116 protein-coding genes are annotated in these 111,758 nt (G+C 71.8%); 91 read left to right on the forward strand and 25 right to left on the reverse strand.

Annotation, left to right across the window (positions count from 1 at the left end; all coding sequences use genetic code 11):
* The 3 genes from M3147_RS00005 to M3147_RS00015 form a co-directional block, all read left to right on the forward strand.
* On the forward strand, positions 1-1,238 hold a 1,238-nt coding region (locus M3147_RS00005), incomplete at its 5' end, for an Ig-like domain-containing protein (protein WP_251201513.1).
* 135 nt (positions 1,239-1,373) lie between these two features.
* Positions 1,374-1,667 (forward strand): DUF6412 domain-containing protein, encoded by a 294-nt coding sequence (locus M3147_RS00010; protein ID WP_251201514.1) that lies wholly within the window; start codon positions 1,374-1,376, stop codon positions 1,665-1,667.
* 103 nt (positions 1,668-1,770) lie between these two features.
* The gene (locus tag M3147_RS00015; RefSeq protein ID WP_251201515.1) at positions 1,771-2,553 is read left to right on the forward strand and encodes a YidC/Oxa1 family membrane protein insertase; all 783 of its coding nucleotides are present in this window, start codon (positions 1,771-1,773) and stop codon (positions 2,551-2,553) included.
* Positions 2,554-2,610: 57 nt separating this feature from the next.
* Here the strand turns inward: M3147_RS00015 and M3147_RS00020 are convergent, their stop codons facing one another.
* Positions 2,611-3,351, reverse strand: a complete 741-nt coding sequence (locus M3147_RS00020; protein ID WP_251201516.1) for a glutamine amidotransferase — start codon at positions 3,349-3,351, stop codon at positions 2,611-2,613.
* Positions 3,352-3,403: 52 nt separating this feature from the next.
* A complete protein-coding gene (locus tag M3147_RS00025; RefSeq protein ID WP_251201517.1) occupies positions 3,404-4,156 on the reverse strand; it encodes a LysR family transcriptional regulator substrate-binding protein in 753 nt (250 codons plus the stop codon).
* A gap of 72 nt (positions 4,157-4,228) precedes the next feature.
* Between M3147_RS00025 and M3147_RS00030 the strand changes: the two genes are divergently transcribed.
* Positions 4,229-4,603 carry a DUF5997 family protein gene (locus M3147_RS00030; protein ID WP_243570793.1) on the forward strand — a complete coding sequence of 125 codons (375 nt, stop codon included), beginning with the start codon at positions 4,229-4,231 and terminating at the stop codon, positions 4,601-4,603.
* 7 nt (positions 4,604-4,610) lie between these two features.
* On the opposite strand, the gene M3147_RS00035 is transcribed toward M3147_RS00030, so the two are convergent.
* Positions 4,611-5,273: an alpha/beta hydrolase gene (locus M3147_RS00035; protein ID WP_251201518.1), complete on the reverse strand. Its 663-nt coding sequence runs from the start codon at positions 5,271-5,273 to the stop codon at positions 4,611-4,613.
* Positions 5,274-5,317: 44 nt separating this feature from the next.
* On the opposite strand from M3147_RS00035, the gene M3147_RS00040 reads away from it, so the two are divergent.
* From M3147_RS00040 to M3147_RS00050, 3 genes are all read left to right on the forward strand, one after another.
* Entirely contained in the window at positions 5,318-5,899 is a 582-nt protein-coding gene (locus M3147_RS00040) for an NUDIX hydrolase family protein (protein WP_251201519.1), read from the forward strand.
* 156 nt (positions 5,900-6,055) lie between these two features.
* On the forward strand, positions 6,056-6,811 hold the full coding sequence (locus M3147_RS00045; RefSeq protein WP_251201520.1) for an alpha/beta hydrolase: 756 nt from the start codon (positions 6,056-6,058) through the stop codon (positions 6,809-6,811).
* Positions 6,812-6,877: 66 nt separating this feature from the next.
* Positions 6,878-7,780, forward strand: a complete 903-nt coding sequence (locus tag M3147_RS00050) for a TerC family protein (protein ID WP_251201521.1) — start codon at positions 6,878-6,880, stop codon at positions 7,778-7,780.
* 6 nt (positions 7,781-7,786) lie between these two features.
* On the opposite strand, the gene M3147_RS00055 is transcribed toward M3147_RS00050, so the two are convergent.
* The 4 genes from M3147_RS00055 to M3147_RS00070 form a co-directional block, all read right to left on the reverse strand.
* Positions 7,787-8,737 (reverse strand): nucleoside hydrolase, encoded by a 951-nt coding sequence (locus M3147_RS00055; RefSeq protein ID WP_251201522.1) that lies wholly within the window; start codon positions 8,735-8,737, stop codon positions 7,787-7,789.
* 44 nt (positions 8,738-8,781) lie between these two features.
* Entirely contained in the window at positions 8,782-9,285 is a 504-nt protein-coding gene (locus M3147_RS00060; protein ID WP_189083674.1) for a GNAT family N-acetyltransferase, read from the reverse strand.
* 79 nt (positions 9,286-9,364) lie between these two features.
* Positions 9,365-10,999: a DEAD/DEAH box helicase gene (locus tag M3147_RS00065; protein ID WP_251201523.1), complete on the reverse strand. Its 1,635-nt coding sequence runs from the start codon at positions 10,997-10,999 to the stop codon at positions 9,365-9,367.
* A gap of 225 nt (positions 11,000-11,224) precedes the next feature.
* The gene (locus tag M3147_RS00070) at positions 11,225-11,734 is read right to left on the reverse strand and encodes a hypothetical protein (RefSeq protein ID WP_251201524.1); all 510 of its coding nucleotides are present in this window, start codon (positions 11,732-11,734) and stop codon (positions 11,225-11,227) included.
* Positions 11,735-11,793: 59 nt separating this feature from the next.
* Here M3147_RS00070 and M3147_RS00075 point away from each other — a divergent pair, with 59 nt between their 5' ends.
* Positions 11,794-13,071, forward strand: a complete 1,278-nt coding sequence (locus M3147_RS00075) for a hypothetical protein (RefSeq protein WP_251201525.1) — start codon at positions 11,794-11,796, stop codon at positions 13,069-13,071.
* A 53-nt stretch (positions 13,072-13,124) separates the two neighbouring features.
* On the forward strand, positions 13,125-13,907 hold the full coding sequence (locus M3147_RS19445; RefSeq protein WP_251201526.1) for a 2-phosphosulfolactate phosphatase: 783 nt from the start codon (positions 13,125-13,127) through the stop codon (positions 13,905-13,907).
* Between the two features lie 6 nt (positions 13,908-13,913).
* On the opposite strand, the gene M3147_RS00085 is transcribed toward M3147_RS19445, so the two are convergent.
* The 3 genes from M3147_RS00085 to M3147_RS00095 form a co-directional block, all read right to left on the reverse strand.
* On the reverse strand, positions 13,914-14,525 hold the full coding sequence (locus tag M3147_RS00085) for a CGNR zinc finger domain-containing protein (RefSeq protein WP_251201527.1): 612 nt from the start codon (positions 14,523-14,525) through the stop codon (positions 13,914-13,916).
* A gap of 88 nt (positions 14,526-14,613) precedes the next feature.
* Complete coding sequence (locus M3147_RS00090) at positions 14,614-15,111, reverse strand: SprT-like domain-containing protein (RefSeq protein WP_251201528.1); 498 nt, start codon at positions 15,109-15,111, stop codon at positions 14,614-14,616.
* Positions 15,112-15,166: 55 nt separating this feature from the next.
* Positions 15,167-16,333, reverse strand: a complete 1,167-nt coding sequence (locus M3147_RS00095; RefSeq protein ID WP_251201529.1) for a PQQ-dependent sugar dehydrogenase — start codon at positions 16,331-16,333, stop codon at positions 15,167-15,169.
* Between the two features lie 91 nt (positions 16,334-16,424).
* On the opposite strand from M3147_RS00095, the gene M3147_RS00100 reads away from it, so the two are divergent.
* From M3147_RS00100 to M3147_RS00110, 3 genes are read left to right on the forward strand one after another with little or no spacing between them, the layout of a single operon-like run.
* Complete coding sequence (locus M3147_RS00100; RefSeq protein ID WP_251201530.1) at positions 16,425-17,186, forward strand: LamB/YcsF family protein; 762 nt, start codon at positions 16,425-16,427, stop codon at positions 17,184-17,186.
* Positions 17,183-17,884 (forward strand): 5-oxoprolinase subunit B family protein, encoded by a 702-nt coding sequence (locus M3147_RS00105; RefSeq protein WP_251201531.1) that lies wholly within the window; start codon positions 17,183-17,185, stop codon positions 17,882-17,884. Before M3147_RS00100 ends, M3147_RS00105 begins: the two co-directional genes overlap by 4 nt.
* Complete coding sequence (locus M3147_RS00110; protein WP_251201532.1) at positions 17,881-18,744, forward strand: biotin-dependent carboxyltransferase family protein; 864 nt, start codon at positions 17,881-17,883, stop codon at positions 18,742-18,744. Before M3147_RS00105 ends, M3147_RS00110 begins: the two co-directional genes overlap by 4 nt.
* A 149-nt stretch (positions 18,745-18,893) precedes the next feature.
* Here the strand turns inward: M3147_RS00110 and M3147_RS00115 are convergent, their stop codons facing one another.
* On the reverse strand, positions 18,894-19,760 hold the full coding sequence (locus M3147_RS00115) for a spermidine synthase (protein ID WP_251201533.1): 867 nt from the start codon (positions 19,758-19,760) through the stop codon (positions 18,894-18,896).
* A 50-nt stretch (positions 19,761-19,810) separates the two neighbouring features.
* Positions 19,811-20,572 carry a spermidine synthase gene (locus tag M3147_RS00120; RefSeq protein WP_251201534.1) on the reverse strand — a complete coding sequence of 254 codons (762 nt, stop codon included), beginning with the start codon at positions 20,570-20,572 and terminating at the stop codon, positions 19,811-19,813.
* Positions 20,573-20,967: 395 nt separating this feature from the next.
* Between M3147_RS00120 and rpoB the strand changes: the two genes are divergently transcribed.
* The 3 genes from rpoB (at position 20,968) to M3147_RS00135 (ending at position 29,579) form a co-directional block, all read left to right on the forward strand.
* Positions 20,968-24,459: a DNA-directed RNA polymerase subunit beta gene (rpoB, locus tag M3147_RS00125; protein ID WP_251202115.1), complete on the forward strand. Its 3,492-nt coding sequence runs from the start codon at positions 20,968-20,970 to the stop codon at positions 24,457-24,459.
* Positions 24,460-24,500: 41 nt separating this feature from the next.
* Entirely contained in the window at positions 24,501-28,397 is a 3,897-nt protein-coding gene (gene rpoC, locus M3147_RS00130) for a DNA-directed RNA polymerase subunit beta' (protein ID WP_251201535.1), read from the forward strand.
* 138 nt (positions 28,398-28,535) lie between these two features.
* Entirely contained in the window at positions 28,536-29,579 is a 1,044-nt protein-coding gene (locus M3147_RS00135; RefSeq protein ID WP_251201536.1) for a hypothetical protein, read from the forward strand.
* A gap of 28 nt (positions 29,580-29,607) precedes the next feature.
* Here the strand turns inward: M3147_RS00135 and M3147_RS00140 are convergent, their stop codons facing one another.
* Together M3147_RS00140 and M3147_RS00145 are read right to left on the reverse strand one after the other, a co-directional pair.
* On the reverse strand, positions 29,608-30,378 hold the full coding sequence (locus M3147_RS00140; protein ID WP_251201537.1) for a hypothetical protein: 771 nt from the start codon (positions 30,376-30,378) through the stop codon (positions 29,608-29,610).
* Positions 30,375-30,920: a hypothetical protein gene (locus tag M3147_RS00145; RefSeq protein ID WP_251201538.1), complete on the reverse strand. Its 546-nt coding sequence runs from the start codon at positions 30,918-30,920 to the stop codon at positions 30,375-30,377. Before M3147_RS00145 ends, M3147_RS00140 begins: the two co-directional genes overlap by 4 nt.
* Before the next feature lie 123 nt (positions 30,921-31,043).
* On the opposite strand from M3147_RS00145, the gene M3147_RS00150 reads away from it, so the two are divergent.
* The 3 genes from M3147_RS00150 to M3147_RS00160 all read left to right on the forward strand — a co-directional run bounded on the left by M3147_RS00150 (position 31,044) and on the right by M3147_RS00160 (position 37,199).
* Positions 31,044-32,156: a hypothetical protein gene (locus tag M3147_RS00150; RefSeq protein WP_251201539.1), complete on the forward strand. Its 1,113-nt coding sequence runs from the start codon at positions 31,044-31,046 to the stop codon at positions 32,154-32,156.
* A 22-nt stretch (positions 32,157-32,178) separates the two neighbouring features.
* Positions 32,179-36,510 (forward strand): FtsK/SpoIIIE domain-containing protein, encoded by a 4,332-nt coding sequence (locus M3147_RS00155; protein WP_251201540.1) that lies wholly within the window; start codon positions 32,179-32,181, stop codon positions 36,508-36,510.
* 80 nt (positions 36,511-36,590) lie between these two features.
* Entirely contained in the window at positions 36,591-37,199 is a 609-nt protein-coding gene (locus M3147_RS00160; RefSeq protein WP_251201541.1) for an FHA domain-containing protein, read from the forward strand.
* Positions 37,200-37,223: 24 nt separating this feature from the next.
* Here M3147_RS00160 and M3147_RS00165 read toward each other — a convergent pair whose 3' ends face one another.
* On the reverse strand, positions 37,224-37,967 hold the full coding sequence (locus tag M3147_RS00165) for a hypothetical protein (RefSeq protein WP_251201542.1): 744 nt from the start codon (positions 37,965-37,967) through the stop codon (positions 37,224-37,226).
* The gene (locus M3147_RS00170; RefSeq protein ID WP_251201543.1) at positions 37,967-38,584 is read right to left on the reverse strand and encodes a hypothetical protein; all 618 of its coding nucleotides are present in this window, start codon (positions 38,582-38,584) and stop codon (positions 37,967-37,969) included. The genes M3147_RS00165 and M3147_RS00170 overlap by 1 nt, the downstream gene beginning before the upstream one ends.
* 175 nt (positions 38,585-38,759) lie before the next feature.
* Here M3147_RS00170 and M3147_RS00175 point away from each other — a divergent pair, with 175 nt between their 5' ends.
* From M3147_RS00175 to M3147_RS00250, 16 genes are all read left to right on the forward strand, one after another.
* Positions 38,760-39,053, forward strand: a complete 294-nt coding sequence (locus tag M3147_RS00175; RefSeq protein ID WP_056010942.1) for a WXG100 family type VII secretion target — start codon at positions 38,760-38,762, stop codon at positions 39,051-39,053.
* Positions 39,054-39,117: 64 nt separating this feature from the next.
* On the forward strand, positions 39,118-39,762 hold the full coding sequence (locus M3147_RS00180; RefSeq protein ID WP_251201544.1) for a WXG100 family type VII secretion target: 645 nt from the start codon (positions 39,118-39,120) through the stop codon (positions 39,760-39,762).
* Complete coding sequence (locus M3147_RS00185; protein ID WP_251201545.1) at positions 39,759-40,070, forward strand: WXG100 family type VII secretion target; 312 nt, start codon at positions 39,759-39,761, stop codon at positions 40,068-40,070. The genes M3147_RS00180 and M3147_RS00185 overlap by 4 nt, the downstream gene beginning before the upstream one ends.
* 73 nt (positions 40,071-40,143) lie before the next feature.
* Positions 40,144-44,997, forward strand: coding sequence for a polymorphic toxin type 15 domain-containing protein (locus M3147_RS00190; RefSeq protein ID WP_251201546.1), 4,854 nt, complete (start codon positions 40,144-40,146; stop codon positions 44,995-44,997).
* On the forward strand, positions 44,997-46,637 hold the full coding sequence (locus M3147_RS00195; RefSeq protein WP_251201547.1) for an ADP-ribosylglycohydrolase family protein: 1,641 nt from the start codon (positions 44,997-44,999) through the stop codon (positions 46,635-46,637). The genes M3147_RS00190 and M3147_RS00195 overlap by 1 nt, the downstream gene beginning before the upstream one ends.
* Positions 46,638-46,676: 39 nt before the next feature.
* Complete coding sequence (locus M3147_RS00200; RefSeq protein WP_251201548.1) at positions 46,677-47,162, forward strand: hypothetical protein; 486 nt, start codon at positions 46,677-46,679, stop codon at positions 47,160-47,162.
* Positions 47,163-47,186: 24 nt separating this feature from the next.
* Entirely contained in the window at positions 47,187-47,552 is a 366-nt protein-coding gene (locus tag M3147_RS00205; RefSeq protein ID WP_251201549.1) for a hypothetical protein, read from the forward strand.
* 354 nt (positions 47,553-47,906) lie between these two features.
* Positions 47,907-48,770, forward strand: a complete 864-nt coding sequence (locus M3147_RS00210; RefSeq protein ID WP_251201550.1) for a T6SS immunity protein Tdi1 domain-containing protein — start codon at positions 47,907-47,909, stop codon at positions 48,768-48,770.
* The gene (locus M3147_RS00215; protein ID WP_251201551.1) at positions 48,770-49,108 is read left to right on the forward strand and encodes a hypothetical protein; all 339 of its coding nucleotides are present in this window, start codon (positions 48,770-48,772) and stop codon (positions 49,106-49,108) included. The genes M3147_RS00210 and M3147_RS00215 overlap by 1 nt, the downstream gene beginning before the upstream one ends.
* Positions 49,109-49,177: 69 nt before the next feature.
* Positions 49,178-49,654, forward strand: a complete 477-nt coding sequence (locus M3147_RS00220; RefSeq protein ID WP_251201552.1) for a DUF6121 family protein — start codon at positions 49,178-49,180, stop codon at positions 49,652-49,654.
* Between the two features lie 78 nt (positions 49,655-49,732).
* The gene (locus tag M3147_RS00225; protein ID WP_251201553.1) at positions 49,733-50,383 is read left to right on the forward strand and encodes a spermidine/putrescine ABC transporter substrate-binding protein; all 651 of its coding nucleotides are present in this window, start codon (positions 49,733-49,735) and stop codon (positions 50,381-50,383) included.
* A gap of 237 nt (positions 50,384-50,620) precedes the next feature.
* Complete coding sequence (rpsL, locus tag M3147_RS00230; protein ID WP_022889720.1) at positions 50,621-50,995, forward strand: 30S ribosomal protein S12; 375 nt, start codon at positions 50,621-50,623, stop codon at positions 50,993-50,995.
* Positions 50,995-51,465, forward strand: a complete 471-nt coding sequence (gene rpsG / locus M3147_RS00235; RefSeq protein ID WP_092668506.1) for a 30S ribosomal protein S7 — start codon at positions 50,995-50,997, stop codon at positions 51,463-51,465. Before rpsL ends, rpsG begins: the two co-directional genes overlap by 1 nt.
* 111 nt (positions 51,466-51,576) lie before the next feature.
* The gene (gene fusA / locus M3147_RS00240; RefSeq protein WP_308201022.1) at positions 51,577-53,691 is read left to right on the forward strand and encodes an elongation factor G; all 2,115 of its coding nucleotides are present in this window, start codon (positions 51,577-51,579) and stop codon (positions 53,689-53,691) included.
* Positions 53,692-53,823: 132 nt separating this feature from the next.
* Positions 53,824-55,017: an elongation factor Tu gene (gene tuf / locus M3147_RS00245; RefSeq protein ID WP_189083708.1), complete on the forward strand. Its 1,194-nt coding sequence runs from the start codon at positions 53,824-53,826 to the stop codon at positions 55,015-55,017.
* Positions 55,018-55,155: 138 nt separating this feature from the next.
* A complete protein-coding gene (locus tag M3147_RS00250; RefSeq protein ID WP_251201554.1) occupies positions 55,156-56,391 on the forward strand; it encodes an acyltransferase family protein in 1,236 nt (411 codons plus the stop codon).
* A 25-nt stretch (positions 56,392-56,416) separates the two neighbouring features.
* On the opposite strand, the gene M3147_RS00255 is transcribed toward M3147_RS00250, so the two are convergent.
* Entirely contained in the window at positions 56,417-56,875 is a 459-nt protein-coding gene (locus tag M3147_RS00255) for an OsmC family protein (RefSeq protein ID WP_251201555.1), read from the reverse strand.
* 510 nt (positions 56,876-57,385) lie between these two features.
* Between M3147_RS00255 and rpsJ the strand changes: the two genes are divergently transcribed.
* From rpsJ to map, 23 genes are all read left to right on the forward strand, one after another.
* Positions 57,386-57,694 carry a 30S ribosomal protein S10 gene (gene rpsJ, locus M3147_RS00260; RefSeq protein WP_087135818.1) on the forward strand — a complete coding sequence of 103 codons (309 nt, stop codon included), beginning with the start codon at positions 57,386-57,388 and terminating at the stop codon, positions 57,692-57,694.
* Between the two features lie 8 nt (positions 57,695-57,702).
* Entirely contained in the window at positions 57,703-58,359 is a 657-nt protein-coding gene (rplC, locus tag M3147_RS00265; protein WP_189083711.1) for a 50S ribosomal protein L3, read from the forward strand.
* 3 nt (positions 58,360-58,362) lie between these two features.
* Complete coding sequence (rplD, locus tag M3147_RS00270; RefSeq protein WP_243567468.1) at positions 58,363-59,022, forward strand: 50S ribosomal protein L4; 660 nt, start codon at positions 58,363-58,365, stop codon at positions 59,020-59,022.
* On the forward strand, positions 59,019-59,324 hold the full coding sequence (gene rplW, locus M3147_RS00275) for a 50S ribosomal protein L23 (RefSeq protein WP_189083713.1): 306 nt from the start codon (positions 59,019-59,021) through the stop codon (positions 59,322-59,324). The genes rplD and rplW overlap by 4 nt, the downstream gene beginning before the upstream one ends.
* A 15-nt stretch (positions 59,325-59,339) precedes the next feature.
* Positions 59,340-60,179, forward strand: coding sequence for a 50S ribosomal protein L2 (rplB, locus tag M3147_RS00280; RefSeq protein ID WP_251201556.1), 840 nt, complete (start codon positions 59,340-59,342; stop codon positions 60,177-60,179).
* 12 nt (positions 60,180-60,191) lie between these two features.
* Entirely contained in the window at positions 60,192-60,473 is a 282-nt protein-coding gene (rpsS, locus tag M3147_RS00285) for a 30S ribosomal protein S19 (RefSeq protein ID WP_022889728.1), read from the forward strand.
* A gap of 25 nt (positions 60,474-60,498) precedes the next feature.
* Positions 60,499-60,864 carry a 50S ribosomal protein L22 gene (rplV, locus tag M3147_RS00290; protein ID WP_189083715.1) on the forward strand — a complete coding sequence of 122 codons (366 nt, stop codon included), beginning with the start codon at positions 60,499-60,501 and terminating at the stop codon, positions 60,862-60,864.
* Entirely contained in the window at positions 60,864-61,619 is a 756-nt protein-coding gene (rpsC, locus tag M3147_RS00295; protein ID WP_251201557.1) for a 30S ribosomal protein S3, read from the forward strand. The genes rplV and rpsC overlap by 1 nt, the downstream gene beginning before the upstream one ends.
* A gap of 2 nt (positions 61,620-61,621) precedes the next feature.
* Positions 61,622-62,041, forward strand: coding sequence for a 50S ribosomal protein L16 (gene rplP, locus M3147_RS00300; RefSeq protein WP_189083717.1), 420 nt, complete (start codon positions 61,622-61,624; stop codon positions 62,039-62,041).
* Positions 62,041-62,361 carry a 50S ribosomal protein L29 gene (gene rpmC / locus M3147_RS19215; RefSeq protein ID WP_285872697.1) on the forward strand — a complete coding sequence of 107 codons (321 nt, stop codon included), beginning with the start codon at positions 62,041-62,043 and terminating at the stop codon, positions 62,359-62,361. The genes rplP and rpmC overlap by 1 nt, the downstream gene beginning before the upstream one ends.
* Before the next feature lie 2 nt (positions 62,362-62,363).
* Complete coding sequence (gene rpsQ, locus M3147_RS00310; RefSeq protein WP_189083719.1) at positions 62,364-62,666, forward strand: 30S ribosomal protein S17; 303 nt, start codon at positions 62,364-62,366, stop codon at positions 62,664-62,666.
* Between the two features lie 32 nt (positions 62,667-62,698).
* Positions 62,699-63,067 (forward strand): 50S ribosomal protein L14, encoded by a 369-nt coding sequence (rplN, locus tag M3147_RS00315; protein ID WP_189083720.1) that lies wholly within the window; start codon positions 62,699-62,701, stop codon positions 63,065-63,067.
* 3 nt (positions 63,068-63,070) lie between these two features.
* On the forward strand, positions 63,071-63,430 hold the full coding sequence (rplX, locus tag M3147_RS00320; protein ID WP_251201558.1) for a 50S ribosomal protein L24: 360 nt from the start codon (positions 63,071-63,073) through the stop codon (positions 63,428-63,430).
* The gene (gene rplE / locus M3147_RS00325) at positions 63,430-64,014 is read left to right on the forward strand and encodes a 50S ribosomal protein L5 (RefSeq protein ID WP_251201559.1); all 585 of its coding nucleotides are present in this window, start codon (positions 63,430-63,432) and stop codon (positions 64,012-64,014) included. Before rplX ends, rplE begins: the two co-directional genes overlap by 1 nt.
* A gap of 165 nt (positions 64,015-64,179) precedes the next feature.
* Positions 64,180-64,578, forward strand: coding sequence for a 30S ribosomal protein S8 (gene rpsH, locus M3147_RS00330; protein ID WP_251201560.1), 399 nt, complete (start codon positions 64,180-64,182; stop codon positions 64,576-64,578).
* Between the two features lie 4 nt (positions 64,579-64,582).
* Positions 64,583-65,119, forward strand: coding sequence for a 50S ribosomal protein L6 (gene rplF / locus M3147_RS00335; protein ID WP_251201561.1), 537 nt, complete (start codon positions 64,583-64,585; stop codon positions 65,117-65,119).
* 2 nt (positions 65,120-65,121) lie between these two features.
* Entirely contained in the window at positions 65,122-65,481 is a 360-nt protein-coding gene (gene rplR / locus M3147_RS00340) for a 50S ribosomal protein L18 (protein ID WP_243567474.1), read from the forward strand.
* A 26-nt stretch (positions 65,482-65,507) separates the two neighbouring features.
* A complete protein-coding gene (gene rpsE, locus M3147_RS00345; protein ID WP_308201023.1) occupies positions 65,508-66,182 on the forward strand; it encodes a 30S ribosomal protein S5 in 675 nt (224 codons plus the stop codon).
* A complete protein-coding gene (gene rpmD, locus M3147_RS00350; RefSeq protein ID WP_067948559.1) occupies positions 66,182-66,367 on the forward strand; it encodes a 50S ribosomal protein L30 in 186 nt (61 codons plus the stop codon). Before rpsE ends, rpmD begins: the two co-directional genes overlap by 1 nt.
* Positions 66,367-67,029: a 50S ribosomal protein L15 gene (gene rplO / locus M3147_RS00355; RefSeq protein ID WP_251201562.1), complete on the forward strand. Its 663-nt coding sequence runs from the start codon at positions 66,367-66,369 to the stop codon at positions 67,027-67,029. Before rpmD ends, rplO begins: the two co-directional genes overlap by 1 nt.
* Before the next feature lie 136 nt (positions 67,030-67,165).
* On the forward strand, positions 67,166-68,488 hold the full coding sequence (gene secY, locus M3147_RS00360) for a preprotein translocase subunit SecY (RefSeq protein ID WP_251202118.1): 1,323 nt from the start codon (positions 67,166-67,168) through the stop codon (positions 68,486-68,488).
* Positions 68,485-69,111, forward strand: a complete 627-nt coding sequence (locus M3147_RS00365) for an adenylate kinase (RefSeq protein WP_251201563.1) — start codon at positions 68,485-68,487, stop codon at positions 69,109-69,111. The genes secY and M3147_RS00365 overlap by 4 nt, the downstream gene beginning before the upstream one ends.
* A gap of 4 nt (positions 69,112-69,115) precedes the next feature.
* A complete protein-coding gene (gene map, locus M3147_RS00370; RefSeq protein WP_308201024.1) occupies positions 69,116-69,967 on the forward strand; it encodes a type I methionyl aminopeptidase in 852 nt (283 codons plus the stop codon).
* A 52-nt stretch (positions 69,968-70,019) separates the two neighbouring features.
* Here the strand turns inward: map and M3147_RS00375 are convergent, their stop codons facing one another.
* Entirely contained in the window at positions 70,020-71,468 is a 1,449-nt protein-coding gene (locus M3147_RS00375; protein ID WP_251201564.1) for an HNH endonuclease signature motif containing protein, read from the reverse strand.
* A 155-nt stretch (positions 71,469-71,623) separates the two neighbouring features.
* On the opposite strand from M3147_RS00375, the gene ptsP reads away from it, so the two are divergent.
* The 11 genes from ptsP to glmM all read left to right on the forward strand — a co-directional run bounded on the left by ptsP (position 71,624) and on the right by glmM (position 80,080).
* Positions 71,624-73,330, forward strand: coding sequence for a phosphoenolpyruvate--protein phosphotransferase (gene ptsP / locus M3147_RS00380; RefSeq protein WP_251201565.1), 1,707 nt, complete (start codon positions 71,624-71,626; stop codon positions 73,328-73,330).
* Positions 73,331-73,434: 104 nt separating this feature from the next.
* On the forward strand, positions 73,435-73,656 hold the full coding sequence (gene infA / locus M3147_RS00385; protein ID WP_011186713.1) for a translation initiation factor IF-1: 222 nt from the start codon (positions 73,435-73,437) through the stop codon (positions 73,654-73,656).
* 71 nt (positions 73,657-73,727) lie between these two features.
* On the forward strand, positions 73,728-73,844 hold the full coding sequence (rpmJ, locus tag M3147_RS00390) for a 50S ribosomal protein L36 (RefSeq protein WP_005050492.1): 117 nt from the start codon (positions 73,728-73,730) through the stop codon (positions 73,842-73,844).
* Positions 73,845-73,999: 155 nt separating this feature from the next.
* A complete protein-coding gene (gene rpsM, locus M3147_RS00395) occupies positions 74,000-74,380 on the forward strand; it encodes a 30S ribosomal protein S13 (protein WP_243567479.1) in 381 nt (126 codons plus the stop codon).
* Between the two features lie 32 nt (positions 74,381-74,412).
* A complete protein-coding gene (rpsK, locus tag M3147_RS00400; RefSeq protein WP_251201566.1) occupies positions 74,413-74,811 on the forward strand; it encodes a 30S ribosomal protein S11 in 399 nt (132 codons plus the stop codon).
* A gap of 130 nt (positions 74,812-74,941) precedes the next feature.
* On the forward strand, positions 74,942-75,928 hold the full coding sequence (locus tag M3147_RS00405; RefSeq protein WP_243567480.1) for a DNA-directed RNA polymerase subunit alpha: 987 nt from the start codon (positions 74,942-74,944) through the stop codon (positions 75,926-75,928).
* Between the two features lie 45 nt (positions 75,929-75,973).
* A complete protein-coding gene (gene rplQ / locus M3147_RS00410) occupies positions 75,974-76,528 on the forward strand; it encodes a 50S ribosomal protein L17 (RefSeq protein WP_251201567.1) in 555 nt (184 codons plus the stop codon).
* A gap of 100 nt (positions 76,529-76,628) precedes the next feature.
* Positions 76,629-77,573 (forward strand): tRNA pseudouridine synthase A, encoded by a 945-nt coding sequence (locus M3147_RS00415; RefSeq protein WP_251201568.1) that lies wholly within the window; start codon positions 76,629-76,631, stop codon positions 77,571-77,573.
* Between the two features lie 153 nt (positions 77,574-77,726).
* A complete protein-coding gene (gene rplM, locus M3147_RS00420; protein ID WP_251201569.1) occupies positions 77,727-78,173 on the forward strand; it encodes a 50S ribosomal protein L13 in 447 nt (148 codons plus the stop codon).
* Between the two features lie 38 nt (positions 78,174-78,211).
* A complete protein-coding gene (gene rpsI / locus M3147_RS00425; protein ID WP_251201570.1) occupies positions 78,212-78,697 on the forward strand; it encodes a 30S ribosomal protein S9 in 486 nt (161 codons plus the stop codon).
* 21 nt (positions 78,698-78,718) lie between these two features.
* Positions 78,719-80,080, forward strand: a complete 1,362-nt coding sequence (gene glmM, locus M3147_RS00430; RefSeq protein WP_251201571.1) for a phosphoglucosamine mutase — start codon at positions 78,719-78,721, stop codon at positions 80,078-80,080.
* Between the two features lie 84 nt (positions 80,081-80,164).
* Here the strand turns inward: glmM and coaA are convergent, their stop codons facing one another.
* Positions 80,165-81,121, reverse strand: coding sequence for a type I pantothenate kinase (gene coaA / locus M3147_RS00435; RefSeq protein WP_251201572.1), 957 nt, complete (start codon positions 81,119-81,121; stop codon positions 80,165-80,167).
* 79 nt (positions 81,122-81,200) lie between these two features.
* Between coaA and glmS the strand changes: the two genes are divergently transcribed.
* From glmS to M3147_RS00485, 10 genes are all read left to right on the forward strand, one after another.
* A complete protein-coding gene (gene glmS, locus M3147_RS00440) occupies positions 81,201-83,051 on the forward strand; it encodes a glutamine--fructose-6-phosphate transaminase (isomerizing) (protein ID WP_251201573.1) in 1,851 nt (616 codons plus the stop codon).
* Positions 83,052-83,099: 48 nt separating this feature from the next.
* On the forward strand, positions 83,100-83,525 hold the full coding sequence (locus tag M3147_RS00445) for a holo-ACP synthase (protein ID WP_251201574.1): 426 nt from the start codon (positions 83,100-83,102) through the stop codon (positions 83,523-83,525).
* Positions 83,522-84,649: an alanine racemase gene (alr, locus tag M3147_RS00450; protein WP_251201575.1), complete on the forward strand. Its 1,128-nt coding sequence runs from the start codon at positions 83,522-83,524 to the stop codon at positions 84,647-84,649. The genes M3147_RS00445 and alr overlap by 4 nt, the downstream gene beginning before the upstream one ends.
* Positions 84,649-85,206, forward strand: coding sequence for a tRNA (adenosine(37)-N6)-threonylcarbamoyltransferase complex ATPase subunit type 1 TsaE (tsaE, locus tag M3147_RS00455; RefSeq protein WP_439954171.1), 558 nt, complete (start codon positions 84,649-84,651; stop codon positions 85,204-85,206). The genes alr and tsaE overlap by 1 nt, the downstream gene beginning before the upstream one ends.
* A gap of 49 nt (positions 85,207-85,255) precedes the next feature.
* Positions 85,256-85,876, forward strand: a complete 621-nt coding sequence (tsaB, locus tag M3147_RS00460) for a tRNA (adenosine(37)-N6)-threonylcarbamoyltransferase complex dimerization subunit type 1 TsaB (protein ID WP_251201576.1) — start codon at positions 85,256-85,258, stop codon at positions 85,874-85,876.
* Positions 85,873-86,391, forward strand: coding sequence for a ribosomal protein S18-alanine N-acetyltransferase (rimI, locus tag M3147_RS00465; RefSeq protein ID WP_251201577.1), 519 nt, complete (start codon positions 85,873-85,875; stop codon positions 86,389-86,391). Before tsaB ends, rimI begins: the two co-directional genes overlap by 4 nt.
* Positions 86,388-87,440 carry a tRNA (adenosine(37)-N6)-threonylcarbamoyltransferase complex transferase subunit TsaD gene (tsaD, locus tag M3147_RS00470; protein ID WP_251201578.1) on the forward strand — a complete coding sequence of 351 codons (1,053 nt, stop codon included), beginning with the start codon at positions 86,388-86,390 and terminating at the stop codon, positions 87,438-87,440. The genes rimI and tsaD overlap by 4 nt, the downstream gene beginning before the upstream one ends.
* Positions 87,441-87,578: 138 nt before the next feature.
* Complete coding sequence (locus M3147_RS00475) at positions 87,579-87,974, forward strand: DUF4190 domain-containing protein (protein ID WP_251201579.1); 396 nt, start codon at positions 87,579-87,581, stop codon at positions 87,972-87,974.
* 64 nt (positions 87,975-88,038) lie between these two features.
* Positions 88,039-88,683, forward strand: coding sequence for a DUF4190 domain-containing protein (locus M3147_RS00480; RefSeq protein ID WP_251201580.1), 645 nt, complete (start codon positions 88,039-88,041; stop codon positions 88,681-88,683).
* A 134-nt stretch (positions 88,684-88,817) separates the two neighbouring features.
* Positions 88,818-89,321, forward strand: a complete 504-nt coding sequence (locus tag M3147_RS00485) for a cbb3-type cytochrome c oxidase subunit I (RefSeq protein WP_251201581.1) — start codon at positions 88,818-88,820, stop codon at positions 89,319-89,321.
* Positions 89,322-89,337: 16 nt separating this feature from the next.
* Here M3147_RS00485 and M3147_RS00490 read toward each other — a convergent pair whose 3' ends face one another.
* A complete protein-coding gene (locus tag M3147_RS00490) occupies positions 89,338-90,528 on the reverse strand; it encodes a class I SAM-dependent methyltransferase (RefSeq protein WP_251201582.1) in 1,191 nt (396 codons plus the stop codon).
* Positions 90,529-90,819: 291 nt separating this feature from the next.
* On the opposite strand from M3147_RS00490, the gene groES reads away from it, so the two are divergent.
* The 3 genes from groES to M3147_RS00505 all read left to right on the forward strand — a co-directional run bounded on the left by groES (position 90,820) and on the right by M3147_RS00505 (position 93,783).
* The gene (gene groES / locus M3147_RS00495; RefSeq protein ID WP_017203655.1) at positions 90,820-91,116 is read left to right on the forward strand and encodes a co-chaperone GroES; all 297 of its coding nucleotides are present in this window, start codon (positions 90,820-90,822) and stop codon (positions 91,114-91,116) included.
* A 285-nt stretch (positions 91,117-91,401) separates the two neighbouring features.
* Positions 91,402-92,289 carry an EamA family transporter RarD gene (gene rarD, locus M3147_RS00500; protein WP_251202121.1) on the forward strand — a complete coding sequence of 296 codons (888 nt, stop codon included), beginning with the start codon at positions 91,402-91,404 and terminating at the stop codon, positions 92,287-92,289.
* Between the two features lie 195 nt (positions 92,290-92,484).
* On the forward strand, positions 92,485-93,783 hold the full coding sequence (locus M3147_RS00505) for an ABC transporter substrate-binding protein (RefSeq protein ID WP_251201583.1): 1,299 nt from the start codon (positions 92,485-92,487) through the stop codon (positions 93,781-93,783).
* Between the two features lie 174 nt (positions 93,784-93,957).
* Here the strand turns inward: M3147_RS00505 and M3147_RS00510 are convergent, their stop codons facing one another.
* Genes M3147_RS00510 through M3147_RS00525 form a run of 4 tightly spaced genes read right to left on the reverse strand, consistent with a single transcriptional unit; the run spans position 93,958 to position 97,830 of the window.
* Complete coding sequence (locus M3147_RS00510; protein WP_251201584.1) at positions 93,958-94,731, reverse strand: ABC transporter ATP-binding protein; 774 nt, start codon at positions 94,729-94,731, stop codon at positions 93,958-93,960.
* The gene (locus M3147_RS00515; protein WP_251201585.1) at positions 94,718-95,632 is read right to left on the reverse strand and encodes an ABC transporter ATP-binding protein; all 915 of its coding nucleotides are present in this window, start codon (positions 95,630-95,632) and stop codon (positions 94,718-94,720) included. The genes M3147_RS00510 and M3147_RS00515 overlap by 14 nt, the downstream gene beginning before the upstream one ends.
* Entirely contained in the window at positions 95,622-96,602 is a 981-nt protein-coding gene (locus M3147_RS00520; protein WP_251202122.1) for a branched-chain amino acid ABC transporter permease, read from the reverse strand. Before M3147_RS00520 ends, M3147_RS00515 begins: the two co-directional genes overlap by 11 nt.
* 13 nt (positions 96,603-96,615) lie before the next feature.
* The gene (locus M3147_RS00525; RefSeq protein ID WP_251201586.1) at positions 96,616-97,830 is read right to left on the reverse strand and encodes a branched-chain amino acid ABC transporter permease; all 1,215 of its coding nucleotides are present in this window, start codon (positions 97,828-97,830) and stop codon (positions 96,616-96,618) included.
* 414 nt (positions 97,831-98,244) lie between these two features.
* On the opposite strand from M3147_RS00525, the gene guaB reads away from it, so the two are divergent.
* A complete protein-coding gene (gene guaB, locus M3147_RS00530) occupies positions 98,245-99,747 on the forward strand; it encodes an IMP dehydrogenase (protein ID WP_251201587.1) in 1,503 nt (500 codons plus the stop codon).
* 141 nt (positions 99,748-99,888) lie between these two features.
* On the opposite strand, the gene M3147_RS00535 is transcribed toward guaB, so the two are convergent.
* On the reverse strand, positions 99,889-101,040 hold the full coding sequence (locus M3147_RS00535) for a MalY/PatB family protein (protein ID WP_251201588.1): 1,152 nt from the start codon (positions 101,038-101,040) through the stop codon (positions 99,889-99,891).
* A gap of 154 nt (positions 101,041-101,194) precedes the next feature.
* Here M3147_RS00535 and M3147_RS00540 point away from each other — a divergent pair, with 154 nt between their 5' ends.
* The 9 genes from M3147_RS00540 (at position 101,195) to M3147_RS00580 (ending at position 111,744) form a co-directional block, all read left to right on the forward strand.
* Complete coding sequence (locus M3147_RS00540) at positions 101,195-102,892, forward strand: ABC-F family ATP-binding cassette domain-containing protein (protein WP_251201589.1); 1,698 nt, start codon at positions 101,195-101,197, stop codon at positions 102,890-102,892.
* A 22-nt stretch (positions 102,893-102,914) separates the two neighbouring features.
* The gene (locus M3147_RS00545) at positions 102,915-104,039 is read left to right on the forward strand and encodes a GuaB3 family IMP dehydrogenase-related protein (RefSeq protein ID WP_251201590.1); all 1,125 of its coding nucleotides are present in this window, start codon (positions 102,915-102,917) and stop codon (positions 104,037-104,039) included.
* 112 nt (positions 104,040-104,151) lie between these two features.
* Positions 104,152-105,882: a glycerol-3-phosphate dehydrogenase/oxidase gene (locus M3147_RS00550; RefSeq protein WP_251201591.1), complete on the forward strand. Its 1,731-nt coding sequence runs from the start codon at positions 104,152-104,154 to the stop codon at positions 105,880-105,882.
* Between the two features lie 46 nt (positions 105,883-105,928).
* Positions 105,929-106,726, forward strand: coding sequence for an SURF1 family protein (locus M3147_RS00555; protein WP_251201592.1), 798 nt, complete (start codon positions 105,929-105,931; stop codon positions 106,724-106,726).
* Positions 106,727-106,735: 9 nt separating this feature from the next.
* Positions 106,736-107,212 carry a DUF3817 domain-containing protein gene (locus tag M3147_RS00560; protein WP_251201593.1) on the forward strand — a complete coding sequence of 159 codons (477 nt, stop codon included), beginning with the start codon at positions 106,736-106,738 and terminating at the stop codon, positions 107,210-107,212.
* The gene (gene guaA, locus M3147_RS00565; RefSeq protein WP_251201594.1) at positions 107,209-108,786 is read left to right on the forward strand and encodes a glutamine-hydrolyzing GMP synthase; all 1,578 of its coding nucleotides are present in this window, start codon (positions 107,209-107,211) and stop codon (positions 108,784-108,786) included. Before M3147_RS00560 ends, guaA begins: the two co-directional genes overlap by 4 nt.
* 109 nt (positions 108,787-108,895) lie before the next feature.
* Positions 108,896-109,834 carry an L-lactate dehydrogenase gene (locus M3147_RS00570; protein ID WP_251201595.1) on the forward strand — a complete coding sequence of 313 codons (939 nt, stop codon included), beginning with the start codon at positions 108,896-108,898 and terminating at the stop codon, positions 109,832-109,834.
* Between the two features lie 118 nt (positions 109,835-109,952).
* Positions 109,953-110,384 carry a YciI family protein gene (locus M3147_RS00575; protein WP_251201596.1) on the forward strand — a complete coding sequence of 144 codons (432 nt, stop codon included), beginning with the start codon at positions 109,953-109,955 and terminating at the stop codon, positions 110,382-110,384.
* A gap of 115 nt (positions 110,385-110,499) precedes the next feature.
* Positions 110,500-111,744, forward strand: coding sequence for an RNA polymerase sigma factor (locus M3147_RS00580; protein ID WP_251202123.1), 1,245 nt, complete (start codon positions 110,500-110,502; stop codon positions 111,742-111,744).
* Positions 111,745-111,758 lie beyond the last annotated feature (14 nt).

Genomic DNA, 111,758 nt, shown 5'->3' on the forward strand with positions numbered 1-111,758 from the left:
CCGTTGACCCCGACACGGGTGAGATCACCTTCACCCCGGAGGCCGGGTTCACCGGCAATCCGACCCCGATCGACTACACCGTGTCCGACGCGAACGGCAACGAGACGGGCGCCACCGTGACCGTGACCTATCTGCCGGAGGCCACCGACGACGAGTCCCACGGCAACCGCATCGGCGATGCCGTGACCGTGCCGACCCTCGACAACGATCGAGGCCAGCTCGATCCCTCGACGGTGAAGATCACCGACCCCTCCTCGGGCGACCCGGTGACCGAGCTCGTGGTGCCCGGCGAGGGCACCTGGACCGTCGACCCCGACACCGGCGAGATCACGTTCACGCCCGAGCCGGACTTCGAGGGAGACCCGACCCCGATCGACTACACGGTCGACGATGTGAACGGCAATCCGACGGGCGCGACCGTGACGATCACCTACCTGCCGGAGGCCACCGACGACGAGTCGCTCGGCAACCCGCGAGGCGCCACCGTCACCGTGCCGACGCTCGACAACGATCGAGGTCAGCTCGACCCCTCGACCGTGCGCATCATCGACCCGGCGAGCGGTGATCCCGTGACCGAGCTCGTGGTGCCCGGCGAAGGCACGTGGACGGTCGACCCCGACACGGGCGAGATCACCTTCACCCCGGAGGCCGGGTTCCCCGGCAACCCGACGCCGATCGACTACACCGTGTCCGACGTGAACGGCAATCCGACGGGCGCGACCGTGACGATCACGTACCTGCCGGAGGCCACCGACGACGAGTCGCTCGGCAACCCGCGAGGCTCCGCCGTGACCGTGCCGGTCCTCGGCAACGACGCGGGCGATCTCGACCCCTCGACCGTGCGCATCATCGACCCGGCGAGCGGTGATCCCGTGACCGAGCTCGTGGTGCCCGGCGAAGGCACGTGGACGGTCGACCCCGACACGGGCGAGATCACCTTCACCCCCGAGCCGGGCTTCGAGGGCGACCCCACGCCGATCGAGTACACCGTGTCCGACCGGGCGGGCAACGCGACCCGTGCGACCGTCACGGTCGGCTATGTCGACGTGACGGAGCCCGCTCAGCCGGGCACGCCGACTCCCGCCCCGGCGGTCACTCCGGCCGGGCCCGGTGACGGCGACCTGGCGCGAACCGGAGCCGAGATCGGGCTGGGTCTCGCCGCAGCGGCGGCGCTGCTCCTGCTCGGCGGCCTGGCGGCCGTCCTCGCCCGATTCGAGCGGCGGCGTCGCCGCGGCTGAGGCCGCACGGCTGACCCGGGCGGCGGTGCGCGAGCGCCGCCGCCCGGTCAGCATGCCGGGGCGGCCAGGCCGTCGCTCGGCGAGCCTGGTACGGTCGGACTGAGCGCCCGAGCGGGCGCAGAAGGCTGGCCCGCGATGATCGAGCTGCTCACGAACCTGCTGCGATTCCTCGCGGCCGCGTTCGAGCTCGGTGCCGCCGCGAACGGCCAGCTGAGCGTGCTCCTCCTCGGGGTCGTCGGCGCAGCGGCGGTGGCCGTCGTCGTGCTCTCCGTGCGCGCGCTCCCCACGCTCGTCGCCGCCGACCCCTCCGGCGCGGCCACGAGGCTCAGGCAGACCGCCGATCCGTGGCGGCTCCTCTCGCAGTCCGACCCCGACGCGCCCGGGCGGGCGCGGCCCAGGGCGCCGGGACGGGCGGCCGCGGCCGCCTGACCCGCACGCCACCGCGCCTCGGCGCGAGCTGCGGCCCCGCGGCCAGACGGAACTCCCTGTTCCGCGCGCGACGCTCCGTCGCGCCGACCGCTAGGACGCACCTGTGGACTTCTACGCCTTTCCGCCCATCGCCGCCGTCATCGACGGCGCCTACACCCTGCTCATGGGGCTCGCCGGATTCCTCGATCCCCTGCTCGACGGAGCCGCCGCCGCGGCCTCCGTCGTGCTCGTGACGCTCGTGGTCCGCGCCGCCCTCATCCCCGTCGGTGTCGCCCTCGCGAAGGGCGAGCAGACCCGCGCGAGGATCGCGCCGAAGCTGCAGGAGCTGCAGCGCACGCACGCGAAGAATCCCGAGCGGTTGCAGCGCGAGCTCCGCGCCCTGTACGCCGACGAAGGCACGAGCCCCTTCGCGGGCTGCCTGCCGATGCTCGTGCAGGCGCCGGTCGTCGGCATCATCTACGCCCTCTTCATCCTCCCGGTGGTGAACGGGCACCCGAACCTGCTGCTCGACCAGACGCTCCTCGGCGTGCCGCTCGGGCACAGCCTCGTCGGCACGATCGCGGCCGGCGTGCCGCAGCCGCTCGACCTGCTGGTCTTCGCCGGGCTGGTCGTGGCGATCGCCGCGGTCGGCTTCCTGACGCTGCGGGCGGCGCGCCCCGGCGGCCCGCTCGCGGTGCCGCGGCCGGCTGCGAGCGCCGCGCCGTCGTCTGCCGTGCCCGGCGCGCCGGCGATGCCCGACCTCTCGAAGGCGCTGCTGCCGCTGCACTTCCTCACCGCGGGCATCGCGATGTTCGTGCCGCTCGCCGCGGGGCTGTACCTGCTGACGACCGTCGCCTGGACACTCGTGCAGCGGCTCGTGCTGCGCCGCCGCTACCCGCTCGGCTGACCCACCACCCCGACTTGCCCGACTTTCATGAAAGTCGGGCAAGTCGGGGTGGTGGGGTCAGGCGGGGTCGGCGGCGAGCTCGACGAAGCGCCGCAGCAGGCGCTGCGGCTCGGTGACGGATGCCGCGCCGAGCCGCAGTTCGACCTCGCGCAGCTCGCTCGCGGGGAAATAGCCGTGGTGCCGGTACACCCGGGCCCGCGCGACGAAGTCGGCCGTGGACACCTCGGGGTGGAACTGCGTCGCGTACACGTGCTCGCCGACGCGGTACAGCTGCACGGGGCATCCGGTCGAAGCCGCGAGGAGCACCGCCTCGCGGGGCAGCTCGTCGGTCGCCTCCTTGTGCCCCACGAGGGCCGCGAAGCGCTCGGGCAGCACCCCGGCGAGCCGGTCGGCCCGGCCGGCTTCGGTGAGGGCGAGCTCGACCGCCGCGGCGTCCTCGCCGTACCGGGTGCCGACCTGCCCGCCGAGGATGCGGGTGAGGACGCCGATGCCGTAGCAGGTGAACATGACGTGCCGGTCGCCCGCGAGCGCCCACTCGGCGAGCCGGGCGAGGTCGTCCTCGACCCGGCGCTGCATCGCGCCCTTGCGCTCGTCGGGGGTCGTCACGTTGAACGGGCTGCCGCCGACGACGATGCCCGCGAAGTCGTCCAGCACGAGTTGCGACATCGGTTCGACATCGAGGCGGAGGTGCTCGAGGCGGCCGGCGTCGAGCCCCATCGCCCGGCGCACCGCCTCGTACTCCGGGGCGACCGCTTCGGCCTCGGGGCGTGCCGAGAGGAAGAGGAAGGGCCGAGTCATGACGCCCATCGTCTCCCGGAACGCGATACCGGCGCCACTCGGTGACGAGCGCTCAGCGCTTGCGGCCGCGGTTCGGGCGCCCGCGGCCGGAGGCGCCTCGCCCGGATGCACCACCGCGAGCAGTGCCGTCGCCCCGACCGGAAGCCCCTCGGCCCTGAGCTCCTCCGCGTGCCGAGCCGGCGGGCGTGCCCGGCTTGCCGCCGCCGTCGCTGCCGCGCCCGCGGTCACGATGCCGTTCGGAGCCGCCGCGCTCCGCCGGGGGGTCGCCTTCCGCCCCGCGCGAGCTGCGCGCGGTGCGCCCCCGGACCACGCCGACGAACTCCTGCACCGTCTCGTCGTCGCGCTCGACCAACCAGACCAGCGCGATCCGCGTCGTCGGCGCGCCCTGCAACGGCAGCGCCACGACGTCGCGCCGGTGGTGCAGCCGGGCGACCGCGTGCGGCACGATCGCGTAGCCGGTGCCCGCGGCGACGAGCTCGATGGTCATCGCCGGGTCATCCTGCACGGGGGCGAGCGGCTCGCCCTCGAGCTCGGCAAGGGAGAGCGCCTCCGCGTCGGCGAAGGGATGGTCCTTCTCGAGCAGGACGACGGGCTGCTCCTCCCAGAGCGGGATGACGTGCAGGCGCGTGTCGTCGACGGGGAGGCGCACGAAGGCGAGGTCGACCTCGCCGGCCAGCAGCCGGTCGAGCTGGGCGGGCTCGTCGACCCGCACGGCCTCGAGCGGGAGCTCGGGGTGCCGCTCGGCCCACGCGCGCAGCCACTTCGCCGGGCTCACCCCGGCGACGTAGTCGAGTCGCATCGTCATCCGTCTCAGGCTACCGTCGGCTACGGTTGCAGGGTGAGCGAGAACCAGCCGAGCCGCGCCAAGGCGCAGACCATGAAGCCCGAGACCGCGGCGAAGAAGCTCGGCATCCTGCTGTCGGCGGCTCCCGCCGAGTTCCAGGAGGGCGTCGTCTCCCGCGACGAGCTGGCCGCGCTGCAGGCCGAGCCGCCGGAGTGGCTGCGCACCCTGCGCGCCGAGGGCCCGCACCCGCGCGGCGTCGTCGCCGCGAAGCTCGGCGTCTCGAACTCCGGCCTCGCCCGGGGCGGCATCACCGATCCGCTGACGACCGCCGAGATCAAGGCCCTCCTCGCCGCGCCGCCCGCCTGGCTCGTGCAGGAGCGGGCCACCCAGGCCGCCGTGCGCGCCGAGAAGGCCCGCATCGCCGACCGCGACCGCGAGCGCGCCGCGCGCGCCGCCGAGCAGGACTGAGCGCGGTTCAGTCCGCGGCCGCGGCGGAGTAGCGCGCGCCGACGAAGGCCGTGAGGTCGGCGAGCTCCCGTTCCGAGACCGAGTGCGCGAGGCCCTCGTAGATGCGCGAGTCGAGCGCGCTGTGCCCCGGCAGCCACGCTGCGGTGCGCGCCACGGCCGAGGCGGGGATGACCGCGTCCTCCGTGCCGCGTCCCCAGAACACCGGCCGCGCCAGTTCGGCGAGTCGGGCGTCGCCTTCGCGCACGCCCGGCATCGCGAAGCCGGCCAGGATGGCGGCGAAGGCGAAGCGCTCCGGGGCGCGGCGCAGCAGCTCGAGGCTCATCGCGCCGCCCTGCGAGAAGCCGATGAGACCGACGGAGGGCGCGTCGCCCGCATTCCGGTCGAGCCAGCCGAGCACGGCGTCGACGGCCCGCTCGGCGGCGACCAGTTTCGCGGGATCCTCGTCGTCGAGGCGCCCCGCCGTATCGAAGATCTCGAACCACGCGTAGCCGTATCCGGCGTCGAGCGGGGCGCGGAGCGAGGCGATGACCGGGGCCAGCGGCAGATACGGCGCGAGGCCGAACAGATCGCCCTCGTTCGAGTTGTAGCCGTGCAGCAGCACGAGCAGTGGGCGCCCGGCCCGGTCGTCGCCGGACGCCGACCAGAGCACCGCCTCGTCATCGATCCGCATCGTCCGAGCGTACGCCGGGCGGGCGGGTGGGGCAGAATCGACGCATGAGCGTGCGCACCCCGGACCCCGACTGGACCCCGGGCGAGGAGCCCGACGTCCCGCAGCCCACGAACCCCGGCTGGCTGAGCGACCTGGAGCTCGCCGAGGTCCGGGGCCGGCTGCCCCTGCTCTACGTCGAGGCGGTGCCGGTGCGGGTCGACGGGCTCGGGCAGGTGACCGAGGTCGGGCTGCTGCTCCGGGCGAACACCGTCGGCGAGATGACGCGCACGCTCGTCTCCGGCCGCGTGATGTACGGCGAGACCGTGCGCGACGCGCTCTTCCGCCATCTCGAGAAGGATCTGGGCCCGATGGCGTTCCCGCTGCTGCCCGCGAGCCCGGTGCCCGCGACCGTGGCGGAGTACTTCCCGATGCCCGGCATCACCCCGTTCACCGACGAACGCCAGCACGCCGTCTCGCTCGTCTACGTCGTGCCCGTGACCGGCACCTGCGAGCCGCGACAGGATGCGCTCGAGGTGAGCTGGATGCCGCCAGAGGAGGCGGCGAGCCGCGCCGTCGGCGACGAGCTCGAGGGCGGCCGCGGCGTGCTCGTGCGGCGGGCGCTCGCCTCGGTCGGGGCGCTGCGCTGAGCGGGGGCCGAGCTGCTAGCCTGAACCGTCCGTTCAGCGAGCCGAGGAGGTGGTACCCGTGAACGAATCCACGTCGGTGCTCCCCAGCGGAGTCACGGCCGGGCGATAAGTCGTCCGGGAGCGCCGCGATCCGCCGCACTCCCGAAAGGCACGACCATGCACTTCTCCTCCACGCACCGTCACGACGACGGTCACACCGAGCGGACCTTCACGCTCGGAGGGATCCCCGGCATCCTCTGGACGCCGCCGACCGCGACGCCCGCCTCGCCCGCCCCGCTGATCCTCATGGGCCAGCCCGGCGGGATCGGCATGGCGCGGATGCATCCACGCCTCGCCGCGCGCGCCCGCAGCGCCGCCGCGCAGGGCTTCGCCTCGGCCACCCTCGAACTGCCCGGCGCGGGCGACCGCACGCCGCTGCCCGGTGCGGCCGAGGCGCGCGCCGAGCTCGGCCGCGCGATCGCCGCCGGCGCGAAGCCGAGCGAGGACACCGTCGACCGGCTGATCCTTCCGCTCCTCGAGCGAGCCGTCCCCGAGTGGCAGGCCGCGCTCGACGAGCTGCTGGGGCTGCCCGAGCTCGCCGAACGGGTCGGCTTCTCCGGCGGGATCATCGCGATCGGCGTGCGCCTCGCCGCGATCGAACCGCGGATCGCCGCGGCCGGACTCTTCGCCGGAAGCTACGTGCCCCGCGCGACGATGGCCGACGCGCGGCAGGTCACCATCCCGCTTCACATGCTCCTCCAGTGGGACGACGAGGGCAACGACCGCGCGATGGCCCTCGATCTGTTCGATGCCTTCGGCTCGGCGGAGAAGACCCTGTACGCGAACCTCGGCGGCCACACCGGGGTGCCGGCGTTCGCGGGCGAGGACGCCGCCCGCTTCTTCGCCCGCCACCTCCATCCGCACCTCGACTGAGCCGCGCGGCTCCTTCCGGCCGGCCGCGCGGGGTTCCGCGCAGCCGGCCGTGATATTCATGTGCACATGGAGTTCTCGCTCGAGTTCACGCCCGACCTGATCGCCGTCTTCGTGACGCTCTTCGTGCTCGAGGTGGTCCTCGGCGTCGACAACGTCATCTTCATCTCGATCCTCGCCTCCAAGCTGCCCGTCGAGCAGCAGGCGAAGGCCCGCAACCTCGGCCTCACGCTGGCGATGCTCATGCGGGTGCTGCTGGTGCTCTTCGCCGGGTGGATCATCACGCTGAAGACCGACCTGTTCGAGATCGCGGGCATCGGCTTCTCCGGTCGCGACCTCATCCTGATCGCCGGTGGACTCTTCCTCGTGTACAAGGCCGTGCACGAGATCCACCAGAAGCTGGAGGGCGCGGAGGAGCACACTGCGGGCTCGGCGGCGCGGGCGAGTTTCGGTTCGGTCATCGCGCAGATCCTCGTGCTCGACCTGGTGTTCTCGCTCGACTCCGTGATCACCGCGGTCGGTATGACCGAGAACCTCGTCGTGATCATCACGGTCGTGGTGCTCTCGTTCGGCATCATGCTCTTTGCGGCGCGCTACATCTTCGCGTTCGTGAACGCCCACCCGACGGTGAAGATGCTCGCGCTCGCGTTCCTGCTGCTCATCGGCGTGTTCCTGATCGCCGACGGCTTCGGGGTCAAGATCGACAAGGCGCTCATCTACGGCCCGATGGCGTTCGCGATCTTCGTCGAGGCGCTGAACCTCATCGCCGCGAACCGGCGCGCGAAGCGGCTCGCTCAGCAGCGCGACCCCGTGCGCCTGCACACCGCGTTCCCGGTCGAGAACGAGGAGCTCGCGGTGCACGCGGCGACCTCGGCGGCGCCGGGCAGCGGATCGGTCGGCCTCTCGACGAAGCCGGTCGAGGGCGAGCTCACCGAGAACGACGGTCACCAGGAGCCCCGCGGCCTCGGCTGAGCCGCCTCAGGCGAGGACGGTGTCGAGGAAGAGCGCGGCGACGCGCTCCGCATCGACGCCGAGCGCGACCTCGGCGGTCGCCCATTCTCCGGCGAGGCCGTGCACGACGTCCTCGCCCGGGAACTCGCGGAGGTCGACGAGCGTCTGCCCGCGGCTGTAGCCCGCGAGCTCCACCCGGACCGGGCGCCGCTCGGTGCGGAGCGCCTCGGGGGCGACGAGCGCGCAGACGGCGCCGGCGTCGCCGATGAGCCCCGTGTACTGGGCGCGCTCGTCCTCGCTGAGGGCGATCCGGTGGCCGAGCAGGGCGCCGACGACGCGGCCGACCGGGTGCTCGCCCGCCTCGAGCTCGGCGGCGCGGTCCTGCGCGACCGAGACCCGGTTGAAGACGTCGAGGCCGTACATGTAGCAGGGCACGCCCGAGTCGAGCACGATCGCCGCGGCCTCCGGGTCGTGCCAGACGTTGAACTCGGCGACCGCGGTGGCGTTGCCGACGCTCGCCGAGCCGCCCATGAAGACGATCCGCTCGAGGTTCGAGGCGACCTCCGGGTGGGTGCGCAGCAGCAGCGCGAGGTTCGTCTGCGGCGCGAGCGCGACGAGGGTCACGGGCACCGGGTGCTCGAGGATGGTGCGGCGAAGCAGCTCGACGGCGCTCGACTCGACCGCACGGCGGGAGGTCTCGGGCAGCACGAGCCCGCCGAGGCCGTCGGCGCCGTGCACGTGGGAGGCGGAGCGGGCGGGCTCGAGCAGCGGCCGCACGGCGCCCGCGGCGACCGGGACGTCGCCGGCCCCGGCGACGTCGAGGATGCGCAGCGTGTTGTCGACGACCTGCTCGAGCGAGGCGTTGCCCGCGACGCAGGAGACGGCGAGCACGTCGATCTCGGGGTGCGCGACGGCGAAGAGGAGGGCGAGGGCATCGTCGACGCCGGTGTCGACGTCGAGGATCACGGGAATCGGCATGCCGAGAAGCCTAAGCCCGCCGGGGCGTCCGTGACGCGCGCGGCTCAGCGCACGAAGCGGACCTCGTCGATCTCCTCGCCGAGGAACGGCTGGCGCTGCGTCGCCCCGTCGAGCACGAAGCCGTTGCGCTCGTAGAAGCGGTGCGCGCGCGGGTTGTCGGCCGCCACCCAGAGGTAGACGGGCTCGTCGCCGACGGCCGCGTCGAAGAGCTTCTTGCCGATGCCGGTGCCGTGGTACGCGTCGAGCACGTAGATGAAGTTCAGCTCGCGCTCGCGCGGGGCGTCCTCGTCGCGCGCGGGGCCGGAGCCGACGAAGCCGACGATCTCCCCGTCGACGAGCGCCGCGAACTGGCGGTACTCCTCGCCGCGGGACGCCATGTGGCTCCAGAGCTCGGCCATGCGGCGGGGCGAGAGGTTCTCGAGCGCCGCCTTCGAGATCAGGTGGTCGTAGGTCTCGTGCCAGCAGGTCGCGTGCACGCGACCGAGGGCCTCGACATCCGAATCGCGGATGGGGCGGACGACGACCTGTGCAACAACCTCGGTGCTCATGCACCTGAGAGTAGGCCAGCGCGGCCGCAGGGCGAAATCGGGCGGCGACGGACCTGCCGTCGCCGCCCGTGACGCGGGATCAGCCCTGCGCGCGGCGGTTCGTGCGGGTGTTCCGCGACGAGCCGACGAGGCTGCCGACGCGGAGCGGCTGCGGGCCGCGCGCGCTCTGGCCGCGTCCGCCGCCCGAGCCTGCCGACTTCGAGGCGCCGCCCTGCGCGCGACCCGAGCCCTGCGCCGAGGCGCCGCGACCGGTGCCCTGCGACGAGGCGGTCCGCGGCGCGGCATCCGCCCCGCCCTGACCACGGCCGCCGCTGCGGCGACGGCGCGAGCCGCCGCCCTCGCCGCCGCGCTGGGCGTCGCCGCGCTCGGCGTCGCCGCGGGGTGCGCCGCCGCGGCCACCGCGGCCGCGACCGCCCTCGCGGGCCTCGCCGCCCTCGGCGCCACCGCTCCGGCGGGCGCGCTTGCGCTGTGCGTTCGCTCCCTGCGAGGTGCCGCCGCCGCCCTGCGGCTTCGCCTGCCGGGGCACCGGCTTCACGTAGGGTGCGACGTCGCCGACGAGCGCGACGACCTCGGGCGAGGCCGGCGTGGCGGGCTTCGGCGTGACGGTGATCGCCGCCTTGCGGAGCAGTTGCTTCAGGTCCTGCAGCTGGCTCGGCATGGCGATCGTGACGACGTCGCCCTCGTTGCCGGCACGCGCGGTGCGGCCCGAGCGGTGCAGGTACGCCTTGTGCTCGACGGGCGGGTCGACGTGCACGACGAGTTCGACCTCGTCGACGTGCACGCCGCGCGCCGCGACGTCCGTCGCGACCATGACGCGCACCGAGCCGTCGCCGAACGCGGCGAGGTTGCGGTCGCGCTGCGGCTGCGAGAGGTTGCCGTGCAGGTCGACGGCGGGGATGCCGGACTCGGTCAGCTTCTTCGCGAGCTTCTTGGCCTGGTGCTTCGTGCGCATGAAGAGCATGCGGCGCCCGGTGCCGCTCGCGAGGGACTTCACGAGCTCGAACTTCGTGTCCTGGTCCTCGGTGAGGTAGACGTGGTGGGTCATCGCGGCGACCGGCGAGTTCGCCTCGTCGACGGAGTGCAGCACCTCGTTCTGCAGGTAGCGCTTCACGAGCTTGTCGACCCCGTTGTCGAGGGTCGCCGAGAACAGCAGGCGCTGGCCGCCGCGCGGGGTCTTGTCGAGGATGCGGGTGACGACCGGCAGGAAGCCGAGGTCGGCCATGTGGTCGGCCTCGTCGAGCACGGTGATCTCGACGGCGTCGAGGTGCACGAAGCCCTGCTTCATCAGGTCCTCGAGGCGGCCGGGCGCGGCGACGACGATGTCGACGCCGGCGCGCAGCGCCTCGACCTGGCGCTTCTGGTTGATGCCGCCGAAGATCGTCGTCACCTTCAGGCCGTAGGCCTCGGCGAGCGGCTCGATCGTGCGGGCGATCTGGGTGACGAGCTCGCGGGTCGGCGCGAGCACGAGACCGAGGGGTCGGCCGGCGCGGCGCGAGCCGCCGGCGAGCACGGTGCCGAGACGGGCGACCATCGGCAGCGCGAAGGCGATCGTCTTGCCCGAGCCGGTGCGGCCGCGGCCGAGCACGTCGCGGCCGGCGAGGGTGTCGGGCAGCGAGTCGGCCTGGATCGGAGTGGGGACGGTCTTGCCGTCGGCGGCGAGGAGGTCGACGAGCGGCGCGGGCACGCCGAGCGTGCGGAAATCGGGGGTGGTCATGCGTGCCTTTCGGGCATGGCCCACCGGCGGGAGCGCGCACGGGCGTCGCGATTCGTGCGGCACGCCGTAGCGGTTCGACCCGTCAGTGGGTGAGTGGCGAAGGCGCCGGTCGGCGCATCCGTTCGCCGTACGAATGAGTCATCGGGGCGGCCTGAGCCGGCCCGGAAGCGTTCTACGACGCGAGGCGCGCGAGGCGCGCCACACCCACAGTCTAGCCGATGCCGCTCATTCGGCCGATTCGGGCTCGTGCGCCCAGCTCGGCGCGAGGGCCCGCAGGCGCGCGCCGCGCCACTGCCAGAACGCCCAGACCGGGTACCAGGCGAGGGCGTCGCCGAGCGCCGTCCCGGAGCTCACCCGCAACTGGTCGCGGTACCGGGTGCGCCCGCCGGGCGCGGGCGAGACGGCCATCCGGTGGTCCCAGCTGCGGAACGCCGCGAACGGGCCGGAGGTGGCGCCGCCGCCGTCCCGGAGCATCCGCACGTCGGCGGGCAGGCCGTCGCGCTCGCCCTCGAGGAAGCGCAGGTCGACCACCTCCTCGCCTGCCGGCCAGCGCCGCAACGCGAGCGGCTGCACCCGGTGCGGCCCCTCCGTCCACGCCGTCGGCAGCCCGCCGGGCTCGAGGGAGCGGAAGTCGAGCCAGGGGGCGACGACCTCGCGCAGCACGGCTGGACTCCGCAGCGCCCGCCACGCGGCATCCGGGTCGCAGTCGAGGGTGAGCTTCAGCAGCACGCGCATGCCGAGAGGCTACGCGGCGCGCTCGGCCGCCGTCGAGATGCGCGCCGTAGACTCCGGCCATGGCCGATGGACTCTGGTGGCTGCCCTCCCTCCTCGTCTTCGGGGGCGCCGTCGTCGCGTTCGCCGCGGCGATCGTCGGCGTACGCCGGCTGGGACGTCGCCGCGAGCTCACCGACCTCGAGCACGGCCGCGCCGTCGAGGTGCGCGCGAAGCAGCTCATCGTCGAGACCGACGAGCGCGTCCGCGAGGCGCGGCGCGAGGTCGCCTTCGCCGAGGCGCAGTTCGGGGCCGAGGCCGCCCGGCCGGTGCGCGAGGCGGGTGAACGGGCCGAGCGGTGGCTGCGCGAGGCGTTCCTGCTGCAGCAGCGGCTCGACGACGCCGAGCCCGACACCGCCGCGGAGCGGCGCAGCTGGAGCGAACGGATCGCCGGGCTCTGCACCTCGGCCCTCGGGGCGCTCGACCAGGCCGAGCAGGCGCTCGGCGCCCGCCGCGCCGCCGAACGCGGCGCCGGGGCGACACTCACGGAGCTGCCGGAGACGGCCGCCCGGCTCGGCCGACGACGCGCGGATGCCGCGGCCGCTCTCGAACGGCTCGGCACCCGGTTCCGCCCGACCGCGCTGGTCGGCGGGCGCGCCGCCCTCGACCGGGTCGACGTCGCGCTCGCCGCGGCCGGCGTGGCGCTCGCCGCGCCGAGCGGTGCCGGCGACGCCGAGCGCGCCGCCCGGATCGCCGCGGATCTCGACCGCGCCGCCGCCGACCTCGACGCGCTCGACCGCCTCGAGCTCGAGCTCGCCGACGCCGAACGGGCCGCCGAGCAGGGCGTGCGCCGGCTCGACGCCGAGCTCGTCGAGGCTCGTCGTCAGCGCGACGCGTTGAGCGAGCCGGAGGACGCCCGCGAGCTCGGCGAGGCGATCGCGGCCGTCGCGCAGCTGATCGGCGGGGCCGTCGCGGCGGCATCCGGGGCGGGCGCCGCGGGCGACCTGCCCGATCCGCTCGCCGAGCGCGACCGGCTGGGCGCCGCGCTCGACCGGCTCGAATCCGCGCGGGCCGAGGCGCGCACCGCGCAGGCGCGGCTCGACGGCGCCCGCTCGGCGCTCGGGGGTGCGCTCGCGATCGCCGAGAGCCAGCTCGGGGTCGCCCGGGCCCTGATCGAACGCGGCCGCGGCATCGTCGGGGCCGACGCCCGCACCCGGCTCGCCGAGGCGGAGCGGCAGCTCGTGATCGCCCGGCAGGAACCCGATCCGGTCGCGGCGCTCGACGCCGCCAGGCGCGCCGCGGCACGGGCGGCCGATGCCGAGGCGCTCGCCGCCTGGGACGCCGGCGCGGGCCGGCGCTGACGCACGGCGACGCACGGACGGGGCCGGCGTCCCGCGTCCATTAGCCTGGCCCGGTGCAGCCAGACGCCCCATTCGCCCAGTCCAAGTACCAGGTCAGGTTCGAGTGGGGCGCCGAGGGCCTCGAGCGTCTCGCCCCCGCCGACGTGATCGTGCTCGTCGACGCGCTCTCCTTCACGACGGCGGTCGTCGCGGCCGCCGAGCACGGGCTCGCGGTCGCCCCCTGGCCGAAGCACGAACCGGGGGCGGAGGAGTTCGCCGCCGGGCTCGGCGACGGCACGGCGCTCAGCGCCCCCGCCGCCTTCCTCGCCGCACTCGCGACCGGGCAGGAGCTCCCGGCACACCCCGGAGCGGTCCTCGTGCTCGCCTCACCGAACGGGGCGTCCCTCGCCCGCGGCCTCGCCCGGCGGGAGGCTGCACCGAGCGACGGCGCCGAGCCCCCCGTGGTGCTCGCCGCCTCGCTGCGCAACCGCACGGCGGTCGCCCGACGCATCCTCGCCCTGCAGGAGGCGCACGGCCGGCGGCTCAGCGTCGCGATCCTCGCTGCAGGGGAGCGTGGCGGCGACGGCGTGCGCTTCGCCGTCGAGGACCAGCTCGCCGGCGGTGCGGTCGTCGACGCCCTCGTCGCGCTCGGCATCGACCACACCTCGCCGGAAGCGGCCGTCGCGTGCGCCGCCTTCGAAGGGCTGCGCCGCGCGGTCGGCCACCTGCAGAGCGCGAGCGGCAGCGGCGCGGAACTCCTCCAGCGCGGCGTCGGCGAGGGCGTCGCGGCCGCAGCGCAGACCGACGTCACCGAACTCGTGCCCGAGCTCCGCGGCGAGGTCTTCCGGATCGACTGAACCGGCTCAGCCGGCCGTGACCGGTCGCTTGCGCGCGCGGTGCGCCCGCACCTTCGCCCGGTTGCCGCAGCGCTGCATGGAGCACCAGCGACGGCTGCCCGCCCGCGAGGTGTCGAGGAACACGATGTCGCAGTCGTCGCCCGCGCAGACCCGGATCCGCTCGGTGTTCGACGCGCTCAGGAGATCGACCGCGTCGCGCGCGATCGTCGAGAGCGACTGGCCGACGAGCTGCACGGAACGGCCCGCCTGACGCGAACCGCCGTCGAGGGAGGGCGGAATGTCGGGCGTGGCCGCGTAGAGGTTCACGATGTCGACGTCGTCGCTGCGGCGCTCGCCCCCGTGCGCCGCGGCCAGGGCGAGCCGGGTGATCGCGTCGCGGAGCGCCGTCGCGTCGAAGAGATCGCGGGTGCGGGCGTCACCGATCGCCATCGGGAAGCGCTCGCGCAGCCAGCCGGCGAGGTCGTCGGGGGAGTGCAGCAGCTCCTCGGCGAGCGACGCGCCGATCGGGCCCGTGCACGCGAAGTCGAGGGCGAGCGAACCGGAGTCGAACCACCAGCGGAGCCCGTCGCCGGAGACGACCCACTGGCCGACGGGGATCTGCACGGTGGAGACGGGCATGCTGCGCTTTCGGGATGGGGAGGTGCGGGGCGCCGATCAGGGCGCGCGTCCCATTCTGCCGGATGCCGCGAGCGGCACGGCCTCGCGCTCAGCCCGCGGCCGCACTGGCGGCGCGCCGGCGCATCGCCGGGGTGATGTCGCGCCGCTGCCAATCGATGAGGTTCGCCCGGTCGAAGCCGCGCTGGCAGAGCCCGCAGCTGAGCGGCCGCTCCGGCCGACGGTAGCGGTAGTGCACGTGGCCCGCCGGGCAGCGGCCCACCCAGGGGGCGAGCTCGTCGGCGATCTCGCCGTCGTGGGTGCGTTGGCCGACGTAGCCGAGGTCGGCGGCGATCTTCGCCCACTTCGGGCCGTGCCCGGCACGCGGCCCGGCCAGGGCGTGCGCCACCTCGTGCAGCAGGATCTGGTGGATCTCGTCGTCGTCGTAGCGGGCGGCCAGATACCGCGACACCGAGAGATGCTTCGCCGTGTAGTTGCACAGCCCGGCCCGCTTCTTCGCGTTGTCGAAGCCGAAGCTCCACTGGGCGGGATCGAGGTGCAGGGCGATGAGCGCCTCGGCCCACCGCCTGACCCGCTCGAGTTCCGCCATGGGACAGAGAATAGCGCCGCCCACCGGCACCGGGCGCGCGCGGTGCCGGCGGCGCTCAGCCCGCGAGGCCGACGAGGAGCAGCCGGTCGTCGCCCGCGCGCGGGTCGCCGCGGCCGTCGGTGTTGTTCGTCAGCACCCAGAGGCCGCCGCCGGGCGCCGCGACGACGTCGCGCAACCGCCCGTGCTCGCCCGTGAACCACGCCTCGGCGGCCGGCGCCGCCGCACTCGCCGGGGCCACCGACCACAGCCGCTCGCCGCGGAGCGCCGCGAGGAACAGGGAGTCCCCGGCGACCGCCAGCCCGCTCGGGCTCGCCTCGGCGGTCGGCCACTGCAGCACCGGGTCGACGAAGGCCGGATCGCCCGCCGCGCCCTCCACGACCGGCCAGCCGTAGTCGCCGCCGGGCTCGATGAGATTCAGCTCGTCCCAGGTGTTCTGACCGAACTCCGCCGCCCAGAGCCGGCCCGAGGCATCCCAGGCGATGCCCTGCGGGTTGCGGTGGCCGAGGCTCCAGACGGCCGAGCCGAAGGGGTTCCCCGGCGCCGGCTCGCCGTCCGGCGTCATCCGCAGGATCTTGCCCGCGAGCGAAGCGGGGTCGCGGGCCGCGTCGCGCAGCCCCGCGTCCCCCGTCGTCGCGTAGAGGAAGCCGTCCGGGCCGAAGGCGAGCCGGCCGCCGTTGTGGTTGCCCGCTTTCGGGATGCCGGTGAGCACCGGCTCCGCCGCGCCGAGGGAGATCGAGCCGGGCTCGCCGGCCAGCGGCATCCGCACGATCCGGTTGTCCTCGGCGGCGGTGTACATCGCGTAGAGGGCGGGCTCGCGCTCGCCGTCGCCCGGCCGTTGCGCGAGGCCGAGCAGGCCGCCCTCGCCGCCCGCGGCGACGCCCGGCACCTCGGCGACCACCCGGGTGGCGCCGCCCGGCAGGACCTCGAGGATCCGGCCGAGATCCCGCTCGCTCACGAGCACCGCGCCGTTCGGCAGGGCGACGACCGACCACGGGGCGTCGAGGCCCGTCGCGAGCTCGCGCACCGAGCCGTCCGGGCGGAGGACCGGGGGCGGCGGCGGAGCCGGCGTCGGGGCCGGGCTCGCGGTCGGAGTCGGCGTGGACGACGGGACGCCCGGGGTCGGCGCCGCAACCGGGCTGCAGGCGCCGAGCACCACGAGGGAGAGGAGCGCCAACCCCGCGGGCGCGGCGATGCCGCCGGCTCGATGGGTCCGCTTCGGCATCCGGCCTCCCGTTCCCGGTGGTTCCCGCTCCGCCCAGTCTGCGCGCCCGCCGGCCGCGCGGCAATGCCCCGGCACCCGGCAGAATGGGGGGATGGCGGCGTCGATCGATCTGAACTGCGACCTCGGCGAGTCCTTCGGCGCGTGGCGGCTCGGCGACGACGAGACGATGTTCGGCCTGGTGACGAGCGCGAACGTCGCCTGCGGCTTCCACGCCGGCGACCCCGTCACGATGCGGCGCAGCGTCGCGCTCGCCGCCTCGCACGGCGTGGCCCTCGGTGCGCACCCCGGCTATCGCGACCTGGCCGGCTTCGGCCGGCGCGCGCTCGATGCGGCCCCCGAGGAGCTCGCCGCCGAGCTCCTCTACCAGCTGGGTGCGCTCGACGGTCTCGCCCGGGCGCACGGCGTCCGGGTCCGCTACGTGAAGGCGCACGGCGCGCTGTACCACCGGCTCGGCGCCGACGCCCGGGCCGCCGCCGCGTTCGCCGAGGCGCTCGCCGCCTTCGACGCCGCGCTCCCCGTGCTCGGCGCGCCCGGCGGCGCGATCGAGGCCGCGGCGTCCGCCGCCGGACTCCGGTTCGCCCGCGAGGCCTTCGCCGATCGCGGCTACGGGCCCGACGGCCTGCTCCTGCCGCGCGGCGCCGACGGGGCCCTCATCACCGAACCGGAGGAGGTCGCCGCCCGTGCCGTGGCGCTCGCCACCACCGGCGCGGTGCCGCTCCGCGGCGGCGGCGCCGTCGAGCTCGCCCCCGACTCGATCTGCCTGCACGGCGACACCCCCGGGGCGCCCGAGCTGGCCCGGCACGTCCGCGCGGCCCTCGAAGCGGCCGGCGTGCGGGTGCGGGCGTTCGCATGAGCGTGCGACTGCTGCCGAGCGGACCCGACGCGATCCTCGTCGAGTGCGGCTCCCCGGCCGAGGTGCTCGCGCTGCACGGAGCGCTCGCGATCGAACCGCCGGACGGGCTCGTCGAGCTCGTGCCGGCCGCGCGCACCCTGCTCGTCTCGCTCGACCACCGGGTGCTGCCGCTCGAGACGGCGGCGAGCTGGGTGCGGCGCGCGGCGGCGCGCGGCCCGGGAGACGCGGATGCCTCGACCGGCACCGCCTCCCTGACCGACCCGCCCGCCCGCGGCATCCGCCCGGAGGCGGAACGGTCCGTCGTCCTCAACGTGCGCTACGACGGCGAAGACCTCGCCGACACCGCGCGGATCCTCGGCCTCGCCCCGGCCGAGCTCGTCGCGCGGCACCTCGCCGCCGAATGGCGGGTCGCGTTCATCGGCTTCGCCCCGGGGTTCGCGTACCTCGTCAGCGACGACTGGCCGTACCGGGTGCCCCGTCTGGACGCGCCGCGCACGCGGGTGCCGGCCGGATCGCTCGCGCTCGCCGACGGCTACACCGGCGCATATCCCCGGGAGAGCCCGGGCGGCTGGCGGCTCATCGGTCGCACCGACGCGGTGCTCTGGGACGAGCGCGCCGATCCGCCGGCGAGGCTCGTGCCCGGCGCACGCGTGCGGTTCCGCGAGGCCGGGCCCACCGGGCCGGGGGCGCGCTCGTGACCGCCCTCCGCGTCGTCGCGGCCGGGCCATCCTGCCTCATCGAGGACCTCGGCCGGCCCGGGCTCGCGCGCCTGGGCGTCGGCCGCTCCGGCGCAGCCGATCGCGGCGCGCTCGCGCTCGCGAACCGACTGATCGGCAACCCGGCCGGGGCCGCGGGACTCGAAGTGCTCCTCGGCGGCTTCCGCGCGGTCGCGGAGGCGGATGCCTGGGTCGCCGTTACGGGCGCGCGCGGCACGATCCTCGTCGACGGGCTCGAGGCGCCGCCGGCCGCCGCCGTGCGGGTGCCCGCGGGTGCCGAACTGGAACTCCGGCCGGCCGAGCACGGGCTCCGCTACCTGGTCGGCGTCCGCGGCGGCATCGCGGTGCCCGAGGTGCTCGGCTCGCGGTCACGGGACACCCTCGCCGGGCTCGGTCCCGCCCCCGTCGCCGCGGGCGACCGGCTGCCGATCGGCGCCGAGCCCGAGGCGCCGGTCGCGCTCCTCGACCGGGAGGCGGCGTTCGCCCCGTCCGACGGGCCGGTGGTGCTCGAGCTCGTGCCCGGGCCGCGCGCCGACTGGTTCACCGACGAGGCCCGTGCCCGGCTCTTCGACGCGGAGTGGCGCACCTCGCCCGCCGCGGACCGGGTCGGCACGCGCCTCGACGGGCCGCCGCTCGCACGCCTCGTCGCGGGGGAGCTCGCGAGCGAGGCGACCGTGCCGGGGTCGATGCAGGTGTCGACCTCCGGACAGCCGACGATCCTCGGCCCCGATCGCCCGGTGACGGGCGGATACCCCGTCGTCGCGATCGTCGCGCCGGCCTCGCTCGACCGGGTCGCGCAGCTCCGTCCCGGCCAGCCCGTTCGCTTCCGGCACGCCCGCTGAGCTCCCGCTCACAACTCAGGAACATCTGCCGGTTATGGGCATCGAGCCGATCGGCGATCGGCGTCCGCGCAGGGATGCCGGTCGGATTCTTCCTGAGTTGTGAACGGGGGGGGAGGGAGACGGTGGGAGCGCGGCGGATGACCCGGACGCTACTTCGCGAGGAAGACCGAACGTGCCGGCGGCGGGCTCGGGACGGCCGTGGCATCCGTCACCACCGGCGCGCCCGCGACGAAGCGGCGCAGCTCCTCGCCGTCGACGAGCTTCGCGGGCGCCGGATCGCTCGCGAGCCGGCGCGGCAGCTCGGCGAAGGGCAGCTCGGTGTCGCTTGCATACATGACGACGTTGCCGAAGCGACGTCCCTTCAGCATCGAGGCGTCGGCGGCGATCGCGACGTGCGCGAAGACGTGGCCGAGGGTCGCCGCCTGCGAACGGGCGAAGCCGAGTCCGGCGCCGTCGGCGACGTTCACCGCCACGATGCCGCCGGGCGCGAGGCGAGGCCGCAGCAGGCCGTAGAACTCGGTGCTCGTGACGTGGGCGGGCGTGCGCGCGCCGGAGAAGATGTCGACGACGGCCAGGTCGACGGCCCCGTCGAGACCGGCCGGCAGCTTCTGCAGCACCGCGCGGGCGTCGCCGTGGCGCACCCGCAGCTGCGCGCCGCGGGGCAGCGGCAGCACCTCGCGCACGAGCTCGACGAGTTCCGACTCGAGCTCGATCACCTGCTGACGGGAACCGGGCCGCGTCGCGATGACGTACCGCGGCAGGGTGAGCGCCCCGCCGCCGAGGTGCAGTGCCGTGATCGGCTCGCCCTCGGACCGGACGAGGTCGATCGCGTGCCCGATGCGCCGCACGTACTCGAAGCCGAGCCACTCGGGCCGCTCGAGCTCGACGTGCGACTGCGGGGTGCCGTCCACGTAGAGGGTCCAGGAGCCGGGGGTGCTGCGGGACTCCTCGAGCTTCGCGAGGTGGCCGCTCGCGGAGAGACGGCGTTCGAGCGGCGGGTCGGCGTGGTGCGGCACGCCTCAACGCTACCCCGCGCCCTCGGCGGGCGCGCCTCGGCGGGCGCCCCTCAGCAGGCGCCGAAGAGCACCGCGTCGAGCCGGTCGCGTTCGAGCACGGCGGCGGGGTGCGGCCCGAGCCGGGCGAGCCGTTCGGCGACGTCGGGCGGGATGCCGGCCGGACCGGCGACCAGCACGGCGTTGCCCTCCTCGGCGCCGGCCAGCACGCCGGCGTCGCCCGCGACGAGCAGTTCCGTGCCGGGTCGGGCGCGGGCGATCGCGCGCGCCTGCTCGCGCAGCCGCCCGAGCCCCGCGGCATCGGCGACGTTCGCGATGAGCAGCGGCGGTCCGTCGGCCGGGTCGAGGAGCGCGAGGAGTTCCCGCTGGAAGGCCGCGTCGGTGACGAACGCCGGTGGATCGAGACGGGTATAGAGGTCGAGGACGACGAGGTCGAAGCCGGCGCCCGCCGCCCGGAGCGCCGGCACCGCGTCGGCCGCGTCGGCGATCCGCGTCTCGACGCCGGCCGGCGCCGGCATCCGGTCGAGCACGAGTTCGAGGAGCTCGGCGTCGAGCTCGACGACGAGCTGGGCCGAGCCGGGCCGGGTGGCGGCGAGGTATCGCGGGATGGTGAGCGCGCCGCCGCCGAGGTGCAGGGCGCGCAGCGGGGCGCCGGGCGTCGCCATCGCGTCGATCACGTGGCCGATCCGGCGGACGTACTCGAAGAACAGTCGGCCGGGGTCGTCGGCGTCGACGTGGGACTGGGCGGTGCCGTCGACGAGCAGCGTCCAGCCGTGGCTGCTGAACACGTCGCGCTCGAACTCGATGCGCGTCATCGGCTGCGGTCGGCCGGCGCGGCGGGCGGGCCGGCAACGGCACCGGGCTCGGTCATGGCGCCTCCTCGTGCCCGTCAGTCTAGGGATGCCGCGGGGTCGGCCGGGGCGGAGCGGCGCCCGATTCCGCGGCGCGCCGGGGCGTTCGGCGAGGCATCCGAGCCCCGTGCCGCGCGGTTATACCGGAGATCCATGACGAAATCAAGAATCCGGCTGGACATGGCGCGTCTTGTCGCATATGCTTGACCTTTGCGCTCCCAGACCCACTCTGCCTTCATATTGCGGTCGGCTCCGTGTAGTCCGTGATCTCGCGATCACCGACTCCCGCACACACGTCTCGGGGCAATTCTCCACTTGTGACAATGAACCGGGCCGACGGGCCCATGGAGGTCATTTCCTTGGCTGCTGCGCGCAACGCGACCACGCCCACCCCCAAAAACGGACGCGAGGCCAGTCGCCTCTCGTTCGCGAAGGTCACCGACACCCTCACCGTCCCCGACCTGCTCGCCCTGCAGACCGAGAGCTTCGACTGGCTCGTCGGCAACGACGCGTGGAAGGCGCGCGTCGAGCAGGCCGTCGCAGACGGTCGGAAGGACCTGCCCGAGGCCACCGGCCTCGAGGAGATCTTCGAGGAGATCTCCCCGATCGAGGACCTCGGCGAGACCATGCAGCTCTCGTTCACCAACCCTGAGCTCGAGCCGCCGAAGTACACGATCGACGAGTGCAAGGAGAAGGGCAAGACCTACTCCGCCCCGCTCTACGTGAACGCCGAGTTCATGAACCACCTCACGGGCGAGATCAAGACCCAGACGGTGTTCATGGGCGACTTCCCGCTGATGACCGCTCGCGGCACCTTCGTGATCAACGGCACCGAGCGCGTCGTCGTCTCGCAGCTCGTCCGCTCGCCCGGCGTGTACTTCGAGCGCACCCCCGACAAGACGAGCGACAAGGACATCTACTCCGCTCGCGTCATCCCGAGCCGCGGTGCGTGGCTCGAGTTCGAGATCGACAAGCGCGACCAGGTCGGCGTCCGCATCGACCGCAAGCGCAAGCAGTCGGTCACGGTGTTCATGAAGGCCCTCGGCCTCACCTCCGAGGAGATCCTCGAGCAGTTCGCCGGCTACGAGTCGATCGCCCTCACCCTCGAGAAGGACAACATCCTCACGAAGGAAGAGGCGCTCAAGGACATCTACCGCAAGCTCCGTCCGGGAGAGCAGGTCGCCGCCGAGGCCGCCCGCGCGCTCCTCGACAACTTCTACTTCAACCCGAAGCGCTACGACCTCGCGAAGGTCGGCCGGTACAAGATCAACCAGAAGCTCGGCCTCGAGGCCCCGCTGACGGACTCGGTCCTGACCGTCGAGGACATCGTCGCGACGATCAAGTACCTCGTCGCGCTGCACGAGGGTCGCGAGACCCTGCCGGGTCGTCGTGGCGGCAAGGCGGTCGACATCCGCCTCGACGTCGACGACATCGACAACTTCGGCAACCGCCGCATCCGTGCGGTGGGCGAGCTGATCCAGAACCAGGTGCGCACCGGCCTCAGCCGCATGGAGCGCGTCGTCCGCGAGCGCATGACGACGCAGGACATCGAGGCGATCACCCCGCAGACCCTGATCAACGTGCGACCCGTCGTCGCCGCGATCAAGGAGTTCTTCGGCACCTCGCAGCTGTCGCAGTTCATGGACCAGAACAACCCGCTGGCCGGCCTCACCCACAAGCGCCGCCTCTCGGCGCTCGGCCCCGGCGGTCTCTCGCGAGACCGCGCGGGCGTCGAGGTCCGAGACGTGCACCCCTCGCACTACGGCCGCATGTGCCCGATCGAGACGCCGGAAGGACCGAACATCGGCCTGATCGGCTCGCTCGCCTCGTTCGCGCGGATCAACTCGTTCGGCTTCATCGAGACGCCGTACCGCCGCGTCGCGAACGGCAAGGTCAGCAATCAGATCGACTACCTGACCGCGTCGGAGGAGGACGACTACATCGTCGCCCAGGCCAACGCGCCGCTGAAGGCCGACGGCTCCTTCGTCGAGGACCGCGTGCTCGCCCGCAAGAAGGGCGGCGAGGTCGACCTGTTCCCGGCTGCCGAGATCGGTTACATGGATGTCTCGCCGCGCCAGATGGTGTCGGTGGGTACCTCCCTCATCCCGTTCCTCGAGCACGACGACGCGAACCGCGCCCTCATGGGTGCGAACATGCAGCGCCAGGCCGTGCCGCTGCTGCGCAGCGACTCGCCGCTCGTCGGCACCGGCATGGAGGGCTACGCGGCCGTCGACGCCGGTGACGTCATCACCGCCGACCGTGCGGGCGTCGTCACCGAGGTCTCGGCCGACTCCGTCACCGTGCAGCTCGACGAGGGCGGCACGCAGACGTACTACCTGCGCAAGTTCGACCGCTCGAACCAGGGCACCTCGTACAACAACCGCGTCGTGGTCTCGGCCGGCGAGCGCGTCGAGGTCGGCGAGGTCATCGCCGACGGCCCCGCCACCGACAACGGCGAGCTCGCGCTCGGCAAGAACCTCCTCGTGGCGTTCATGCCGTGGGAGGGTCACAACTTCGAGGACGCGATCATCCTCAGCCAGAACCTGGTGAAGGACGACGTCCTCTCCTCGATCCACATCGAGGAGTACGAGGTCGACGCCCGCGACACCAAGCTCGGCAAGGAGGAGATCACCCGTGATCTCCCGAACGTCAGCCCCGATCTGCTGGCCGACCTCGACGAGCGCGGCATCATCCGCATCGGCGCCGAGGTCCGCCCCGGCGACATCCTCGTCGGCAAGGTCACCCCGAAGGGCGAGACCGAGCTGAGCGCCGAGGAGCGCCTGCTCCGCGCGATCTTCAACGAGAAGAGCCGCGAGGTGCGCGACACGTCCCTGAAGGTGCCCCACGGCGAGCAGGGCACGATCATCGGCGTCAAGGTGTTCGACTCGCAGGACGGCGACGACGAGCTCGGCTCGGGCGTCAACCAGCGCGTGGTCGTCTACATCGCCCAGAAGCGCAAGATCACCGAGGGCGACAAGCTCGCCGGACGCCACGGCAACAAGGGCGTCATCTCGAAGATCCTGCCGGTCGAGGACATGCCGTTCCTCGCGGACGGCACGCCGGTCGACGTCGTCCTGAACCCGCTCGGCATCCCGGGTCGAATGAACTTCGGCCAGGTCCTCGAGACCCACCTCGGCTGGGTCGCGAAGCAGGGCTGGAAGGTCGACGGCGCCCCGGAGTGGGCGAAGACCCTGCCCGAGGGCGCCCGCGAGGCCGCCCCCGGCACGAAGGTCGCCACCCCGGTGTTCGATGGCGCGCACGAGGAGGAGATCGCCGGTCTCCTCGACTCGACGCTGCCGAACCGCGACGGCGAGCGCCTCATCGACTCCTCGGGCAAGACCCAGCTGTTCGACGGCCGCTCGGGCGAGCCGTTCCCGTACCCCGTCTCGGTCGGCTACATGTACATCCTGAAGCTGCACCACCTCGTGGACGACAAGATCCACGCCCGCTCCACCGGCCCCTACTCGATGATCACGCAGCAGCCGCTGGGTGGAAAGGCGCAGTTCGGCGGCCAGCGCTTCGGCGAGATGGAGGTGTGGGCGCTCGAGGCGTACGGCGCCGCCTACGCCCTCCAGGAGCTCCTCACGATCAAGTCCGACGACATCCTCGGCCGCGTCAAGGTCTACGAGGCGATCGTCAAGGGCGAGAACATCCAGGAGCCCGGCATCCCCGAGTCGTTCAAGGTGCTCATGAAGGAGATGCAGTCGCTCTGCCTGAACGTCGAGGTGCTCTCGGCCGACGGCACCGCGGTCTCGCTCCGCGACACCGATGACGAGGCCTTCCGCGCAGCGGAGGAGCTCGGCATCAACATCTCCGCGCGCTTCGAGTCGTCGAACATCGACGAGATCTGAACCGCCAGGTACGAAACGACTTCAGGAATCTAGGAGAGAAATTGCTCGACGCAACGACGTTCGATGAGCTTCGTATCGGCCTGGCCACCGCAGAGGACATCCGCAAGTGGTCCTACGGCGAGGTCAAGAAGCCGGAGACCATCAACTACCGCACGCTGAAGCCTGAGAAGGACGGGCTCTTCGGCGAGCAGATCTTCGGGCCCTCCCGCGACTGGGAGTGCGCCTGCGGCAAGTACAAGCGCGTCCGCTTCAAGGGCATCGTCTGCGAGCGGTGCGGGGTCGAGGTCACCAAGAGCTCGGTCCGCCGCGAGCGGATGGGCCACATCGAGCTCGCCGCCCCGGTGACGCACATCTGGTACTTCAAGGGTGTTCCCTCGCGCCTCGGCTACCTGCTCGACATGGCGCCGAAGGACCTCGAGAAGGTCATCTACTTCGCCGCCTACATGGTGATCGATGTCGACGAGGACGGCCGTCACGCCGACATGCCCGGCCTCGAGAACGAGCTCCGGCTCGAGATCAAGACCATCGGCGACCAGCGCGACGCCCGCATCGCGACGCTCATGGCGCGCAAGGAGGAGGAGCTCGCGCAGCTCGAGGCCGACGGCGCCAAGTCCGACGTCAAGAAGCGCGCCGAGGCCGCCGCCGACAAGGAGATGACGCAGGTCCGCAAGTCGGCCGACGAGCAGATCGCGCACCTCGAGCGCGTCTGGGAGGACTTCCGCACGCTGAAGGTCGGCGAGCTGAAGCCCGAGGACTCGGTCTTCCACGAGCTGCAGGACCGCTTCGGCATGTACTTCGAGGCCTACATGGGCGCCGAGGCCATCAAGAAGCGCCTGCTGTCGTTCGACCTCGCGGCCGAGGCCGAGGACCTGCACCTGCAGATCGCCGAGGGCAAGGGTCAGAAGAAGATCCGCGCCATCAAGCGCCTCAAGGTCGTCAACTCGTTCCTCCAGACCGGCAGCTCGCCGGCGGCGATGGTGCTCGACGTGGTGCCGGTGATCCCGCCGGAGCTGCGTCCGATGGTCCAGCTCGACGGCGGCCGCTTCGCGACCTCCGACCTGAACGACCTGTACCGCCGCGTCATCAACCGGAACAACCGTCTCCGCCGCCTGCTCGACCTCGGCGCCCCCGAGATCATCGTGAACAACGAGAAGCGCATGCTGCAGGAGGCCGTCGACGCCCTGTTCGACAACGGCCGCCGCGGCCGCCCGGTCACGGGCACCGGCAACCGCGCCCTGAAGTCCCTCAGCGACATGCTGAAGGGCAAGCAGGGCCGGTTCCGCCAGAACCTGCTCGGCAAGCGCGTCGACTACTCGGGCCGTTCGGTCATCGTCGTCGGCCCGCAGCTGAAGCTGCACCAGTGCGGTCTGCCCAAGCAGATGGCGCTGGAGCTCTTCAAGCCGTTCGTGATCAAGCGCCTCATCGACCTGAGCCACGCGCAGAACATCAAGGCCGCCAAGCGCATGGTCGAGCGTTCGCGCCCGCAGGTGTGGGACGTGCTCGAGGAGATCATCCGCGAGCGCCCCGTGCTGCTGAACCGTGCGCCCACGCTGCACCGTCTCGGCATCCAGGCGTTCGAGCCGCAGCTCGTCGAGGGCAAGGCCATCCAGCTCCACCCGCTCGTCTGCGCCGCCTTCAACGCGGACTTCGACGGCGACCAGATGGCCGTGCACCTTCCGCTGTCGGTCGAGGCTCAGGCCGAGGCCCGCGTGCTCATGCTCGCGTCGAACAACATCCTGAAGCCGTCGGACGGCCGTCCGGTGACCCTGCCCTCGCAGGACATGATCATCGGCCTGCACCACCTGACGACCGAGAAGCCGGGCGCCGCCGGCGAGGGCCGCGCGTTCTCGTCGATCGCCGAGGCGATCCTCGCGTTCGACCAGAACCGTCCGGGCGACATCAAGCTCGACCTCGGCGCGGTCGTGAAGATCCGCCTCGAGGGCCTGCACTTCGGTGAGGGCCAGGAGCCGGAGAACTTCGAGCCGGGCAAGTCGTTCCTGCTCGAGACCACGCTCGGCCGGGCGATCTTCAACGAGGCGCTGCCCGTCGACTACCCGTACTTCAACAAGCAGGCCGGCAAGGGCCAGATCTCGGCGATCGTCAACGACCTCGCCGAGCGCTACCCGAAGACGGAGGTCGCCGCGACCCTCGACCGCATCAAGGACGCCGGCTTCCGCTGGGCGACCCGTTCGGGCGTGACCGTCGCGCTCTCGGACATCATCACGCCGCCGAGCAAGGGCGAGATCGTGGCGAAGTACGAGAAGCAGGCCGCCAAGGTGCAGTCGCAGTTCGAGAAGGGTCTCACGACCGACCTCGAGCGTCGCCAGGAGCTCATCCAGATCTGGACCAAGGCCACCGACGAGGTCGCCAAGGCCATGCAGGAGAGCTTCCCGACCGACAACACCATCAACCGCATGGTGACCTCGGGCGCCCGTGGTAACTGGCTGCAGGTGCGCAACATCGCCGGTATGCGAGGCCTGGTGAACAACCCGAAGGGTGAGATCATCCCTCGCCCGATCATCTCCTCGTACCGCGAGGGCCTCTCGGTCGCCGAGTACTTCATCGCGACCCACGGTGCCCGCAAGGGTCTGGCCGACACGGCGCTCCGCACCGCGGACTCCGGCTACCTGACCCGTCGTCTCGTCGACGTCTCGCAGGACGTCATCATCCGCGAGGACGACTGCGGCACCGGCAAGGGCCTCGAACTGCCCATCGGCCTCACCGACGCCTCGGGCGAGCTCGTGCGCGACCCGAACGTGGAGAACTCCGTGTTCGCCCGTTCGCTCGCGGCCGACGCCGTGGACGCCAAGGGCGAGGTCGTCGCCGAGGCCGGCGAGGACGTGGGCGACGTGCTCATCGACAAGCTGATCGCGGCGGGCGTCGAGTCCATCAAGGTCCGCTCGGTGCTCACCTGCGAGTCGGCGGTCGGCGTCTGCGCGAAGTGCTATGGCCGTTCGCTCGCGACCGGCAAGCTCGTCGACATCGGCGAGGCCGTCGGCATCATCGCCGCCCAGTCCATCGGCGAGCCGGGCACCCAGCTCACGATGCGTACCTTCCACACCGGTGGTTCGGCCTCGGCCGACGACATCACGCAGGGTCTGCCCCGCGTGCAGGAGCTCTTCGAGGCCCGCACCCCCAAGGGCGCGTCGCCGATCGTCGAGGCCCCCGGCCGCATCACGATCGACGAGACCGACAAGCAGCGCAAGGTCATCCTGACGCCCGACAACGGCGACGAGCCGATCACGTACAACGTGCTCAAGCGCTCCACGCTGCTCGTCGAGGACGCGCAGCACGTCGAGCTCGGCCAGCAGCTCATCGTCGGCACGGTCGACCCGAAGGAGGTCCTCCGGGTCAAGGGCGTGCGCGAGGTGCAGAAGCACCTGGTGAACGGCGTGCAGGACGTGTACCGCTCGCAGGGCGTGCCGATCCACGACAAGCACATCGAGGTCATCGTGCGCCAGATGCTGCGCAAGGTCACCGTCGTCGACCACGGCGACACCGACCTGCTGCCCGGCGAGCTCGTCGACCGTTCGAAGTACAACGGGATCAACCGCGCGGCGCTCACCGAGGGCAAGAAGACCGCCTCGGCGCGCCAGGAGGTCATGGGCATCACCAAGGCCTCGCTCGCGACCGAGTCGTGGCTGTCGGCCGCGTCCTTCCAGGAGACGACCCGCGTGCTCACGCAGGCCGCCATGGAGGGCAAGAGCGACCCGCTGGTCGGCCTCAAGGAGAACGTGATCATCGGCAAGCTGATCCCCGCCGGCACGGGCCTTCCGAAGTACCGGAACGTCACGGTCGAGGCGACGGAGGAGGCGAAGGCGGAGCGCTACCCGAACCGCATCTTCGCCGACGACGCGTCGTTCAACGAGGGCGACCTCAGCTTCGTCGACTTCGACGCGTTCTCGAGCGACGACTTCACGCCCGGCAACTACAGCTGAGCGTGACGCGCTGAACCCGAAGGGCCCCGGAGGAATCCGGGGCCCTTCGGCGTCTCCCGCGCGCTTCCCGTGGGCGGCGCCGCCTCGGCGCTAGCATGAGCCGAATCGGTCACACGGGGTGCCCGGAGGGAGCGGACCATGACGAGCACGACGCCCGGAGACGACGAGCAGACGCGCGCGGACGACGACGCGGCTGCGAACGTCGACGCGACGCCCGCAGCGACGGACGCGGACACCGAACACCCCACGGCGGTGCTGCCGGAGCCGGTCGCGGCGCCCGGCGCGGATGCCTCCGCCCCCTCCGCGCCCGAGGTGGCCCCGGCGGCAGCGGCTGCGGCTGCGGCCCGGCCCGAGGAGGCCCCGGCCGTCCACGGCGAGGCCCCCGGGGTCATCGAGGAGCCCGAGGCGGCGAGCGAGGAGCTCGACGCGAACGCGAGGCTCGACGCCGCGGTGCAGCGGGCGGGCGTGGTCCCCGGTGGGGACGCCCCCGTCGAGGAGTACCCCGAGCCCGTCGCGGCCGATGCGGTGCGGCGCGAGACCTACGTGCCGGCGGGCGCCGCGGCCGGTGCCGCGGCCGGTGCCGCGACGCTCGCCCCGGAGCCCGGCTTTCCGGCCGGCGGCCCGCAGACCGTCTACGTGCAGGCCCCGGAGCCGCCGAAGGCGAAGGGCAACCGCGGCTTCGGCATCCTCGTCGCCCTGATCGGCACCGTGCTGTTCGCCGCCCTCTACCTGGGTGCGGCCTACCTGCTGCTGCTCAGCCAGGGCGACGCGGGCGGGGCGACCGAGCAGCTCACCCAGTTCGCGGCGAAGCAGCTGTTCTGGGTGCCGGTGGCGGTGTTCTTCCTCGGCTTCGCGCTGCTCGCCGCGATCGTGAACAAGGGCGGGTGGTGGACGTACGCGGTCTTCGGGCTGCTCGTGGCCGCCGCCGTGTACTTCTCGTACGTGGGCGGTGCGCTCTGGTCGGTCGCCTGGACGATCACGCCGAGCGACGTGCCGGGGTTCGTCGCCCAGCGCTGGCTCGACCCCTTCGCGATCGTCGCGGCCGTCATCGCCCGGGAGATCCCGATCTGGCTCGGCGGCTGGATCGCCGCCCGAGGCCGCAAGGTGACCGAGCGCAACCGGCTCGCCCTCGAGGCCTACGACCGGGAGATCGCGGCGGGACCGCAGGCCCAGCTGCGCTGAGGCGGCGGCTGAGGCGGCGGCCGGCTGCTCAGTCGCAGCCGAGTTCGGCGGCCGCGGTACCGAGCTCGAGCTCGGCGCCCCAGTCGCTGAAGCTGAGCTCGGCGTCGCCGTCGGTCTCGGCGAGCGTCAGCGCCCGGGGGAGCGGCGGGCCGTAGCGGTCCACGACGAGCACTCCGGCGCGGCTGTCGCTCGCGCCGATCTGCACGGCGAGGGTCTCGCCGTCGCCGCTCGGGGCGGCGACCGACAGCTCCGCCTCGGACAGGACCGCGGCGAGCAGCGCCTCGGGATCGTTGAAGGGCGCCCACTGGGCGACCGCGGGGTCGGTGCCGACCGTGCAGACGCCGTCGACGAGCTCGGGGCGCCCGCTCGCGGCGGCGAAACCGGCGTCGCCGCGCACGGCGGTGCGACCCTCGTCGACGAGCATCGACGTCGACACCCCGTCGGCCGCGAGCGTCGCCCGGAACGCCCCGGCGCGCCCCGCGTAGTCGACGGTGATCGTGCGCCCGGGCAGCAGCTCGCCCTCCTCCGAGGGGACGAACTCGTGCACGGTGCCCGTCACCGCGACCGTGCCGCCGCCGCGCACCGCGTCGAGGATCCGGTCGGCGAGCTCGGCCCGGGGCACGAGCCACAGCCCGTTGCCGCTCGCGCCGTCGAAGGACTCGGTGTCGACGCCGGGCGGCGCGGTCGGCAGGGGCGGCGTCGCCGAGCAGCCGACGAGGAGCAGCGGCAGGGTGAGCAGCAGCGCGGCGCGGATGCCGTGGCGGCGACCCGTCGGCCGCGCAGCGTCGGCCCGGCTCATGAGGAGGCGTCCGCGGCGCAGACGCCGGCGCCGCGCTGCCCGGTGAGGGTGGCGGCGTCGAGGGAGACCTCGTCCTCGGTCCCGCCCGGCCGCACGACGAAGCAGCTCCGGTCGTCGTAGAGGCCGGCCGCGGCCGGGATCCACGCCTCGGTGCCGCGCACGAGCCCGCTGAGGTCGGCCATCGCGCCGTCGCCGTCGACGACGAAGAGCTGGTAGTCGGCGTCGGGGCCGGACCAGTCGAGCCGCAGGTTGCCCGACTCGACCGAGGCGCTGAGGCCGTCGACGCGCACGCTGGAGTCGGTCGCCATCGACACGATCCACCAGGCGAGGGCGCCGGCCAGTGCGAGGAAGGTGAGGCCGACCGAGACCAGGAACGCCGGGTGCAGCCACCAGCGCCGGGTGCGCGGCGGCGCCTCGGCGAGCTCGGGGAGCACGGAGGCCCCGCTGCCGAGCGCGCGCGCATGGCCGGCAGAACGGGTCGCGGCCTGGGGCTGGCCGAGCGCGGCCGACCCCGCGGCGGGCGGCGGCGTGCGGTCGGTCATCTCGGCTCCCTGGGGTCGAACGGCTCGGTCCGGCGCAGCGGGCCCAGCCGGGCCGCGCGACCGCGTACCATGCTATATCGGTGCGCCTGCCCCGAACGGGGCACGCGCAGGAGGGGGACCGGAGTGGGCAGCACGCGACGACGGCTCGGCGCCGCCGCGGGTTCGATGCTGCTCGCCGCCCTCGGATCGCTCGCGCTCGCGACCCCGGCCGGGGCCGCCGGTGCCGCTCCCGCGGGGGCCGGTTCCGGGGACGTCGCGATCCCGTACCTCGGCAGCACCACGATCGACGTCGCGGCGCCGTGGCGCATCACCGACTGCGGGGTGCCGTCACAGGCGAGCCCGCTCGTCGTCGGCTGCGACGAGCGCAGCGTCTCCCTCGCCGCGCCCGAGTACGACCCCGACGCCTCGACCGTCGTCGTGCCGGTCCCGCTCACCGACGGACGCATCACCACGGTCGCCGAGTACCGGGTGAGCCTGGAGCCGCCCGAGACGCCGAACGTCGACCCGGGGCGGACCGTGCGACCGACGGCCGCGGGCACCGTGCTCCGACTGCCGATCTCGGAGCTCGGCGTCGAGTGCGCGGTGTGCGACGCGGGCGGGCGCCTCCGTGCCGTCGCCGTGCACCCCGCACAGGCCGGCTCGCTCTGGGCGACCCCGACCCACCTCGTCTTCCGGGCAGCCGAGGGCTACACGGGCCCGGCCGAGCTCGTCTACCGCTTCGCCGACGACTACGGCGCCTGGTCGCCCGAGGGGGTGCTCCAGGCATCCGTCCTGCGCCCGCGGGGCGCCCCGCTCGTCACGACCGACGTCGTCGTCGCGCTCGACGAGGGCGGAGCGGCGCTCTCGCTCGACCGGCTCGCGTTCGTGCTCGGCGACGACGAGCTCGTGCTCGTGGGCTGCGGCACCGCCATCCGCGGGCAGCTCCGCTGCGAGGCCGACGGCACGATCACGTACCAGGGCGACGGCGCGACCGACCAGTTCGCCGTGCAGCTCGCGAGCGCGGGCGGCGATCAGGCGCTCGCCTCGGTCACGCTCGTCCCGGCGGAGGCGACGACCGGAACGGATGCCGAGGCCGCGACGTTGCGCCCCGGCACCGCGCCGATCGCGAAGCCGGAGCAGGGCAAGCAGGGCGTCGCGAGCGCGATCGTCCCCCGCCGGCCCGTCGAAGACCACACCGGGGCGAGCGGACTGCTCGCCCCGCTCCTGGCCACCCTCGACCGTGTGGGGGCCCGATGACCAGTCGCTGGAGGCGCACGCCATGAGCCTGAGACTCACGATCGATCGCACCGCGAGCGCCGACGCCGCGGGCAGTTGGGCGCTCGACGTCGACGAGGCGACCACCGTCGGGGAGGTCGCGGAGTCCCTCGGGCTGCCGAGCGAGGCGCTCGACCCGCTCGCCGGTGCCGCGGCTCCGCTCGCGGAGAGCACCCTGCTCTCCGGGGCCACCCTGCCCGCGACGGGCGACGGGTCCCTGCAACCGGGCACGCTCCGGCTCGAGCTCGTCGGCGGCCCCTTCGCGGGCGAGACCGCGGGCGTCGCCCGAGGCGCGGCCGTGACGGTCGGGAGCGCCCCCGGCGCCACCCTCGCCATCGCCGACGGCGCGCTGCAGCCCACCCACGCGACGTTCACGATCAGCGACGGCGTCTCGGCCGACGGCCGGCCGGCCCCGCTCGGCGCGACCGTCGAGCCCGCGCCGGGCGCCGCCGTCTGGGTGAACGGGCAGCCGATCGAGGGGGCGACGCCCATCGTGCCGGCCGACCTCGTGCAGCTCGGCAGCAGCGTCGTCCGCCTCGGCATCGCGCCGGCGGCCGACGCCGACCTCACTCGCGACGCCCTCGGCGACCGCGGCTTCAACCGGCCCTCGCGGATCCGGCCCGCCGCGGAGCAGCCCGTCGTGCCACTCCCCGGCGACCGCCCGGAGGACCCCGACCAGTCGCCCCTGCCCTGGTTGTCGGCGATCATCCCGGTGGTCCTCGGCGTGACGATGGCCGTCGTCTTCGGCCGTCCGATCATGCTGCTGATGGCCGCGGCGAGCCCGATCATGGTGGTGGGCTCCTTCCTCACCAACCGCAAGCTGGCGAAGAAGAAGGGCGTGAAGACCGAGCAGCAGTGGATCGAGGAGGTCCGCCTCGCCGAGCGCCGCATCGATGAGCTCGCGAAGCGGCAGCGCATCGAGCGCTGGTACCGCCTCCCCGACCCGGTCGTCATCCTCGACATCGCGACCCGCCCCCTCTCCCGGCTCTGGGAGCGGCGCCGCAGCGACGTCGACGCGCTCTCGATGCGGGTCGGCGTCGCCGAGGTGGCGCTCGACGTGCGCTTCGAGGGCGGCGGCCGTGATCGCGGCGAGGCCCGCCGCGTCGGCGTCTCGCCCGCCCCCGTGGCCGCGGAGCTCCGCACCGGACCGCTCGGCATCGCCGGGCCGCAGGACGCGGTGCGCTCGGTCGCCCGCTCCGTGGTGGCGAGCTGGGTGACCCTCCGTTCGCCCCGCGACGCCGAGCTCGTCGTCGTCTGCCCCGACGACGCCGCCCCCGACTGGTCGTGGGTGCAGTGGCTCCCGCACGCCGCCGGTGGCGGGGCCGCGGCCGCGATCGGCAACACCGACGACACGCGGCGCGAGCGCGTGCGCGAGCTGGGGGTCATGCTCGAGCAGCGGATGCGGCTGTCCGGGCAGCGCGGCGCCGAGCCGCCGAGCGATGTGCTCGTCGTCGTCGACGGGGCGCGCGAGTACCGCATGCTCCCCGGCATGGTGCCGCTCCTCGAGCACGGTGCCGCGCACGGCATCCACGTCGTCGCCCTCGACTCCGAACGGGCCCGGCTGCCCGAGGAGGCGAAGAGCGTCGTCGCGATCGACCACGGCGACCCGGCGATGGCGCGCGTCGAGACGGGCGCCGAGTACTGGCCGATCGTGCTCGTCGACGGGCTGTCGACCGCGCAGTGCGAGCGGCTGGCGCGCAGCCTGTGCTCGCTGCGGCACGTGAGCGGCGTGGGCGACGACGCCATGCTGCCGACCGCCGTGCGGTTCGCCGAGCTCATGAAGCTCGATCTCGACGACCCCGAGCCGCTCGTGCGCCGCTGGTCGACCCACCCCCGCAACACCTTCGTCGTCGTGGGCGCGACCGGCGAGGGGGAGTTCGCGATCGACATCTCCCGCGACGGCCCCCATGCACTCGTCGCCGGCACCACGGGCTCCGGCAAGTCGGAGTTCCTGCAGGCGCTCGTCGTGAGCCTCGCGATGGCGAACCGGCCGGACGCCCTGAACTTCGTGCTGGTCGACTACAAGGGCGGCTCCGCCTTCGCCGACTGCGAGCGGCTGCCGCACACCGTCGGCATGGTGACGAACCTCGACGCCCGCGAGACGGAGCGCGCGCTCGCCTCCCTCGACGCCGAGCTCAAGCGCCGCGAGAAGGTGCTCCGCGACATGAGCGCGAAAGACGTGGACTCCGCATGGGCGAAGGACGCCGACACGGCCGCCCGCCGCGGACTCGCCCGGCTCATGATCGTCATCGACGAGTTCGCGGAGCTCCGCACCGAGCTGCCGGAGTTCATCGACGGCCTCGTCCGCATCGCCCGCGTCGGCCGCTCGCTCGGCGTGAACCTCGTGCTGGCGACGCAGCGGCCCTCGGGCGTCGTCACGCCCGAGATGCAGTCGAACATCAACCTGCGCGTCGCGCTCCGGGTCACCGACCGCGCGGACTCGGCCGACATCCTCGGTTCGGGCGAGGCGGCGCTGATCAGCGCCTCGACGCCGGGTCGCGGCTACGTGCGCACGGGGCCCGCGTCGGCCCCGGCGCCGTTCCAGACGGCCCGCGTCGCCGGCATCCGGCCCGGTGTGCAGCGCCAGGTGAAGGTGCTGCCGCGCAAGGCGCCGCTCGAGTGGGACGAGCTCGGCTACCCGGTCCGCTATCCGAAGCCGGTCTCGACGCAGGCGCAGAACACCGACCACGACGACACCGACCTGCGCGCGATCGTGAACCTCATCACGGCGGCGACCGTGCAGCTCGGCGTGCCGAAGAACCCCTCGCCGTGGCTCATGCCGCTGCCCGCGGTGCTGCCGCTCGAGAAGTTCCAGGACGAGGCGATCCCCGAGCAGTCGATCGTCCTCGGGCTCGAGGACGTGCCCGGCGAGCAGTCGCAGCGCAGCCTCACCTGGCGCGTCGACGAGGGCTCGCACGTGCTCTTCCTCGGCGGCGCCATGTCGGGCCGCACGACGGCGCTGCGCACCATGCTCGGTCAGCTGGTGCAGGAGTTCTCGCCCGCCGACCTGCACCTCTACGTCATCGATTTCGGCAACGGCGCGCTGCTGCCGCTCGTCGACGCCCCGCACACGGGTGCCGTCGTCACGCAGCTCGACGCCGACCGGCTGCCCCGGCTCGTCCAGCGACTGCTCGAGGAGCTCGGCCGCCGGCAGGCCGTGCTCTCCGCGGCCGGCGTCGGGCACATCTCGGAGCAGCGGGCGCAGTCGACGCCGGAGACCCGGCTGCCCTACGCGGTGATCGCGGTCGACGGGTGGGAGCGGATGCTCTCCACGATGAACCCCGACCAGCTCGTGACCTTCCGCGACCAGTTCATGCGGGTGCTCCGCGAGGGCCCGGCGGTCGGGGTGCGGGTGCTGCTCACGGGCGACCGGGGCATCACCGGCGACAAGGTGATCGCCTTCATCGACGAGCAGTACGTGCTGCCGATGCGCGACATCGCCGACTACCGCACCGCCGGCATCCTCGCCCGCGACATCCCGCTCGACCTGGCCCCCGGCCGGGTGCTCTTCGGCGCCGCCGGTGCGGAGGCGCAGCTCGCGGTGCTGAGCCGCGACACGAGCGGCGAGGCGCAGACCACGGCGCTCCGCCGCATCGTCGAGCAGGTGCGCGACCACTACGACCAATTCCCGCAGCTGCAGGCCCTGCCGTCGCCGTTCCGCGTCGACCCGCTGCCGGGGCACTACGCGCTCACCGCGGCGTACGAGCTGCCGCTCGGCGACTCGGGCCCGGCCGAGGGGCCCGTGGTCGCGGTCGGCGGCGACCAGCTGTCGCGGTTCACGCTCGACTGGCCGGCCGACGGCGGCTTCCTCGTCACCGGCCCGCGCAAGTCGGGCCGCTCCTCGGCGCTCGCGGCGATCGTGCATCAGCTCGCCTGGCGGAAGACCCCGCTCGTCGTGGTCTCGAGCCGGGAGTCGATCCTCACCGAGGTGGCCGGAGCGCACAGCATCCCGGTGGTGCCGGGCGGCGACCTCACCCCGGCGGAGCTCGACCCCATCCTCGATGCGGCGGGCGAGCATGTGACCGTCGTCGTCGACGACGCGGAGCAGTACAAGAACGCGCCGCTGGAGCACGCGCTCACCGGGGCGAAGCACCGGGCGACCTTCATCGTCGCGGCCGACTCCGAGTCGCTCTCGACGCTGTTCGGCGGCCCGGTGGTCGAGGCGAAGCGTTCGCGCCGCGCTCTGCTGCTGCGCCCGGAGTCGACGATCATGGGCACGCAGGCGATCGGCACGCCGGTGCCGAAGTTCATGCTGGGCCGGGGCACCCCCGGTACGGCGGTGCTGACGACCCCCGCCGGCTGGCTGCCGGTGCGGGTGCCGGACATTCGGCAGTAGGCGCCCTCCGGCGCACGTAGACTGGCCGGGCTGGACCCGGGGGAATCGGGCCCGAGCCCGTCGAGAAGGGGATGATCCGAGTGGCCTCTGCCCGCTGCGCGTACTGCGATGCGACGCTGGAGCCGAACAGCATGTACTGCCTCTCGTGCGGTCAGCTGATCCCTCAGGCTCAGAGCGCGCCGCCCGTGCCCGCGCCGTTCGCCGGTGCGAAGCCGGCCCCGAGCGCCACCCCGGTCGCGCAGGCGCCCGTGCAGGCGGCACCCGTCGAGCCGGTGCCGCTGCCGCGTTCGCTGCCGTGGCAGCAGACCCCGCGCGTCGAGACGATGCCGGCGCCGCCCACCGCGGCCCCGGCCGCCGTCGAGCGCGTCGAACTGCTGTTCTCCACGGGGCAGCGCGTCGTCGTGGAGGGTGCGGCCGTCGTCGGCCGCAAGCCGGCCGACACAGCGCTCGCGATGGGCGCGCGCGCCGTCGAGGTGCTCGACGACACGCGCTCGGTCTCACGGGTGCATCTGTTCCTCGAGGTCGCGGGCGGCGGCATCACGGTCGGCGACGCCGGCTCGGCGAACGGCTCGCGCCTCGAACGGGGCGGCCGTGAGATCGAGCTCGAGAGCGCCGGCACCCGGGTGCCCGCCGCCGTGGGCGACACGGTCTGGCTCGGCGACCTCAGTTTCGTCATCCAGGCGGCGTAGCGCCAGCTCAGCCCGCCTCGGCGGTCAGCCCGCTTCGGCGCTCGGCCACGCGGGGTCGAGCAGCGGGCCCTTCCACGCGGTGAACGGCAGCGCCTGTTCGAAGAGCGCGTGCGGGATGCCTCGGGCGGATGCCTCGGCGAGCAGCAGCTGCACCGCGGTCGCGGCGACCTCGTCGGCGAGCACGGCGTCCAGCAGCACCGGCACGAGCCCGCGCCTCGCGCCGTCGGGCCAGCGGCCGTAGAGGCCGATGCGGGAGGCGGCGCCCCGATCGCTCATGTGGCGGCGCAGCGCCTCGCCGTCGCGCACGCCGAGCTCGCACAGCACCGTCCCGTTCCCGGCCTTCAGGGCGAGCCCTCCGGCCTGGCCGAAGATCGGCACGGCCCGGAGTCTCGCCGTGCGGGGCCGGTCGTTCAGCACGCCGATGAAGGCGAGCTCGGACCAGGGGATCTCGGGCAGTCCGCCGGTCGCGACGCCCGTGCCGGTCACCACGAGCACCGGCCAGCCGGGCGCGAGCACCAGCCGGAGCATCCGCCCCCGGAACACGCTCGTGACGAGCAGGCCGCAGGCCGTGAGCCCGAAGACCACGACGAGCCCGATCGTGAACCAACTGCCGAAGCCGGTCACGACGAGCGCCACCACGCCCGCGGCGGCGAGCGCCACGAGGGTGGCGCCCGTGACGATGAATCCGCGGTTCCAGCGCGGCACGGACGCCGCCTTCGCGGGATCCGGCCAGGCGACGAACCGGGCCGGGCCGACCGGGACGTCCATCAGCCGCGGAGGAACGGGTCGACGACACCGGACGCCGAGGGGCGCACGAGGTCGCCCGTGCCGAGCCGCTTCAGCTGCACGTACGCGCGGTCGTGCAGCGTGATGAGCGGCAGCCCCCTCGCCCCGGGCTCCTTGCCGAGCCGCACCGTGACGTACGCCGTGCGGTCGGGCACGGCGAGGTAGATCGAGAGGCGGATGTCGCCCTTCTTGTGATTCGGCACCGGCAGGTACACGGCCGGATCGCCGGTCGCGAAGCGGGCGTGCAGCGCCTCCGCCTCCGCCTGGCCGCCGGTGGCGAGGAAGTGCCGGCCCGACAGCGCCGTGCCGGTGTCGACGCGGACCCAGCGGTGCGAGCCGCCGATCGCGAACCAGGCGAACAGCACCGCGAAGAACGCCGACACGACGACGAGGGTCGGCGCGACGACGCCGCGCAGGCCCGAGCGCCGGCCGGTCATCTCGCTCGCGTCGTCACGGATGGCGCCGAAGTTCACGAGCACGAGCACCAGCGCGACGAGGGCGACGGCGGCGAGCACCGAGAACACGACGGTCCGTGTCGTCGAACGGGCGTATCGGAACGACTCCGGCAGGGCGGCGAGGGTGGCGTCGGAGGGGCGCACGGCGGGGCCTTTCGCGAGGAGAACAGCGGCGAGAACGACTGTACCCAGTCCGGGGGAGCGGTGGACGGGGAGTTCTCCCCATCGGAATCCGCGCCGACTCCGGGTAACGTGAGGCACGCGCCGGGAACGGACATCCCCGTCCGGCCCCCGACACCAGCCAAATCTGGAGGAAACCATGGCGGAGATCCGCGTCACTTCCGACTCCCTCGCCGGGGTCGCCGGTCAGCTCTCGAGCGGCTCGCAGTCGATCGAGTCGCAGCTGTCCAACCTGAAGTCCCTCGTCGAGGGGCTCATCTCGGGCGACTGGTCGGGCACCGCGTCGCAGAGCTTCAACGAGCTGTACTCGCAGTGGGACCAGGCCGGTCTCCAGCTGAAGGAGTCGCTGCAGGGCATCAGCGATCTGCTGAACCAGGCCGCGCTGTCCTACGAGGACAGCGAGAACGCCATCGCCGGCACGTTCAACGGCTGACATCCGTCGCTGACGGCTCCGCGGGCACCCGCCCGCGGAGCCAATCCGGTCGGGAGGGAACCAGGTGGTCCAGTTCAGAGTCCGCGCCTCGGCGCTCAGCGAGGTCGCCGCGCTGCTCGGCACCGTGCTCGCGACGTTCGACACGAACCTGTCGACCGTCGACGCGCAGGTGAAGCGCACGGTCGACGTGACGTGGAAGGGCGACGACGCCGAGAGCTTCTCCGAAGGCTGGGCGACGTTCATGACCACGGCCGGCTTCGTCCGGCAGTCGCTCGCGGCGCTCCAGGCCGGACTCATCGCCGCCGACGGCTCGTACACGCAGAACGAGTCGGGGGTGCAGCGCACCTTCACCGGCCGGGCCCCCGCGCTCACCGCGATGCGCTCCGGCACCGGCGAGCTCGGCAAGCGGGTCGCGAGCGGTGAGGAGAAGGCCGAGGACATGGCCGAGTTCTTCGGTCGCGACTACGCGGGCGACGACGAGGTCGAGCAGTTCGGCGGCGGGGCCCTCGGTCCGCGCAAGACGAGCGGCCAGGCCACCGGTGGCGGCTCCGGCGACAGTGACGGCGACGGAGACGACGACTCGATCGGCGAGGGCGTCTTCCGCCTCGGCGCCGACGGCGAGCCGGCCATCACCCCGCAGGTCGCGGCGGTCGAGATCGGAGAGGTGCCGGTCGTCGGCACCGCGGACGCGGAAGGAACGGGCGCATGAGCGAGCAGCAGGCCGACACGACCGAGCTGAAGGCGCTCGCCGACATGCTCGGCGAACTCGTCACGTACTGCTCCGCCCTGAAGCAGGGCGCGAGCGGCTTCGCCTACATGCTGCCCGCCGAGTGGCAGGGCCCGGCCATGGCGAACTTCATCGGCATGTTCGAGAAGTGGCAGCTCGGCGCCGAGGCGATGACCCAGGCCGCCGAAGGCCTGCAGGACCAGGTCTCCGGCGCGCACCAGGCCTACACCGAGACCATCGACACCCTCGACGGGGCCTGGAGCAACCTCGCCAACGGCCTGAGCGGCTGAACCGGCGCGGCGCGCTCCGCGTGCCCCGGTCAGCCCCAGACATCCACCATCCGATCCCACCGGGAGTGCACTCATGACGCAGGTCCGCCTCGACGCCGCACGGCTCGCCGCCGACGGCACCGCGCTGTTCTCGATCGCGAGCTCGGCCTCCCAGGCGGCCCGCGCCTGCGAGTCGGCGCTCGGTGGCACGGGCGGCATGGCCGGCGACGACGAGTCGGCCGAGGTCTTCGCGCAGGGCCAGGACGGCGAGCCCGGCTACGACACCTACGCCGTCGACCTGCTGAAGGCCGTCCAGGGCATGTCGAACGCCCTCCGCATCGTCGACGCCGCGCTCGGCAACACGGGACGCGCCTACGACGGAGCCCAGCTCGTCGGCGCCTTCAAGCCCGCCTCCTCCTCGAGCATCCCCGAGGAGACCGCCGTCGTGAACGACCCGCACGCCTCGGTGCCGACGGCGCTCGGCAAGGGCCCCGAGGGGCCGCTCGGCGAGTTCGGCGACTTCCTGAAGGACGCCCTCGCGACCCTCGGTGTGGTGCTGCCCTCCGCCGACCGCGGCAAGCTCTCGACCGCCCAGCAGGCGTGGAGCAGCCTCGCGCAGGCGATGACCTCCGCCAAGTCCGAGGTCGGCTCCGCCTTCGTGAACGTGTCCTCGATGACGCTGCCGCCGTCGCAGGCGAGCAACATCCGCCGCTGCCAGACCTCGCTCGGCAGCTCCTTCGGCAAGCTCTCCGAGAGCGCGAACTCGATGGCGGGCTTCGCGCAGGGCATGATCGACGCCGTCGACAAGGCCTGGGAGGAGATCGGCTGGTTCATCGCGCAGATGGCCATCGAGATCGCCCTCGAGATCGGCATCGGGGCCCTCCTCGGCGCGGTGACCTTCGGCGCCGGCGCGGCCGCGATGGCCGCGAAGATCATGCTCACCGTCACGCGCTGGGCGATCAAGATCGCCGCGCTCTGCCAGAAGCTCCGCCGCCTCATCATGGCGGCCCTCCGCGCCGCTCGCATGGCGGTGCGCGGCGGCATCCGCGTCGCCCGTGAGGCCCTCTCGGCCGGGCTCGCGAGCGCGATCACGACGGCCTCCTTCAACCAGGTGCGCGGCGCGCTCGACCCGAACTACCAGCCGCAGAACGTGCTGAACGCGGCCCTCGCCTCGGCGGCGGGCGGCGCGGCCGGCGGCACCGTGTCGGGAGCCGCGGGCCGGCTCACGAACCGCATCAACCCCGGCGCGATGCAGCGCGTCACCCATATCGCCGTCGAAACCGGCGGCGGCGCGGTCGACGGGCTCGCCTCCGGTCTCGCCGAGTCCGGGCTGAACGGCACGCCGTTCTCCCCGCTCAGCTCGATCGCGGCGGGCGCGCTCCTCGGCGGTGCGCTGGCGGGTCGCCCGGGCGGCCACGGCGGGCCCTCCAGCCCCTCGGCTCCGAGCGGCCCCGGCAACGGTTCGACGCTGCCCGCGGTCACCGTGCCGGGCTCCGACACGCCGACCCCGGGCGGCGGCAACTCGACGACCGCGACGGCCGGCGACGGCGGCGGCGCGGTCGACATCCCGAACGACGGCCCCACGCCCGGCGCCGGTGACGCCGGCACCTCGGCCGGCGACGGCGGCGGTGGCGTCGACATCCCGAGCGACGGCCCGACGCCCGGCAGCGGTGACGCCGGCGGCGGTGCGGGCGACGGCGGCGGCTCGATCGACCTCCCGACGGACGCACCGTCGGCCCCCGGCGACCTCGGCGGCGGTGCAGGCGACGGCGGCGGCTCGGTCGACGTGCCCACCGCGGGCGGCGACGGTGGCACGCCTGGCACTGCGGATGGTGGGACGCCGGGCACTGCGGACGGTGGGACGCCGGGTCACGCGGATGGCGGCACGCCGGGCACTGCGGATGGTGGCACGCCGGGTCACGCGGATGCGGGCACGCCTGGCACTGCTGACGGCGGGACGCCGGGTCACGCGGATGCGGGCACGCCCGGCACTGCGGACGGCGGGACGCCGGGCACGGTCGACGCCGGCACCCCGGGTACCGTCGACGCTGGCACCCCGGGCACGAGTGATGCCGGTACTCCCGGCACGCCCGATGCCACGACTCCGGGCACGGTCGACGCCGGTACTCCCGGCACGCCCGATGCCACCACTCCCGGCACCGCCGACGCCGGTACGTCGGGCAGCGTTGACACCGGCACGCCCGGCACCGCCGACGCTCCCGCGGCCGACGGCCAGGCGGGCGACGGTCAGGGCAACGGCGCGCCCGGTGCCGCCGCGGCCGGTGCCGCCGCTTCGGCCAAGCCCGGTGACGCCGGCTCGGTCGACAGCAGCGCTCCGACGCACGCCGACGGCGGCCAGCCCGACGCCACGCAGCCCGACGCTACGCAGCCCGACGCGGACGCCACGCAACCCGACACCGACGGCGCACCCGCCGACGGCGACGGCGCGACCGACGGCGACGCCGACGGGATCGCCCCCGAGGAGGCCGCGGCCGCCGGCGGTGCCGCTGCGGCGGCCGGTGCGGCGACCCTGCTCGGCAAGCCCTCGCTCTTCTCGAAGCCCTCGCTCTTCTCCCCGAACGGGAACGGCGGCAAGCCCGACGCCCCGAGCGCCGACGGCTCGAACGGCCACGGTGCCCCCGACGGCAGCACGAACGTCGACGGCTCGCAGCCGGACGCGTCGGCAGCCGACGGCGGCGACGGCACCGGCCAGGCCGGCGACGGCTCGCAGCCCGAGGGCCAGCAGCCCGACCAGGCCCCGTCGAACAACAGCTCCGAGCGCTCGATCGACGAGATCGACCAGGCGCTGAACGAGATCAACCCGAACTTCGACCCCTCTGACCCCGCCAACGGCTACGCCACGAACTGCGGCAACACCTCGGCGAACCTGAACGACTTCCTGAACGGCCGCGACAGCGCCGAGGCATCCACCGGCACCCTCAGCACGCCGGACATGGAGGCCCGCACGGGCAACCCGCAGACCACCGTGACGCCCGAGCAGATCGAGTCGACGCTGCGGGCGATGGGCCCGGGCTCCCACTGCGTCGTCGGCATCGACCGCGCGGGCGACGCCGGGCACTGGTTCAACGCCTACTTCGACGGCGACACGGTCTGGTCGCTCGACGCGCAGAACGGCACGCGCTCGCCGTGGCCGCCGCACGAGCCGAACGCGACGAACTGGGATGCCTCGGTGCGCCCGGAGGACGTGGTGAACCCGGACGGCACGAAGCCGACCGACGCGAAGCCCGACGCGAACGCGCCGAAGGCCCCGACCACGCCGGACGCCGCGAACCCGACCGCGACCGCGCCGAGCGCGCCGACCGCGCCGGAGGCGGGAACGAGCTCGCCGGAGGCGGGTTCGAGCTTGCCCGCCGAGGCCTCGCCCACGACGCACCAGGCGCCCGACGGCACCGGCGCCGACGCGGACGGCTCGAGCGCCGACGGCGCCGACGGCATCGACGTCACCGACTCCGATCGGGACGGCTCCGGCTGGACGAGCAAGGCGACCGTTCCGGCGACGCACCCGTCCGACGGCTCTGCCGGCCCCGGCACGACGTACAACGGCTACGACATCCCCGAGCTGACGCCGGAGATCCGGGATCGCCTCGACGCCCTCGCCGCGCAGCCGAACTCGCCGATCGTCGCGAACCCCGACGGTTCCTACTCGTTGAAGAACCCCATCACGGTCGACGCGTTCGACCGCAAGGACCCGAACGTCGGCAAGAACCCGAACCACGACTGGGACGAGTTCCAGCGGCAGGTGGGCCTCCAGCAGCAGGGGCTCAACCAGCTGACCGTGACCGAGTGGCAGCACAACGTCAACTTCTACGACCGCAACAACCGCGTGGCCAAGGGGCTGCAGCAGTCGGCGCTCGACGCCATGACGGCCAATCACGTGCGCGTGGTCTACCCGAAGCCGGCGGTGCTGCACGGTCCCGACCAGGTTGCCGGTGGCCGCGCTGACCGCTTCGACGGTGCGGGGCACTCGCCGATCAACAGCGCGCTCGGCGCCGGGTGGGCCGGCCGTCGCATCGATGATCTGCGCGCCGACGTCGCCGGTGCGGTGCGCAAGATCGATCCCTCGCTGCGCGCGCACATCAAGCTCAACGTCCAGCTCGGCGCCAGGAACCTCGAGACCGGGGCGACCGCGCCGCAGGCGACGCTCGGCGCGGCCCAGCCCGTGACGTCGGGGCCGGCTCCGACGCCCGCGCGCACGGGTGCGGTCGATGCACCGAGCGGCACCGACGCCCCCCAGGGCCGCGCAGGCGCCGCCGGCTCGACGCCGGGAGGCACCGGCGCCGGCACCTCGCCGAGCCACGTCCCGGCGCATACCGGACTGCCCGCCCCGGCCACCCCGGCCGGTACGGCACCGATGCCCGACCTCAGCGCGGTGAACGACGCCTATCGCGACCCGTACACCGACTCGATCCCGGCGAGCTCGCTGGACGCGTGGGCGGATGACGTCGCAGCTGCGTACCCCGCGCTCGATGCCGGCGACGTGCTCGGCATCTACGACTACACCACCGGTGCGTACAACGAGATGAACGGCTATCTGCGCGACCTCTCCACGCCGGCCGACGTCCCGGCGCTCGAGCAGCGCATCACGGCCACGACCGATGGCCTGTCGAAGCTGCGTCCGATGCCCGGGGTGACCCATCGCGGGATGCGCCTCTTCCCCGGTCTGCTCGACCAGTTCCAGCTCGGCCTGCCGTGGTCGGACCCGGCGTTCCTCAGCTCCTCGACGAGCGGGGCCGTCGCGGAGGGCTTCGGCGCCGGCGGCGGCATCCACCTGAAGGTGACGGCGAAGAGCGGCGTCGACGTCGGTCAGCTGTCGCAGTACCGCAGCGAGGCCGAGATTCTGTTCCAGCGGGGCACGCGCTTCCTGGTGACGCGCAAGGAGCTCGTTGGCAAGGTCTGGGAGATCGACGTCGAGGAGATCACCGCGTGATGCCCGACGGGACCGAGTCCTTCGGTCTCCGGGCCTTCGACGAGCTCGCTGCGCGGCGCCAGCTCGAGCTCGGACATCGCTCGAACGTCGAGAAGTGGCTCGGACTGGACGGCGATGCCCGGCGTCCGCGCGAGGTGATCGGCGATCGGATCCAGGCGGTCATCGATGCGGTGCTCGGTTTCGCCGGCGACGGGCCGGAGACCGTGTCGTTCCCGGAGCCGCTCACCGCGTCGGTCGCGCTCGACGAGCGACTCGAACTCATCATTCGTTTCGGGATGGATGACGCGGATCTGATCGAGCGAAGGATCGGCGTCGAGCGCCGAATCGCCGTTTCCCCGCACCGCTTCGCGCCGTCCGCAGTGCTGTGGCTGCTGCTGTCTCGCCGGTGGCCGGGCCGGGTCTCGACGCCGGACGGGGCGGTCGAACCGCTGCAGCTTCGTCGCGTGCCGCGGGGCGGCGGGATCGAACTCGTTCCTGCGGACGCGCACGAGCTGGGGTGGGGGCCGCTCGTCGTCGACGCGGGCGACGCCGTCGAGCTCGCCTGGGCCTGCGGCGTCGCACCTGCAGAGCTCATCGCACGAGCGGGGGAGATGCGCGCGGCCGACCGGCGAGCCGGGCTCGAGGGTCCCGCGAACGCCGATGACCGGATCGTCGGGGCGCTGCTCGGCGGGGCGGTGGGCGACGCCCTCGGCTTCCCCATCGAGTTCGATGACGGGGCGACGGCCGAGCGGCGGCTGGCAGAGGCCGGCGGCGGCTTCATCCGGCCCGGTGCGGGGCCCCTCGGCGCGATCAGTGACGACACGCAGCTGACGATGTTCACCGCTGAGGCGCTCGCGCGCAGGACCGGAGATGATGCGGCCGCGGTGCGCCAGGCCGGCCACGGGGCGAATCTCGCGTGGTACCGAACCCAGTGCGCGTCGTCGCCGGCCGGCGACGCCCGAGGGCTCGCCGCCGAGCCGTGGCTCTCTGTGCGCCGCGCGCCCGGCGCCACCATGATGAGCTCCCTCGCTGGGGTGGCGGCCGAGGCTCGAGCCGATCGGGTCGCGGATGCCGCGAACGACAGCAAGGGCTGCGGCACGGTGATGCGGAGCGCCCCGTTCGGGCTGATCCTGGACTGGTCACCGGCGCAGGCGTACGGTGCTGCGGCCGCGACAGCACGTCTGACCCACGGCCACCCCAGTGCGGCCACCTCGGCTGGCGCGTTCGCCATGCTCGTCCGGCTGCTCGTCGATGGACACGGCCTCGCCGGGGCGCTCGGGCTGGTGCTCGCGGAGTTGCGACTTCGTGATCCCCTCGACGGCGCGGAGACCGACGCGGCGCTGCGAGGTGCGATCTTCGCGGCTGGGCTCGCTCGGCCGAGCCGCCACCGTCTCGAGGCGCTGGGGGAGGGGTGGGTCGCCGAGGAGGCGCTCGCGATCGCGGTCTACGCGGCGCTGAGCCATCCGGGGCCCGACGAGGTCGGGCGCGCGCTCGCCCTCGCCGTCGCGCACGGCGGCGATAGCGACTCGACGGGGTCCATCTGCGGCAATCTGCTCGGCGCCGTGCACGGCTCCGCCGCCCTGCCCGAGGCCCTCGCACAGACCGTGGAGGGAGCGGAACAGTTGCGGACGCTCGCCGCCGAGCTCCGAGCGGCCCGCTGACCCGCTATGACAGAATTCTTTGGAAACGAAAGGGGCCCCATGTCCTCCTCGGTGGATCGCATCCTGGCCGCGTTCTCGAAGCTTCCCCCGGTCGCCGGGGTGAGTTTCCATGGCGGCGACGACGATGCAGCCGCCGAGGGCGGCACGCTCGCGGGAGTGCTCGCCAGTTCCCGCTCGCCGCGGGTCGCCAGCGAGAACTTCTCGACCTCGGTTCTGTACTGCCTCGTCGCGGTGAGCGGTCGCGATCTCACCCAGCTGTCCCGGCACGAAGTCGAGCAAGAGATCGTGCTGCTGCCGGGCACCACTCTGCTCGGGCTCGGCTCGATTCAGGCTGAGGGGCTCCGGCTCGTGATGCTCGAGGAGCTCGACGTCGAGCGGGAGCCGAGCGAGGCGCGCCCGTCCGGAGACGCGCTGGATCAGCTCTTCGCCACCGTTTCCGCAGCCGTTGCGGCCGCACGTGCCGAGCCTGCGGTGCCGGTGACCAGCCCGGGGAAGTTCGTCGCCCCCATCCCCTTCCTGAGCTAGGCGCAGCCCCGACCGAGAAGTGGAGTGACCATGCTTGATCAGGTGACGACGAACTTCGTCGACGAGGCGGCGGGGCTCCCGCCCGCGGAGCTCGAGGCGGCGTTCGACCGCCTCGTCGATCTGCGCCCCGAGGGCGGCAAGGAAGCGAGTCGGGCGGCGGTTCCTTCGGCGAGCGAGAATTCGGCGCTGGATCATCGGATTCGTGCCGCGCTGCTGCCGCGTGCCGACGAACTCGACGCGCATCTGACCGGGCTCCACTCCGACGCACGTGCCGCGATCTCGACGACGGCGCGCGCGATTCTGAAACGGGGCACGCTGACGGAGCAGCAGTATGCGGTGCTCGTCGAACCGTTCGTGGGACGCGCGCATCTTCCGGCGCAGGGCGAGTAGCGATCTGGCAGACACGCTGTTCGCCGCGCACGCGCCCGCGCTCTCGAGCCCAGCCGCCCGCCCCGAGGGGGTCGCATTCCGACACCGGCGTCGTCCGACCGCCATCCGCCTGTCGGAATGCGACCCCCTCGGATCGTGACGAATCGGGCAGGCGGGCAGGCGGGTAGGCGCGCCCCCGGGGCAGACGCGGCAGGGCTGATGCGGATGTCGCGCATGGGGAGCCCTCCCCATGGCCCGGGGGCTCAGCCTCGATAGACTTCCCGGGGTGACCGGTCGCGGGCGTTCCCGCCGCGGCAGGCGCCCCGAGGCATCCCGCGCGCCGCACCGGTGCGCGCCGACCAGAGGAAGGCCCGCATGACGAGGTTCCGGAGCTTCGACCCGGTCGCCCCCATCTCCGACGAGACGATCGCCGCCTTCGCGGGCCGCGTGCCGGCCGAGGTCGCCGAGCTCTGGCGCACCCAGGGCGCCGGCTTCGTCGGCGACGGCTACTTCCGCTTCGTCGACCCGGCCCGCGCGGCCGCGATGCTCGAGGGCGTCTTCGGGCTGCCCGAGGGCAGCACCGTGCTGTTCACGACCGCCCTCGGCGACCTCGTGCTGCACGTGAACGGCCTCTTCCTCGTGATCAAGTCGCGCTGGGGCGCGATCGACCTCCTCGAGGGGGCGAGCTTCGACGAGCTCGTCGCCCTGATCGAGGACCCGGCGCAGCGCGACGTCGCCTGGGAGTGGCAGCCCTATCCCGCCGCCCGCGACCGCGACGGCGTTCCCGGCTTCGAGGAGTGCTACGGCTTCGTGCCGCTGCTCGCCCTCGGCGGCTCGCCCGACCCCGAGCGGCTGCAGCGCGCCGGGCTCTACGAGCACCTCGCGGTCATCGCGCAGCTCGCCGGCCAGCCCGAGGTGCGTCGGCACCTGCAGACGGCCGACACCGCGGACGGGGCGGCGGATGTCTCGGGCGACGAGCGCCTCGTCGCGGTGGGGCGCGCGCTCTTCCAGAAGCTCGCCCCCGACGCCCAGCTGAACGTCGTCGAACTGCCGGACGGCCTCGGCGTCTGCCTCGTGCACGCGGTCCGCGGCGGCGGCAAGATCTACGTCGCCCCCGACGAGACGGTGCTCTTCGTCGGGTCCGCGGTCGACTTCGAGGCGGGCCTCGGCGCGTTCCGCGACGGCGTGCGCACCCCGCTGGAGAAGTTCGACCTCGACCGGCCGGCGGGCGGCAACTGATGGCCGACGCTCTCGCCGAGCGCTGCGAGCGCCTGCGCCAGCCCGTCACCGAGCTTGTCGCGATCAGCATGTCCGCGGCCTATCGGGCGCAGGACCAGCCCGAGCTGCTGCGCGCCATCGGCGTCGTGCGCGGCATCCTCGCCGACGACCCGGCCGCCCTGCCGGAGGGTGCGCTCCGCGAGTGGATCCCGACCGCGCTCCGCAACCTCGAGCAGATGCGCGAGGCCGTCGAGCACGGCGACGCGGCGAAGTCGTACGCGATCCTCACCGACCAGACCGACGGCTTCATCCGCCTCGCCTACGGCTGCGCCGGTTTCCCCGGCTGGGAGCAGGGCTGAGCGGAGCGGATGCCTCGCGGCGACGCAAGCCCGACGCGGCCCGCGCGTCGAGCGCGTAGCCTCGAAGCCATGGAGCAGCGCGCACGGGACGCCTGGGTGGTCGCCGGGTTCGCGGCGGCGCTCGATCTCGCCCTGGTGGTGTGCGGCTTCGGCTTCGTGAGCCTCCTCGCCGACCTCGAGGTGGTCGGCGATCGAGAGGTCGGCGTGCTCGTGGCGCCCGTCGCGGTCGGTGTCGCGGTGCTCGTCGTGCTCCTCGTGCTCGGCGTGCGCCTGCGCCGCCCCGAGCGGATGGCCGCGACCGTCGTGCTGGCGGCGCTCGGCTCGTGGCTGGCCTTCGTGCTCGTCGCCGCGATCGGCCGCATCGTCTCCTCGACCGGCGACCCGGGGGAGGGGCTTCGCTTCGCCGTGGTGCTCGGGCTCGGCTGGTTCGGGCTGCTGATCCCGCTCTGCGCGGCGGTCACGGCCGCGGTCGCCGTGCTCGTCGCACGCGGCCGGCGGGGCGGCATGGAACGGCCGCGCTGGCCCTGGGAGCGCGACGAGGAGTAACCGGGCAGCCCGGTTGCGGCGCGCCAGTCGAGCGGTGAATCGGCGCAGCCGGGCGGCAGCGGCGCTATCGTGAAGCCCGTGCAGGGTTCGATCGAGGCTCGCGTGAGCTCGGAGGTCGACCGCTGGCTGCAATGGCTGCCGCGGTGGCGACCCGGCACGCACCGTGCCCGCGTGCGGCTCTGCCAGAAGTGCTTCGGTTCGCCGATCCTGGCCGCGGCGGGGCTCGACGTCGATGTGCCGCACCCCGTGCAGCACTCGTTCTCGATGCGCATGAAGACGGTCATCGACGACGCCGTCGACGACTACACGGCGCGGAACCTCCCGCTGCTGCACCGGGAGATCCGCCTCGCCGAGGAGCGCAAGTCGCGTCGGCCGTACCGGGCGGGCGAGGGCCTCGACCCCGAGTACCTCGGCCTGGAGCTCGACCCCGAGCCGGTGCCCGACCAGCCGTTCCTGTTCACCCTCGCCGGGCTCGAGGCCGACACCGCGGCCGCGGCGGCGGAGCCGGCGCCGCGTCCGTTCACGCCGGAGGAGAAGGAGGCGCTTCGCGAGGAGGTCCGCCTCGCGGACGACTTCGCGAAGCAGCTCGGCCGCCGCATCTGCGTCGAGCTCGCGCAGCATCGCCGCCGCATCGGCAACGCGGTCGAGCGCCTCGTCGAGCCGCAGGTCGCCGAGCTCCTCGCCGACCTCGAACGCGAGCTCGACGCCCCGGGATGGACCGGCGCCTGAGCGTGCGCCCTCCGCGAACATCGGCGCCGGCGGCCCGCGCCATTTGACCGCGACGTGACGCCGCATTACGATTGATCGGGTGTGCGCGCTCGCGCGTGCATGTCCGGGTGCCTGCGGACATCCGCGGTTCACCCCCACGGCATACCCACCACGAAGGCTCCGCAGTTCTGCGGCGCCGGCGGGTCTGATGTGAAATCCATCACCGCTGTCACCGTGCAGCACCAATGAGGAGAAGCAGTGCCAACCATTCAGCAGTTGGTCCGCAAGGGTCGCTCGCCGAAGGTCACCAAGACCAAGGCTCCCGCCCTGAAGGCCAACCCCCAGCAGCGCGGCGTGTGCACGCGCGTGTACACCACCACCCCGAAGAAGCCGAACTCCGCGCTCCGCAAGGTCGCCCGTGTGAAGCTCTCGAACGGCACCGAGGTCACCGCCTACATCCCCGGCGAGGGCCACAACCTGCAGGAGCACTCGATGGTGCTCGTGCGCGGCGGCCGTGTGAAGGACCTCCCCGGCGTGCGCTACAAGATCATCCGCGGCGCGCTCGACACGCAGGCCGTGAAGAACCGCAAGCAGGCTCGTAGCCGCTACGGCGCGAAGATGGAGAAGAAGTAATGCCTCGCAAGGGTCCCGCTCCGAAGCGCCCCGTCGTCGCCGACCCGGTGTACGGCTCGCCGGTCGTCAGCCAGCTCGTCAACAAGATCCTGATCGACGGCAAGAAGGACCTCGCGCAGCGCATCGTCTACGAGGCGCTCGAGAACGTCGCCAACAAGTCCGGTCAGGACGCGGTCGCCACCCTGAAGAAGGCGCTCGACAACGTGCGCCCGACCCTCGAGGTGCGGTCGCGTCGCGTCGGCGGCTCGACCTACCAGGTCCCCGTCGAGGTGAAGCCGCACCGCGCGAACACGCTCGCCCTGCGCTGGCTCACGAGCTACGCCAAGGCCCGTCGTGAGAAGACCATGACCGAGCGTCTCACCAACGAGATCCTCGACGCCTCGAACGGCCTGGGTGCCGCGGTCAAGCGCCGCGAGGACACCCACAAGATGGCCGAGTCGAACCGCGCCTTCGCCCACTACCGCTGGTAGTCGGCCGGGCGGATGCCCGGACTGGTCCCCTGAGCCTGTCGAAGGGCTCCAGGCCAGGCATCCGCCCGCCCCAGACCTTCCGTTCCGCACCACCCATCCGGAGGAACCCCCGTGGCACAAGACGTGCTCACCGACCTGAGCAAGGTCCGCAACATCGGCATCATGGCGCACATCGATGCCGGCAAGACCACCACCACCGAGCGCATCCTGTTCTACACGGGCGTGAACCACAAGCTCGGCGAGACCCACGACGGCGCCTCGACGACCGACTGGATGGAGCAGGAGAAGGAGCGCGGCATCACGATCACGTCCGCCGCGGTCACCTGCTTCTGGAACAAGAACCAGATCAACATCATCGACACCCCCGGCCACGTCGACTTCACGGTCGAGGTCGAGCGCTCGCTCCGCGTGCTCGACGGCGCCGTCGCCGTCTTCGACGGCAAGGAGGGCGTCGAGCCCCAGTCCGAGACGGTGTGGCGTCAGGCCGACAAGTACAACGTGCCGCGCATCTGCTTCGTCAACAAGATGGACAAGCTCGGTGCGGACTTCTACTTCACCGTCGACACGATCGTCAGCCGCCTGGGCGCGAAGCCGCTCGTGCTGCAGCTGCCGATCGGTGCCGAGAACGACTTCATCGGCGTCGTCGACCTGATCGAGATGCGCGCCCTCGTGTGGCCCGGCGACGCCAAGGGCGACGTGACCATGGGCGCCAAGTACGAGGTCCAGGAGATCCCGGCCGACCTGAAGGACAAGGCCGACGAGTACCGTCAGGCCCTGCTCGAGACCGTCGCCGAGACCGACGACGCGCTGCTCGAGAAGTTCTTCGGCGGCGAGGAGCTCACGGTCGCCGAGATCAAGGGCGCCATTCGCAAGATGGTCGTCAACTCGGAGATCTACCCCGTGCTCTGCGGCTCGGCCTTCAAGAACCGCGGCGTCCAGCCGATGCTCGACGCGGTCATCGACTTCCTGCCGTCGCCGCTCGACGTCCCCGCCATCGAGGGCCGCAACCCCCGCAACGAGGACGAGGTCATCGAGCGCCACCCCGACGCGAAGGACCCGTTCGCGGCCCTCGCGTTCAAGGTCGCCGTGCACCCCTTCTTCGGCCGCCTCACCTACGTGCGCGTCTACTCGGGTCACCTCGACTCGGGCGCCCAGGTCGTGAACTCGACCAAGGGCAAGAAGGAGCGCATCGGCAAGATCTTCCAGATGCACGCCAACAAGGAGAACCCGGTCGACTCGCTGACCGCGGGCAACATCTACGCGGTCATCGGTCTGAAGGACACCACCACCGGTGACACGCTGTGCGACCCGGACAAGCAGGTCGTCCTCGAGTCGATGACGTTCCCGGAGCCGGTCATCGAGGTCGCCATCGAGCCGAAGACCAAGGCCGACCAGGAGAAGCTCGGCACGGCCATCCAGAAGCTGGCCGAGGAGGACCCGACCTTCCGCACCGAGCTCAACCCCGAGACGGGTCAGACCGTCATCAAGGGCATGGGCGAGCTGCACCTCGACATCCTCGTGGACCGCATGAAGCGCGAGTTCAAGGTCGAGGCGAACGTCGGCAAGCCGCAGGTGGCCTACCGCGAGACGATCCGCCGCGCGGTGGACCGTCACGACTACACCCACAAGAAGCAGACGGGTGGCTCGGGCCAGTTCGCGAAGATCCAGTTCAAGCTGGAGCCGCTCGAGGTCGAGGGCGACAAGACCTACGAGTTCGTGAACGCCGTCACCGGTGGCCGCATCCCGCGCGAGTACATCCCCTCGGTCGACGCCGGCTTCCAGGACGCGATGCAGTACGGCATCCTCGCCGGCTTCCCGATGGTGGGCGTGAAGGCCACCCTCGTGGACGGCGCGGCACACGACGTCGACTCCTCGGAGATGGCGTTCAAGATCGCCGGTTCGATGGGCTTCAAGGAAGCCGCGAAGAAGGCGAACCCCGTCCTGCTCGAACCGCTGATGAGCGTCGAGGTCCGTACTCCGGAGGAGTACATGGGCGACGTCATCGGCGACCTGAACTCGCGCCGCGGCCAGATCCAGTCCATGGAGGACGCCGCCGGTGTGAAGGTCGTGCGTGCGCACGTCCCGCTCTCGGAGATGTTCGGATACATCGGTGACCTGCGGTCGAAGACCTCGGGCCGCGCCGTGTACTCGATGGAGTTCGAGAGCTATGCGGAGGTCCCGAAGGCGGTTGCCGACGAGATCGTCCAGAAGAACAAGGGCGAGTAACTCCTTCCACGGAGTTCGGCTCCCTGCCCGCACGACCCACCCGGGTCGCGTAACATATCAACACAACCCCGCAACCCACCGAGCGCAATCCGGCGCCCGTTGAAGTTGCACGATGTCCTGAGGAGGACCACAGTGGCGAAGGCCAAGTTCGAGCGGACCAAGCCGCACGTCAACATCGGCACGATCGGTCACGTCGACCACGGCAAGACGACGCTCACCGCCGCGATCTCGAAGGTGCTCGCCGACAAGTTCCCGTCGGCCACCAACGTGCAGCGCGACTTCGCGTCGATCGACTCGGCTCCCGAGGAGCGCCAGCGCGGCATCACGATCAACATCTCGCACGTCGAGTACGAGACGCCGAAGCGCCACTACGCGCACGTCGACGCCCCGGGTCACGCTGACTACATCAAGAACATGATCACCGGTGCCGCTCAGATGGACGGCGCGATCCTCGTGGTCGCGGCGACCGACGGCCCGATGGCTCAGACCCGCGAGCACGTGCTGCTCGCGAAGCAGGTCGGCGTGCCGTACCTGCTCGTGGCGCTCAACAAGAGCGACATGGTCGACGACGAGGAGATCCTGGAGCTCGTCGAGCTCGAGGTCCGCGAGCTGCTTTCGTCGCAGGGCTTCCCCGGCGACGACGCTCCGGTCGTCCGCGTCTCGGGCCTGAAGGCGCTCGAGGGCGACGAGAAGTGGGTCCAGTCGGTCCTCGACCTCATGGAGGCCGTCGACGAGTCGATCCCCGACCCGGTGCGCGACAAGGACAAGCCGTTCCTCATGCCGGTCGAGGACGTCTTCACGATCACCGGTCGTGGCACGGTCGTCACGGGCCGCGCCGAGCGTGGCACGCTGAAGATCAACTCCGAGGTCGAGATCGTCGGCATCCGCCCGACGCAGAAGACCACCGTCACGGGCATCGAGATGTTCCACAAGCAGCTCGACGAGGCCTGGGCCGGCGAGAACTGCGGTCTCCTGCTCCGCGGCACCAAGCGCGAGGACGTCGAGCGCGGCCAGGTCGTCGTGGCGCCGGGCTCGGTCACCCCCCACACCAACTTCGAGGGCACTGCCTACATCCTCTCGAAGGACGAGGGCGGCCGTCACAACCCGTTCTACGCGAACTACCGTCCGCAGTTCTACTTCCGCACCACCGACGTCACCGGCGTCATCACGCTGCCCGAGGGCACCGAGATGGTCATGCCCGGCGACACCACCGACATGACGGTCGAGCTCATCCAGCCGATCGCCATGGAGGAGGGCCTCGGCTTCGCCATCCGTGAGGGTGGCCGCACCGTCGGCGCCGGTACCGTCACGAAGATCCTCAAGTAAGGACCTCCGCGACAGCGACCTGAGAGGGGTCGGGCTTTCGAGCCCGGCCCCTTTCGTCGTCCCGTCGAACCTGACGAGATCCGGAGAGCTCGCCGCTCGCCCTGGCGGGTCGCGGCACTCGGACGTACCGTGGATGGGATGGCTTCCCCCACACCGCCATTCGTACGATCCGCGATCCGCCCGGAGGTTCAGGCGCTCCGGGCGCTCGCGGTGGGTGCTGTGGTGCTCCACCACGGCTGGCCGGCCGTCGCCCCGGCCGGCTACATGGGCGTCGACGTGTTCTTCGTCGTCTCCGGCTTCCTCATCACGGGCATGCTCGTGCGGGAGGCCGAGGCCGAGCGGGGCGTCTCGCTCACCCGCTTCTACCTGCGCCGCGCCCGCCGGATCCTTCCTGCGGGCGTCGCCGTGCTCGTCGTCGTCTCGGCGCTCACGATCGCCGTCGTGCCGATGGAGGAGTGGCGCGGCTGGTTCCGGCACATCGTGGCGAGCGCCCTCTACTTCGAGAACTGGCAGCTCGCGGTCGACTCGCAGATCCCGCGCCGCGCCGACCTCGAGTCGACCCCGGTGCAGCACTTCTGGTCGCTCTCGGTCGAGGAGCAGTTCTACCTCGTCTGGCCGTTGCTCGTCATCCTGGCCTTCGTGCTCGCGGCGAAGTGGGGGCGCTCCGGCCGCGTCCTGACGGTCGTGATCCTCGGCACGGTGACGGCCGCCTCCTTCGTGCACTCGATCCTGCTGACGGCGGCCGATGCGAACCTCGCCTACTTCGGCACCTTCGCCCGCGCGTGGGAGTTCGGCGCCGGGGCGCTGCTCGCGCTCTGGCTCTCCCGCCGGCGGGCTGGTCCGGCCGCGACGCGGGGCTGGATCCCGCAGCTGAGGTCCGCGGTCTCGTGGGGCGGGCTCGTCGCGATCCTCGTGCCGATCGCCCTGTTCCAGGACCAGGAGGTCTTCCCGGGCGTCGTGGTGCTCGCGCCCGTGCTCGGTACGGTCGCGGTCATCTGGGCGGGGATGCCGGAGCCGGCGTGGTCACCGGCCCGGCTCGCCGCTTGGCGCCCGGTGCAGTGGACCGGCGACGTCTCGTACTCGCTCTACCTCTGGCATTGGCCGATCTTCATGTTCGCGCCCTACCTCACCGGGATGCCGAGCCCGCCGTGGATGATGGTGCTGCTCGTCGTGCTCGCTCTCGCCGTCTCGGGGGCGTCGAAGCGCTGGATCGAGGATCCCTTCCGTCGGGCGAAGGGGCGGGTGCTCGCCCGGCCCACCCTCGTGCTCGGCGGCATCGCGACCGCCGTGGCGATCATCGTCGGCGCGGGGATGGCGATGCCCGGCATCGCTGCGGAGGAGCGGGGCCGCGCGTGCGAGGCGCCGCCGCAGTGAGCGGCCGGCCGGCGCCGGGGCGGTGTCAGCCCACCCGCGTGCCGTCGATCTCGGTGCTCACGTCGATCGCACCCTCGACGCTCCGGCCGACCGTGCACGCCTTCTCGATGGCGCGCGCCATGATGTCGATGAGCTTCGAGCGCTCGGCCTCCTCGAGACCGGACAGGTCGAGCACGAGGTCCTCGGCGATCGCCTCGTAGCGGTTGGATGCCTCGTCCGACTGCCCGTGTGCCCAGACCGTCATCGCGAAGTCGTCGCCGAGCCGCCGAGCGGCGACCCGGTCGGCCGAGAGGCCGACGCAACCGGCGAGGGCGAGCTTCAGGAGCTCACCGGGGGTGAAGTGGGTGCCGTCGAGCTCGGGCGCGCCGATCTCGACGGTGGCGCCGCGCGCGTTGCGGCCCACGTAGCGGCGCGAGGACCGGCGGGTCGCCGAGACGCTGCCGGGTCCTTCGTTCTTGCTCGGCTGCACAGTCGCGTCCGTCATCCTGGGGCCTCCTCGGCGTCGTCGATCGTCTCCCCCCATCATGACGTGTTCGCCCTGGTTCGCTGAGCCCGTCGAAGCGCGGTGGCTCGACGGGCGCAGGCGCGACACGCCCGGGTTGCACGGACCTGCCGAATATGGCAAACTCGTTGAGTTCAACATTTTGAACGGCGTGCCTTGCTGCGTGCCGTTCGAATCACTGCCAGGCAGTGCATAGCCCCCGGGTCCGAGAGGACGTCCGGCGTCAGGCTAGGCCGCGGGCAGCAGAACACGACAACCGACACCAACGAGACCCGGGGCGACCTGTGTCTCCGGCCGGGCGCGAGCTCGGGCGGGTGGAGGTGGCTCGACGGTCGAGCGTGTCGAGGCCATCGCAGCTGTTCGCAGCGCGCGGGGTGCCTTCGACAGGCTCGATCATCCGGCCGTTGACAGCAGAACAGTGGTGCGTAAGAACCACGCGGCGTCCAATGCCCTCGGAAGGGGTACGACGCCTTGACAGAGAGAGAGTTCGACATGGCGGGACAGAAGATCCGCATTCGACTGAAGTCGTATGACCACGAGGTCATCGACACCTCGGCGCGCAAGATCGTCGACACGGTGACCCGCGCGGGCGCCACGGTCGTCGGCCCCGTGCCGCTTCCGACCGAGAAGAACGTGGTGTGCGTCATCCGCTCGCCCCACAAGTACAAGGACAGCCGCGAGCACTTCGAGATGCGCACCCACAAGCGCGTGATCGACATCGTGGACCCGACGCCCAAGGCCGTCGACTCGCTCATGCGTCTCGACCTCCCGGCCGACGTCAACATCGAGATCAAGCTCTGAGGTTCGAAATGTCCACCGCTACCAAGAACGTGAAGGGTCTGCTCGGCACCAAGCTCGGCATGACCCAGGTCTGGGACGAGAACAACAAGGTCGTCCCGGTGACCGTCATCCAGATCGACCCCAACGTGGTCACCCAGATCCGCACCCCCGAGAAGGACGGCTACACCGCCGTGCAGATCGCGGCCGGTCAGATCGACCCGCGCAAGGTCACCCAGCCGCTCCAGGGCCACTTCCAGGCCGCCGGCGTCACCCCCCGCCGTCACGTCACGGAGATCCGCACCGCGGACGCCGCGTCGTACGAGGCGGGCCAGGAGCTCACCGTCGAGGGCACCTTCGAGGCCGGCCAGCTGGTCGACGTCGTCGGCACCTCGAAGGGTAAGGGCTTCGCCGGTGTCATGAAGCGACACAACTTCAAGGGCGTCTCCGCTTCGCACGGTGCCCACCGCAACCACCGCAAGCCCGGTTCGATCGGTGCTTCGTCGACCCCGAGCCGTGTCTTCAAGGGCATGCGTATGGCCGGTCGTATGGGTGGCGAGCGCGTGACCGTGCTCAACCTCCGCGTGCACGCCGTCGACGCCGAGAAGGGCCTGCTGCTCGTCAAGGGCGCCGTCCCCGGTGCCCGCGGCCGTCTCGTGTTCGTCCGTAACGCTGTGAAGGGGGCGTAGTCCATGGCTACCGCCAACACCATCGACGTCCTCGACGTCACCGGCAAGAAGACCGGCACGGTCGAGCTCCCCGCCGAGCTCTTCGACGTGCAGACCAACGTGCCGCTCATCCACCAGGTCGTCGTCGCGCAGCGCGCCGCCGCCCGTCAGGGCACGCACAAGACCAAGAACCGCGGCGAGGTGTCGGGTTCGGGTCGCAAGCCGTTCAAGCAGAAGGGCACCGGCCGTTCGCGCCAGGGCTCGGTCCGCGCCCCGGAGCACACCGGCGGTGGCGTCGTGCACGGCCCGACCCCGCGCGACTACTCGCAGCGCACCCCCAAGAAGATGATCGCGGCCGCCCTGCTCGGCTCGCTCTCCGACCGCGCCCGCGGCGGCCGCATCCACGCGGTCGAGGGCTTCGCGGCCGGCGACGTGGCCAAGACGAAGGACGCCGTGGCGCTCCTCGGCAAGATCGCGCCGGCGAAGCACTTCCTCGTCGTCCTCGCCCGGGGCGAGGAGCTCTCGGAGCGTGCCGTCCGCAACATCCCGGCCGTGCACGTGATCGTCGCCGACCAGCTGAACGCGTACGACGTGCTCGTCTCCGACGACATCGTCTTCAGCACGGCCGCGCTCGAGGCGTTCGTCGCCGCGAAGCAGGCCAAGAAGGAAGAGGTCTCCGCATGAGCTCCGCCGCTTTCAACAAGAACCCGCGCGACATCATCATCGCGCCGGTCGTCTCGGAGAAGAGCTACGGCCTGATCGACGAGGGCAAGTACACGTTCATCGTGGACCCCCGCTCGAACAAGACCGAGATCAAGCTCGCGATCGAGAAGATCTTCAACGTGCAGGTCGCGTCGATCAACACCCTGAACCGTCAGGGCAAGACCCGTCGCACCCGGTTCGGGATCGGCAAGCGCAAGGACACCAAGCGCGCGATCGTCACCCTCAAGTCCGGTTCCATCGACATCTTCACGGCTGTCGGCTGAGGAGCGTAGAAAACAATGGCTATTCGTAAGTACAAGCCCACGACCCCGGGTCGTCGCGGTTCTTCGGTCTCGGACTTCGCCGAGATCACCCGTTCGACGCCCGAGAAGTCGCTGCTGCGCCCGCTCTCCAAGACCGGTGGCCGCAACAACCAGGGTCGCATCACCACCCGCCACATCGGCGGTGGCCACAAGCGCCAGTACCGCGTCATCGACTTCCGTCGCAACGACAAGGACGGCGTGCCCGCCAAGGTCGCGCACATCGAGTACGACCCGAACCGCACGGCGCGCATCGCGCTGCTGCACTTCGCGGACGGCACGAAGCGCTACATCCTGGCGCCGGCGAAGCTCCGTCAGGGCGACCTGATCGAGTCGGGCCCCGCGGCCGACATCAAGCCCGGCAACAACCTGCCGCTGCGCAACATCCCCACCGGTACGGTCGTGCACGCCATCGAGCTCCGCCCCGGCGGCGGCGCGAAGATGGCCCGTTCGGCGGGCGCCTCGGTGCGTCTCGTCGCGAAGGACGGCCCCTACGCCCAGCTGCGTCTGCCCTCGGGCGAGATCCGCAACGTCGATGCGCGCTGCCGCGCGACCATCGGCGAGGTCGGCAACGCCGAGCAGTCGAACATCAACTGGGGCAAGGCCGGCCGCAAGCGCTGGAAGGGCGTCCGCCCGACCGTCCGCGGTGTCGCCATGAACCCGATCGACCACCCGCACGGTGGTGGTGAGGGCAAGACCTCCGGTGGTCGCCACCCGGTCAGCCCGTGGGGTCAGCCCGAGGGACGCACGCGTCGCCCCAACAAGGAAAGCGACAAGCTCATCGTCCGTCGTCGCACCGTCGGCAAGAAGCGCAAGTAGGAGTAAGAGAAGATGCCTCGCAGTCTCAAGAAGGGCCCCTTCGTCGACGAGCACCTGCTTCGCAAGGTCGTCGTCCAGAACGAAGCCGGCAGCAAGAACGTCATCAAGACGTGGTCGCGTCGCTCGATGATCATCCCGGCCATGCTCGGGCACACGATCGCCGTGCACGACGGCCGCAAGCACATCCCGGTGTTCGTCACCGAGACCATGGTGGGCCACAAGCTCGGCGAGTTCGCGCCCACCCGCACCTTCCGTGGACACGTGAAGGACGACAAGAAGGGCCGCCGCCGCTGAACGCGGTGGTGTGAAGGAGGAAGAAATGGTGGAGTCGATCGCCCGCGTGCGACACATCCGCGTCACCCCCATGAAGGCTCGCCGCGTCGTCAACCTGATCCGCGGCAAGCAGGCACAGGAGGCCCTGGCCATCCTGAAGTTCGCGCCCCAGAGCGCGAGCGAGCCGGTGTACAAGCTCGTCGCCTCGGCCATCGCGAACGCTCGCGTCAAGGCCGATGCCACGAACACCTACCTGGACGAGCAGGACCTGTACGTCGCGCGTGCATTCGTCGATGAGGGCACCACCCTCAAGCGTTTCCAGCCGCGTGCGCAGGGCCGTGCCTTCCGCATCAACAAGCGAACGAGCCACATCACCGTCGTGCTCGCCACGCCCGAGGAGGGTACGAAGTAATGGGTCAGAAGGTCAACCCGTACGGCTTCCGTCTGGGCATCACCACCGACCACGTGTCGCGGTGGTTCTCCGACTCGAACAAGCCCGGTCAGCGCTACGCCGACTACCTCGCCGAGGACGTCCGCATCCGCCAGATGCTGACCACCTCCCTCGACCGCGCGGGTGTCTCGCGTATCGAGATCGAGCGCACCCGCGACCGCGTCCGCGTGGACATCCACACGGCCCGCCCGGGTATCGTCATCGGCCGCCGCGGCGCCGAGGCCGAGCGCATCCGCGCCGACCTCGAGAAGCTCAGCGGCAAGCAGATCCAGCTCAACATCCTCGAGGTGAAGAACCCCGAGGCCGACGCCCAGCTCGTCGCGCAGGGCATCGCCGAGCAGCTCTCCGCTCGCGTGGCCTTCCGCCGCGCGATGCGCAAGGGTCTGCAGGGCGCGCAGCGCGCCGGCGCCAAGGGCGTCCGGATCCAGGTCTCCGGCCGCCTCGGCGGCGCCGAGATGAGCCGCTCGGAGTTCTACCGCGAGGGTCGTGTGCCGCTGCACACGCTGCGCGCGAACATCGACTACGGCTTCTACGAGGCGAAGACCACCTTCGGCCGCATCGGCGTGAAGGTCTGGATCTACAAGGGCGACATCACGAACAAGGAGCTCGCGCGCGAGCAGGCGGCCCAGAAGCCGTCGCGCGGCGACCGCGACCGTCCCCGCCGCGACCGCGCCCCCAAGGCTGCGGAGCCGGCGGCAGCAGGAGTTGAGGCGTAACCATGTTGATTCCCCGTCGAGTCAAGTACCGCAAGCAGCACCACCCCAAGCGCGACGGCGCCGCCACGGGCGGCACCAAGGTCAGCTTCGGTGAGTACGGCATCCAGGCCATCACCCCCGCCTACGTGACGAACCGTCAGATCGAGTCCGCTCGTATCGCCATGACGCGTCACATCAAGCGTGGCGGCAAGGTGTGGATCAACATCTACCCGGACCGTCCGCTCACGAAGAAGCCGGCCGAGACCCGCATGGGTTCCGGTAAGGGCTCGCCCGAGTGGTGGGTCGCCAACGTCAAGCCGGGTCGCGTCCTGTTCGAGGTCTCGGGCGTCTCCGAGGAGCTCGCGCGCGAGGCCATGACCCGTGCCATCCACAAGCTGCCCCTCAAGGCACGCATCATCAAGCGCGAGGAGGGCGACGCGTAATGTCCGTCGGAACTAAGGGGCTCGAGACCGTCGAGCTCGACACCTTCGAAGACGAGCGTCTCGTCGACGAGCTGAAGAAGGCCAAGGAAGAGCTGTTCAACCTGCGCTTCCAGTCGGCCACCGGCCAGCTCGAGAGCCACGGCCGCCTCCGCGCGGTCAAGCGCGACATCGCCCGCATCTACACGGTGATCCGCGAGCGCGAGCTCGGCATCCGGGCCACCCCCGCTCCGGTCGAGGTCCCCGCCAAGGCCGAGAAGAAGACCAAGAAGGCCAAGGCCGCTGACGACGCCGCCGACGCCGCTGAGACGAAGGAGGCCTGATCATGGCTGAGACCAAGAAGGCCGCCACGGCCGAGGTCGCCGAGACGGCCGAGCAGCGTCCGTACCGCAAGGTGCGCCGCGGCTACGTCGTCAGCGACAAGATGGACAAGACCATCGTCGTCGAGGTCGAGGACCGCGTGAAGCACCCGCTGTACGGCAAGGTCATGCGTCGCACCTCGAAGGTCAAGGCGCACGACGAGCAGAACACCGCCGGCATCGGCGACCTGGTCGTCATCTCCGAGACCCGGCCGCTCAGCGCCACCAAGCGCTGGCGCCTCGTCGAGATCGTCGAGAAGGCCAAGTAAGCCTCCTGGCTTGCTTATAGAAGGAGTTCGAAGTGCTTCAGCAAGAATCACGACTCAAGGTGGCCGATAACACCGGCGCCAAGGAGCTGCTCACGATCCGTGTCCTCGGTGGATCCAAGCGCCGGTACGCCGGCCTCGGCGACATCATCGTCGCGACCGTCAAGGACGCGATCCCGGGCGGGAACGTGAAGAAGGGCGACGTGGTCAAGGCCGTCATCGTCCGCACCCGCAAGGAGACCCGTCGTCCCGACGGCTCCTACATCAAGTTCGACGAGAACGCTGCGGTGATCCTCAAGAACGACGGCGAGCCGCGCGGCACCCGTATCTTCGGCCCGGTGGGCCGCGAGCTGCGCGACAAGAAGTTCATGAAGATCATCTCGCTGGCTCCGGAGGTGCTCTAACCCATGGCGAACATCAAGAAGGGCGACCTGGTCCAGGTCATCTCCGGCCGCAGCCAGGCCCGCGGTGGAGACCGCGGCAAGCAGGGCAAGGTCATCGAGGTGCTGGTCGACCAGAACCGCGTCGTCGTCGAGGGCGTCAACTACGTCACGAAGCACGTGCGGGTCGGCCAGACCCAGCGCGGCTCGAAGACCGGCGGCATCGAGACCCACGAGGCCCCGATCCACGTCTCGAACGTCGCGATCGTCGACCCCGAGACCAAGAAGCCGACCCGCGTCGGCTTCCGCACCGAAACCGTGACGAAGGACGGGGTCTCCAAGACCGTCCGCGTTCGTTACGCCAAGAAGTCAGGTAAGGACCTCTGATGACTGAGACTGCCGTGGCGGCTGGCAAAATCCAGCCCCGCCTGAAGCAGAAGTACCGCGAGGAGATCTCGAAGGGCCTCCTGGAGCAGTTCGGCTACACGAACGTGCACCAGGTCCCGGGCCTCGTCAAGATCGTCGTCAACATGGGTGTCGGCGAGGCCGCGCGCGATGGCAAGGTCATCGACGGCGCCATCGCCGACCTCACGAAGATCACCGGTCAGAAGCCGCAGGTCACGAAGGCCCGCAAGTCCATCGCGCAGTTCAAGCTGCGCGAGGGCCAGCAGATCGGCGCGCACGTCACGCTGCGCGGCGACCGCATGTGGGAGTTCCTCGACCGCCTCCTGTCGCTCGCGCTCCCGCGCATCCGCGACTTCCGCGGCCTGAGCGACCGTCAGTTCGACGGCAACGGCAACTACACCTTCGGTCTCACGGAGCAGAGCGTGTTCCACGAGATCGACCAGGACAAGATCGACCGCGTTCGCGGCATGGACATCACCGTGGTGACCACCGCCAAGAACGACGACGAGGGTCGGGCGCTGCTCAAGTCGCTCGGCTTCCCGTTCAAGCAGGTCGAGAACGCGTAGTAGACTCTACGAGTTTGTGCATGAGCCGGCACCGCTCCCCGAGCCAGTCGAGGGGAGCGGCGCCGGCACAGGCATTCGACGATTCGCAACCGCGAATCGCACCACCACAGGTCAGTCCCCGTGTACCGGGTCCTGAAACCTGGTGAACGTAAGGAACACATCGCCATGACGATGACCGACCCGGTCGCTGACATGCTGACCCGTCTGCGGAACGCCAACTCCGCCCACCACGACGCGGTGTCGATGCCCCACTCCAAGCTGAAGGGCCACATCGCCGAGATCCTCAAGCGCGAGGGCTATATCGCCGACTTCGAGGTCACCGACGCGCGCGTCGGCAAGACCCTCACGCTGAGCCTCAAGTTCGGCCCGAACCGCGAGCGTTCGATCGCGGGCATCAAGCGGGTCTCGAAGCCCGGTCTGCGCGTGTACGCGAAGTCGACCGAGCTCCCCAAGGTCCTCGGTGGCCTGGGCGTTGCGATCCTGTCCACTTCCAGCGGTCTGCTCACCGACCGCCAGGCCGAGAAGAAGGGCGTGGGTGGGGAAGTCCTCGCCTACGTGTGGTAAGTCCATGTCACGAATCGGACGACTCCCCATCGACATCCCCGCCGGTGTCGAGGTGAAGATTGACGGCTCCGCCGTCACCGTCAAGGGCCCGAAGGGTGAGCTCTCGCTCACCGTCGCGAGCCCCATCGAGGCCAAGGTCGATGGCGGCCAGGTCATCGTCAGCCGCCCGGACGACGAGCGCGAGTCGCGTTCGCTCCACGGCCTCACCCGCACGCTCATCGCCAACGACATCATCGGCGTGACCCAGGGCTACTCGAAGGGTCTCGAGATCGTCGGAACCGGGTACCGCGTGGCGCAGAAGGGCAGCGCGATCGAGTTCGCGCTCGGCTTCTCGCACCCGGTCGTCGTCGAGGCGCCCGCCGGCATCACCTTCGCGGTCGAGGGCAACACGAAGATCACCGTGTCGGGGATCTCGAAGCAGGCCGTCGGCGAGACCGCGGCCAACATCCGCAAGATCAAGAAGCCCGAGCCGTACAAGGGCAAGGGCATCCGCTACGCCGGCGAGGTCGTGCGTCGCAAGGCCGGAAAGGCTGGTAAGTAACCATGGCCGTGAAGAGCAAGTCGGCTGCGCGTTCGCGCCGCCACACCCGCCTTCGCAAGAAGATCGTCGGCACCGAGCTGCGTCCGCGTCTCGTCGTGACCCGTTCGGCCCGCCACGTCTTCGTGCAGGTCGTCGACGACGCCCAGGGCCGCACCGTGGCCTCCGCGTCGACCATGGAGGCCGACCTCCGCGCGTTCGACGGTGACAAGACCGCCAAGGCGAAGAAGGTCGGCGAGCTCGTCGCCGAGCGCGCCAAGCAGGCCGGCATCGCCGAGGTCGTCTTCGACCGCGGCGGCAACAAGTACGCCGGTCGTGTCGCGGCGATCGCCGATGGAGCGCGAGAGGCAGGGCTGAACCTGTGAGTGAAAACACTGTGAAGGAGACCGAGGTGGCCGCTGAGGCACCCGTCGAGACCGCTGCCGGTACCGAGCAGCAGCCCGAGCGCCGCGAGCGCGACGGTCGCCGTGGTGGCCGTGACCGCGGCCAGGGCGGTCGCGACCGCGGTGGCCGCGACGCCGAGAAGAGCCAGTTCCTCGAGCGCGTCGTCACCATCAACCGTGTGTCGAAGGTCGTCAAGGGCGGCCGTCGCTTCAGCTTCACGGCGCTCGTCGTCGTGGGTGACGGCAACGGACTCGTCGGCGTCGGCTACGGCAAGGCGCGCGAGGTCCCGACCGCCATCTCGAAGGGCGTCGAGGAGGCGAAGAAGAACTTCTTCCGCGTCCCGCGCGTCGGCAGCACCATCCCGCACCCCGTGCAGGGTGAGGCGGCCGCCGGTGTCGTCCTCCTGCGTCCGGCTTCGCCGGGTACCGGTGTCATCGCCGGTGGTCCGGTCCGCGCCGTGCTCGAGTGCGCCGGGATCCACGACGTGCTGTCGAAGTCGCTCGGCTCGTCGAACACCATCAACATCGTGCACGCCACCGTCGAGTCGCTGAAGCAGCTCGAGGAGCCGCGCGCGGTCGCCGCTCGTCGTGGTCTCGACTACGACGAGGTCGCACCCGCCCGTCTCCTGCGTGCCGAGGCCGAGGCGGCCGAGGCTGCCGCAGCAGCGAAGGCAGGTGCCTGATGGCCAAGCAGCTCAAGGTGACCCAGATCAAGTCCAAGGTGAGCGAGAAGCAGTACCAGCGCGACACGCTCCGGAGCCTCGGACTGAAGCGCATCGGCGACTCCGTCGTCCGTGAGGACACGCCGCAGAACCGCGGCTACGTCAAGACGGTCGCCCACCTCGTGAAGGTTGAGGAGATTGACTAATGGCTGACGAGAAGAACGTCGCCGAGGAGACCCCGAAGAAGGCTCCCGCGAAGAAGGCGCCGGCGAAGGCCGCCGCCGAGAAGGCTCCGGCCGCCAAGGCTCCGGCCAAGAAGGCCGGCGCCGCCAAGGCCGACACCGCTGAGAAGGCTCCGGCCGAAAAGGCGCCCGCCAAGAAGGCTCCGGCCAAGAAGGCGGCACCGAAGGCCGACGTCGTCGAGGCCCGCGAGCAGGTCCTGAAGGTGCACCACCTTCGTCCGGCTCCCGGCGCCAAGAAGGACAAGACCCGCGTCGGTCGCGGTGAGGGCTCGAAGGGCAAGACCGCCGGTCGCGGCACCAAGGGCACGAAGGCCCGCAACACGGTGCGCCCCGGCTTCGCGGGCGGCCAGCTTCCGTACCACATGCGTGCGCCGAAGCTCCGCGGCTTCAAGAACCCCTTCCGCGTCGAGTACCAGGCTGTGAACCTGGACAAGCTCGCGGAGCTCTACCCGAAGGGCGGCGACGTCACCGTCGCCGACCTGGTGGCCAAGGGCGTGGTTCGCAAGAACGAGCGCGTGAAGGTGCTCGGCAACGGCGACCTGCAGGTGAAGCTCAACGTCGCCGTCGACAAGGTCTCCGGCTCGGCCGAGCAGAAGATCGTCGCGGCTGGCGGCTCGGTCAAGTAACCGATCCAGCATCGAAGTTCGAGCCTGTCGGGACCTCGCGTATGATTCACGGGGGTCCTGACAGGCTCGAATCGCATCCGGGCGCCGCGCCCCGATGCTGTGTATGACGCTCCACGACGGAGCAACAGGAGGACGAGTGTTCAACGCGATCGGGCGGATCTTCCGCACGCCGGACCTGCGCCGGAAGATCGGCTTCACCCTGGGCATCATCGCCCTGTTCCGTCTGGGCTCGTTCATCCCCGCGCCGTTCGTGGACTTCTCGAACGTCCAGGCCTGTCTCGCGGCGAACCAGGGGGCGTCCGGGCTCTACGAGCTCGTGAACCTCTTCTCGGGCGGTGCGCTGCTGCAGCTGTCGATCTTCGCGCTCGGCATCATGCCGTACATCACCGCGTCGATCATCGTGCAGCTCCTGCGCGTCGTGATCCCGCACTTCGAGACCCTCTACAAGGAGGGCCAGGCCGGTCAGGGCAAGCTGACCCAGTACACCCGGTACCTCACGATCGCCCTGGGCGTGCTGCAGTCGACCACCCTGATCACCGTCGCCCGCTCGGGCGCGCTGTTCAGCGGCTCGGCCGACCCGTCCTGCTCGCAGCTCATCACCAACGACGCCTGGTACGCGATCCTCCTGATGGTCATCACGATGACCGCGGGTACCGGCCTCATCATGTGGATGGGCGAGCTCATCACCGAGCGCGGCATCGGCAACGGCATGTCGCTCCTCATCTTCACCTCGATCGCCTCGACCTTCCCCGGTTCGCTCTGGGCCATCGGCATCTCGCGCGGCTGGGACGTTTTCGCGATCGTCCTCGCGATCGGCCTCATCGTCGTCGTCGCGGTCGTCTTCGTCGAACAGTCGCAGCGGCGCGTGCCCGTGCAGTATGCGAAGCGCATGGTCGGTCGGCGCACCTACGGCGGCAACAACACCTACATCCCGATCAAGGTGAACATGGCCGGCGTCGTGCCGGTCATCTTCGCCTCCTCGCTGCTCTACCTGCCCGCGCTCATCGCGCAGTTCAACCAGCCGAAGGCGGGCGAGGAGATCCAGCCCTGGGTCGCGTGGATCACGAACTACCTGACCAAGGGCGACCACCCGCTCTACATGCTGCTGTACTTCCTGCTCATCGTCGGCTTCACGTACTTCTACGTCGCGATCACCTTCAACCCCGACGAGGTCGCCGAGAACATGAAGAAGTACGGCGGCTTCATCCCCGGCATCCGCGCGGGCCGCCCGACGGCCGAGTACCTCGACTACGTGCTCACCCGCATCACGTTCCCGGGCTCGCTCTACCTGGGCCTCATCGCGCTCATTCCGCTCATCGCGTTCGCGCTGGTCGGGGCCAATCAGAACTTCCCGTTCGGCGGTGCATCGATCCTGATCATCGTCGGCGTCGGTCTCGAGACCGTCAAGCAGATCGACGCGCAACTCCAGCAGCGACACTACGAAGGACTCCTCCGATGACCAGCGCCGACGCAGCCCGCTCCGCCCGTTTCCTCATCGTCGGCCCGCAGGGCTCCGGCAAGGGCACCCAGGGTGTGCTCGTCGCTGCGGCGTTCGACGTGCCCCAGATCGCGACCGGGGACATCTTCCGGGCCAACGTGAAGGGCGGCACCGCGCTCGGCAAGCAGGTGCAGTCGATCATCGAGGCCGGAGACCTGGTGCCCGACGAGCTGACGAGCGCGCTCGTCGCCGACCGGCTCGCCCAGCCCGACGCGGCCGAGGGCTTCCTGCTCGACGGGTACCCGCGCAACCGCGGACAGGTCGCCGATCTCGACGCCTTCCTGGAGCCCCGCGGTGAGGCGCTCGACGCCGTCATCGAGCTCGAGGTGCCGCGCGAGGAGTCCATCGCCCGGCTGCGTCAGCGCGCGGTCGAGCAGGGGCGCACCGACGACACCGAAGAGGTCATCGCGAACCGTCTCGCGATCTACGAGCGCGAGACTGCACCGATCCTCGACGTCTACCGAGCGCGGGGCATCGTCGTGCGCATCGACGGCGTCGGCTCCCTCGACGAGGTCACCTCGCGCATCTTCGCAGCGCTGGCCGCCCGGGGGCTCGCCCCGGTGCACCCGGGCGTCGTCGCCTGAGCCGGTGTTCCGCCGCTCCATCCTGAAGTCGCCGGCCGAGCTGCGCGCCATGCGCGCGGCCGGTGAGGCGACGGCGGCCGCACTCGACGAGGCGCGCCGGCTGATCGCCGTCGGCGCGACGCCGCTGGAACTCGATGCCGCCGCCGAGCGGGTCATCCTGGACCGTGGCGGCCGGTCGAACTTCCAGCTCGAGCCCGGCTACCGGCACACGCTCTGCGTCTCCGTCGACGACGACGTGGTGCACGGCATCCCGGGCGAGCGGCCGTTCCGCCCCGGGGACCTCGTCTCGGTCGACGGCGGCGCGGAGGTCGACGGCTGGAACGGCGACGCGGCGTTCTCGCTCGTGCTCGACGACCCCGACCGGCCGGAGGTGGTCGCGTCCCGTCGCGAACTCGTGCGGGTGACGGAGCTCGCGCTCTGGACCGGCATCGCCACGCTCGCGACGGCGCGTCACCTGAACGAGGTCGGTGGCGCGATCGAAGACGCGGTGCTCGCGGAGGCGGATGCCCCGGGCGGCACCGGCCGGCAGTACGGAATCCTGCTCGACTACGTGGGGCACGGCATCGGACGGCGCATGCACGAGGAGCCGCCGGTGTTCAACTATCGGGTCGACCGCCGCGGGCCGGCGGTGAAGCCGGGCCTCGTCGTCGCCATCGAGCCGATGATCGTCGCCGGCTCGATCGAGACCTTCGTGCGCGACGACGGCTGGACGGTGACGACCGCCGACGGCTCGGACGCCGCGCACGTCGAGCACTCGGTCGCCGTGCACGCCGACGGCATCTGGGTGCTCACCGCCGCAGACGGCGGCGCGGCCGGGCTCGCGCCCTTCGGCGTCACGCCGGTTCCCATTCCCTGAGCCCGGCTGCAGCCCCTCCCGTTCCCACGCCACCGTTCCCACGCCACCGTTCTCACGCCACCACCACCGCCGGCGTGCGTGATCGTGCGCCATGATCGCGCCAGGGCCTCACCGGGCGGTTGCCCGGTCTGGGCACCTGCTGGGGGTCGAGGTGGGCGGGTGGGATGAACCAGCTGCGTCCGTCGCGGACTCGGACGACCCAGCCGTCGTCGTGCACCCGATGATGGTGGTGACTGCAGAGCAGAATGCCGTTGTCGAGGTCGGTCGTGCCTGCGTCGCGGCCCCACCACGCGATGTGGTGCGCCTCGGTATGACTCGGCGGACGACGACACCCCGGCCACGCGCATCCGCCGTCGCGTTCGGCGAGTGCGAGCTTCTGCGCCGTGGTGAAGAGCCGCGCCGAGCGGCCGAGCCGCAGTGGGAGCTCCCCCCGCCCGACCAGCATGGGCGAGATGCCCGCCGAGCCGATGAGCTCGCGCACCGACTCGAGTGAGACGGGCTGCTCGATGCCGTCGATGGTCGCCGCGCCCCGGCCGGCGACGAGCTCCTCGGCATCGGCGCGGACCACGACCGTCACCGAGCGGAGCGTCGGAACGTCGGAGCAGCCGAGGGCGTGCCGGGCGAGATCGGCGAGCGCATCGGCGTTCAGCTGGGCGATCGTGCGCGTCTCGCTCGTCGCCTGGTCGCCCCGCGGTTCCGCCGCGGTGGGCTGGGGAGCGCGGGCGTCGCGGGCGCGGTGGAGCTCTGCGCCGACGAGCGCATCGATCGCGGAGGTGACCACGGCGCCGTTCACCGGATCGAACGCACCGCGCACGTTCACCATGCCCGCTCGGTCTTGCCAGATCCGGAGCCCGCGCCTGGCGCGGAGTTCGTCTTCGCGGGGCTTGACGCCATCGGGATCGAGTCGTGCCTCGAGCCGCTTCACCAGCAGGCCCAGCCCGTCGACCCCGACAACCGGGGCGCGCTCGACGAGGAACGCCTCGGACGCCGCGAGCTCATCGGGGTCGGCCCGCAGTTCGACCCGGTCGAGGAACCGCCGGATGACGTCGGCCGCTTCGAGCCCGAGGAGGCCGTCGTGAAGCGCGCGCGCCAGCTCGGGCCGCTTCGGCGGCAAGGTCTCCGCCGCGAAGGAGGAGTGGGTCGCCGTCGCGCGGCCCACCGCGACGAGCCGTGCTGCCTCGACGTATCGACCCGCGGTGAGCTGGGCGATCAGCCGCTCGGGCGTGGTGCAGCCGCGCGCCTTGGCGAGATCGTCGCCGGCGATGCCGCTGCACCGATCGTCGAGCTCGGCGGCCACCCTCGCCTGCAGCGACTCCGCGAGCCGGGAGAGGCGGGCGATCGCCTCGATCGCCCGCACCAGGCCGTCGTCGCTCATCGCCCGCGCATCGGCCTCGGGGCGCGAGCTCGGGCGGGTGAGCGCCCCCTGCCACACCGTCCCGACGGCAGCGGCCGCCGCGCTGAACGCGGCGAGTGCCGCCGGAGCGGTGCTGGAGTTCGTCATGCCTCCATCGTCCCAAACCGGCGGCGGAATTCGAAGACCTGTTCGACAATAGCGCCACTTCGAGATCGTTATAGCCGCACGAACCTCACCTCGGCGCGCGACCGCGGGCTAGGGTGAACGAGGAGCAAGGGACGCCACCGACGGGGGAGGACCGCATGCGCGACATCCAGGGCATCGGCATCGGGCAGGGGGTCGCGGCGGGGCCCGTCGTGCGCATGGCCGAGCCGCTCCCGGAGCCGGAGGACCGCGCGAGCGCGCTCGACGCCTCCCGGGAAGAGGAGCGGGCGCGCGCCTCCCTCGCCGCCGTCGCCGAGGAGCTGCAGCGCCGGGGCGCGCGCGCCGGCGGCGCCGCCAAGGACGTGCTCGAGGCGCAGGCGATGATGGCCGGCGACCCGACCCTGATCGCGGACGTCGTGAAGCGTCTCGCCGAAGGGCGCACCGCCGAGCGCGCCGTGTACGAGGCGTTCGCCGCGTTCCGCGAGCTGCTGGCCGGCATGGGCGGCTACCTCGGGGAGCGCGCCGCCGACCTCGACGACGTCTCGCAGCGGGTGGTCGCGCACCTGCTCGGCGTCCCGGCGCCCGGCGTGCCCGAGCCGGGGCATCCCTTCGTGCTCGTCGCCCGCGACCTGGCCCCGGCCGACACCGCGATGCTCGACCTCGAGCAGGTGCTCGCGCTCGTCACGAGCGACGGCGGGCCGACCTCGCACACCGCGATCCTCGCCCGCGAGCAGTCGATCGTCGCCGTGGTGGGCGCCGCCGAGGCCAGCACGCTCGTCGACGGCGAGCAGGTGCTCGTCGACGCCGAGCGCGACCTCGTCGTCGTCTCGCCGAGCGAGGCGCAGCTCGCCGAGGCGCGCGAGCGCATGGCCGCCCGGAAGCGGGCCGCCGAGGCGCCGGCGACTCCCGGCGCGCTCGCGGACGGCACCCCGGTGCCGCTCCTCGCGAACCTCGGCTCCGTCGCGGGCGCCGCGGAGGCGCTCCGCCTGGGGGCGGAGGGGGTCGGGCTCTTCCGCACCGAGTTCCTCTTCCTCGACGCCGAGCGTGCGCCGAGCGTCGCCGAGCAGCAGGAGCAGTACACGAGGCTGCTCACCGAGTTCGCCGGCAAGAAGGTCGTCGTGCGAGTGCTCGACGCCGGCGCGGACAAGCCGTTGGCCTTCCTGAACGACGCCGAGGAGGAGAATCCGGCGCTCGGGCTCCGCGGCATCCGCGCCCTCCGTCGCTCGGAGCCGGTCCTGCGCGACCAGCTCGCGGCGCTCGCCGCGGCCGGCGCGGCGAGCGACGCCGAGCTCTGGGTGATGGCGCCGATGATCGCGACCGTCGAGGAGACCCGCTACTTCACGGCGCTCGCCACCGAGCTCGGCGTCCGCACCGCCGGGGTGATGGTCGAGGTCCCCGCGGCGGCGCTCCTCGCCGAGCAGGTGCTGGGCGCGTGCGACTTCGCCTCGATCGGCACGAACGACCTCACCCAGTACACGATGGCGGCCGACCGCCTCCTCGGCAGCGTGGCGCAGTTGCAGAGCCCCTGGCACCCCGCCGTGCTCCGCCTCATCTCGGAGGTCGGCGCCGCCGGGACGAGCACGGGCACCCCGGTCGGCATCTGCGGCGAGGCCGCTGCCGACCCGCTGCTCGCCGTCGTCCTGGTGGGGCTCGGCGCGACCAGCCTGTCGATGTCGCCGTCGGCGCTCGCCGACGTCCGCGCCTCCCTCGCGCGATACGGGATGGACGACGCTCGCGCGATCGCCCGGGCGGCCCTGGCCGCCGAGGGGGCTGCCGAGGCGAAGCGGGCGGCCGCCGAGGCCGCCGAGGCCGCTCTCGCGGCGCGAGGCTCGGTTGGCGATTCCGTTCGGAATGATCTACAGTAGACCCTTGGTGTTCTGCACCTGCGCTTCGGCATGCGCCGACAGCGCGCCACGGTGCGGAACCATCGCACGACCGACCACCTTTACCCCCAAGCGATAGTGAGGCTATGGCCAAGAAAGACGGTGTCATCGAGATCGAGGGCTCGGTTATCGAGGCGCTCCCGAACGCAATGTTCCGCGTCGAGCTGACCAACGGGCACAAGGTCCTGGCCCACATCTCCGGCAAGATGCGGCAGCACTACATCCGCATCCTCCCGGAGGACCGCGTGATCGTGGAGCTCAGCCCCTACGACCTGACCCGCGGGCGCATCGTCTACCGCTACAAGTAAGGGCTGTCGGAAAGTAACGGCCCGCGGCGTCCTGCGGGTACGAGGACAGCGAATCGAAGGAAACATCCCTCATGAAGGTGAACCCCAGCGTCAAGCCGATCTGCGACCACTGCAAGGTGATCCGCCGTCACGGCCGCGTCATGGTCATCTGCAAGTCGAACCCGCGCCACAAGCAGCGCCAGGGCTGACCTGCGGCGGTCCGTGCCGCGCACGGATCCGCGACAACTGAACACGGCAGTGCCAGAACCCGCCGCCCGATCACTCGGGAGCGGGGGACACCTCGGGAGGAGGCCCGGGCACCGGCACTGCTTCACACCTCCACTCACTCACAGGAGAAGCCACCATGGCACGTCTGGCAGGAGTCGACATCCCGCGCGAGAAGCGCGTGGAGATCGCACTGACCTACATCTACGGCGTCGGCCGCACCCGTGCGCTGCAGACGCTCGCGGACACCGGCATCGACGGCAACATCCGCGTCAAGGACCTCAGCGACGACCAGCTCGTCGCGCTGCGCGACTACATCGAGGGCAACTACAAGGTGGAGGGTGACCTGCGCCGCGAGGTCGCCGCCGACATCCGCCGCAAGGTCGAGATCGGCTCGTACGAGGGTCTCCGCCACCGTCGCGGCCTTCCGGTCCGCGGCCAGCGCACCAAGACCAACGCTCGCACCCGCAAGGGCCCGAAGCGCACCGTGGCCGGCAAGAAGAAGGCCGGCCGCAAGTAACCGCTTGTCGCCAGATCTAGGAGATTTCGAACATGGCAGCACCCAAGGCGGCTACTCGCAAGCCGCGCAAGAAGGAAAAGAAGAACATCGCCGTGGGCCAGGCCCACATCAAGTCGACGTTCAACAACACGATCGTCTCGATCACCGACGCCAACGGCGCCGTGATCAGCTGGGCCTCTTCCGGCGGCGTCGGCTTCAAGGGCTCGCGCAAGTCGACCCCGTTCGCCGCGCAGCTGGCCGCCGAGTCGGCCGCCCGCCAGGCGCAGGAGCACGGCATGAAGAAGGTCGACGTCTTCGTCAAGGGCCCGGGCTCGGGTCGCGAGACCGCCATCCGCTCGCTCCAGGCCGCCGGCCTCGAGGTCGGCAGCATCAACGATGTGACGCCTCAGGCGCACAACGGCTGCCGCCCGCCGAAGCGCCGTCGCGTCTGACGCTCCGTCCCCGCCCCCGGGCGACGCCCTCGCGGCGTCGCCCGGGGTGCGGGCCGTTCTCTCACAACTCAAGATCCTTCAAGAACTGCTCGGTGTCATATAGCGGACACCCTGCCGAAAGGAATCCACAGTGCTGATCGCACAGCGCCCGACGCTCACCGAAGAGAACATCTCGGAGTTCCGTTCGCGGTTCGTGATCGAGCCCCTCGAGCCGGGCTTCGGTTACACCCTGGGCAACTCGCTCCGTCGCACCCTCCTCTCCTCGATCCCGGGGGCGGCCGTCACGAGCATCCGCATCGACGGCGTGCTGCACGAGTTCTCGACCGTGCCCGGCGTCAAGGAGGATGTCACCGAGATCATCCTCAACATCAAGAACCTGGTCGTCTCCAGCGAGCACGACGAGCCCATCACCGCCTACCTGCGCAAGCAGGGCGCCGGTGAGGTCACCGCCGCCGACATCTCGGCCCCGGCCGGGGTCGAGGTGCACAACCCCGAGCTCGTCATCGCGACCCTGAACGACGCGGCGAAGTTCGAGCTCGAGCTCACCATCGAGCGCGGCCGCGGCTACGTGTCGGCCCAGCAGAACCGCAACGAGTACAGCGAGGCGGGCCAGATCCCGATCGACTCGATCTACTCGCCGGTGCTGAAGGTCACCTACCGCGTCGAGGCCACCCGTGCCGGCGAGCGCACCGACTTCGACCGCCTCGTGGTCGACGTCGAGTCGAAGCCGGCGATCTCGCCGCGCGACGCCATCGCCTCCGCCGGTCGCACCCTCGTCGAGCTGTTCGGCCTCGCCCGCGAGCTGAACACCGCGGCCGAGGGCATCGAGATCGGCCCCGCGCCGGTCGACGCCGTGCTCTCGAGCGAGCTCTCGATCCCGATCGAGGACCTCGACCTCTCGGTGCGCAGCTACAACTGCCTGAAGCGCGAGGGCATCAACACGGTGTCCGAGCTCGTCGCCCTGTCCGAGTCGCAGCTGATGAACATCCGCAACTTCGGCCAGAAGTCGGTGGACGAGGTCAAGGACAAGCTCACGGAGATGGGGCTGGCCCTCAAGGACTCGGTTCCCGGCTTCGACGGCGCCCACTTCTACACGGGCTTCGACGACGAGAACTAAGCGGTAGCGCCGCCCTAACCCCCCAAGTACTGGAGACAACGAATCATGCCGAAGCCCACCAAGGGCCCCCGCCTCGGAGGCGGCCCCGCGCACGAGCGGCTGCTGCTCGCGAACCTCGCCGCCGCGCTGTTCACGCACAAGTCGATCACGACGACCGAGACGAAGGCCAAGCGCCTCCGTCCGATCGCCGAGCGCCTGATCACCTTCGCGAAGCGCGGCGATCTGCACGCGCGCCGTCGTGTGCTCGCCGTCATCGGCGACAAGTCGGTCGTGCACGAGCTGTTCGCGGTCATCGCCCCGCAGGTCGCCGACCGTGAGGGTGGCTACACCCGCATCACGAAGATCGGCAACCGCAAGGGCGACAACGCGCCCATGGCGGTCATCGAGCTCGTGCTCGAGCCGGTCGTGAAGAAGCAGCGCGCCGCGAAGCCCGCCGCCGAGGCCGCTCCGGCCGCCCCGGTCGAGGAGCCGGCCGCCGAGGAGGCTCCCGCCGAGGAGACCGCCGAGACCGAGGCTCCCGCCGAGGAGACCGCCGAGACCGAGGCTCCGGCCGAGGAGCAGGCGGAGGCGGCCGAGCCCGCCGAGGCCGAGGCCAAGTAACCTCAGCACCCGTTCGACGGGCCCCGATGCCGCGTGCATCGGGGCCCGTCGGCGTTTCCGGCGCCGTGCGCGTCGGGCCGACCGCCCTAAGCTGGAGGGCATGACGAGGACCCGGGACGCGCACGGCGACGTCCCGGCGCCCGATCGCCCGGCGCCGATCCGTCTCCGTCTGGGCATCGCCTACGACGGCGGCGGATTCGCCGGGTGGAGTGCGCAACCCGGCCTGCGCACGGTGCAGGGTGTGGTCGAGGCGGCGCTCGGCACGCTCTTCCGTCGCACGGGCACCGCGCCGCGGCTCACCGTCGCGGGCCGGACGGACGCCGGCGTGCACGCGCTCGGCCAGGTCGCGCACCTCGACGTCGAGCCCGAGGCGCTCGCGGCGGTCACGAAACCGCGCCGCGGCGACGCCGACTCGGCGGACGCCCCGGATCCGGCTGCCGTGCTGCTGCGTCGCCTCACCGGCATCCTGGGCGCCGCCGAGGCCGACGTCGTGGTGACCTCCGCCGCCGTCGCGCCCGCGGGCTTCGACGCCCGCTTCTCCGCGGTCTGGCGCCGCTACGAGTACCGGATCGCCGACGGCGCCGCGTTGAAGGACCCGCTCGCCCGGAACCGCACGGTCTGGCTGCCGCGCACGCTCGACGCGGCGGCGATGGATGCCTCGGCCCGCTCCCTGCTGGGACTGCACGACTTCGCCGCGTTCTGCAAGCCGCGGCCCGAGGCGACGACCATTCGGACGCTGCAGGGCTTCGGCTGGGAGCGCGGCCCCGACGGCGTGCTCGTCGCCCGGTTGCAGGCCGACGCGTTCTGCCACTCCATGGTGCGGGCGCTCGTCGGTTCGAGCGTCGCCGTGGGGGAGGGGCGCCTCGATCCGGCCGACCCCGCGGCCCTCCTCGCCGCGGCGGAACGCACGAGCGCGTTCAAGGTGATGCCGGCCAAGGGGCTCGTGCTCACCGAGGTCGGCTATCCGCCCGACGCCGAGCTCGCCGCGCGTGCCGAGCAGACGCGGGCGCGCCGCGAATTGCGGGTCGACGGGGTCGTCGGCTAAACTCTCCCTTTGGTGCCACGGCGCCGACCTCCGGGTCGACCCTGGGTATCCGTAGTTGAGCCCTCCACCGGGGCGTTCACGCGCATCGCGCACGAACACCCCACCGGAGCGGGATTCACGAACCTCTCACTCGATACAGAAAGCAGCACTCCCGTGACGCGTACGTACACCCCGAAGCAGAGCGAGATCCAGCGCGACTGGCTCGTCATCGACGCCGCCGACGTCGTGCTCGGCCGCCTGGCCAGCCACTCCGCCGCCCTCCTCCGCGGCAAGCACAAGGCGATCTTCGCCAACCACGTCGACACCGGCGACTTCGTCATCATCATCAACGCCGAGAAGGTGGCCCTCACCGGCCAGAAGCTCGAGCAGAAGAAGGCCTACCGCCACTCCGGCTACCCGGGCGGCCTCAAGGCCGTCGGCTACGCCGAACTCCTCGAGAAGAACCCCGTCCGCGCCGTCGAGAAGGCGATCCGCGGCATGCTCCCGAAGAACTCGCTCGGTCGGGCCCAGCTGAAGAAGCTGAAGGTCTACGCCGGCCCGGAGCACCCGCACGCGGCTCAGCAGCCGAAGCCGTACACCCTCACCCAGGTCGCGCAGTAAGCGCCCCCTCGACTTCTCGAAAAGGACTCACTACCACCATGGCGAAGATCGCAGACCAGATCGACCAGGCTCCCGAGAGCTACACGACCGAGAGCGCCGCGGCTGAGGCTCCCGCCGCCGCCCGCCCCGTGCTGAACGTCTCGGGCGCCGCTGTCGGCCGCCGCAAGCAGGCCATCGCCCGCGTGCGCGTCGTGCCGGGTGCCGGCGGCATCAAGGTGAACGGCCGCGAGTTCGCGGACTACTTCCCGAACAAGCTCCACCAGCAGCTCATCACCGACCCCTTCACCGTGCTCGAGCTCAAGGGCTCGTACGACGTGATCGCCCGCATCACCGGCGGCGGCCCCTCGGGCCAGGCCGGCGCGCTGCGCCTCGCGATCGCCCGTGCGCTGAACGAGATCGACCGCGAGAACAACCGCCCGACCCTGAAGAAGGCCGGCTTCCTCACGCGCGACGCCCGCGTCATCGAGCGCAAGAAGGCCGGTCTCAAGAAGGCGCGCAAGGCTCCGCAGTTCTCGAAGCGTTAATCGCTTCTCCGGACCTTCCGCATGCCTCGGCTATTCGGAACCGACGGGGTCCGGGGCCTGGCCAACCGTGAACTCACGGCTGACCTGGCCCTGGGCCTCGCCCAGGCGGCCGCCGTCGTCCTCACGCAGGGGCGGCACGCGGAGGAGAACCGCGCGGCCGGTCGGCGCCCCGTCGCCGTCGTCGCGCGCGACCCCCGCGTCTCGGGCGAATTCCTCACCGCCGCCGTCGCGGCCGGCCTCGCCTCGAGCGGGGTCGACGTGCTCGACGCCGGCGTGATCCCCACTCCCGCGACCGCCTTCCTCATCGACTCCATCGGCGCCGACTTCGGCGTGATGATCTCGGCGTCGCACAACCCGGCGCCCGACAACGGCATCAAGTTCTTCTCCTTCGGCGGAACGAAGCTGCCGGACGTGGTCGAGGACCGCATCGAGAGCTACCTCGGCAAGCAGAAGCTGGCCCCGGTCGGCGGCGGCGTCGGCCGTATCCGCCGCTTCGCGGACGCCGAGGACCGCTATGTCGTGCACCTGCTCAGCACCCTGCCGCACCGCCTCGAGGGCCTGAAGGTCGTGCTCGACTGCGCCCACGGCGCCGCCGCCGGCGTCTCCCCGGAGACGTTCCGCGACGCCGGCGCCGAGGTGGTCGTCATCGGGGCGGATCCCGACGGCATCAACATCAACGACGGCGTCGGCTCGACGCACCTCGGCCCGCTGCAGGCCGCCGTCCTCGAGCACGGCGCCGATCTCGGCATCGCGCACGACGGCGACGCCGACCGCTGCCTCGCCGTCGACGCCGAAGGGAACGTCATCGACGGCGATCGCATCATGGCGATCCTCGCGGTGTCGATGAAGGAGCGCGGCACGCTCACCGACGACACCCTCGTCGTCACGGTGATGTCGAACCTCGGCCTGAAGCGCGCCATGGCTGAGCACGGCATCCGTATCGTCGAGACGAAGGTCGGCGACCGGTACGTGCTCGAGGAGCTCACCGCCGGTGGCTACGCCCTCGGCGGCGAGCAGTCCGGGCACGTCATCATGAGCGAGTTCGCGACGACCGGCGACGGCGTCCTCACCGGGCTGCACCTCGCGGCCGAGCTCGCCCGCACGGGCAAGTCGCTCGCGGAGCTCGCCTCCGTCATGCGCGTGTACCCGCAGGTGCTCGTGAACGTCCGCGACGTCGATCACCACGCCCTGCACGACAACGCCGGCGTCGCCGCCGCGGTGGCCGCGGCCGAGGCCGAGCTCGGCGACTCCGGTCGCGTGCTGCTCCGCCCGAGCGGCACCGAGCCGATGGTGCGCGTCATGGTCGAGGCGGCCGAGCAGGCCGAGGCCGACCGGCACGCCGCCACGCTCGCGGAGATCGTCAGCGTCGAGCTCGCACGCTGAGCCGCGGTGCGCTCGGGTGCCGACGAGGCATCCGCTCGCTCCGACCCGGATCGCCCGCCTCCCGGAGGCGGGCGATCCGTCGTCTCAGAGCTTCCGGAGGAGGACGCTCGACACGGTGTGGTCGGCGCTCTTCCGCAGCACGAGCGAGGCCCGCGAGCGGGTCGGGCGCACGTTCTGCAGGAGGTTCGGCTCGTTGATGGCGTGCCAGATCTCGCGGGCGCGCTGACGCGCCTCCTCCTCGGAGAGCGACGCGTACCGGTGGAAGTAGGAGCGCGGGTTCGCGAAGGCGCCGCGCTGGAGCTTCAGGAAGCGCTCCTCGTACCAGCGGGCGATGTCGCCGGTGCGGGCGTCGACGTAGATCGTGAAGTCGAAGAGATCGCTGACCGCCAGCCGGTGGCCGGGCCCGGGCGGCTGGAGCACGTTCAGCCCCTCGACGATGAGCACGTCGGGCCGGCGCACCGTGATCTGGGCGTCGGGGACGATGTCGTAGGCGAGGTGCGAGTAGAAGGGGGCGCGCACCTCCGCGGCGCCGGCCTTCACCTCGCTCACGAAGCGCAGCAGCGCGCGACGGTCGTACGACTCGGGGAAGCCCTTGCGGGCCATCAGCCCGCGGCGCTCGAGCTCGGCGTTGGGGAAGAGGAAGCCGTCCGTCGTCACGAGCTCCACCCGCGGGGTGTGCTCCCAGCGTGCCAGCAGCTCGCGCAGCAGACGGGCGATCGTCGACTTGCCGACGGCGACCGAGCCGGCCACGCCGATGACGAACGGGGTGGGGGCGAAGCGCTCCCTGAGGAACTCGCTGGTGACCTTGTGCAGGGCCTTCGTGCCGCCGACGTAGAGGTTCAGCAGGCGCGAGAGCGGCAGGTACACCTCGGCGACCTCGCGCGGGTCCAGCGGCTCGCCGAGCCCGCGGAGCTGCACGAGCTCGGTCTCCTGCAGCGGTGAGGGCATCGAGGGCGCGAGCGCCGCCCAGTCCGAGCGGTCGAGCTCGATGAACGGCGACAGCTGCGGGGCGTTCGACGCTGGATGATGCTGGTCCGGCACCCGCACAGTCTAGTGACGGGCGGCGGCGGCGCCGGACCGTGCGGCGCCCGTCCAGGATCTCGCCACTAGGATCGTGCGCATGTGTGGAATCGTCGGATACGTTGGCGCCCGTTCGAGCGTCGACGTCCTCATGGGCGGCCTTCGTCGTCTCGAATACCGTGGCTACGACTCGGCCGGGGTGGCCATCATCGGCGCCGAGGGCGAGCTCGCCACGGCGAAGCGCGCCGGCAAGCTGAAGGTGCTCGCCGATGCGCTCGAGCAGCAGCCCCTCGAGACCGGGGGGACCGGCATCGGGCACACCCGCTGGGCGACCCACGGCGGTCCGACCGACGCGAACGCCCACCCGCATCTCGCGGACGAGGGCCGGCTCGCGCTCATCCACAACGGCATCATCGAGAACTTCTCCGAGCTGAAGCAGGAGCTCCTCGACGAGGGCTTCGCCTTCGAGTCGGAGACCGACACCGAGGTCGCCGCCGTGCTGCTCGGCCGCGAGGTGCGTCGCACCGGCGACCTCCGTGCCGCCTTCCGGGCCACCGTGCAGCGACTCGAGGGCGCGTTCACGCTCCTGGCCGTGCACCGTGACGAGCCGGGTCTCGTCGTCGGCGCGCGGCGCAACTCCCCGCTCGTGCTGGGGCTCGGCGAGGGCGAGAACTTCCTCGGCTCCGATGTCGCCGCCTTCGTCGAGTACACGAAGCGCGCGGTCGCCATCGGCCAGGACCAGATCGTCGAGCTCACCGCCGACGAGGTGCGCGTCACCGATTTCGAGGGGGCGCCCGTCGAGGTGGAGTCCTTCGAGGTCGCCTGGGACGCGTCGGCCGCAGAGAAGGGCGGCTGGTCGTCCTTCATGCGCAAGGAGGTCGCCGAGCAGCCGGATGCCGTCGCCAACACCGTGCGGGGCCGCATCGCCGACGGGCACGTCGTCATCCCCGAGCTCGAGGCGCTCGGCGACGAGGCGCTCCGGGCCGTCCGCCGCATCACGATCGTCGCGTGCGGCACCGCGTCGTACGCCGGTCTCGTCGCGAAGTACGCGATCGAGCAGTGGGCGCGGGTCCCGGTCGAGGTGGAGCTGAGCCACGAGTTCCGCTACCGCGAGCCGGTCATCGAGTCGGACACGCTGGTCCTCTCGATCAGCCAGTCGGGCGAGACCATGGACACGCTGATGGCGGTGAAGTACGCCCGCGAGATGGGCGCGAAGACGGTCTCCGTCTGCAACACGCAGGGCGCCACCATCCCCCGCGAGTCGGACGCGGTCGTGTACACGCACGCCGGTCCCGAGGTCGCCGTGGCGTCGACGAAGGCCTTCGTCGCGCAGATCACCGCCCTCTACCTCTTCGGCCTGCACCTCGCCCGTGTGCGTGGCCGGTTGACCGACGGCGAGCTGGCCGTGCAGTTGCACGAGCTCCAGGCGGTGCCGGAGAAGCTCGCGGCCGTGCTCGAGGAGTCCGAGAAGGTGGCGCAGCTCGCCCACTGGATGGCGGACACCCGCTCGGTGCTGTTCCTCGGCCGCCACGTCGGCTACCCGATCGCGCTCGAGGGTGCGCTGAAGCTGAAGGAGCTCGCGTACATCCACGCGGAGGGCTTCGCGGCCGGCGAGCTGAAGCACGGGCCGATCGCGCTGATCGAGCCGGGCCAGCCGGTGTTCGTCGTGGTGCCGAGCCCGCGCCACCCGAACAGCCTGCACCCGAAGGTCGTGTCGAACATCCAGGAGATCCGTGCTCGCGGCGCCCGGGTCATCGCGATCGCCGAGGCGGGAGACGCGGCCGTGCTGCCGTTCGCCGACGAGGTCATCCGCATCCCCCTCGCTGCGCCGCTCTTCGAGCCGCTCCTCGCGGTGGTGCCGCTGCAGGTGTTCGCGATGGAGCTCGCGCAGGCCAAGGGCCTCGACGTCGACCAGCCGCGGAACCTCGCGAAGTCCGTGACGGTGGAGTGACCGGGAGCGCATGGACGACGGGGGCTGTGTGAGCGACGGAGCACGCGAGTGATCGCGGGCATCGGCATCGACGTGGTCGATCTCGACCGCTTCGAGCGGTCGATCCGTCGCACCCCGGCCCTCGTCGAGCGCCTGTTCGCTGAGAGCGAACGCGGCCGTTCGCCGCGGTCGCTCGCGGCGCGCTTCGCGGCGAAGGAGGCGCTCATCAAGGCGCTCGGCGGGCACGCGGTGCTGCGCTGGCAGGAGATGCGGGTCGTGCAGGATGCCGACGGCAACCCCGGCTTCGAAGTCTCGGGCGGGCTCGCCGCGCACCTCGAGGCGCTCGGCATCGATCACCTGCACCTGTCGATGAGTCACGACGCGGGCATCGCGAGCGCGATCGTCGTGCTCGAACGGAGCGGCCCGGGGCCGCACCGCGCGGATGCCTCGAACGAGCACGACGACGCCTCGCGCGGGAACGGAGCCGGCGAATGAGCGAACGACCCTTCCGGGAGGCGCTGATCGACCTCGACGCCGTGACGGCGAACGTCCGCTCCCTGGTCGAGCGGCTCGGCGGCACCCGGGCGATGGCCGTCGTGAAGGCCGACGCCTACGGGCACGGTGCGGTGCCCGTCGCCCGTGCGGCGCTCGCGGGCGGTGCCGACTGGCTCGGCACCGCCGACCTCGGCGAGGCCTTCGAGCTGCGCGCGGCCGGCATCGACGCACCGATCCTGGCCTGGCTGCACGACCCCGGCGCCGACTTCGCTCCCGCGATCGCCGCGGACATCGACCTCGGGCTCTCCGCCGAGGCGCAGCTGCACCGGGCGGCCGAGGCCGCGCGCGGCGCGGGCGCCCCGGCGACGGTGCACCTGAAGATCGACACGGGCCTCAGCCGCAACGGGGTGCAGCCGGGCGAGTGGGCGGACGCCGTCGCGGCGGCCGTCGAGCTCGAGCGCGCGGGCCTCCTCCGCGTGCGCGGCGTCTTCAGCCACCTCGCCAACACCTCGGCCGAATCGGACGCCGCCCAGCTCGCCGAGTTCGAGCGCGCCCTCGCCGTGGCCGCCGACGCCGGGCTCACGCCCGAGGTCCGGCACATCGCCTCGACCGCCGCGGCGCTCACGAGGCCCGACGCCCGCTACGACCTCGTCCGGCTCGGCATCGCCTGCTACGGCATCCCGCCCTTCGGCGACGGCACGACCTCCGCCGAGCTCAGGCTCGTGCCGGTGATGACCCTCCGCGGCCGGGTCGCCGCGGTCCGCCGGATCGCGGCGGGCGACGGCGTCTCCTACGGGCACACCTGGCGCGCCGAGCGCGCCACGACCCTCGCGCTCGTGCCGCTCGGCTACGCGGACGGTGTCCCGCGCCAGGCCTCCGGGCGGGGCGAGGTGCTCCTGAACGGCGCGCGGCGGCCGGTGGTCGGGCGGATCGCGATGGATCAGTTCCTCGTCGACGTCGGCGACGACGCGGTCGAGGTCGGCGACGAGGTCGTGCTGTTCGGCGACCCGGCGACCGGTGCGCCCTCGGCGGACGACTGGGGCGTCGCCGCCGACACGATCGGCTACGAGATCGTCACCCGGATCGGTCCGCGCGTCCCGCGCGGCTACCTCGGCGGCGTGTGATGCGGCTCGAGATCGCCGACACCGAGCAGATGGAGGCGTTCGGCCGACGGCTGGGCCCCGTGCTCCGCGCGGGCGACCTCGTGCTGCTCACCGGGCCGCTCGGCGCCGGCAAGACGACGCTCACCCGCGGGATCGGCGAGGGCCTCGGCATCCGCGGCCCCGTGCAGAGCCCGACCTTCGTGCTCGCCCGCACCCACCCCAGCCTCGTCGGCGGTGCACCGCTCGTGCACGTCGACGCGTACCGGCTGAACGACGCACTCGAGCTCGACGACCTCGACCTGGACTTCGACGGCTCCGTCGTCGTGGCCGAGTGGGCCGCCGGGCTCGTCGACGAGTCGCACCCCGCGTGGCTCGAGATCGTCATCGAGCGGCGCACCGGCGCCGATGCCGGATCGGCGGCCGCCGAGGTCGACCTCGAAGCCGACGAGCCCCGCACCCTCACCCTCCGCGGCCCGCTCCTTCACAGAATTCAGGAACATCCCGGCGATACGTCGGACGAGGCCGCGCGCCCCGCCCCGGAACGCGGGGATGCCGGTCGAACTGCTCCTGAGTTCTGAGCGGCGGGCGCCGGGCGGACCGGCGCGTGCGGGCGAATAGGCTGGTGGCATGCTCCTCGCCATCGACACCTCGGCCGGCACGAGCGTCGCCGTGGTCGATCGTGACGGCGGCGTCCTCGCCCAGCGCGGCACCCCGGACGCCATGCGGCACGCCGAGGTCATCGGCGAGCTGATCACCGAGGCGCTCGCCGCCGCGGGCGTCGCTCCCGGTCGACTCTCGGGCGTCGCGGCAGGCATGGGCCCCGGCCCGTACACCGGCCTCCGGGTCGGCATCGCCGCGGCGCGCACCTTCGCGCTCGGCATCCGCCGTCCGTTCGTGCCGGTGCCGAGCCACGACGCCGTCGCCTGGGCGCACCTCGCCTCAGGCGGGGCACCCGCGGTGCAGATCGTGACGGACGCACGACGCCGGGAGTTCGCCGTCTCCGAGTATCTGGGACTCGACGCCGACGGACTGCCCGTGCGCGCCGCCGGTCCCGTGCTCGTGCCGCGCGACGAGGTGCCGGCCTTCGACGGCGTACGGCTCGACGCGGCCGAGATACCCGCCGGAGGCGTCGGCATGCTCGCCGAGCTCGCCTTCGCGGCCGGTCGGCTGCCGCTCGCCGACGACGCCGCGATCTACCTGCGGGAGCCCGACGTCACGCCCTCACCGGGCAAGCGGGTGACCCGGTGAGCGTGCTGCTCCGTCGCGCGCGCCCGAACGACCTCGGGGCGATCATGCGGCTCGAGCGCGACACTTTCACGGACGACGCGTGGCCCGAGGACGCGATGCGCCGCGAGCTCGCCAGCGAGCACGGCTACTACCTCGTCGCAGTCGACGGGGAGCACGACACGGATGCCTCGCCGGACACGGTGTTCGGCTACGCCGGGCTACTCGCCCCCCGCGGGAGCGGGCAGGGCGACATCCAGACGATCGCCGTCGACCCCGCGCGCCGGGGGACGGGGCTCGGCCGCCTGCTCATGCAGGCGCTCCTCGTCGAGGCCCGGCGTCGCGACGCCGTGCACGTCTTCCTCGAGGTCCGGGCCGACAACCCCGTGGCCCGCGGACTCTACGCCTCGCTCGGCTTCACCGAGCTCGGCGTCCGCCCGCGCTATTACCGCAACGGCGTCGATGCCGTGCTGATGCGCCTCGAGGTCCCGCCGCCCGTGACCCGCCCGGCCGCCCGGATCGAGGAGGACCCGTCGTGAACCGCAACGCCCCGCTCGTGCTCGGCATCGAGACGAGCTGCGACGAGACCGGCGTCGGCGTCGTCCGCGGCACCGAGCTGCTCGCGAACACCATCGCCTCCTCGATGGACGAGCACGCCAGGTACGGCGGCGTCGTGCCGGAAGTCGCCGCGCGGGCGCACCTCGAGGCGCTCGAGCCGACCATCCGGCAGGCGCTCGCCGAGGCATCCGTCTCGCTCGACGAGCTCGACGCGGTCGCGGTGACGAGCGGACCCGGTCTCGCCGGGGCGCTCATGGTCGGCGTGGGGGCCGCGAAGGCGCTCGCCGTCTCCCTCGACGTGCCCATCTACGCCGTGAACCACCTCGTGGGGCACGTCGGGGCCGACCTCCTCGACACGGAGGCCCCGCTCGAGACGCCCACCGTCGCGCTGCTCGTCTCCGGCGGCCACACCTCGCTGCTGCTCGTTCGCGATCTGGTCTCCGACGTCGAGCTCCTCGGCGAGACCATCGACGACGCGGCCGGCGAGGCCTTCGACAAGGTCGCCCGGCTCCTCGGCCTGCCCTATCCCGGCGGCCCCGAGATCGACCGCGCCGCTGTCGGCGGCGACCCGTCGGCCATCCGGTTCCCGCGCGGCCTGACGAAGCCCAAGGACCTCGAACGGCACCGCTACGACTTCAGCTTCTCGGGGCTGAAGACGGCCGTCGCCCGCTGGGTGGAGCAGCGGGAGGCCGCGGGCGAGCCCGTGCCGGTCGCCGACGTCGCCGCCAGCTTCCGCGAGGCCGTCGTCGACGTGCTGACCGCCAAAGCGATCGACGCCTGCCGGGAGCTCGGCGTGCCGCGGCTCCTGCTCGGCGGGGGCGTGATCGCCAATGCCCGGCTGCGGGCGGTGGCCGCCGAGCGGACCGCGGCGGCCGGGATCGAGCTGCGCATCCCGCCGCTCTCGCTCTGCACCGACAACGGCGCGATGATCGCCGCGCTCGGTGCGCAGCTCATCATGGGTGGGCACGAGCCGTCGACGCTCGGCTTCGGTGCCGATTCGACGCTCCCGGTCACCGAGATCCAGGCCTGAGCCGCCCCGCGGGAGCGGCCGGCAGCCCTCGCGCGGGGGGAGCGGCGCGCGCTAGGGTTGCAGGAGAGGCCGGATGCCTCGGGGGGAACTGCGTCCGAAGCGGCGCGACCGGGCAGCCGAGCACGAGGAGGGCCAGCGATGAGCGATCCCAGGCAGAACTCCGACCCGGCGTTCACGCCCGCGTCGGCCGATTTCGGCATGGCGACCTCGGCCACCCCGCCGGAAGACCCGATCGTCCCCAACTACGTCGACCAGGAGTCGCGCATCCAGGCGCCGCCGAAGACCAATACGCTGGCGGTCGTGTCGCTGGTGGCCTCGCTCGCGGGCCTGCTCACCGGCTTCGGCTTCCTCGTCGGCATCATCTGCGGGCACATCTCGCTCAGCCAGATCAAGAAGACGGGTGAGCAGGGCCACGGCGCGGCGCTCGCCGGCACCATCATCGGCTACGTCGGCATCGCGCTCTCGGTGATCGTCGTCGTCGTGATCATCGTCATGGCGGCGGCCGCGGCGACGATGTCGAGCGTCAGCGGCTGAGCGCCGAGTTCCCATCCCGACCCCATCCGTCCCGCGCCCGAAGCGCGACACGAGAGGCACGCACATGAGCGACCAGAACACTCCGCAGACTCCGGCCGAGCCCGAGCCGACCGCGGGCGGCACCCCCGAGGTGCCCTCCGCGCCCGAGCCCCCGGCCACACCGGTCGCGCCCGAGCCGCCGGCGACGCCCGGTGCGCCCGAGCCCCCGGCCGCGCCGACGCCCCCGTCCTACGGTGCGCCCGAGGCGCCCGCGTACGGCGCCCCCCAGTCCCCGGCCGCCGCCCCGGCACCGCCGGCCTACGGTCAGCCCCAGCAGCCGTACGGCCAGCAGCAGCCGTACGGGCAGCAGCAGCCGGCCTACGGCCAGCAGCCGTACGGCCAGCCGCAGCAGCCCGCGTACGGCCAGCCCGGCTACGCGGCGTACTCGCCGGCCCCGGCGACCCCCACGCCGACGCTCAGCATCATCTCGATGATCGGCGGCATCCTCGGCCTCGTCGGCAGCCTGTTCTACGGCTTCGGTGCGCTCTTCTCGATCGCCGCGGTCGTGCTCGGCTTCCTCGGTCGCAAGAAGGAGCCGGCGGCGAAGGGCTTCTGGCTCACCGGTCTCATCACGGGCTTCGTCGGCATCGCCCTCGGTCTGCTCTGGATCATCGGCATCGTGATCTTCTTCATCGTGCTGGCGGCCTCGAGCAGCAGCTACAGCTACTGAGCGGGGCGGTCCTGTCCGAGTCGAACGAGCGCGAAGGGGTCCCAGCCGACGGCGGGGCCCCTGAACGCTTCGACCCCGAGCGACCGCTCGCGCCGTACGAGCCCGCCGAGCCGACGTTCCGCGGCGAACCCGCCGTGCGCGAGGCGCTCGGCACCGGCAGCGGCACCGGGCGTCGTCGGCGCAGCGACGAACCGGGTGATTCCAGCGATGTCGCGGCGGCCGCCGGACGCCCACTGAGCGAGCCGCCGACCGCGATCGAGCAGCGCGAGTACGAGGTGCCGGTCGACACCGGCCAGCTGCGTTCGCTCTCGACCGGCCAGCTGCTGCTCGTGCACCGGCCGCCGCTGCCGGAGCCCGTCGAGCACATCGCCGTCGCCGACGACGACGACGCGCAGCGCCGGGTCTACAGCTGGATCTCGGTGATCGCCGGCACGATCGGCGGCATCGCCTCGCTCTTCGTCGGCTGGATGCTGCCGGTGTCGCTCGCGGCGATCGTATTCGGCGTGCTGGGGCTCCGCCGCGAGGAGCACGGCCGCACGCTCGCCTTCGCCGGGATCGGCACGGGGCTCGGCGGGCTCGTGTTCTCCGCCGTGTGGATCGGGTACTACGCGATCGTCTTCGGCGCCCTCCCGCGCTGAGCGCTCGCGGCGCGCTTCAGTCGGCCCGTTCGACGAGCAGCGCGACGTGCCGGCCCGCCTCGCGGGTCAGGATGATCGTCGCCGACGCCGCACCGGAGAGCTTCAGCCGGGTGCGCAGGGCCGCCGGATCGACGTCGACCCCGCGCTTCTTGATCTCGAGCGTGCCCACGTCGCGGCTCGCCAGCTCCCGGCGCAGCTGCCGCTCGTCCGCCGGGAGCCGGTCGACCACGCGGAACGCCCGGGCGAACGGCGTCTCGACCAGGCGGTCGCCGGTGAGGTAGGCGATGCCGTCGGAGAGCATCCGGGCGTCGAGCGAGCGGGCGAGGTCTCCGATCAAGCGGGCACGGATGACGCTGCCGTCCGGTTCATAGACGTAGCCGCCGAGCTCGCCGACCGCTTCGTCGGGGCTGTCCGCCGGGGCGGTGAGCTCGTGCGCGGTCCCGCCGCGGATGACGAGGGCCGCCCGTCCGACGCCCGGCCGCGCGAGGGCGCCGAGCCAGACTGCCAGCTCGACGACGTCGCCGTCGACCGACACCCATTGCGCCTCGGCACCGGCCGGGACGACGCCCCGATCAGTGCCCGGCCCGAGCTTCACGCCCACCGGCAGGCGGTCGGCGAGGCCGAACGCGAAGTCGAGGGGCGGCGAATAGTCGGAGGCATCCGCGAGCCGGCGGGTGCTGCCGCCCGCGGTGACCCGGCGCGCCGGGTCGAGCCAGGCACCGCCGATGCCGCCGAGGGCGACGTCTTCGGCGCGGGAGTGCAGCACCCTGGCCTGCGGGAACGGCGTGAGGTTGTAGGCGGCGACCGCGGCGGTCACCTCGTCGGCATCCGCTGCGGTGACCTCGAGCTCGATGGCGGCGAGGGCGAGCGCGTCGCCGCCGATGCCGCAGCCGAGATCGGCGACGTGGGCGATGCCGGCGCGGGCGAAGCGGCCGGCGTGCAGGGCCGCCACGTTCAGCCGCGTCGCCTGTTCGAGCCCGGGTTCGGTGAAGAGCATGCGCGAGGCGAACGGGCCGAACTTCGTGCGGGCCCGCGCCCGCAGCTTGGCCTGGCTGAGCACGGCGGCGACGAGGCCGGGGGCGTGGCCCTGCTTGCGGAGCGCCGCGACGGTCTTCACGACATCGGCCTTCGCGTCCCACTCGCCGATCGAATCGAGGAGCCGCAGCCCCTCCGGCGACAGCAGTTCCACGAGTTCGGAGCGATCCACCCGGCCACGCTAGCACCGGCGGCGCCGGCACCGGCACCGGCACCGGCCGCGGTCCCACCCGGACGGCGGAGCGAGTCGCACGACGATTCGCGCGGCGCGCCGGGCAGACACGCCGGAGGCGGAGGATCCTCGTGCGACTCGCGCGCCGCTGCGGCCCGTGCGGCTCGAGCCCCGTGCTGGCACTCACGTTGCACGAGTGCCAGATGCACCCTAGACTTTGGTTAGCACTCTCGTTCCGAGGCTGCTAACCCAGTCTTCCAAGACAGTCGTCATCTAGAAAAGGGGTCAACCGTGTCGGTTTCCATCAAGCCGCTCGAGGATCGCATCGTCATCAAGCAGGTCGAGGCCGAGCAGACCACCGCGTCGGGCCTCGTCATCCCCGACACCGCCAAGGAGAAGCCGCAGGAGGGCGAGGTCGTCGCCGTCGGTCCCGGCCGCATCGACGACAACGGCAACCGCGTGCCGCTCGACGTCGCCGTCGGCGACCGCGTGCTCTACTCGAAGTACGGCGGCACCGAGGTCAAGTTCGGCGCCGACGAGTTCCTCGTGCTCTCGGCCCGCGACGTCCTCGCGGTCGTCGTCCGCTGAGCTTCCCGCACTGCTTCGAACGGCCCGGATGCCTCGTGCATCCGGGCCGTTCCGCGTCCCCGCGGGCGGCAAGCCCGGAACGGCAGCCCGGAACGGCAGCCCGGAGGGCCGGTCCGGGACGTCGGCGGCCGGGCGTAGGCTGAGCCGGTGAACAGCCCCGCCGACCGACCAGCCGCGACGGCCGGCGCCTCCGCCGCCGACGCCGGCCACCTCGACCGTTCCGCCCTCGACGGGCCTGGGTCGAACGGCTCGGGGTCGAACAGGTCGGGGCTCAGCCGCTCGGGGCTGGGCTACGCCGTCTCCGCCTACGTGCTCTGGGGCTTCCTGCCCGTCTACTTCATCGCCCTCGCGCCGAGCGGGCCCGTCGAGATCGTCGCCTGGCGCATCCTGCTCTCGCTCGTCTTCTGCGCGCTGCTGCTCGCCGTGACCCGCGGGTGGCGGGCGTTCTGGACGCTGCTGCGCGACCGCCGGGTGCTCTTCACCATGGGCGCCGCCGGCGTGCTCATCTTCGTGAACTGGCTCACCTACGTCTACGCCGCCGTCTCCGGCCAGGTCGTCGAAGCGGCGCTCGGCTACTTCATCAACCCGATCGTGACGGTCTTCCTCGGAGTGTTCGTGCTCCGCGAGCGGCTCAGCACGATGCAGTGGGTGGCCGTCGGCATCAGCATCGCGGCGGTCGTCGTGCTCGCCGTCGGCCACGGGCAGTTCCCGTGGATCGCCCTGCTGCTCGCCTTCTCCTTCGGCTTCTACGGCCTCATCAAGAAGCGGGTGGGCCACCGCGTCGATGCGGTGTCCGGGCTCACGCTCGAGACGCTGTGGCTCGCACCGGTCGCCGCCGGCCTCCTCTGGTGGGTGGCCGCCACGAACGGGCTCACCATGGGCACGGTGAGCCCCTGGCACACCGTGCTCCTCGCCTGCGCCGGCGCGGTGACGGCCGTGCCGCTGCTGCTCTTCGCCGCCGCCTCCCGCCGGCTCCCACTCGTCCATCTCGGCTTCATCCAGTACTTCGCGCCGTTCATCCAGTTCCTGGTGGGGGTGCTCATCCTGCGTGAGCCGATGCCGCTCGAACGCTGGATCGGGTTCGCGCTCGTCTGGGTCGCCCTCGTCGTGCTGACGATCGACCTCGTGCGCAACGCCAGGGCCGCTCGCAAGCTCGTCGCCGAGCCCGTCTGATCCGAGCGTCGGAACGCGCCTCGGCGCACGGATGCTGCGTCGGAACGGGCCTCGATGTCCAGACGGTAACGATGAACGCGCTGTTACGCGGTTGTGACCGGCATCCCTTGTTTCCGCGTTGGACGGGCAATACTGTCAAGACCACGGCGTCATCTGACGCATCGTTATGTCCGATCCTTAGTCCCAAGGAGCACCATGAGCGTATTCGCGAAGGCTTCGGCCAAGCGCGGTGCACGCGGAATCTGGACGGGAGTCGCCCTCGCGGGCGCCGCCGCCCTCCTTCTCTCCGCGTGCACGAGCGGCGGCGGCAGCACGACCGCCCCGACCGACGAGCCCGCCGACACCGGTGACGCCCTGCCCATCGAATCGGGCCCGCGCGACCTCACCCTGAAGGTCGGGCAGCTGGCGCCCCAGTCGGGCAGCCTCGCCGTCCTCGGCCCGCCCCAGATCGCGGCAGCGAAGCTCGCGGTCGACGACATCAACAACGCCGACCTCGGCATCCAGATCGAGCTCGTGCTCCGCGACGAGGGCGACACCTCGATCGACGTCGCCACCGGCTCCGTCACCGACCTGCTCTCGCAGGGCGTCTCGGCCATCTCGGGTGCTGCCGCGTCGGCGCAGACGCGCAACATCTACGAGCAGGTCACGAGCGCCGGCGTGGTGCTGATGTCGCCGTCGAACACGGGTCTCGACCTGTCGACGATCGACGACAACGACCTCTACTGGCGCACCGCGCCCTCCGACCTGCTGCAGGGCGAGGTGCTCGGCAACCTGATCGCCGAGGACGGCAACAGCACGCTCGGCATCATCTTCCAGAACGACGCCTACGGCACCGGATTCGCCGACACGACGAAGAAGGCGTTCGAGAGCGCGGGCGGTGAGGTCGTCGCGGAGTCTTCGTACAACACGGGCGACACCAACTTCACCACGCAGATCTCCGACGTGACGGCGCAGTCGCCCGACGCGATCGCGATCATCTCGTTCGACCAGGCGAAGATCATCATCCCGGAGCTCGTCGGCGGCGGCTTCCCGGGCGACAAGATCTACCTGACCGACGGAAACCGGCTCGACTACAGCGACGTGTTCGCCCCCGGCCTCATCAAGGGTGCCAAGGCGACCACTCCGGGCCTCGACCTGGAGACGCTCGGCGACTTCACCGACCGTCTCCTCGAGGTCGACCCGTCGCTCACCGACTTCACCTACGCGGCGGAGTCGTACGACAACATCGTGCTGTTCGCGCTCGCGGCGTACGCCGCGAACGACACCAGCGGCACGAAGATCGCCGAGTACCTCCGCCAGATCTCCGGCTCGAGCGGAGACGGCGAGAAGGTGACCGACTTCCAGCAGGGCGCTGCGCTGCTGGAGAAGGGCGAGCAGATCGACTACGACGGCCTCTCGGGCCCCATCACGTTCGACGAGAACGGTGACCCGACCGGCGCCACGATCGGAGTCTACGAGTACCAGGACGACAACACCTCGACGCGCATCAACTAGTCGGCGGTGGAAGGCCCCGGTGAGCGGTTCGCTCGCCGGGGCCTTCGTCATGCCCGGGTCTTCGTCATGCCGGGGCCTTCGTCATGCCCGGGCCTTCGCCATGCCTGGGAACGAGAAACGGGCGGGTGGATGCCGAGGCATCCACCCGCCCTGGAACGGCGCTCAGGCGGCCGCTCAGTCGTCCTGACCGAGCGTGCCGAGGTAGAGGCCGATCACCTTCGGATCGTTCAGCAGCTCGCGACCAGTGCCCTCGTAGGCGTCACGGCCCTGGTCGAGCACGTAGCCGCGGTCGCAGATCTGCAGGCAGCGCCGGGCGTTCTGCTCGACCATGATCGTGGTCACGCCGGCGCGGTTGATCTCCTTCACCCGGAGGAACGCCTCGTCCTGCTTCACGGGGGAGAGGCCGGCGCTCGGCTCGTCGAGGAGCAGCACGTGCGGCCCCATCATGAGGGCGCGGCTCATCGCGACCATCTGCCGTTCGCCGCCCGAGAGCGACCCGGCGCGCTGGCCGAGGCGCTTGCCGATCTCTGGGAAGATCGCGGTCACGAACTCGAGGCGCTCCTTCAGGCCCTTCGGCTTCTGGTAGAGGCCCATCTCGAGGTTCTCCTGGATCGTGAGCGAGGGGAACACGTTGTTCGTCTGCGGCACGAAGCCGACGCCCTTCGCGACGAGCTTGTTCGCCTTCAGGTTCGTGATGTCCTCGCCGTTCAGCAGCACGGCGCCCTTGCGCACCTTGACCAGCCCGAAGATCGATTTCAGCAGCGTCGACTTGCCGGCGCCGTTCGGGCCGATGATGCCGATGAGCTCGCCCTGCCTGGCCACGAGCGAACACCCGTTCAGGATGTTCACCCCGGGCAGGTAGCCCGCAGTGACCTCGGCGACCTCGACGACGGTGTCGCCGGGGGGCTCGGTGACGGCGGTGGCGCCGACCGGTTCATTGTTCGTCATCGATGAGCTCCTTCACTGCCTCGACGTTCGACGTGTGCGCCGCGCCGAGGTCCGTGTCGTGGTGGGCGCCGAGGTAGGCGTCGATCACGGCCTGGTCCTGCATGACGGTGTGCGGGTCGCCCTCCGCCACGATCCGGCCCTCCGCCATCACGACGACCCAGTCCGCGATGTGCCGGACCATGTGCATGTCGTGCTCGACGAAGAGCACGGTCATGCCCTGGGTCTTCAGATCGAGGATGTGGTCGAGGAGGGACTGGGTGAGCGCGGGGTTCACCCCGGCCATCGGTTCGTCGAGCATGACGAGCGTCGGGTCGCTCATGAGCGCGCGCGCCATCTCGAGGAGCTTGCGCTGCCCGCCGGAGAGGCTCGCCGCGTAGTCGCTCTGCTTGGCGTCGAGCTTGAACCGGGTCAGCAGGTCGAGGGCCTTCGCCTCGATCTCGCGCTCCTGGTTGCGCCAGAGGAACGGCAGCAAGGAGCGGAACAGGTTCTCGCCCGTCTGGTCCTTGGCGCCGAGCTTCATGTTGTCGAGCACGCTCAAGAGGCCGAGCGACTTCGTCAGCTGGAAGGTGCGGATGAGTCCCATGCGCGCGACCCGGTAGGCCGGGACGTGCGCGAGCGACCTGCCGTCGAACTGCCAGGTGCCGGCGTCGGGCTTGTCGAAGCCGGTCAGCAGGTTGAAGAACGTGGTCTTGCCGGCGCCGTTCGGGCCGATGAGGGCCGTGATCGCGCCGCGCGGGATCTCGACGTGCTCGACGTCGACGGCCGTCAGGCCGCCGAAGGTGCGCTTCACGCCGTCGGCGACGAGGATCGGGTCGACCTTGCGGCAGCCCGGTTCGGCGTCGCCGACGTGGAGACCGGTCGACTTCGCCGGCTTGGACGTGGGAGTGGTCTCACTTGACAAAAGACATCTCCTTCTTGTTTCCGAGCAGCCCCTGTGGTCTGAAGATCACGAGGAGCATGATCGCGACGCCGACGAGGATGAACCGGAGCTGCCCCGCCTGCACCTCGGAGATCGGGAACCAGCCGGCCTCCACCGCCCGGGCGATGAAGCCCGAGAAGAAGGACAGCAGCACCCAGAACACCATCGACCCGAGCACCGGGCCGAGGATGGTCGCGGCGCCGCCGAGCAGCAGGATCGCCCAGATGAAGAACGTGAGCGAGGTCGCGTACGCGGACGGGATCACCGCGCGCGGCATGATGAAGATCATGCCGGCGAGGGTGCCGAAGACGCCACCGATGATGAGGCTCTGCATCTTGTACGAGTAGACGTTCTTGCCGAGGGCGCGCACGGCGTCCTCGTCCTCGCGGATGCCCTTGATGACGCGGCCCCAGGGGCTGCGCATGAGGAGCCAGGTGAAGAGCACCGCGAGGATCACGACGCTCCAGCCGACGATGATGTTCCACCAGTCGTTGGCGCTGAACATCCAGGGGCCGAACCCGGCCTTGCCCTCGAAGCTCAGCGGGTTCAGCGCGCGGAATCCGCCCTTGTACTCGCTCAGGCCGTTGGCCGAGCCCGTCACCGCGACGAAGGTGTTCGTCGTGAACAGGAGGCGGACGATCTCGGCCGCCGCGATCGTGACGATCGCGAGGTAGTCGGCCCGGAGCCGCAGGGTCGGGATGCCCAGGATGAGGGCGAAGACGACGGACGCCCCGATGCCCACGAGCACGGCGCCCCACACCGGGAACCCGAAGGTGAGCACCGAGATGGCGTAGCCGTAGGCGCCGATGGCCATGAACCCGGCCTGGCCGAAGTTCAGCAGGCCGGTGTAGCCGAAGTGCACCGCGAGGCCGAGCGCCGCGAGGGCGTAGGCAGCCGTGGTCGGGCTGATGAGCTCGACCGCCGCGTTCGAGAAGATGCTTCCCCAATCGATCATCGTCGGCCTCCTACCCGATCCGCTCTCGTCGGCCGAGGATGCCCTGCGGCCGGAAGAGGAGCACCAGAATCAGCACGACGAGCGCGCTGACGAACTTCATGTCGGAGGGCAGCCAGAGCGTCGAGAGCTCGACGAAGATGCCCACGATGAGCGAACCGATCAGGGCGCCGAACGCCGTGCCGAGACCGCCCAGGGTGACCGCGGCGAACACGAGCAGCAGGATCTGGAAGCCCATGTCCCAGCTGACGCCCGGTCGGTAGTACGCCCAGAGGATGCCGCTCAGGCCCGCGAGGCCGGCACCGAGCACCCACACGATCCGGATGACCCGGTCGACGTCGATGCCGCTCGTGGCGGCGAGGCTCGCGTTGTCCGCGACGGCGCGGGTCGCCTTGCCGATGCGCGTGCGCATCAGCAGGAACGCGACGCCGAGCAGGACCACGACGCTGACGCCCATGCTGACCATGTCGATCCAGGAGAGCGAGATCGGCCCGAGCTGGACGTCGGCGGGCGAGGCGCCCGGCAGCTGCCTCGTGGCTCCGCCGTAGAAGAACTGGTACGTGTACCGCATGGCGAGCGAGAGCCCGATGCTCACGATCATGAGCTGGATGACTCCGACCCCGCGTCTTCGCAATGGTTTCCAGATCACCCCGTCGAGCGACCAGCCGAGCCCGAGGCTCAGCAGCAGCGCGACGATGATCGCGATCCAGACGGGGAAGCCGAGGTCGCTCGAGAAGGTCAGCAGCATGAGCGCGCCGAAGGTGATCATCTCGGAGTGGGCGAAGTTGCTGAGCCCGGTGGTGCCGTAGATGAGCGAGAGCCCGATCGCGGCGAGGGCGAGCAGCAAGCCGAAGTTCACGCCGTTCGCCAGCCGGTTCAGCAGCTGGTCGAAGAACGAGGCGGTCTGCCTCGTGCCTTCGCCGAGGAAGAAGTTCACCGACTTCGTGTTGGTGAGCCCGAACTCCGCGGTGCGCGGGTTCTCTTCGTCCGCTGCGACGACGACGCCCTTCGGCAGGGTGTCCTCGTCGAGGGTCACCTCGTAGCTGGCCTTCTCGGGCACGCCGATGCGCCATTTGCCGTCGGCATCCGTCTCGGCGCTGGCTTTGAAGCCACCGCCCTCGACCGTGATCTCGACACCTTCAAGCGGTTCGTCCTCGTACTGCACATTCCCGAGGAAGAAGTACTCGTACTCTTCGGATCCTGTGCCCGTACTCCCAGCCTCCGCCATCGCAGGGGACGCTGCGATGCCGGACAGAGTGAGTGCGGACAGTAGGACTGCGAGGAGTACGAGCCATCTCCCTGGGGAATGCCGTCGGACTGTTCGCGTGGATTCCACTGCACCTCCAAGGGGTTCCGGAGGTCGTTCGGACCTCCGGGACCGGTCCTTTCCCGTCGACAACGTCGTTGACGGTACGTGCCGATTATGTCTCAGGTGTTTCGTCTGCGACACACACGGCCCTCGATTGTTATCCGAGCGACAGCTCCGGCGCAACGTTCGTGCATGGCGCGGCCCGAATACGCAGCGATGGTGGGAATTCGACGACCCCGTCGTCGCTTAACATTGATGCACCGGATCGCGTGCACCACGCGCGGGCGGCATCGATCCAGGCGGCGAAACCAGCGGCGGCAGCGAAGGGCAGACATGGACAGGAACGATCCGTTCGGATTCACGGGACTCACGTACGACGACGTGCTGCTGCTGCCGGGGCACACCGACGTCATCCCGAGCGAGGCCGACACGACCTCGCGCCTCACCCGACGGATCAGCGTGGCCACGCCGCTGCTGTCCGCCGCGATGGACACCGTCACCGAGAGCCGCATGGCGATCGCGATGGCGCGCCAGGGTGGCATCGGCATCCTGCATCGGAACCTCTCCATCCAGGACCAGGCCGAGATGGTCGACCGCGTGAAGCGCAGCGAGTCCGGCATGGTCACGAACCCCGTGACGACCACCCCCGACGCCTCCGTCGCCGACGTCGACGCGCTCTGCGGCACGTATCGCGTGAGCGGTCTGCCCGTGGTCGACGAGGCGGGCAAGCTCGTCGGCATCGTCACGAACCGCGACATGCGATTCGTCTCCGACTTCGAGAAGCCGACGACCACCGTCTCAGAGGTGATGACGCGGATGCCGCTCATCACCGGCCACGTCGGCATGAACCCCGACGAGGCGCTCGCGATCTTCGCCGAGCACAAGATCGAGAAGCTGCCGCTGATCGACGACGAGGGACGGCTCACCGGCCTGATCACCGTCAAGGACTTCGACAAGAGCGAGCAGTACCCCAACGCGACGAAGGACGCCGAAGGGCGCCTCCGCGTCGGCGCGGCGATGGGCTTCTTCGGCGACGCCTGGGAGCGCGCGGAGGCGCTGCGCGACGCCGGCGTCGACGTGCTCGTCGTCGACACCGCGAACGGCGAGTCCGCCGGCGTGCTCGACATCATCCGTCGGCTGAAGGCCGATCCCACGTTCGCCGGCATCGACATCATCGGCGGCAACGTCGCGACCTACGAGGGCGCGAAGGCGCTCGTCGAGGCCGGCGCCGACGCCGTCAAGGTCGGCGTGGGCCCGGGCTCCATCTGCACCACTCGCGTCGTCGCCGGCGTCGGCGTGCCCCAGATCACAGCCGTCTACGAAGCCTCGAAGGCGACGATGCCGGCCGGGGTGCCGCTCATCGCCGACGGCGGGCTGCAGTACTCGGGCGACATCGCGAAGGCGCTCGTCGCCGGCGCCGACACGGTCATGCTCGGCTCGCTGCTCGCCGGCACCGCCGAGAGCCCGGGCGAGCTCGTCTTCCAGAACGGCAAGCAGTTCAAGACCTACCGCGGCATGGGCTCGCTCGGCGCGCTGCAGACCCGCGGCAAGAAGACCTCGTACTCGAAGGACCGCTACTTCCAGGCCGACGTGCCGAGCGACGACAAGCTGATCCCCGAGGGCATCGAGGGGCAGGTGCCGTACCGCGGCCCGCTGTCCGCCGTCGCGTACCAGCTCATCGGCGGGCTCCGTCAGTCGATGTTCTACGTCGGCGCGCGCACGATCGAGGAGCTGAAGACCAAGGGCCGCTTCGTGCGCATCACGCCGGCCGGGCTCAAGGAGTCGCACCCGCACGACGTGCAGATCGTCGTGGAGGCGCCGAACTACACGCGCTGAGGGTCAGCGCGGCGCGGCGGAGCCGCGACGCGCTTCCCTCAGCAAGCGGCAGCAGGAGCGCTCGCGGCGCGCCAGCGCCGCGAAGCGTGCCGCGGCAGATCGCCGACGCGAGCGGTACGGGCCCGTCCGGCCCGCCCCGCCCTACCGCGCGTCCGCCAGCCGGGTGATCGCTTCGGCGAGCACCTCGGGCGTGCACGCGAAGTTCAGCCGCACGTGCCCGCGGCCCGCGGTCGCGCCGAACTCCGGCCCGACGCCGAGGGCGACCTTCGCGTGCTCGAGCGCGTACGCGGCGGGGTCGTCGCCCCAGCCGAGCGCGCTGAAGTCGAGCCAGGCGAGGTAGCTCGCCTGCGGCATCCGATAGCGCACCTCGGGCAGCTCGTCGGCGAGGAGCTCGGCGAGCAGCCGCCGGTTGTCGTCGAGGCTCGCGAGCACGCCGTCGAGCCAGAAGCCGCCCTCGCGGAACGCCGCGACGCTCGCGATGGAGCCGAACTGGCTCATCCGCCACTCGACCTCGTACGGCATGCCGCGGCGCACGGCGTCGCCGCGCTCGGAGGCGGTCACGATCATCGCGGCCTTCAGCCCCGCGAGGTTGAACGCCTTCGTGCCCGCGGTGACGGCCACGCCGAACTCGCGGGCGGCGTCCGAGACGGTGAGGAAGGGCGTGTAGACCGAGTCCGGCTGCGAGAGCGGCCCGTGCACCTCGTCGGAGACGACCGCGGCGCCGTGCCGGGCGGCGATCTCGGCGAGCGCGGCGAGCTCCTCGCGGCTCGGCACGAGGCCGATCGGGTTGTGCGGGTTGCAGAGCAGCATGGCCTTCGCCCCGGCGGCGAAGGCACGCTCGATGCCGTCGAGGTCGAGCGCCCAGCCCTCGTCGATGCCGCCCGTCATGGGCACCTCGACGACCGTGGCCGAGGCCTCGGTCACGATGTCGAAGAACGGCGGGTAGATCGGCGGGGTGACGACGACGCCGTCGCCGGGGCTCGTGACCTGGCGGAGCACCTCGACGAGGCCCATCGCGACGTCGCCCGTACTCATCACCCGGGCCGGGTCGACCTCCCAGCCGAAGCGCTCGAGCGCGAACGGGGCGAAGGCCTCGGCGATCGGCCCGCTGCCGGCCGCGTAGCCGGTGTCGGAGCGATCGACCGCCGCGTGCAGCGCCGCCGCGACCGGCTCGGCGAGCGGGTAGTCCATCTCGGCGACCGGCAGCGGCAGGACGTCGGCGGGGTAGAGCCGCCACTTGGCGCTCGTGCGGGTGCGGAGGACGTCGAGGGGCTGAGCGGCGATCCGATGCATGGCTCCAGCTTGCCGCAGACGGCCGGGCGGGGCATCCCTCCGCCGTGATCCCGTTTGCCGATCGAGTCGTCGCTCGCTAGTCTGATCGGCTGCCCACGAGGCGGCGCGGCCCCGGAGCGTCCGGCGCGGCCGCCCTGCGAACGGATGTCTCGACATGGGATTCATCGACGTCAACGGCGTCTCCTACTCGCTGCCCGACGGGCGGCCCCTCCTCGCCGACCTCGCCTTCCGCGTCACGGAGGGCCGCACGACGGCGCTCATCGGTGCGAACGGGGCGGGCAAGTCCACGCTGCTGCGGATCGTCCGCGGCGAGCTCGCCGCCGACGAGGGCAGCGTGCGGGTCGAGGGCGGGCTGGGCGTCATGGACCAGTTCATCGGCAGCGGACGCACCGCAGAAGGCGCGCCGGAGACGGTCGCCGGGCTCCTCGTCTCGGTCGCGCCCGAGCGTGTCCGCCGGGCCGCGCTCGAGCTCGAGGCGGCCGAGAACGCCCTGATCGAGCAGGAGGACACCGCCGCGCAGATGCGGTACGCCTCGGCGCTCGCCGAGTATGCGGAAGCGGGCGGCTACGAGCAGGAGGTCGTCTGGGACCACTGCACCGAGGCCGCGCTCGGAACGCCCTTCGAGCGCGCCCGCTGGCGCGAGCTCGCGACGCTCTCGGGCGGCGAGCAGAAGCGGCTCGCCCTCGAGGCGCTGCTCCGCGGCCCCGAGCAGGTGCTGCTCCTCGACGAGCCCGACAACTCCCTCGACGTCCCGGGCAAGCGGTGGCTCGAGGACCGGCTCCGGGAGACCCAGAAGACGGTCTCCCTCGTCTCCCACGACCGGGAGCTGCTCGCCCGGGCCGCCGACCGGATCGTCACGATCGAGCTCGGCGGCGGAAACACCGCCTGGGTGCACGGCGGCGGGTTCGAGGGCTACCACGAGGCCCGTGAGGCCCGCTTCGAGCGCCTCGACGAGCTGCGCCGACGCTGGGACGAGCAGCACGCCGCGCTGAAGCAGCTCGTGACGACGCTCAAGGTGAAGGCGACCTACAACGACGGCATGGCCTCCAGGTACCAGGCGGCGGTCACCCGCCTCCGCAAGTTCGAGGAGGCGGGGCCGCCCGAGGAGCGCCCGCCGGCGCGCGAGGTCGACATGCGGCTGCGCGGGGCCCGCACCGGCAAGCGCGCGCTCGTGTGCGAGGGGCTCGAGCTCACGGGTCTGATGCGGCCGTTCGACCTCGAGGTCTGGTACGGCGACCGGGTCGCCGTGCTCGGGTCGAACGGTTCGGGCAAGTCGCACTTCCTGCGGCTGCTCGCGGGCGGCGGCAGCGATCCCGACCCGATGCAGGGGCACCTCACCGAGGCGACGGCGGGCCTCGCCCGGGTGCCGCACGCCGGCCGTGCCGGGCTCGGCGCGCGGGTCGTGCCCGGGTGGTTCGCGCAGAATCACGAGCACCCCGAGTTCACGGGTCGCACCTTGCTCGAGATCCTGTTCCGCGGCGACGCCGAGCGGCCGGGCCTCGCCCGCGAGCAGGCGAGCTCGGCGCTCGACCGCTACGGCCTCGCCCGCGAGGCGCAGCAGCGCTTCGGGCACCTGTCCGGCGGGCAGCAGGCCCGCCTGCAGATCCTCCTGCTCGAGCTGTCGGGGGCCACGATGCTGCTCCTCGACGAACCGACCGACAACCTCGACCTCGTCTCGGCCGAGGCGCTCGAGGACGCCCTCTCCCGCTTCGACGGCACGGTGCTCGCGGTGACGCACGACCGCTGGTTCGCGCGCGGCTTCGATCGCTTCCTGGTCTTCCGCGAGGACGGCGAGGTCGCCGAGACGGATGCCCCGGTCTGGGACGAGCGCCGCGTGGTGCGCGCCCGTTGAGCCGCCCCGGTAGGCTGGGAAGGTGAGCCAGGAGATCGAGATCGGCCGTTCCAAGCGGGGCCGCCGTGTCTACGCGTTCGACGACATCGCCATCGTGCCGAGCCGGCGCACGCGCGACCCGGAGGACGTCTCCGTGGCCTGGTCGATCGATGCCTACCAGTTCGACCTGCCGTTCCTCGCAGCGCCCATGGACTCCGTGGTGTCGCCGAAGACGGCCATCATGATGGGCAAGCTCGGCGGGCTCGGCGTGCTCGACCTCGAGGGCCTGTGGACCCGCTACGAGAACCCCGAGCCGGTGCTCGCCGAGATCCGCAGCCTCCCGGCCGACAAGGCCACCGCGCGCATGCAGGAGCTGTATGCCGCACCGATCCAGCCTGCGCTCGTCCGCGAGCGCCTCGCCGAGATCCGCGCGGCCGGCGTCACCGTCGCCGGTGCGCTCTCCCCGCAGCGCACCGCCGAGCTGCACTCGACCGTGGTCGAGGCCGGGGTCGACCTGTTCGTCATCCGCGGTACGACCGTCTCGGCCGAGCACGTGTCGAAGAACGTCGAGCCGCTGAACCTGAAGAAGTTCATCTACGAGCTCGACGTGCCCGTCATCGTCGGCGGTGCGGCCACCTACACGGCTGCCCTGCACCTCATGCGCACGGGCGCCGCGGGTGTGCTCGTCGGCTTCGGTGGCGGCGCCGCCTCGACGACGCGCGCGTCGCTCGGCATCCACGCGCCGATGGCGACCGCGGTGGCCGACGTCGCGGGCGCACGCCGCGACTACCTCGACGAGTCCGGCGGCCGCTACGTGCACGTCATCGCCGACGGCGGCGTCGGGGCATCCGGCGACATCGTGAAGGCGATCGCGTGCGGCGCCGACGCGGTCATGCTGGGCGCCGCGCTCGCACGGGCGACCGACGCGCCGGGCGGCGGCTGGCACTGGGGCGCCGAGGCGCACCACCCGAAGCTGCCCCGCGGCAAGCGCGTGCAGGTCGGCCAGGTGGCCCCGCTGGAAGAGATCCTCTACGGACCGGCGCCGAACGCCGAGGGCACCGCGAACCTCGTCGGTTCGCTCCGCAAGTCGATGGCGACGACCGGCTACTCCGACCTGAAGGAGTTCCAGCGCGTCGAGGTCGTCGTCGCGCCCTACCAGGGCGCCTGAGCCAAGGCGCCTGCGCCGGGCCGGTCGAACCGAGTCGCGATCGCCGGACCTGCCGCCCGAGTTGTCGGGTAGCGTGGAACCAGCGCGGTATACGACGTCTGGGGAGGCGACGATGGCGAAGCTCAAGTCGGTGGCACGGTCGGACAAGCTCGGCCCTGAGGAGCGTGCGGCGGCGATCGCGCGGCTGAAAGAGAAGGAGCTCGACGTCCTCGTCGTCGGCGGCGGCATCGTCGGCACCGGGTCCGCGCTCGACGCGGTCACCCGCGGGCTCTCGACCGGGCTGCTGGAAGCGCGCGACTGGGCGAGCGGCACCTCGAGCCGCTCCTCGAAGCTCGTGCACGGCGGCATCCGCTACCTCGAGCAGCTCGACTTCCGGCTGGTGCGCGAGGCGCTCATCGAGCGGGGCCTCCTGCTGCAGCGCATCGCGCCGCACCTCGTGAAGCCGGTGCGTTTCCTCTACCCGCTGAAGAAGCGGGTGTTCGAGCGCTTCTACGTCGGCGCCGGCATGATGCTCTACGACATCTTCAGCTACACGGGCGGCCGGCCCCCCGGCGTCCCGCACCACCGGCACCTGTCGAAGCGGCAGGTCATGCGGGCCATCCCCTCGCTCTCGAAGGACGCCCTCGTCGGCGGCCTCACCTACTACGACGCGCAGGTCGACGACGCCCGCTACGTGGCCTCGCTCGCCCGCACCGCGAGCTTCTACGGCGCCCACGTCGCGAGCCGGGTCAACGTCGAAGGCTTCCTGAAGGTCGGCGAGCGGGTCGTCGGCGTGAAGGCGCACGACCTTGAGACCGACGAGCACTTCGAGATCCGCGCCAAGCAGGTCGTGAACGCCACCGGCGTGTGGACCGACGACACCCAGCGCATGGTGGGGGAGCGGGGCACGTTCAAGGTGCGCGCCTCGAAGGGCATCCACCTCGTGGTGCCGCGCGACCGCATCCAGTCGGCGATGGGCATGATCTTCCGCACCGAGAAGAGCGTGCTGTTCGTCATCCCCTGGGGGCGGCACTGGCTGATCGGCACCACCGACACCGACTGGAACCTCGACAAGGCGCACCCCGCAGCGACCGCGGCCGACATCGACTACCTGCTCGAGCACGTGAACGCCGTGCTCGGAGTGCCGCTCACCCGGGAAGACGTGGAGGGCGTGTACGCCGGGCTCCGCCCGCTCCTCGCGGGCGAGAGCGACCAGACCTCGAAGCTCTCCCGCGAGCACCTCGTCGCGCACACCGTGCCCGGCCTCGTCGTCATCGCGGGCGGCAAGTGGACCACGTACCGGGTGATGGCGAAGGACGCGATCGACGCGGCCGTCGACGCGCTCGACGGCAAGATCCCGCCGTCGACGACGCAGGACATCGCGCTGCTCGGCGCCGAGGGTTACCAGGCGGCGTGGAACAAACGCGGCAAGATCGCCCGCGCGTTCGGGGTGCACAAGGTGCGCATCGAGCACCTGCTGAACCGCTACGGCACGATGACCGACGACCTGCTCGACCTCATCCGCAACGACCCCTCGCTCGGCGAGCCCCTGCCGGGCGCCGACGACTACCTCGCAGCCGAGGTCGTGTACGCGGCCTCGCACGAGGGCGCCCTGCACCTCGACGACGTGCTCGCGCGGCGCACCCGGATCTCGATCGAGGCGTGGGACCGCGGCGTGTCCGCAGCTCCGGTCGCGGCGAAGCTCATGGGCGGCGTGCTCGGCTGGGACGAGGCGCGCGAGACGCTCGAGGTCGAGCGCTACCTGCAGCGGGTCGAGGCGGAGCGCGCCTCGCAGGAGCAGCCCGACGACGAGTCGGCCGATCGGGTCCGCCTGGAGGCGCCCGACATCGTCCGCGTCGACTGAGCGGTCCCACCTCCTCCTCAGCCACGGCCGGGTAGGCTCGGTGATCGTGTCCGCTGACTCACGCCGCGCCGTGCTGCGCATGATGGTGCGCCCGCGGTGGCTCCTCGCCCTGCTCCTCGCCCTCGGCATCGCTGCCGCCTTCGCCCTGCTCGGTCAGTGGCAGGTCGAGCGGGCCGTCGAGCAGGCGACGGTCGAGGTGCGGCCGACCGAGGAGGTGCAGCCCTTCGCCGGGGTCGCCGTCCCCGACGAGCCCACCGAGCAGCGCGCGACCGGCCAGATGGTCGAGGTCACCGGCCGCTTCGTGCCGGGCGATACCGTGCTCGTCGACGGGCGCCTGAACAACGGGGTCATCGGCACCTGGGTCGTCGCGCACCTCGAGGTCACCGACGGTGCGCCGGGCGGACTGCCCGTCGCCCTCGGCTGGGCGCCGGACCGTCGCACCGCCGAGCGTGCGCTCGCCGAGTTCGAGCAGGGCCTCGACGAGCAGGACACCACGGTGGTCGGCCGCTTCCTGCCGAGCGAGGCGCCGATCGCCCCCGACGAAGACGCCGACCCCTTCGAGATGAAGACCGTCGCCGTCGCGCAGCTCGTGAACCTGTGGGCCGACTTCGACGACCGGCCTGCGTACTTCGGCTACGTCACGGCGAAGGATGCCGCGCCCGGACTCGAGGCGATCCACTCGCCGCCGCCAGAGCAGTCGGTCGAGCTGAACTGGCTGAACGTCTTCTACGCCGCCGAATGGGCCGTCTTCGCGGGCTTCGCGATCTACCTCTGGTACCGCCTCGTGCGCGACGCCGTCGAGCGCGAACGCGACGAGGCGGAGGCGCTCAGCCAGTCCGCGTAGACTGGGGGCATGCCCCTCGAGCCCAAACTCGCCGATCTGCCGCGCATCCGCGGGGCGCTGAAGTTCTACCAGGTGGCGTCGGTCATCACGGGCGTGATGCTGCTGCTGCTCTGCGCCGAGATGCTGCTGAAGTACGTCTGGCACTTCGAGCTCTACGCCTTCGGCCCGAACGGCGTGCTCAGTTTCGAGCCCATGCTCGAGACGGCGAAGGGCCTCGAGTCGACCGGCTCCGGCGTGAACCTCTCCACCGGCATCCTGATCGCGCACGGCTGGTTCTACGTCGTGTACCTCTTCAGCGACTTCCGCCTCTGGAGCCTCATGCGCTGGCCGTTCACGCGGTTCATCCTCATCGCGCTCGGCGGCATCGTGCCGTTCCTCTCCTTCTTCCTCGAGGCCAAGATCGGCCGCGAGGTGCGCAGCACCCTCGACCGCCGCGAGGCCGAGGCCGCCGATTCCGACAACCAGCCCGTGGAGGCCGCCCAGTGAGCGAGACCGAACAGCGTCCCGTCCTCGTCGTCGACTTCGGCGCCCAGTACGCGCAGCTCATCGCGCGTCGGGTGCGCGAGGCATCCGTGTACTCCGAGATCGTGCCGCACACGGTCACGGCCGAGGAGGTGCGTGCGAAGAACCCGATCGGCATCGTGCTCTCGGGCGGACCGAGCTCGGTGTACGAGCAGGGCGCCCCGCAGCTCGACCCCGAGGTGCTCGAGCTCGGGGTGCCGACGCTCGGCATCTGCTATGGGTTCCAGGTCATGGCTCAGCACTTCGGCGGCGAGGTCGCGCAGACGGGGCAGCGCGAGTACGGCGCGACGCACGCGAACGTGGTGGATGCCGACGGCAACGCGCTGCTCGTCGACCAGCCCGCCGGGCAGACCGTGTGGATGAGCCACGGCGACTCGGTCGCCCGCGCCCCCGAGGGCTTCGAGGTGCTCGCCTCGACGGAGTCCACGCCGGTGGCCGCCTTCGCGAACGACGAGCGCAAGCTCTACGGCGTGCAGTGGCACCCCGAGGTGAAGCACACGCCGTTCGGTCAGGGCATCATCGAGAACTTCCTGCACCGCGCCGCCGGGATCCCCGCCGACTGGAACTCGGGCAACGTCATCGCCGAGCAGGTCGCGCGCATCCGCGAGCAGGTCGGCGATGCACGGGTCATCTCGGCGCTCTCCGGGGGCGTCGACTCGGCCGTGTCCACCGCGCTCGTGCAGCGCGCCGTGGGCGAGCAGCTCACCGCCGTGTTCGTCGACCACGGGCTCCTCCGCAAGGGCGAGCGCGAGCAGGTGCAGCAGGACTACGTGGCCGCGACCGGGGTGCGCCTCGTCACCGTCGACGCGGCCGACGTCTTCCTCGACGCGCTCGCCGGGGTCACCGACCCGGAAGAGAAGCGCAAGATCATCGGCCGCGAGTTCATCCGCGCCTTCGAGGCGGCCGAGCGCGACCTCCTCGCCGAGGCCGCGGCCGACGGCACGCCGATCAAGTTCCTCGTGCAGGGCACGCTCTACCCCGACGTGGTCGAGTCGGGCGGCGGCGCTGGCACGGCGAACATCAAGAGCCACCACAACGTCGGCGGCCTGCCCGAAGACCTGCAGTTCGAGCTCGTGGAGCCGCTCCGCACCCTCTTCAAGGACGAGGTGCGCGCCATCGGCCGCGAGCTCGGCCTGCCCGAGGCGATCGTCGGTCGGCAGCCGTTTCCGGGGCCCGGCCTCGGCATCCGCATCGTGGGCGAGGTCACCCGTGATCGTCTCGATCTGCTCCGCGAGGCCGATGCTATCGCGCGCGAGGAGCTGAGCCGCGCCGGTCTCGACCAGGAGATCTGGCAGTGCCCCGTCGTGCTGCTCGCCGACGTGCGCTCGGTCGGCGTCCAGGGCGACGGTCGCACCTACGGGCACCCGATCGTGCTGCGCCCCGTCTCGAGCGAGGACGCGATGACCGCCGACTGGACCCGCCTGCCCTACGACGTGCTCGCGAAGATCTCGAACCGCATCACCAACGAGGTGCGCGAGGTGAACCGCGTCGTGCTCGACGTCACCTCGAAGCCGCCGGGCACCATCGAGTGGGAGTGAGCCGGGGCGACCCGGCATCCGGAGGGCGCGGTCGGCAGACCGCGCCCTCCGTCGTGCTGGGGGCGCATCCGCTCTGGTCGTGCCGGGCGTGCCCGGGCAGGATGGACGCATGGGCAGCTCGCGCACCAAACTGACCGTCGTCGGCGCCGGCAGCGTCGGGGTGAGCCTCGCGTACGCCGCGCTCATCCGGGAGAGTGCGGCCGAGGTGGCGCTCTACGACATCGCCGCCGAGAAGGTCGAGGCCGAGGTGCTCGACCTCGCCCACGGCACGCAGTTCACCGGTTCGGCGGTCTCCGGCGGCGCGGACCCCGCCGTCGTCGAGGGCAGCGACGTCGTGGTCGTGACGGCCGGAGCGAAACAGCAGCCCGGGCAATCGCGGCTGGAGCTCGCCGCGACGAACGCCCGTATCCTCGAACAGCTCATGCCGACCCTGCTCGAGCGCGCACCGGAGGCGGTGTTCGTGATCGTGACGAACCCGGCCGATGTGATGACGGTCGTCGCCCAGCGGGTCACCGGGCTGCCGGCCGAGCGGGTGTTCGGCTCGGGCACGGTGCTCGACACCTCGCGCCTGCGCTGGCGGCTCGCCGAGCGCGCGGGCGTCGGCACGGCCAGCGTGCACGCCGACATCGTGGGCGAGCACGGCGACACCGAGTTCCCGCTCTGGTCGAACGCCCGCATCGGGCCGGTGCCGATCCTCGACTGGCGCGGCGGGGAGGCCTTCACGACCGAGGAGCTGGATCGCATCGCCCACGAGGTCCGCGACGCGGCCTACACGGTCATCCGAGGCAAGGGCGCCACGAACCTCGCGATCGGGCTCAGCGGCGCGCGCATCGTCGAGGCGGTGCTCCGCGACGAGCACGCCGTGCTGCCGGTGTCGACCGTGCTCGACGGGGTCCGGGGCATCCGCGGGGTCGCGCTCTCGCTGCCGTCGGTGGTCGCAGCGCACGGCGCCCGGGTCGTCGCCGAGACGCCGATGTCGTTCGACGAGGAGGCACGTCTGCTCGCCTCCTCCGACGCCATCCGGGCCGCCGTCGCGACACTCGGGTGACCCGCCGAACGAATTCCGAAGTTTTTTGCGACCCGTGTCGATCGGCGCGCTTCCCGTTCGACGTGATGAGTGAGAGGGTCGGAACCGACCCCGATCGATCCGAACAGGAGACGGAATCATGACCAAGTACATGCTGATCATGCGAGCTGACGAGCGCGGCGTCGCCGCCTACGGGGAGATGGACTTCACCGAGGTCATCGCCGCGATGGGGCGCTACAACGAGTCCATGATGAAGGCCGGCGTGCTGCTCGCGGGCGAGGGGCTGTCGGACGCGAGCGAGGGCTTCGTCGTCGACTTCTCCGGCGAGACGCCGCTCGTCACCGACGGCCCCTACGGCGAGATCAAGGAGCTGTTCAACGGCTTCTGGATCATCGAGGTGGGTTCCAAGGCCGAGGCCGCCGAGTGGGCGAGCCGGGCGCCGCTCGGTCCGGGGGCGTTCCTCGAGGTGCGCCGGGTGACCGACGCCTCGGACTTCCCCGCCGACAACGAGTGGGTGCAGAAGGAGGAAGGCTGGCGCGAGGAGCAGGCCCAGCGGGCCGCGCAGGCCTGAGCCCGCTGGCCGCGTGAGCGACGGACCCGGGCGGCGCCGCATCGACGAGGAGTCGGTGCGGCGCTCCCGCGCGCGCGGCGAGGCATCCGCCCGTGGCCCGGCAGCCGACTCGGCCATGGTCGCCGAGCGCGTCGCCGCGGTCTGGCGCATCGAGGCGCCCCGCATCGTCGGCGCGCTCACCCGCTTCGTCGGCGACTTCGCGCTCGCCGAGGACCTGGCCCAGGAGGCGCTCGCCGAGGCGCTCGAGCAGTGGCCCGCGCAGGGCGTCCCACGGAATCCGGGCGCCTGGCTCACCGCCGTCGCGAAGCGCCGCGCGATCGACGGCTGGCGGCGGCGGGAACGCTACGACGAGCGGATGGCCGCGATCGCCCACGATCTCGAGGCGGAACGGGCCGCCGAGGCGGAGCAGCCGCCGTACGACCCCGACCGCATCGACGACGACGTCCTCCGGCTCGTGTTCGTCGCCTGCCATCCAGTGCTGAGTCGTGAGGCGCGCGTCGCGCTCACCCTCCGCGTCGTCGGCGGCCTCACGAGCGAGGAGGTCGCGCGGATGTTCCTCGTGCCGGTCTCCACGGTGCAGCAGCGCGTCGTGCGGGCGAAGAAGACGCTCGCCGACGCGGGCGTCGCGTTCGAGGTGCCGCCGCGCACGGAACTGCCGACGCGGCTCGATGCCGTGCTCGGCGTGCTGTACCTGATCTTCACGGAGGGGCACGCGGCGAGCGGCGGCGAGGACTGGATGCGCCCCGAGCTCAGCCGGGAGGCGCTCCGTCTCGCGCGCATCGTCGCCGCCCTGCTCCCGGGCGAGCCGGAGGCGCAGGGGCTCGTCGCGCTCATGGAGCTCACCGCGGCGCGATTCCCCGCGCGGACGGATGCCGAGGGGGCCCCGGTGCTCCTCGCCGATCAGGACCGCTCCCGGTGGGAGCGCGGGGCGATCGGCCGGGGTCGGGCCGCACTGGAACGCGCCGACGCGATCGGTCGGGGGCGCGGCCCGTACGCGCTCCAGGCGGCGATCGCCCTCGAGCACGACCGGGCCGCTTCGGTCGAGGAGACCGACTGGGACGCGATCGTCGCCGTCTACGACGCGCTCGCGGAGCTCTCGGGGTCACCGCTCGTCGCGTTGAACCGAGCGGTCGCCGTGTCGATGGCGGATGGCCCGGAGCCGGCCCTCGTCATCGTCGACGGGCTCGCCGGCGAGCCGCGGTTGGCGCTGTCCCATCTGTTGCCGAGCGTGCGCGGCGAGCTGCTCGCGCGGCTCGGCCGCCACGAGGAGGCCCGCGTCGAGTTCGAGCTCGCGGCCGAGCGCACGCAGAACGCCCGGGAACGCGCGGTACTGCTCGCCAAGGCGAGTCGGCGGAGCTGAGCGGAGCGGCGCAC

The sequence above is a fragment of the Agromyces mediolanus genome (assembly GCF_023715325.1).
GTDB classification, from domain to species: Bacteria; Actinomycetota; Actinomycetes; order Actinomycetales; family Microbacteriaceae; genus Agromyces; species Agromyces mediolanus_A.

Coding starts and splice junctions, on each gene's coding strand:
- M3147_RS00010 (WP_251201514.1), top strand. CDS start 1,374: ATGATCGAGCTGCTCACGAACCTGCTGCGATTCCTCGCGGCCGCGTTC.
- M3147_RS00020 (WP_251201516.1), bottom strand. CDS start 3,351: ATGACTCGGCCCTTCCTCTTCCTCTCGGCACGCCCCGAGGCCGAAGCG.
- M3147_RS00025 (WP_251201517.1), bottom strand. CDS start 4,156: ATGACGATGCGACTCGACTACGTCGCCGGGGTGAGCCCGGCGAAGTGG.
- M3147_RS00030 (WP_243570793.1), top strand. CDS start 4,229: ATGAAGCCCGAGACCGCGGCGAAGAAGCTCGGCATCCTGCTGTCGGCG.
- M3147_RS00035 (WP_251201518.1), bottom strand. CDS start 5,273: ATGCGGATCGATGACGAGGCGGTGCTCTGGTCGGCGTCCGGCGACGAC.
- M3147_RS00040 (WP_251201519.1), top strand. CDS start 5,318: ATGAGCGTGCGCACCCCGGACCCCGACTGGACCCCGGGCGAGGAGCCC.
- M3147_RS00045 (WP_251201520.1), top strand. CDS start 6,056: ATGCACTTCTCCTCCACGCACCGTCACGACGACGGTCACACCGAGCGG.
- M3147_RS00050 (WP_251201521.1), top strand. CDS start 6,878: ATGGAGTTCTCGCTCGAGTTCACGCCCGACCTGATCGCCGTCTTCGTG.
- M3147_RS00055 (WP_251201522.1), bottom strand. CDS start 8,737: ATGCCGATTCCCGTGATCCTCGACGTCGACACCGGCGTCGACGATGCC.
- M3147_RS00060 (WP_189083674.1), bottom strand. CDS start 9,285: ATGAGCACCGAGGTTGTTGCACAGGTCGTCGTCCGCCCCATCCGCGAT.
- M3147_RS00065 (WP_251201523.1), bottom strand. CDS start 10,999: ATGACCACCCCCGATTTCCGCACGCTCGGCGTGCCCGCGCCGCTCGTC.
- M3147_RS00070 (WP_251201524.1), bottom strand. CDS start 11,734: ATGCGCGTGCTGCTGAAGCTCACCCTCGACTGCGACCCGGATGCCGCG.
- M3147_RS00075 (WP_251201525.1), top strand. CDS start 11,794: ATGGCCGATGGACTCTGGTGGCTGCCCTCCCTCCTCGTCTTCGGGGGC.
- M3147_RS00085 (WP_251201527.1), bottom strand. CDS start 14,525: ATGCCCGTCTCCACCGTGCAGATCCCCGTCGGCCAGTGGGTCGTCTCC.
- M3147_RS00090 (WP_251201528.1), bottom strand. CDS start 15,111: ATGGCGGAACTCGAGCGGGTCAGGCGGTGGGCCGAGGCGCTCATCGCC.
- M3147_RS00095 (WP_251201529.1), bottom strand. CDS start 16,333: ATGCCGAAGCGGACCCATCGAGCCGGCGGCATCGCCGCGCCCGCGGGG.
- M3147_RS00100 (WP_251201530.1), top strand. CDS start 16,425: ATGGCGGCGTCGATCGATCTGAACTGCGACCTCGGCGAGTCCTTCGGC.
- M3147_RS00105 (WP_251201531.1), top strand. CDS start 17,183: ATGAGCGTGCGACTGCTGCCGAGCGGACCCGACGCGATCCTCGTCGAG.
- M3147_RS00120 (WP_251201534.1), bottom strand. CDS start 20,572: ATGACGCGCATCGAGTTCGAGCGCGACGTGTTCAGCAGCCACGGCTGG.
- M3147_RS00135 (WP_251201536.1), top strand. CDS start 28,536: ATGACGAGCACGACGCCCGGAGACGACGAGCAGACGCGCGCGGACGAC.
- M3147_RS00140 (WP_251201537.1), bottom strand. CDS start 30,378: ATGAGCCGGGCCGACGCTGCGCGGCCGACGGGTCGCCGCCACGGCATC.
- M3147_RS00145 (WP_251201538.1), bottom strand. CDS start 30,920: ATGACCGACCGCACGCCGCCGCCCGCCGCGGGGTCGGCCGCGCTCGGC.
- M3147_RS00155 (WP_251201540.1), top strand. CDS start 32,179: ATGAGCCTGAGACTCACGATCGATCGCACCGCGAGCGCCGACGCCGCG.
- M3147_RS00165 (WP_251201542.1), bottom strand. CDS start 37,967: ATGGACGTCCCGGTCGGCCCGGCCCGGTTCGTCGCCTGGCCGGATCCC.
- M3147_RS00175 (WP_056010942.1), top strand. CDS start 38,760: ATGGCGGAGATCCGCGTCACTTCCGACTCCCTCGCCGGGGTCGCCGGT.
- M3147_RS00185 (WP_251201545.1), top strand. CDS start 39,759: ATGAGCGAGCAGCAGGCCGACACGACCGAGCTGAAGGCGCTCGCCGAC.
- M3147_RS00190 (WP_251201546.1), top strand. CDS start 40,144: ATGACGCAGGTCCGCCTCGACGCCGCACGGCTCGCCGCCGACGGCACC.
- M3147_RS00195 (WP_251201547.1), top strand. CDS start 44,997: ATGCCCGACGGGACCGAGTCCTTCGGTCTCCGGGCCTTCGACGAGCTC.
- M3147_RS00200 (WP_251201548.1), top strand. CDS start 46,677: ATGTCCTCCTCGGTGGATCGCATCCTGGCCGCGTTCTCGAAGCTTCCC.
- M3147_RS00210 (WP_251201550.1), top strand. CDS start 47,907: ATGACGAGGTTCCGGAGCTTCGACCCGGTCGCCCCCATCTCCGACGAG.
- M3147_RS00215 (WP_251201551.1), top strand. CDS start 48,770: ATGGCCGACGCTCTCGCCGAGCGCTGCGAGCGCCTGCGCCAGCCCGTC.
- M3147_RS00220 (WP_251201552.1), top strand. CDS start 49,178: ATGGAGCAGCGCGCACGGGACGCCTGGGTGGTCGCCGGGTTCGCGGCG.
- rpsG (WP_092668506.1), top strand. CDS start 50,995: ATGCCTCGCAAGGGTCCCGCTCCGAAGCGCCCCGTCGTCGCCGACCCG.
- M3147_RS00250 (WP_251201554.1), top strand. CDS start 55,156: ATGGCTTCCCCCACACCGCCATTCGTACGATCCGCGATCCGCCCGGAG.
- M3147_RS00255 (WP_251201555.1), bottom strand. CDS start 56,875: ATGACGGACGCGACTGTGCAGCCGAGCAAGAACGAAGGACCCGGCAGC.
- rpsJ (WP_087135818.1), top strand. CDS start 57,386: ATGGCGGGACAGAAGATCCGCATTCGACTGAAGTCGTATGACCACGAG.
- rplC (WP_189083711.1), top strand. CDS start 57,703: ATGTCCACCGCTACCAAGAACGTGAAGGGTCTGCTCGGCACCAAGCTC.
- rplD (WP_243567468.1), top strand. CDS start 58,363: ATGGCTACCGCCAACACCATCGACGTCCTCGACGTCACCGGCAAGAAG.
- rplW (WP_189083713.1), top strand. CDS start 59,019: ATGAGCTCCGCCGCTTTCAACAAGAACCCGCGCGACATCATCATCGCG.
- rplB (WP_251201556.1), top strand. CDS start 59,340: ATGGCTATTCGTAAGTACAAGCCCACGACCCCGGGTCGTCGCGGTTCT.
- rpsS (WP_022889728.1), top strand. CDS start 60,192: ATGCCTCGCAGTCTCAAGAAGGGCCCCTTCGTCGACGAGCACCTGCTT.
- rplV (WP_189083715.1), top strand. CDS start 60,499: ATGGTGGAGTCGATCGCCCGCGTGCGACACATCCGCGTCACCCCCATG.
- rpsC (WP_251201557.1), top strand. CDS start 60,864: ATGGGTCAGAAGGTCAACCCGTACGGCTTCCGTCTGGGCATCACCACC.
- rplP (WP_189083717.1), top strand. CDS start 61,622: ATGTTGATTCCCCGTCGAGTCAAGTACCGCAAGCAGCACCACCCCAAG.
- rpmC (WP_285872697.1), top strand. CDS start 62,041: ATGTCCGTCGGAACTAAGGGGCTCGAGACCGTCGAGCTCGACACCTTC.
- rpsQ (WP_189083719.1), top strand. CDS start 62,364: ATGGCTGAGACCAAGAAGGCCGCCACGGCCGAGGTCGCCGAGACGGCC.
- rplX (WP_251201558.1), top strand. CDS start 63,071: ATGGCGAACATCAAGAAGGGCGACCTGGTCCAGGTCATCTCCGGCCGC.
- rplE (WP_251201559.1), top strand. CDS start 63,430: ATGACTGAGACTGCCGTGGCGGCTGGCAAAATCCAGCCCCGCCTGAAG.
- rpsH (WP_251201560.1), top strand. CDS start 64,180: ATGACGATGACCGACCCGGTCGCTGACATGCTGACCCGTCTGCGGAAC.
- rplF (WP_251201561.1), top strand. CDS start 64,583: ATGTCACGAATCGGACGACTCCCCATCGACATCCCCGCCGGTGTCGAG.
- rplR (WP_243567474.1), top strand. CDS start 65,122: ATGGCCGTGAAGAGCAAGTCGGCTGCGCGTTCGCGCCGCCACACCCGC.
- rpmD (WP_067948559.1), top strand. CDS start 66,182: ATGGCCAAGCAGCTCAAGGTGACCCAGATCAAGTCCAAGGTGAGCGAG.
- rplO (WP_251201562.1), top strand. CDS start 66,367: ATGGCTGACGAGAAGAACGTCGCCGAGGAGACCCCGAAGAAGGCTCCC.
- M3147_RS00365 (WP_251201563.1), top strand. CDS start 68,485: ATGACCAGCGCCGACGCAGCCCGCTCCGCCCGTTTCCTCATCGTCGGC.
- M3147_RS00375 (WP_251201564.1), bottom strand. CDS start 71,468: ATGACGAACTCCAGCACCGCTCCGGCGGCACTCGCCGCGTTCAGCGCG.
- ptsP (WP_251201565.1), top strand. CDS start 71,624: ATGCGCGACATCCAGGGCATCGGCATCGGGCAGGGGGTCGCGGCGGGG.
- infA (WP_011186713.1), top strand. CDS start 73,435: ATGGCCAAGAAAGACGGTGTCATCGAGATCGAGGGCTCGGTTATCGAG.
- rpmJ (WP_005050492.1), top strand. CDS start 73,728: ATGAAGGTGAACCCCAGCGTCAAGCCGATCTGCGACCACTGCAAGGTG.
- rpsM (WP_243567479.1), top strand. CDS start 74,000: ATGGCACGTCTGGCAGGAGTCGACATCCCGCGCGAGAAGCGCGTGGAG.
- rpsK (WP_251201566.1), top strand. CDS start 74,413: ATGGCAGCACCCAAGGCGGCTACTCGCAAGCCGCGCAAGAAGGAAAAG.
- rplQ (WP_251201567.1), top strand. CDS start 75,974: ATGCCGAAGCCCACCAAGGGCCCCCGCCTCGGAGGCGGCCCCGCGCAC.
- M3147_RS00415 (WP_251201568.1), top strand. CDS start 76,629: ATGACGAGGACCCGGGACGCGCACGGCGACGTCCCGGCGCCCGATCGC.
- rpsI (WP_251201570.1), top strand. CDS start 78,212: ATGGCGAAGATCGCAGACCAGATCGACCAGGCTCCCGAGAGCTACACG.
- glmM (WP_251201571.1), top strand. CDS start 78,719: ATGCCTCGGCTATTCGGAACCGACGGGGTCCGGGGCCTGGCCAACCGT.
- glmS (WP_251201573.1), top strand. CDS start 81,201: ATGTGTGGAATCGTCGGATACGTTGGCGCCCGTTCGAGCGTCGACGTC.
- alr (WP_251201575.1), top strand. CDS start 83,522: ATGAGCGAACGACCCTTCCGGGAGGCGCTGATCGACCTCGACGCCGTG.
- tsaE (WP_439954171.1), top strand. CDS start 84,649: ATGCGGCTCGAGATCGCCGACACCGAGCAGATGGAGGCGTTCGGCCGA.
- tsaB (WP_251201576.1), top strand. CDS start 85,256: ATGCTCCTCGCCATCGACACCTCGGCCGGCACGAGCGTCGCCGTGGTC.
- M3147_RS00475 (WP_251201579.1), top strand. CDS start 87,579: ATGAGCGATCCCAGGCAGAACTCCGACCCGGCGTTCACGCCCGCGTCG.
- M3147_RS00480 (WP_251201580.1), top strand. CDS start 88,039: ATGAGCGACCAGAACACTCCGCAGACTCCGGCCGAGCCCGAGCCGACC.
- M3147_RS00505 (WP_251201583.1), top strand. CDS start 92,485: ATGAGCGTATTCGCGAAGGCTTCGGCCAAGCGCGGTGCACGCGGAATC.
- M3147_RS00510 (WP_251201584.1), bottom strand. CDS start 94,731: ATGACGAACAATGAACCGGTCGGCGCCACCGCCGTCACCGAGCCCCCC.
- M3147_RS00525 (WP_251201586.1), bottom strand. CDS start 97,830: ATGGCGGAGGCTGGGAGTACGGGCACAGGATCCGAAGAGTACGAGTAC.
- guaB (WP_251201587.1), top strand. CDS start 98,245: ATGGACAGGAACGATCCGTTCGGATTCACGGGACTCACGTACGACGAC.
- M3147_RS00535 (WP_251201588.1), bottom strand. CDS start 101,040: ATGCATCGGATCGCCGCTCAGCCCCTCGACGTCCTCCGCACCCGCACG.
- M3147_RS00540 (WP_251201589.1), top strand. CDS start 101,195: ATGGGATTCATCGACGTCAACGGCGTCTCCTACTCGCTGCCCGACGGG.
- M3147_RS00550 (WP_251201591.1), top strand. CDS start 104,152: ATGGCGAAGCTCAAGTCGGTGGCACGGTCGGACAAGCTCGGCCCTGAG.
- M3147_RS00560 (WP_251201593.1), top strand. CDS start 106,736: ATGCCCCTCGAGCCCAAACTCGCCGATCTGCCGCGCATCCGCGGGGCG.
- M3147_RS00570 (WP_251201595.1), top strand. CDS start 108,896: ATGGGCAGCTCGCGCACCAAACTGACCGTCGTCGGCGCCGGCAGCGTC.
- M3147_RS00575 (WP_251201596.1), top strand. CDS start 109,953: ATGACCAAGTACATGCTGATCATGCGAGCTGACGAGCGCGGCGTCGCC.
- M3147_RS00580 (WP_251202123.1), top strand. CDS start 110,500: ATGGTCGCCGAGCGCGTCGCCGCGGTCTGGCGCATCGAGGCGCCCCGC.